Annotated in this window: 115 protein-coding genes, 1 tRNA gene, 1 other RNA gene and 1 riboswitch (2 of these 118 only partly in view); of the genes, 80 read left to right on the top strand and 37 right to left on the bottom strand. The window is 64.4% G+C overall.

All coding sequences use genetic code 11. The features are described 5' to 3' along the window. A protein-coding gene (locus NDK18_RS08100; protein ID WP_250627495.1) for an ATP-binding protein crosses the window boundary here: on the bottom strand, window positions 1-722 show its beginning. It extends 2,419 nt beyond the left edge of the window; only the first 722 of its 3,141 coding nucleotides appear in the window; its start codon is at window positions 720-722; its stop codon lies beyond the left edge, outside the window. An 83-nt stretch (window positions 723-805) separates the two neighbouring features. On the opposite strand from NDK18_RS08100, the gene NDK18_RS08095 reads away from it, so the two are divergent. The 8 genes from NDK18_RS08095 (at window position 806) to NDK18_RS08060 (ending at window position 11,246) form a co-directional block, all read left to right on the top strand. Next, entirely contained in the window at window positions 806-1,468 is a 663-nt protein-coding gene (locus NDK18_RS08095; protein WP_250624794.1) for a response regulator, read from the top strand. Next, a complete protein-coding gene (locus tag NDK18_RS08090) occupies window positions 1,465-2,136 on the top strand; it encodes a M24 family metallopeptidase (protein ID WP_250624795.1) in 672 nt (223 codons plus the stop codon). The genes NDK18_RS08095 and NDK18_RS08090 overlap by 4 nt, the downstream gene beginning before the upstream one ends. A 110-nt stretch (window positions 2,137-2,246) precedes the next feature. Continuing rightward, a complete protein-coding gene (locus NDK18_RS08085; RefSeq protein ID WP_250624796.1) occupies window positions 2,247-3,047 on the top strand; it encodes a DUF2884 family protein in 801 nt (266 codons plus the stop codon). Between the two features lie 69 nt (window positions 3,048-3,116). Further along, entirely contained in the window at window positions 3,117-3,947 is an 831-nt protein-coding gene (locus tag NDK18_RS08080) for a mechanosensitive ion channel family protein (RefSeq protein ID WP_250627494.1), read from the top strand. A 149-nt stretch (window positions 3,948-4,096) separates the two neighbouring features. Continuing rightward, window positions 4,097-5,830 (top strand): dihydrolipoyllysine-residue acetyltransferase, encoded by a 1,734-nt coding sequence (aceF, locus tag NDK18_RS08075; protein ID WP_250627493.1) that lies wholly within the window; start codon window positions 4,097-4,099, stop codon window positions 5,828-5,830. Window positions 5,831-5,844: 14 nt separating this feature from the next. Beyond that, complete coding sequence (gene lpdA, locus NDK18_RS08070; protein WP_250627492.1) at window positions 5,845-7,698, top strand: dihydrolipoyl dehydrogenase; 1,854 nt, start codon at window positions 5,845-5,847, stop codon at window positions 7,696-7,698. 28 nt (window positions 7,699-7,726) lie between these two features. Beyond that, window positions 7,727-9,073 (top strand): APC family permease, encoded by a 1,347-nt coding sequence (locus NDK18_RS08065; RefSeq protein WP_250624800.1) that lies wholly within the window; start codon window positions 7,727-7,729, stop codon window positions 9,071-9,073. A 16-nt stretch (window positions 9,074-9,089) separates the two neighbouring features. Continuing rightward, window positions 9,090-11,246, top strand: a complete 2,157-nt coding sequence (locus NDK18_RS08060; RefSeq protein WP_250627491.1) for a beta-agarase — start codon at window positions 9,090-9,092, stop codon at window positions 11,244-11,246. Between the two features lie 7 nt (window positions 11,247-11,253). Here the strand turns inward: NDK18_RS08060 and NDK18_RS08055 are convergent, their stop codons facing one another. The 3 genes from NDK18_RS08055 to NDK18_RS08045 are packed head-to-tail and all read right to left on the bottom strand — an operon-like array spanning window position 11,254 to window position 13,063. After that, window positions 11,254-11,670, bottom strand: a complete 417-nt coding sequence (locus tag NDK18_RS08055) for a hypothetical protein (RefSeq protein ID WP_250624802.1) — start codon at window positions 11,668-11,670, stop codon at window positions 11,254-11,256. Window positions 11,671-11,676: 6 nt separating this feature from the next. Further along, entirely contained in the window at window positions 11,677-12,144 is a 468-nt protein-coding gene (locus NDK18_RS08050; RefSeq protein ID WP_250624803.1) for an Mpo1 family 2-hydroxy fatty acid dioxygenase, read from the bottom strand. A 22-nt stretch (window positions 12,145-12,166) separates the two neighbouring features. Continuing rightward, window positions 12,167-13,063, bottom strand: coding sequence for a phosphoribosylaminoimidazolesuccinocarboxamide synthase (locus NDK18_RS08045; RefSeq protein ID WP_250624804.1), 897 nt, complete (start codon window positions 13,061-13,063; stop codon window positions 12,167-12,169). 111 nt (window positions 13,064-13,174) lie between these two features. On the opposite strand from NDK18_RS08045, the gene NDK18_RS08040 reads away from it, so the two are divergent. The 9 genes from NDK18_RS08040 (at window position 13,175) to NDK18_RS08000 (ending at window position 21,569) form a co-directional block, all read left to right on the top strand. Next, on the top strand, window positions 13,175-13,489 hold the full coding sequence (locus NDK18_RS08040) for a c-type cytochrome (RefSeq protein ID WP_250624805.1): 315 nt from the start codon (window positions 13,175-13,177) through the stop codon (window positions 13,487-13,489). After that, window positions 13,486-14,286: a co-chaperone DjlA gene (djlA, locus tag NDK18_RS08035; protein ID WP_250624806.1), complete on the top strand. Its 801-nt coding sequence runs from the start codon at window positions 13,486-13,488 to the stop codon at window positions 14,284-14,286. The genes NDK18_RS08040 and djlA overlap by 4 nt, the downstream gene beginning before the upstream one ends. Before the next feature lie 27 nt (window positions 14,287-14,313). Then, window positions 14,314-14,982 (top strand): ribulose-phosphate 3-epimerase, encoded by a 669-nt coding sequence (gene rpe / locus NDK18_RS08030; protein ID WP_250624807.1) that lies wholly within the window; start codon window positions 14,314-14,316, stop codon window positions 14,980-14,982. Window positions 14,983-15,081: 99 nt separating this feature from the next. Then, window positions 15,082-15,837 carry a hypothetical protein gene (locus tag NDK18_RS08025; RefSeq protein WP_250627490.1) on the top strand — a complete coding sequence of 252 codons (756 nt, stop codon included), beginning with the start codon at window positions 15,082-15,084 and terminating at the stop codon, window positions 15,835-15,837. Window positions 15,838-16,189: 352 nt separating this feature from the next. After that, entirely contained in the window at window positions 16,190-16,879 is a 690-nt protein-coding gene (gene pdsR / locus NDK18_RS08020; protein ID WP_250627489.1) for a proteobacterial dedicated sortase system response regulator, read from the top strand. Between the two features lie 13 nt (window positions 16,880-16,892). Beyond that, window positions 16,893-18,890, top strand: a complete 1,998-nt coding sequence (locus NDK18_RS08015) for an ATP-binding protein (RefSeq protein WP_250627488.1) — start codon at window positions 16,893-16,895, stop codon at window positions 18,888-18,890. A 46-nt stretch (window positions 18,891-18,936) separates the two neighbouring features. After that, window positions 18,937-20,412 carry an anthranilate synthase component I gene (gene trpE / locus NDK18_RS08010; protein WP_250624811.1) on the top strand — a complete coding sequence of 492 codons (1,476 nt, stop codon included), beginning with the start codon at window positions 18,937-18,939 and terminating at the stop codon, window positions 20,410-20,412. Next, window positions 20,412-21,119: a hypothetical protein gene (locus NDK18_RS08005; protein WP_250627487.1), complete on the top strand. Its 708-nt coding sequence runs from the start codon at window positions 20,412-20,414 to the stop codon at window positions 21,117-21,119. The genes trpE and NDK18_RS08005 overlap by 1 nt, the downstream gene beginning before the upstream one ends. Window positions 21,120-21,191: 72 nt before the next feature. Continuing rightward, entirely contained in the window at window positions 21,192-21,569 is a 378-nt protein-coding gene (locus NDK18_RS08000) for a hypothetical protein (protein ID WP_250624813.1), read from the top strand. A 3-nt stretch (window positions 21,570-21,572) separates the two neighbouring features. Here the strand turns inward: NDK18_RS08000 and NDK18_RS07995 are convergent, their stop codons facing one another. Further along, complete coding sequence (locus NDK18_RS07995; protein WP_250624814.1) at window positions 21,573-21,836, bottom strand: DksA/TraR family C4-type zinc finger protein; 264 nt, start codon at window positions 21,834-21,836, stop codon at window positions 21,573-21,575. 121 nt (window positions 21,837-21,957) lie between these two features. Beyond that, window positions 21,958-22,192, top strand: a riboswitch (cobalamin riboswitch). A gap of 214 nt (window positions 22,193-22,406) precedes the next feature. On the opposite strand from NDK18_RS07995, the gene metE reads away from it, so the two are divergent. The 6 genes from metE (at window position 22,407) to NDK18_RS07965 (ending at window position 29,196) form a co-directional block, all read left to right on the top strand. Next, the gene (gene metE, locus NDK18_RS07990) at window positions 22,407-24,698 is read left to right on the top strand and encodes a 5-methyltetrahydropteroyltriglutamate--homocysteine S-methyltransferase (RefSeq protein ID WP_250627486.1); all 2,292 of its coding nucleotides are present in this window, start codon (window positions 22,407-22,409) and stop codon (window positions 24,696-24,698) included. Between the two features lie 343 nt (window positions 24,699-25,041). Then, window positions 25,042-25,638, top strand: a complete 597-nt coding sequence (locus NDK18_RS07985; RefSeq protein WP_250627485.1) for an anthranilate synthase component II — start codon at window positions 25,042-25,044, stop codon at window positions 25,636-25,638. Next, window positions 25,635-26,681: an anthranilate phosphoribosyltransferase gene (gene trpD, locus NDK18_RS07980; RefSeq protein ID WP_250627484.1), complete on the top strand. Its 1,047-nt coding sequence runs from the start codon at window positions 25,635-25,637 to the stop codon at window positions 26,679-26,681. The genes NDK18_RS07985 and trpD overlap by 4 nt, the downstream gene beginning before the upstream one ends. A gap of 12 nt (window positions 26,682-26,693) precedes the next feature. Then, window positions 26,694-27,482, top strand: a complete 789-nt coding sequence (gene trpC / locus NDK18_RS07975) for an indole-3-glycerol phosphate synthase TrpC (RefSeq protein ID WP_250627483.1) — start codon at window positions 26,694-26,696, stop codon at window positions 27,480-27,482. Between the two features lie 9 nt (window positions 27,483-27,491). Beyond that, on the top strand, window positions 27,492-28,187 hold the full coding sequence (locus NDK18_RS07970) for a haloacid dehalogenase-like hydrolase (protein WP_250624819.1): 696 nt from the start codon (window positions 27,492-27,494) through the stop codon (window positions 28,185-28,187). Between the two features lie 73 nt (window positions 28,188-28,260). After that, a complete protein-coding gene (locus NDK18_RS07965) occupies window positions 28,261-29,196 on the top strand; it encodes a GNAT family N-acetyltransferase (RefSeq protein ID WP_250627482.1) in 936 nt (311 codons plus the stop codon). Window positions 29,197-29,202: 6 nt separating this feature from the next. On the opposite strand, the gene crp is transcribed toward NDK18_RS07965, so the two are convergent. Then, window positions 29,203-29,817 carry a cAMP-activated global transcriptional regulator CRP gene (crp, locus tag NDK18_RS07960; protein WP_284691553.1) on the bottom strand — a complete coding sequence of 205 codons (615 nt, stop codon included), beginning with the start codon at window positions 29,815-29,817 and terminating at the stop codon, window positions 29,203-29,205. A gap of 383 nt (window positions 29,818-30,200) precedes the next feature. Here crp and speD point away from each other — a divergent pair, with 383 nt between their 5' ends. Continuing rightward, the gene (gene speD / locus NDK18_RS07955) at window positions 30,201-30,986 is read left to right on the top strand and encodes an adenosylmethionine decarboxylase (protein WP_250624822.1); all 786 of its coding nucleotides are present in this window, start codon (window positions 30,201-30,203) and stop codon (window positions 30,984-30,986) included. A 61-nt stretch (window positions 30,987-31,047) separates the two neighbouring features. On the opposite strand, the gene coq7 is transcribed toward speD, so the two are convergent. Beyond that, complete coding sequence (coq7, locus tag NDK18_RS07950; protein WP_250624823.1) at window positions 31,048-31,689, bottom strand: 2-polyprenyl-3-methyl-6-methoxy-1,4-benzoquinone monooxygenase; 642 nt, start codon at window positions 31,687-31,689, stop codon at window positions 31,048-31,050. 161 nt (window positions 31,690-31,850) lie between these two features. Between coq7 and rplM the strand changes: the two genes are divergently transcribed. The 4 genes from rplM (at window position 31,851) to NDK18_RS07930 (ending at window position 33,332) form a co-directional block, all read left to right on the top strand. Next, on the top strand, window positions 31,851-32,279 hold the full coding sequence (gene rplM / locus NDK18_RS07945; protein ID WP_250624824.1) for a 50S ribosomal protein L13: 429 nt from the start codon (window positions 31,851-31,853) through the stop codon (window positions 32,277-32,279). A 9-nt stretch (window positions 32,280-32,288) separates the two neighbouring features. Next, entirely contained in the window at window positions 32,289-32,681 is a 393-nt protein-coding gene (gene rpsI, locus NDK18_RS07940) for a 30S ribosomal protein S9 (RefSeq protein WP_250624825.1), read from the top strand. 63 nt (window positions 32,682-32,744) lie between these two features. Then, window positions 32,745-32,818, top strand: a tRNA-Gln gene (locus tag NDK18_RS07935). Between the two features lie 103 nt (window positions 32,819-32,921). Then, a complete protein-coding gene (locus tag NDK18_RS07930; RefSeq protein ID WP_250627481.1) occupies window positions 32,922-33,332 on the top strand; it encodes a hypothetical protein in 411 nt (136 codons plus the stop codon). A 65-nt stretch (window positions 33,333-33,397) separates the two neighbouring features. On the opposite strand, the gene NDK18_RS07925 is transcribed toward NDK18_RS07930, so the two are convergent. Together NDK18_RS07925 and NDK18_RS07920 are read right to left on the bottom strand one after the other, a co-directional pair. After that, entirely contained in the window at window positions 33,398-33,892 is a 495-nt protein-coding gene (locus tag NDK18_RS07925) for a hypothetical protein (protein WP_250624827.1), read from the bottom strand. A 504-nt stretch (window positions 33,893-34,396) separates the two neighbouring features. Next, entirely contained in the window at window positions 34,397-34,780 is a 384-nt protein-coding gene (locus NDK18_RS07920) for a hybrid sensor histidine kinase/response regulator (protein WP_250627480.1), read from the bottom strand. Window positions 34,781-35,137: 357 nt separating this feature from the next. Between NDK18_RS07920 and NDK18_RS07915 the strand changes: the two genes are divergently transcribed. The 3 genes from NDK18_RS07915 (at window position 35,138) to NDK18_RS07905 (ending at window position 37,673) form a co-directional block, all read left to right on the top strand. Further along, window positions 35,138-36,190, top strand: coding sequence for a class I SAM-dependent methyltransferase (locus tag NDK18_RS07915; RefSeq protein WP_250627479.1), 1,053 nt, complete (start codon window positions 35,138-35,140; stop codon window positions 36,188-36,190). A 443-nt stretch (window positions 36,191-36,633) separates the two neighbouring features. Continuing rightward, window positions 36,634-36,996 (top strand): hypothetical protein, encoded by a 363-nt coding sequence (locus NDK18_RS07910; protein WP_250627478.1) that lies wholly within the window; start codon window positions 36,634-36,636, stop codon window positions 36,994-36,996. Then, window positions 36,957-37,673, top strand: a complete 717-nt coding sequence (locus NDK18_RS07905; RefSeq protein ID WP_250624831.1) for an NYN domain-containing protein — start codon at window positions 36,957-36,959, stop codon at window positions 37,671-37,673. The genes NDK18_RS07910 and NDK18_RS07905 overlap by 40 nt, the downstream gene beginning before the upstream one ends. A gap of 4 nt (window positions 37,674-37,677) precedes the next feature. Here NDK18_RS07905 and NDK18_RS07900 read toward each other — a convergent pair whose 3' ends face one another. Continuing rightward, on the bottom strand, window positions 37,678-38,781 hold the full coding sequence (locus NDK18_RS07900) for a hypothetical protein (RefSeq protein ID WP_250624832.1): 1,104 nt from the start codon (window positions 38,779-38,781) through the stop codon (window positions 37,678-37,680). A gap of 247 nt (window positions 38,782-39,028) precedes the next feature. Between NDK18_RS07900 and NDK18_RS07895 the strand changes: the two genes are divergently transcribed. Continuing rightward, window positions 39,029-41,203 carry a TonB-dependent siderophore receptor gene (locus NDK18_RS07895; RefSeq protein WP_250627477.1) on the top strand — a complete coding sequence of 725 codons (2,175 nt, stop codon included), beginning with the start codon at window positions 39,029-39,031 and terminating at the stop codon, window positions 41,201-41,203. A gap of 14 nt (window positions 41,204-41,217) precedes the next feature. Here NDK18_RS07895 and NDK18_RS07890 read toward each other — a convergent pair whose 3' ends face one another. Then, window positions 41,218-42,162, bottom strand: coding sequence for a GGDEF domain-containing protein (locus NDK18_RS07890; protein WP_250624834.1), 945 nt, complete (start codon window positions 42,160-42,162; stop codon window positions 41,218-41,220). A 204-nt stretch (window positions 42,163-42,366) separates the two neighbouring features. Here NDK18_RS07890 and NDK18_RS07885 point away from each other — a divergent pair, with 204 nt between their 5' ends. Continuing rightward, window positions 42,367-43,680 (top strand): ABC transporter permease, encoded by a 1,314-nt coding sequence (locus tag NDK18_RS07885; protein ID WP_250627476.1) that lies wholly within the window; start codon window positions 42,367-42,369, stop codon window positions 43,678-43,680. 8 nt (window positions 43,681-43,688) lie between these two features. Next, window positions 43,689-44,930, top strand: coding sequence for an ABC transporter permease (locus NDK18_RS07880; RefSeq protein ID WP_250627475.1), 1,242 nt, complete (start codon window positions 43,689-43,691; stop codon window positions 44,928-44,930). On the opposite strand, the gene NDK18_RS07875 is transcribed toward NDK18_RS07880, so the two are convergent. After that, window positions 44,931-45,680 carry a 3-oxoacyl-ACP reductase family protein gene (locus NDK18_RS07875; RefSeq protein WP_250627474.1) on the bottom strand — a complete coding sequence of 250 codons (750 nt, stop codon included), beginning with the start codon at window positions 45,678-45,680 and terminating at the stop codon, window positions 44,931-44,933. A gap of 116 nt (window positions 45,681-45,796) precedes the next feature. On the opposite strand from NDK18_RS07875, the gene NDK18_RS07870 reads away from it, so the two are divergent. The 5 genes from NDK18_RS07870 (at window position 45,797) to NDK18_RS07850 (ending at window position 51,900) form a co-directional block, all read left to right on the top strand. Then, a complete protein-coding gene (locus NDK18_RS07870; RefSeq protein WP_250627473.1) occupies window positions 45,797-46,735 on the top strand; it encodes a LysR family transcriptional regulator in 939 nt (312 codons plus the stop codon). A 55-nt stretch (window positions 46,736-46,790) separates the two neighbouring features. Further along, window positions 46,791-47,525, top strand: a complete 735-nt coding sequence (locus NDK18_RS07865) for a hypothetical protein (RefSeq protein WP_250624839.1) — start codon at window positions 46,791-46,793, stop codon at window positions 47,523-47,525. Between the two features lie 154 nt (window positions 47,526-47,679). Then, complete coding sequence (locus tag NDK18_RS07860; protein ID WP_250624840.1) at window positions 47,680-48,177, top strand: nuclear transport factor 2 family protein; 498 nt, start codon at window positions 47,680-47,682, stop codon at window positions 48,175-48,177. Next, window positions 48,174-49,715: an MBL fold metallo-hydrolase gene (locus tag NDK18_RS07855; protein ID WP_250627472.1), complete on the top strand. Its 1,542-nt coding sequence runs from the start codon at window positions 48,174-48,176 to the stop codon at window positions 49,713-49,715. The genes NDK18_RS07860 and NDK18_RS07855 overlap by 4 nt, the downstream gene beginning before the upstream one ends. 106 nt (window positions 49,716-49,821) lie before the next feature. Then, window positions 49,822-51,900 (top strand): TonB-dependent siderophore receptor, encoded by a 2,079-nt coding sequence (locus NDK18_RS07850; RefSeq protein ID WP_250627471.1) that lies wholly within the window; start codon window positions 49,822-49,824, stop codon window positions 51,898-51,900. On the opposite strand, the gene rpiA is transcribed toward NDK18_RS07850, so the two are convergent. From rpiA to NDK18_RS07820, 6 genes are all read right to left on the bottom strand, one after another. Then, window positions 51,901-52,542, bottom strand: a complete 642-nt coding sequence (rpiA, locus tag NDK18_RS07845) for a ribose-5-phosphate isomerase RpiA (protein WP_250624843.1) — start codon at window positions 52,540-52,542, stop codon at window positions 51,901-51,903. Window positions 52,543-52,547: 5 nt separating this feature from the next. Further along, entirely contained in the window at window positions 52,548-53,000 is a 453-nt protein-coding gene (locus tag NDK18_RS07840; protein ID WP_250624844.1) for an EVE domain-containing protein, read from the bottom strand. Beyond that, window positions 52,997-53,599, bottom strand: coding sequence for a 5-formyltetrahydrofolate cyclo-ligase (locus NDK18_RS07835; RefSeq protein ID WP_250624845.1), 603 nt, complete (start codon window positions 53,597-53,599; stop codon window positions 52,997-52,999). The genes NDK18_RS07840 and NDK18_RS07835 overlap by 4 nt, the downstream gene beginning before the upstream one ends. A 35-nt stretch (window positions 53,600-53,634) precedes the next feature. Beyond that, window positions 53,635-53,821: non-coding RNA, 6S RNA (gene ssrS / locus NDK18_RS07830), on the bottom strand. A 6-nt stretch (window positions 53,822-53,827) separates the two neighbouring features. Then, window positions 53,828-54,130, bottom strand: coding sequence for a cell division protein ZapA (locus tag NDK18_RS07825; RefSeq protein WP_250624846.1), 303 nt, complete (start codon window positions 54,128-54,130; stop codon window positions 53,828-53,830). Window positions 54,131-54,144: 14 nt separating this feature from the next. Then, window positions 54,145-54,369, bottom strand: coding sequence for a TIGR02449 family protein (locus NDK18_RS07820; RefSeq protein ID WP_250624847.1), 225 nt, complete (start codon window positions 54,367-54,369; stop codon window positions 54,145-54,147). 76 nt (window positions 54,370-54,445) lie between these two features. Between NDK18_RS07820 and NDK18_RS07815 the strand changes: the two genes are divergently transcribed. The 4 genes from NDK18_RS07815 to pepQ all read left to right on the top strand — a co-directional run bounded on the left by NDK18_RS07815 (window position 54,446) and on the right by pepQ (window position 58,377). Then, window positions 54,446-55,006, top strand: coding sequence for a UPF0149 family protein (locus tag NDK18_RS07815; protein WP_250624848.1), 561 nt, complete (start codon window positions 54,446-54,448; stop codon window positions 55,004-55,006). Next, window positions 55,003-56,316 carry an aminopeptidase P N-terminal domain-containing protein gene (locus NDK18_RS07810; protein ID WP_284691807.1) on the top strand — a complete coding sequence of 438 codons (1,314 nt, stop codon included), beginning with the start codon at window positions 55,003-55,005 and terminating at the stop codon, window positions 56,314-56,316. The genes NDK18_RS07815 and NDK18_RS07810 overlap by 4 nt, the downstream gene beginning before the upstream one ends. Before the next feature lie 18 nt (window positions 56,317-56,334). Next, entirely contained in the window at window positions 56,335-56,973 is a 639-nt protein-coding gene (locus NDK18_RS07805) for a hypothetical protein (protein ID WP_250624850.1), read from the top strand. A gap of 78 nt (window positions 56,974-57,051) precedes the next feature. After that, window positions 57,052-58,377 carry a Xaa-Pro dipeptidase gene (gene pepQ, locus NDK18_RS07800; protein ID WP_250627469.1) on the top strand — a complete coding sequence of 442 codons (1,326 nt, stop codon included), beginning with the start codon at window positions 57,052-57,054 and terminating at the stop codon, window positions 58,375-58,377. Here the strand turns inward: pepQ and NDK18_RS07795 are convergent. The 5 genes from NDK18_RS07795 to rph all read right to left on the bottom strand — a co-directional run bounded on the left by NDK18_RS07795 (window position 58,374) and on the right by rph (window position 63,501). After that, entirely contained in the window at window positions 58,374-58,721 is a 348-nt protein-coding gene (locus tag NDK18_RS07795) for a PilZ domain-containing protein (RefSeq protein WP_250624852.1), read from the bottom strand. The two genes, pepQ and NDK18_RS07795, sit on opposite strands and share 4 nt — an antisense overlap. A gap of 1 nt (window position 58,722) precedes the next feature. Beyond that, window positions 58,723-60,915 (bottom strand): DUF1631 family protein, encoded by a 2,193-nt coding sequence (locus NDK18_RS07790; protein ID WP_250624853.1) that lies wholly within the window; start codon window positions 60,913-60,915, stop codon window positions 58,723-58,725. Between the two features lie 95 nt (window positions 60,916-61,010). Continuing rightward, window positions 61,011-62,165, bottom strand: coding sequence for a radical SAM family heme chaperone HemW (gene hemW / locus NDK18_RS07785; RefSeq protein WP_250627468.1), 1,155 nt, complete (start codon window positions 62,163-62,165; stop codon window positions 61,011-61,013). Further along, entirely contained in the window at window positions 62,165-62,767 is a 603-nt protein-coding gene (gene rdgB, locus NDK18_RS07780) for an RdgB/HAM1 family non-canonical purine NTP pyrophosphatase (protein WP_250627467.1), read from the bottom strand. The genes hemW and rdgB overlap by 1 nt, the downstream gene beginning before the upstream one ends. Window positions 62,768-62,769: 2 nt before the next feature. Next, window positions 62,770-63,501 carry a ribonuclease PH gene (gene rph, locus NDK18_RS07775; protein ID WP_250624856.1) on the bottom strand — a complete coding sequence of 244 codons (732 nt, stop codon included), beginning with the start codon at window positions 63,499-63,501 and terminating at the stop codon, window positions 62,770-62,772. Window positions 63,502-63,573: 72 nt separating this feature from the next. Here rph and NDK18_RS07770 point away from each other — a divergent pair, with 72 nt between their 5' ends. The 7 genes from NDK18_RS07770 to NDK18_RS07740 all read left to right on the top strand — a co-directional run bounded on the left by NDK18_RS07770 (window position 63,574) and on the right by NDK18_RS07740 (window position 68,710). Then, window positions 63,574-64,440, top strand: coding sequence for a YicC/YloC family endoribonuclease (locus NDK18_RS07770; protein ID WP_250624857.1), 867 nt, complete (start codon window positions 63,574-63,576; stop codon window positions 64,438-64,440). Beyond that, window positions 64,437-65,078, top strand: coding sequence for a guanylate kinase (gmk, locus tag NDK18_RS07765; RefSeq protein WP_250627466.1), 642 nt, complete (start codon window positions 64,437-64,439; stop codon window positions 65,076-65,078). Before NDK18_RS07770 ends, gmk begins: the two co-directional genes overlap by 4 nt. 82 nt (window positions 65,079-65,160) lie before the next feature. Continuing rightward, the gene (locus tag NDK18_RS07760; RefSeq protein ID WP_250624859.1) at window positions 65,161-65,994 is read left to right on the top strand and encodes an ABC transporter ATP-binding protein; all 834 of its coding nucleotides are present in this window, start codon (window positions 65,161-65,163) and stop codon (window positions 65,992-65,994) included. Next, a complete protein-coding gene (gene mlaE, locus NDK18_RS07755) occupies window positions 65,991-66,764 on the top strand; it encodes a lipid asymmetry maintenance ABC transporter permease subunit MlaE (RefSeq protein WP_250624860.1) in 774 nt (257 codons plus the stop codon). The genes NDK18_RS07760 and mlaE overlap by 4 nt, the downstream gene beginning before the upstream one ends. Window positions 66,765-66,807: 43 nt before the next feature. After that, complete coding sequence (gene mlaD, locus NDK18_RS07750; protein WP_250624861.1) at window positions 66,808-67,707, top strand: outer membrane lipid asymmetry maintenance protein MlaD; 900 nt, start codon at window positions 66,808-66,810, stop codon at window positions 67,705-67,707. 36 nt (window positions 67,708-67,743) lie between these two features. Beyond that, window positions 67,744-68,409: an MlaC/ttg2D family ABC transporter substrate-binding protein gene (locus NDK18_RS07745; RefSeq protein WP_250624862.1), complete on the top strand. Its 666-nt coding sequence runs from the start codon at window positions 67,744-67,746 to the stop codon at window positions 68,407-68,409. Continuing rightward, window positions 68,399-68,710 carry an STAS domain-containing protein gene (locus NDK18_RS07740; protein ID WP_250624863.1) on the top strand — a complete coding sequence of 104 codons (312 nt, stop codon included), beginning with the start codon at window positions 68,399-68,401 and terminating at the stop codon, window positions 68,708-68,710. The genes NDK18_RS07745 and NDK18_RS07740 overlap by 11 nt, the downstream gene beginning before the upstream one ends. A gap of 705 nt (window positions 68,711-69,415) precedes the next feature. Here NDK18_RS07740 and NDK18_RS07735 read toward each other — a convergent pair. Next, window positions 69,416-70,189: an MlaA family lipoprotein gene (locus NDK18_RS07735; RefSeq protein WP_250624864.1), complete on the bottom strand. Its 774-nt coding sequence runs from the start codon at window positions 70,187-70,189 to the stop codon at window positions 69,416-69,418. Window positions 70,190-70,414: 225 nt separating this feature from the next. On the opposite strand from NDK18_RS07735, the gene rpoZ reads away from it, so the two are divergent. The 10 genes from rpoZ (at window position 70,415) to NDK18_RS07685 (ending at window position 80,181) form a co-directional block, all read left to right on the top strand. Continuing rightward, entirely contained in the window at window positions 70,415-70,705 is a 291-nt protein-coding gene (gene rpoZ, locus NDK18_RS07730; RefSeq protein ID WP_250624865.1) for a DNA-directed RNA polymerase subunit omega, read from the top strand. A 112-nt stretch (window positions 70,706-70,817) separates the two neighbouring features. Beyond that, entirely contained in the window at window positions 70,818-72,986 is a 2,169-nt protein-coding gene (locus tag NDK18_RS07725; RefSeq protein ID WP_250627465.1) for a RelA/SpoT family protein, read from the top strand. Window positions 72,987-73,103: 117 nt separating this feature from the next. Then, window positions 73,104-73,598 (top strand): GNAT family N-acetyltransferase, encoded by a 495-nt coding sequence (locus NDK18_RS07720; RefSeq protein ID WP_250627464.1) that lies wholly within the window; start codon window positions 73,104-73,106, stop codon window positions 73,596-73,598. A gap of 24 nt (window positions 73,599-73,622) precedes the next feature. After that, complete coding sequence (locus NDK18_RS07715; RefSeq protein WP_250627463.1) at window positions 73,623-74,198, top strand: flavodoxin family protein; 576 nt, start codon at window positions 73,623-73,625, stop codon at window positions 74,196-74,198. A gap of 105 nt (window positions 74,199-74,303) precedes the next feature. After that, a complete protein-coding gene (locus NDK18_RS07710) occupies window positions 74,304-74,642 on the top strand; it encodes a YciI family protein (RefSeq protein WP_250627462.1) in 339 nt (112 codons plus the stop codon). A 102-nt stretch (window positions 74,643-74,744) separates the two neighbouring features. Beyond that, window positions 74,745-75,128, top strand: a complete 384-nt coding sequence (locus NDK18_RS07705; RefSeq protein WP_250627461.1) for a RidA family protein — start codon at window positions 74,745-74,747, stop codon at window positions 75,126-75,128. A 71-nt stretch (window positions 75,129-75,199) separates the two neighbouring features. Beyond that, on the top strand, window positions 75,200-77,308 hold the full coding sequence (gene recG, locus NDK18_RS07700; RefSeq protein WP_250627460.1) for an ATP-dependent DNA helicase RecG: 2,109 nt from the start codon (window positions 75,200-75,202) through the stop codon (window positions 77,306-77,308). Window positions 77,309-77,386: 78 nt separating this feature from the next. After that, complete coding sequence (locus tag NDK18_RS07695) at window positions 77,387-78,316, top strand: nucleoside hydrolase (RefSeq protein ID WP_250627459.1); 930 nt, start codon at window positions 77,387-77,389, stop codon at window positions 78,314-78,316. A gap of 65 nt (window positions 78,317-78,381) precedes the next feature. After that, window positions 78,382-78,639, top strand: coding sequence for a type B 50S ribosomal protein L31 (locus NDK18_RS07690; protein WP_250624870.1), 258 nt, complete (start codon window positions 78,382-78,384; stop codon window positions 78,637-78,639). A gap of 249 nt (window positions 78,640-78,888) precedes the next feature. After that, entirely contained in the window at window positions 78,889-80,181 is a 1,293-nt protein-coding gene (locus NDK18_RS07685; protein ID WP_250624871.1) for a citrate synthase, read from the top strand. Between the two features lie 57 nt (window positions 80,182-80,238). Here the strand turns inward: NDK18_RS07685 and NDK18_RS07680 are convergent, their stop codons facing one another. From NDK18_RS07680 to NDK18_RS07665, 4 genes are all read right to left on the bottom strand, one after another. After that, the gene (locus NDK18_RS07680; protein ID WP_250627458.1) at window positions 80,239-82,038 is read right to left on the bottom strand and encodes a DUF3300 domain-containing protein; all 1,800 of its coding nucleotides are present in this window, start codon (window positions 82,036-82,038) and stop codon (window positions 80,239-80,241) included. Window positions 82,039-82,136: 98 nt separating this feature from the next. Further along, window positions 82,137-82,796: a DNA oxidative demethylase AlkB gene (gene alkB / locus NDK18_RS07675; protein WP_345777072.1), complete on the bottom strand. Its 660-nt coding sequence runs from the start codon at window positions 82,794-82,796 to the stop codon at window positions 82,137-82,139. Next, on the bottom strand, window positions 82,793-83,854 hold the full coding sequence (gene ada, locus NDK18_RS07670; protein ID WP_250627456.1) for a bifunctional DNA-binding transcriptional regulator/O6-methylguanine-DNA methyltransferase Ada: 1,062 nt from the start codon (window positions 83,852-83,854) through the stop codon (window positions 82,793-82,795). Before ada ends, alkB begins: the two co-directional genes overlap by 4 nt. A gap of 89 nt (window positions 83,855-83,943) precedes the next feature. Further along, window positions 83,944-84,834 (bottom strand): LysR substrate-binding domain-containing protein, encoded by an 891-nt coding sequence (locus NDK18_RS07665; RefSeq protein WP_250624875.1) that lies wholly within the window; start codon window positions 84,832-84,834, stop codon window positions 83,944-83,946. 103 nt (window positions 84,835-84,937) lie between these two features. Here NDK18_RS07665 and NDK18_RS07660 point away from each other — a divergent pair, with 103 nt between their 5' ends. The 3 genes from NDK18_RS07660 to NDK18_RS07650 all read left to right on the top strand — a co-directional run bounded on the left by NDK18_RS07660 (window position 84,938) and on the right by NDK18_RS07650 (window position 87,345). Then, window positions 84,938-85,141, top strand: coding sequence for a hypothetical protein (locus NDK18_RS07660; RefSeq protein WP_250627455.1), 204 nt, complete (start codon window positions 84,938-84,940; stop codon window positions 85,139-85,141). Window positions 85,142-85,473: 332 nt separating this feature from the next. Further along, complete coding sequence (locus NDK18_RS07655) at window positions 85,474-86,649, top strand: serine hydrolase domain-containing protein (protein WP_250627454.1); 1,176 nt, start codon at window positions 85,474-85,476, stop codon at window positions 86,647-86,649. A gap of 9 nt (window positions 86,650-86,658) precedes the next feature. Continuing rightward, entirely contained in the window at window positions 86,659-87,345 is a 687-nt protein-coding gene (locus NDK18_RS07650; protein WP_250627453.1) for an HAD family hydrolase, read from the top strand. Here NDK18_RS07650 and NDK18_RS07645 read toward each other — a convergent pair. Both NDK18_RS07645 and NDK18_RS07640 read right to left on the bottom strand, forming a co-directional pair. After that, window positions 87,338-87,940 carry a TetR/AcrR family transcriptional regulator gene (locus NDK18_RS07645; RefSeq protein WP_250624879.1) on the bottom strand — a complete coding sequence of 201 codons (603 nt, stop codon included), beginning with the start codon at window positions 87,938-87,940 and terminating at the stop codon, window positions 87,338-87,340. The genes NDK18_RS07650 and NDK18_RS07645 overlap by 8 nt on opposite strands. A 184-nt stretch (window positions 87,941-88,124) precedes the next feature. After that, window positions 88,125-89,024: a LytTR family DNA-binding domain-containing protein gene (locus NDK18_RS07640; protein WP_250624880.1), complete on the bottom strand. Its 900-nt coding sequence runs from the start codon at window positions 89,022-89,024 to the stop codon at window positions 88,125-88,127. Between the two features lie 146 nt (window positions 89,025-89,170). On the opposite strand from NDK18_RS07640, the gene NDK18_RS07635 reads away from it, so the two are divergent. Further along, on the top strand, window positions 89,171-91,231 hold the full coding sequence (locus NDK18_RS07635) for a pyrroloquinoline quinone-dependent dehydrogenase (protein ID WP_250627452.1): 2,061 nt from the start codon (window positions 89,171-89,173) through the stop codon (window positions 91,229-91,231). Window positions 91,232-91,245: 14 nt separating this feature from the next. Next, a complete protein-coding gene (locus tag NDK18_RS07630; protein ID WP_250624882.1) occupies window positions 91,246-91,497 on the top strand; it encodes a GIY-YIG nuclease family protein in 252 nt (83 codons plus the stop codon). A 9-nt stretch (window positions 91,498-91,506) separates the two neighbouring features. On the opposite strand, the gene NDK18_RS07625 is transcribed toward NDK18_RS07630, so the two are convergent. Together NDK18_RS07625 and NDK18_RS07620 are read right to left on the bottom strand one after the other, a co-directional pair. After that, a complete protein-coding gene (locus NDK18_RS07625) occupies window positions 91,507-92,262 on the bottom strand; it encodes a molybdopterin-binding protein (protein WP_250627451.1) in 756 nt (251 codons plus the stop codon). Beyond that, window positions 92,259-93,110: a cytochrome b/b6 domain-containing protein gene (locus NDK18_RS07620; RefSeq protein ID WP_250627450.1), complete on the bottom strand. Its 852-nt coding sequence runs from the start codon at window positions 93,108-93,110 to the stop codon at window positions 92,259-92,261. Before NDK18_RS07620 ends, NDK18_RS07625 begins: the two co-directional genes overlap by 4 nt. 291 nt (window positions 93,111-93,401) lie before the next feature. On the opposite strand from NDK18_RS07620, the gene NDK18_RS07615 reads away from it, so the two are divergent. Next, on the top strand, window positions 93,402-93,929 hold the full coding sequence (locus NDK18_RS07615; protein ID WP_250624885.1) for a hypothetical protein: 528 nt from the start codon (window positions 93,402-93,404) through the stop codon (window positions 93,927-93,929). 8 nt (window positions 93,930-93,937) lie between these two features. On the opposite strand, the gene NDK18_RS07610 is transcribed toward NDK18_RS07615, so the two are convergent. The 3 genes from NDK18_RS07610 to NDK18_RS07600 all read right to left on the bottom strand — a co-directional run bounded on the left by NDK18_RS07610 (window position 93,938) and on the right by NDK18_RS07600 (window position 95,993). Continuing rightward, window positions 93,938-94,429, bottom strand: coding sequence for a hypothetical protein (locus tag NDK18_RS07610; protein WP_250624886.1), 492 nt, complete (start codon window positions 94,427-94,429; stop codon window positions 93,938-93,940). A gap of 55 nt (window positions 94,430-94,484) precedes the next feature. After that, complete coding sequence (locus NDK18_RS07605) at window positions 94,485-95,240, bottom strand: YdcF family protein (protein ID WP_250627449.1); 756 nt, start codon at window positions 95,238-95,240, stop codon at window positions 94,485-94,487. A 75-nt stretch (window positions 95,241-95,315) separates the two neighbouring features. Further along, entirely contained in the window at window positions 95,316-95,993 is a 678-nt protein-coding gene (locus tag NDK18_RS07600; RefSeq protein ID WP_250624888.1) for a response regulator, read from the bottom strand. A 68-nt stretch (window positions 95,994-96,061) separates the two neighbouring features. Here NDK18_RS07600 and NDK18_RS07595 point away from each other — a divergent pair, with 68 nt between their 5' ends. The 6 genes from NDK18_RS07595 to NDK18_RS07570 all read left to right on the top strand — a co-directional run bounded on the left by NDK18_RS07595 (window position 96,062) and on the right by NDK18_RS07570 (window position 99,393). After that, the gene (locus NDK18_RS07595) at window positions 96,062-96,499 is read left to right on the top strand and encodes a hypothetical protein (protein ID WP_250627448.1); all 438 of its coding nucleotides are present in this window, start codon (window positions 96,062-96,064) and stop codon (window positions 96,497-96,499) included. Beyond that, window positions 96,451-97,047 (top strand): hypothetical protein, encoded by a 597-nt coding sequence (locus NDK18_RS07590; RefSeq protein ID WP_250627447.1) that lies wholly within the window; start codon window positions 96,451-96,453, stop codon window positions 97,045-97,047. Before NDK18_RS07595 ends, NDK18_RS07590 begins: the two co-directional genes overlap by 49 nt. Next, on the top strand, window positions 97,025-97,684 hold the full coding sequence (locus NDK18_RS07585) for a hypothetical protein (RefSeq protein WP_250627446.1): 660 nt from the start codon (window positions 97,025-97,027) through the stop codon (window positions 97,682-97,684). Before NDK18_RS07590 ends, NDK18_RS07585 begins: the two co-directional genes overlap by 23 nt. Window positions 97,685-97,697: 13 nt before the next feature. Then, window positions 97,698-97,937 (top strand): hypothetical protein, encoded by a 240-nt coding sequence (locus tag NDK18_RS07580; RefSeq protein WP_250624893.1) that lies wholly within the window; start codon window positions 97,698-97,700, stop codon window positions 97,935-97,937. Window positions 97,938-97,991: 54 nt separating this feature from the next. Beyond that, window positions 97,992-98,816 carry an SDR family NAD(P)-dependent oxidoreductase gene (locus NDK18_RS07575; RefSeq protein ID WP_250624894.1) on the top strand — a complete coding sequence of 275 codons (825 nt, stop codon included), beginning with the start codon at window positions 97,992-97,994 and terminating at the stop codon, window positions 98,814-98,816. A 121-nt stretch (window positions 98,817-98,937) separates the two neighbouring features. After that, on the top strand, window positions 98,938-99,393 hold the full coding sequence (locus tag NDK18_RS07570) for a PA2169 family four-helix-bundle protein (protein WP_250624895.1): 456 nt from the start codon (window positions 98,938-98,940) through the stop codon (window positions 99,391-99,393). An 84-nt stretch (window positions 99,394-99,477) separates the two neighbouring features. Here the strand turns inward: NDK18_RS07570 and NDK18_RS07565 are convergent, their stop codons facing one another. Continuing rightward, on the bottom strand, window positions 99,478-100,020 hold the full coding sequence (locus tag NDK18_RS07565) for a hypothetical protein (RefSeq protein ID WP_250627445.1): 543 nt from the start codon (window positions 100,018-100,020) through the stop codon (window positions 99,478-99,480). Window positions 100,021-100,416: 396 nt separating this feature from the next. Here NDK18_RS07565 and NDK18_RS07560 point away from each other — a divergent pair, with 396 nt between their 5' ends. Then, window positions 100,417-101,676, top strand: coding sequence for an SGNH/GDSL hydrolase family protein (locus NDK18_RS07560; RefSeq protein ID WP_250627444.1), 1,260 nt, complete (start codon window positions 100,417-100,419; stop codon window positions 101,674-101,676). Between the two features lie 10 nt (window positions 101,677-101,686). Here NDK18_RS07560 and NDK18_RS07555 read toward each other — a convergent pair whose 3' ends face one another. Continuing rightward, window positions 101,687-102,622 (bottom strand): carbohydrate kinase family protein, encoded by a 936-nt coding sequence (locus NDK18_RS07555; RefSeq protein ID WP_250627443.1) that lies wholly within the window; start codon window positions 102,620-102,622, stop codon window positions 101,687-101,689. Window positions 102,623-102,870: 248 nt separating this feature from the next. On the opposite strand from NDK18_RS07555, the gene NDK18_RS07550 reads away from it, so the two are divergent. The 7 genes from NDK18_RS07550 to NDK18_RS07520 form a co-directional block, all read left to right on the top strand. Next, window positions 102,871-103,917: a rod shape-determining protein gene (locus tag NDK18_RS07550; RefSeq protein WP_250624899.1), complete on the top strand. Its 1,047-nt coding sequence runs from the start codon at window positions 102,871-102,873 to the stop codon at window positions 103,915-103,917. A gap of 101 nt (window positions 103,918-104,018) precedes the next feature. Further along, window positions 104,019-105,011, top strand: coding sequence for a rod shape-determining protein MreC (mreC, locus tag NDK18_RS07545; RefSeq protein ID WP_250624900.1), 993 nt, complete (start codon window positions 104,019-104,021; stop codon window positions 105,009-105,011). Next, a complete protein-coding gene (gene mreD, locus NDK18_RS07540) occupies window positions 105,008-105,499 on the top strand; it encodes a rod shape-determining protein MreD (RefSeq protein WP_250627442.1) in 492 nt (163 codons plus the stop codon). Before mreC ends, mreD begins: the two co-directional genes overlap by 4 nt. Beyond that, window positions 105,496-107,478 (top strand): penicillin-binding protein 2, encoded by a 1,983-nt coding sequence (gene mrdA, locus NDK18_RS07535; protein ID WP_250627441.1) that lies wholly within the window; start codon window positions 105,496-105,498, stop codon window positions 107,476-107,478. Before mreD ends, mrdA begins: the two co-directional genes overlap by 4 nt. After that, window positions 107,475-108,590, top strand: coding sequence for a rod shape-determining protein RodA (gene rodA / locus NDK18_RS07530; RefSeq protein ID WP_250624903.1), 1,116 nt, complete (start codon window positions 107,475-107,477; stop codon window positions 108,588-108,590). The genes mrdA and rodA overlap by 4 nt, the downstream gene beginning before the upstream one ends. Before the next feature lie 78 nt (window positions 108,591-108,668). Beyond that, on the top strand, window positions 108,669-109,661 hold the full coding sequence (gene mltB, locus NDK18_RS07525; protein ID WP_425502736.1) for a lytic murein transglycosylase B: 993 nt from the start codon (window positions 108,669-108,671) through the stop codon (window positions 109,659-109,661). Further along, on the top strand, window positions 109,658-110,585 hold the 5' portion of the coding sequence (locus NDK18_RS07520) for a septal ring lytic transglycosylase RlpA family protein (protein WP_250627440.1). Its footprint extends 329 nt past the window's final position; only the first 928 of its 1,257 coding nucleotides appear in the window; its start codon is at window positions 109,658-109,660; its stop codon lies off the right edge, out of view. The genes mltB and NDK18_RS07520 overlap by 4 nt, the downstream gene beginning before the upstream one ends.

The raw sequence follows: 110,585 nt of genomic DNA, 5'->3' as shown, positions 1-110,585 counted from the left end.
AGCCCGGCATAGTTGTTGCGCACGGCGAAAGCCAGGGGCTCGGTAAGGTTGGTGGGGGCGCCTACGCGAAGTTGCGGGTAGCGCGAGCGAATGAGGAGATCGACGGTGGCGAGGTTGCCGACCATGGCATCGACCTCGCGGCGGTCGAGCAACTCGAGCGCTTCGGCGCCATCGTGGGTGGTGATTGTGTGCACGGGGCGGGGGGCTTCGGCGAGCATGCGCAGCACCGCTTCCCGGTCGGTGTCCGCCGCCACCCGTTCGCCTGCCAGATCCGCAAGGCCGGCAATGCTTGCGGTATCCTGGCGCGTGGCGATCACCAGCGGGAACTCCACGTACGGCCGGCTAAACACCAGCCCTTTCCCGGCGCGTCCAGAGGGGTTGAAGGCGAGCACGATGTCGACCTGCCCTTGATCGATCATCTTGCGCGTGTCGCTAAGGTCGCCGCTGCGGACATAGCGAACCTTCAGGCCAAGGTCGTCCACCACGTGCTGGAAATAGTCCGCTGAAATACCTTCGGGAAGACCGCGGCTATCTACGCTGACGAAGGGTGCGAAGGCGTCGTCGTAGGTGACATTGAGCGTGGGAAGCGCATCGAGCCAGGCACGTTCGGCAGCGGAAACGGGCATCCGGCCAGGACTCGCATCGTCCGCGTGCAAGGGACTGCCTGCGATCACCCAGAGACCGGCAATGACGCAGGACAGGAATGGGCGAAGCCGTGTCATGGAGGTTTCCTCGGGTTTACTTGCTGTATCCTGCCGCAGAGCGCAACCAGTAGTACGGAACGACCACGGGTGCTGATACGGACATGAGCGAGCAGGGCACTTCCAGTGCCACTCGGGTGATTATCGCAGATGATCATCCGGTGGTGATCCTCGGCGCGCGCGCCGCACTCGACCAGGCGGGAGATATGCTCGTCGTTGGCGAAGCGGCCGATGGCGACCTGCTCATGGCCTTGCTTGCCAGCAGGCCCTGCGACGTCCTGGTCACCGATTTCTCCATGCCCGCCGGCCGTCACGGCGACGGCCTGCAATTGCTGGACGTCATTCGCCGCCGGTATCCCCGGTTGCCCGTGGCGGTGCTGACCATGGTCAACAACATCGGCGTGCTCCGTGCGATGCAAAACCGTGGCGCCCTTGGTTTGTGTGACAAGCGTGCGCCGATGCGCGAGTTGCCCAACGCCATCCGAAGCGTTGCAGCCGGTCGTGCCTATGTCAGCGAATCCATCCGCGAGCAGTTCGCCAGGGCCGACACACCTGCTGCCGATGGCTTGGCGCCGGTGCGGTTGTCGGCGCGCGAAATGGAAGTGGTGCGCCTTTACGTTGGGGGCCTGTCACTTACACAGATCGCTGATCGACTAAGTCGCAGCGTAAAAACGGTGAGTCGGCAAAAGCGCGACGCCATGCGCAAGCTCGGTATCGACCACGATAGCCTGCTGGCGGACTACGCCCGCGAACACGGCATGGCATGAACATCCCCATCCCTCCCCATGCCCAGGCCACCGGTAGCCAATTCAATGCCGGGCGCATGCTCGCTGCGCGCGAGCGTTCGTGGGTCGCCCTTCGCGAGATAGCCCGGCGCATCACGCCGGGCACGACCGAGCTCGAAGCCGTGGCGCTTGCCGGCGAAGTCCTGGCCGACGCCGGCATGCAACGCATCTGGCATCCGTCGTTGATCCGCTTCGGCGCCAATACCCTGAAGACGTTTCGCCAACGCTCGGCGCCGGATCTTCGCCTGGGTGACCACGACATTTTCTTCGTCGATCTCGGGCCTGTGTTCGACGGCCACGAGGGTGATGTCGGCGATACCTTCGTGCTTGGCGACGACCCCCTGATGCATGCCTGTGCCGCGGCGGCGCGCGAGCTCTTCACGCGCGTCGCCGCGCGCTGGCGCGAGGGTGGTCAGAGTGGCCGGGCTTTATACGAATTTGCCACGGCCCAGGCCCAGGCCATGGGGTGGCGACTCAACCACGAAACCAAGGGCCATCGGGTGGGCGATTTCCCGCACGCGGTGCACAAGGCGGGCAATCTGGGCGACTTCGACGCCGAGCCCATCCCGGGGTTGTGGGTGCTGGAGATCCAGATCGCCCACCCCGAAAAGCCCATCGGAGCCTTCTTCGAAGACCTCCTGGTGCAGTGACCTCCGGCAGGGTGTGACGACCGGCCCATGTGGCGGTGGCCGTGGAGGACTAAACCTTCTTACGTCCTGCTGCATCCAAACCGGCAACAAACCCAAGGGAGTGCACCATCATGCGCCTGACCATCGTTGCCCTTGCCTGTGCCCTGGGCCTGGCCAGCCTGCCCGTCGCCGCCCACGGCATCCATGTCAACAACGATGGCTGCGGGGTCGAGTACAAGACGGATTACGATGTGAGCGTCGCCCGCAACGGGATCGACTTCACCCGTACCGACGGCAGCCCGGCGAAGGTGTTCATGCATGATGGCCGCCTCACCGTCGACGGCCATGACGTACGTGTCACCGACGCCGATGCCCGGAAGCTTCGCGACTACGAGGACGCCGTCCGCGCCCTGGTGCCGGAAATTGCGGCCATAGCCCGCGATGGCATCGATATCGGTTACTCGGCGATGACCACGGTGGCTGCGACGTTCGTGGCCGATGGCGAGGATCGCCGCACCATGCTGGCCAAGCTCCAGCGCAACCACGCCCGCGCGCTGGCGCGCCTGGACGAAAGCATCGGGGCCGGCCGCTGGCGCCAGCACGAAGTGGACGACCTGGTCGAATCCGCCGTGGGCGATTCAGTATCCGAAGTGGTGGGTTCGGTCACCGGCAACGCGGTCAGCGCAGCCCTCAGCGGCGATTCGGCCAAGATGGCCGCCCTTGAGGCCCGCGCCGATTCGCTGGACAAGGCCATCGATCGCGAAGTGAACTCGCGCGCCGACAAGCTTGGCGAACGCGCCCAAGCCCTGTGCCCGCGGCTGGCCAATCTCGATCACCTGCAGAAATCATGGAGCGTTCGCCTGCCCGATGGTTCGCCGTTGGTGCTGATGACCGCTACTCCGGTACCAAAGAAAGATTTGGCCGACAACTAAAAGTACCGAGCACCCCCTGCGGGCAGGATGCCCGCTTTTTTCTTTTTGATGATCCAGGGAAGGACTTGCATGGAACATTTTCAGATCGCTCTGGCCGGCTACCGCATCGGTAGCGACCTCCTGGTGAAGTTCGGTCTGAAAGCGGCGCTGGCCGTGCTCGTGCTGTTCGTCGGCATGCGCCTGGCATCGCGATTTGCCAATGCCCTGCGCCGCGGCATGGACCGTGCCGGCATCGATCCCATGCTTTCAGGTTTCCTGCGCAATGCCGTCCACGCCGGCCTGCTGGCACTCCTGTTGGCCATGTGCGCGAGCTTCGCCGGTTTGCCCACCGCGACGCTCCTCGGGGCGATGGGCGCCGCGGGCCTGGCGTTGGGCCTGGCGCTGAGCAGCTCGCTGTCGAACCTCGCCTGGGGCGTGTTGCTGATCTTCTTCCGACCGTTCCGTGTGGGCGACTACATCCTGGCAGCGGGGGTCGAAGGCACGGTCCAACACATGACCTTGATGCATACCTGGCTTGTCATGGCCGATGGGCGCGAAGCGGTGCTGCCCAACGCCAAGGTGGGGGGCGATGCCATCGTCAACTTCAGCCGCCGCGGCCAGCGCCGGGTGGAGTTCTCCGTGGGCGTGGACTACCGGACCGACCTTGCCCACGCCCTGGGCGTTGCCGGGGAGGCGGTGGCAGCACTGCCGCGGATCCTTGTCGAGCCTCCTCCGGAGGCCTACGCCGATGCACTGGGGCCAAGCCAGGTGGACCTCCTGATCCGCGCGTGGACCGCCACCGACGACTACCGGGACGCCCATTCGCAGGCCATCCAGGCCGTCAAGGAAGCCTTCAACCGCGAGGATATCGTCATTGCCTGTCCCCGCCGGGAGATCCACCTGGTGCGCGGTCAAGGCTGAAATCGCCGCATACGGCGCCGCATGGGGCGCCAAGCCGGGCGGTTCGGATTATCATTGGACGGTTGCCCCGCCTGCGCGGGGCCTTCCCCATCCCCTCGTCGGCCGTTTTTCGTTACCTCGCGTCGGCGCAAGCAAGTTCAGGAGGTTTCATGGCCGACGTCAAAGAAGCGCGCGTCCCCGATATCGGGAATTTCGACGGCATTCCCGTCATCGAAGTGCTGGTCAAGGCCGGCGACCGCGTGGAAAAAGACCAGAGCCTGGTCACGCTCGAGTCGGACAAGGCAACGATGGAAGTGCCTTCGCCCTTCGCCGGCACCATCACCGAAGTGAAGGTCAAGGTGGGCGACGAAGTGGCTGAAGGTGCCGTCATCGCCATGATCGAAGCCGATGGCGAGGCCGGCGGTGATGCCGCCAAGGCCGACCAGAAGGCCGCCGAGCCCAGCAAGGCAGAGGCTGCAAAGCAAGCGCCGGCGGCGACTTCCGCGCCCGCCCGCGCCGCGGAACCGGTGAAATCCGAACCCGCGGCGAAGAAATCATCCGGTGGCGCACAGGAAGTCCGCGTTCCCGATATCGGTAATTTCGATGGCGTGCCGGTGATCGAGGTGCTGGTCAAGGTCGGCGATCGTGTCGAGAAAGACCAGGCCCTGCTCACGCTCGAATCGGACAAGGCCACCATGGAAGTGCCGGCCCCGTTCGCGGGCACCGTGAAGGAAGTGAAGGTGAAGGTGGGCGACGAGGTCGGCAAAGATGCCGTGATCGCCGTAGTCGAGGCCGATGGCGACGCCGGCGAAGCCGCCGCCCCTGCACCGAAGGCCGCCGAGCCCAAGGCCGAGGCGAAGCCGGCCGCCCCTTCCGCTGCATCTGCCAGCCAGGCCGACACCAAGCCTGCCGAAAGCACTTCCACCAGCGCCGGTGGACCGCGCACACCGCCGGTGGCCTTCGACGCCAGCACGATCATGCCCGACCACGCCCCCTATGCCAGCCCCGCCGTGCGTGCCTTCGCCCGGGAGCTGGGGGTGGAGATCGGCCAGGTGCAGGGTACCGGCCGTGGCGGCCGCATCCAGCGTGAAGACGTGCAGGCCTGGGTCAAGCACGCGCTCGCCTCGGGTGCCAAACCCGGCGCTTCGGGCGCCGTGGCCGCCGGTGGCGGGCTGAACCTGTTGCCGTGGCCGAAGATCGACTTCGCCAAATTCGGCGAGATCGAGGAAAAACCCCTCTCGCGCATCCAGAAGATCTCCGGGGCCAACCTCGCCCGCAACTGGGCGATGATCCCGCACGTCACCCAGCACGAAGATGCCGACATCACCGAGCTTGAGGCTTTCCGCAAGAAGCTCGGCGAGGAAAACAAGGACCTGAAGGTCACCCCGCTGGTATTCCAGATCAAGGCGGTGGTCGCGGCGCTGAAGAAATTCCCTACCTTCAACGCATCGCTGGACGTCACCGGCGAGAAGCTCACGCTGAAGAAGTACTTCCATATCGGCATCGCGGTGGACACGCCCGATGGCCTGGTGGTGCCGGTGATCCGCGACGCGGACAAGAAGGGCCTGCTGGAGCTGGCCGCCGAACTTGGCGAGCTGTCGAAGAAGGCACGAGAGAAGAAGCTCGGCCCGGCCGAGATGTCCGGTGGCTGTTTCTCGATCTCGTCGCTGGGCGGTATCGGCGGCACGTCGTTCACGCCGATCGTCAACGCGCCGGAAGTGGCCATCCTGGGTGTGTCCAAGGCGCAGATGAAGCCGGTATGGAACGGCAAGGAATTTGCCCCGCGCCTGATGCTGCCGCTGTCGCTGTCCTATGACCACCGCGTTGTCGATGGCGCGCTCGCCGCGCGCTTCGCGTCCTTCCTGGCCAGCCAGCTCGGCGACATCCGTCGCCTGTTGCTCTAACAGGACGCAACACGATGCCCAAGACGATTGAACTGAAAGTCCCCGACCTTGGTGGTTCGCACGACGTACCGGTGATCGAGATCCTGGTCCAGGTCGGCGACACCATCACCAAGGAACAAAGCCTGGTCACGCTCGAATCGGACAAGGCCACCATGGATGTCCCCGCCAGCGACGGCGGCAAGGTCACGCAGGTCAAGGTGAAGATCGGCCAGGAGGTCAATCCTGGCGATATCCTCGCCGTGGTCGAGATCGCCGATGCCGCGTCCGCTGAATCGAGTCCGGAAAAGAAAGCAGGCAACGATGCTTCGGCCGGCACACCGGCAGCGGCCAAGCCCGCCGCGCAGCCAGCCACGCAGGGCGTACCGCAGCAGAAGACCGATCCGGCCCAGGCGCCGGTCAAACAGACACCGGCCCCGCAGGCCGCCGCCGGCACGGGCCGCAAGGCCGACATCGAATGCAAGGTGGTCGTGCTCGGCTCCGGCCCCGGTGGCTACAGCGCGGCTTTCCGCGCAGCGGACCTGGGCCTGGACACAGTCCTGGTCGAGCGTTACGACACCCTGGGCGGTGTCTGCCTCAACGTCGGCTGCATTCCTTCCAAGGCATTGCTGCATGCAGCTGCCGTGATCGAGGAAGCCGGTGCCATGGCCGCGCACGGCATCAGCTTCGGTGCGCCGAAGATCGACCTGGACAAGCTGCGCGATTTCAAGATCAAGGTGGTGGGCAAGCTCACCGGCGGGCTTGCCAGCATGGGCAAGCAGCGCAAGGTCAAGGTGGTGACCGGTACCGGCATGTTCGTTTCGCCGAACGAGATGGAAGTGGAGGGCAAGGATGGCAAGAAGCTCATCCGCTTCGAGCACGCCATCATCGCCGCTGGCTCGCAGTCGGTGAAGCTGCCCTCGTTCCCCTGGGACGACGAGCGCATCATCGACTCCACCGGCGCCCTGGAACTGCGCGATGTCCCCAAGACATTGCTGGTGGTCGGCGGCGGCATCATCGGCCTGGAAATGGCAACCGTATACGCGGCCCTGGGCAGCGAAGTGACGGTGGTGGAACTGGCCGACCAGCTCATGCCCGGCGCCGACCTCGACCTCGTCAAGCCTTTGCAGGCGCGTATCGCCAAGCGCTACAAGGGCATCCACCTGAAAACCAAGGTCGTGGAAGCCAAGGCCACCAAGAAGGGCATCGACGTCACCTTCGAGGGCGAGTCCATCCCCGAGACCAAAACCTACGACCGTGTGCTGGTCTCGGTGGGCCGCTCGCCCAATGGCGGCCGCATCGGCGCGGACAAGGCCGGCGTGGCGGTGAGCGACCGTGGTTTCATCGCCGTCGACCGGCAGATGCGCACCAACGTGCCGCACATCCACGCCATCGGCGACCTCGTCGGCCAGCCGATGCTGGCGCACAAGGCCGTGCACGAGGCGCACGTCGCCGCCGAAGCGATCGCCGGCGAGAAGAGCTTCTTCGATGCCCGCGTGGTGCCATCGGTGGCATACACCGATCCGGAGATTGCCTGGGTCGGCGTGACCGAGCGCGAGGCGAAGGAGAAGGGCCTGAAGGTCGGCGTGGGCAAGTTCCCCTGGGCGGCCTCGGGCCGTGCCATCGGCATCGACCGCACCGAAGGCTTCACCAAGCTGATCTTCGACGAGGAAACCCACCGCATCGTCGGTGCCGGCATCGTCGGCGTGCATGCGGGTGACCTCATCTCCGAACTGGCCCTGGCCATCGAGATGGGCGCGGAGGCATCGGATATCGCCAAGACCATCCATCCGCATCCGACCCTGGGCGAATCGGTGGGCATGGCGGCCGAGGTGTACGAGGGCACGATCACCGACCTCTACATCCCCAAGAAGAAGCCGTCGGCGACATGACGTAACGGTTTATGGCATGGTCGCACCCATGCCATCACCCGTACCTACTGGACCTTACGTCCGCCGCCTCGGAATTTGGGACGCCGCCGCGATTGTCATCGGCGGCGTCATCGGCGCCGGCATCTTCCGCACACCGGCGTCCGTTGCCGGGCGAACAGACTCCACCACGGGACTCATCGTTCTGTGGGCGCTGGGTGGCCTGCTCACGCTGGCCGGGGTCTTAAGCTACGCCGAGCTCGGCGCGCGGCGGCCGCAGGCGGGCGGTACCTACATCTACCTGCGCGAAGCATTCGGCAAATTGCCGGCCTTCCTGTTCGGCTGGACCATGGCGCTGATCAACTACCCCGGCAGCATCGCCGCGGTCGCCACCACCTTCGCCGACTACGCCTGCAAAGCCTTCGGCCTGCCGCTGACGTGGGTCAAACCACTGGCCGTGGGCGCCATCGCCTTCCTGGTGCTGGTGAACCTGCGCGGCATCCGCGCCGGCGCCTGGGTGCAGAATATCTTCACCGTGCTCAAGCTCGGCGTGATCGCCATGCTGATCGTGGTCGGCCTGGTGCTGGCCTTCGGGCACACCACGCCGCCGCCCGCGCCACCGTTGCCAACCACTTCGCCATTCGCGCTGGTGGGCGCGTTGCTACCCGTGCTGTTCGCCTACGGCGGCTTTCATTACCTCAACGACCTGGCCGGCGAAGTGCGCGAGCCGCAGCGCGTGCTGCCACGTGCCTTGGGTCTGGGCATGGGCGCGGTGGCGCTGTGCTACGTGCTGGTGAACGTGGCTTACCTCGCGGGCCTGGGCCATGCAGGGCTCGCCGCCAGCCAGGCGCCGGCCGCCGACCTGATGGAAAGGTTGTTCGGCCCCACCGGGCGCACGGTGGTGGCCGTTGGCATTGCCTGTTCCACCTTCGGCTATTGCAGCATCGCCATCGCCGGTGGCGCCCGCGTGCTGCAGGTGATGAGCGCTGACGGCATGTTCTTCCGCGCCGTGGGCAAGGTGGATATGCGCACGCATGCGCCGCAGGTGGCACTGTCGGTGCTGGGTTTGTGGGCGGTGATCCTGATCCTCTCGGGTAGCTTCGACGCCTTGCTCGATTACACCACGGTCGGTGAATGGCTTAGCCACGCGGCGGGCATCGCCACGGTGTTCTGGTACCGGCGCATGCTCAAGGACGAACCCTCGCCGTATCGCGTACCCGGTTACCCATGGGTGCCGCTGGCCTTCGTGGTCACCGTGGTCTGCGTGATCCTGGCTACCGCGATCGACACGCCCGCCAATGCGGGCATGAGCCTCCTGATCATCGCCCTTGGCGTGCCGGTGTACTACGCGTGGCGCTGGCGCGAAAGCCGCGCCGCGGCGGGCGCGCCTCCTCCGTAAAAGCTTAGGTGTCCCAATGCGATCGGTCTTCCATGGTCTTGTGATGTGTGGGGTCGCGCTGGCGGCTGTCATGGTGGTGCCCGCGGCAGCGATGCCTGCGCCCGCGCAGGCCGCAGCGAAATCCCCCGCAGCGCCTGGAGTCGTTGTCGGCGATATTGCCCATGCCGGTGATGGCCTGCGCATCACCACGCAGGGAACAACTCTCGACCCCACACCACGCCCCGTTGCCGGTGGCGCGACGATGGCCGCGGTGACCTTCGCCCCCGGTGCGAAGCCGGGCCTGACATTGCAACCGTCGTCGGGTCACTGGGCGTGGCCGAAAGGCGAGTTGCACATGCAGCTTCAAAGCGGCATGGCCTGGCCGGTGACCCTGGACGTGGAGATCCAGAGCGACCACGGCACGCTTCATGCCTTGGTGGGCTTGCCGCCCGGGCCACCGATGACGTTGGCGATTCCCTTGAAGCCAACCACACCACGCGCCTTCGGCATGCAGGTGGGGCCACCCATGCCATGGCACGACACCATCGTCGCCACCACGGTCGACGGCAGTTTCGACCCGGGCACAGCGCGTGCCGTGCACGTGTCGATGCCCTCGCCGAACGCGCCGCAGGTGGTGCTGTTCGGCGGCGTGTCCATCGCCGCCGGCACACCCGCGCTCGACGCCGCCTATACCGGCATCGTAGATGCTTACGGGCAATACACGCGCACAACATGGCCTGAAAAAATCGCCGACGACGCGGCGCTGAAGAAGGCGTCCCTTCAAGCCGATCCCGCATCACCGGCCGTGCCAGGCTTCGGCGGCGTGGCGCGCCAGGGCCTGAAGGCCACCGGCTGGTTCAGCCTGGTCAAGCTGAAAGACACCTGGACGCTGGTCACGCCCGACGGCAAGGCGTTCTTCTCGCTCGGCGTGAATGCCGTGGCCATCGACGGCGGCATGACCTACGTCCAGGGCCGCAAGACGATGTTCGAAGGCTTGCCGCCCACCAACGGACCCTTGGGCAAGTTCTACGGCCAGGGCGACGACCGCAGCGACAACGGCTCGCAACGCGACAACGGCATGAACCATGGCCAATGGTTCGATTTCTACCGGGCCAACCTGCAACGCACCTACGGCGATGCTTGGCCACAAAAGTGGGCGAAGGTGACGCTGGATCGACTGCGCGGCTGGGGCTTCAACACGCTGGGCAACTGGAGCGACCCATCGTTGTTCGCCGCCCACCGCATTGCCTACACGCAGCCGGTGATCATCGATGGCAGCTTCGCCAGCGTGTCCACCGGCTACGACTACTGGGGCCGCATGCCCGATCCCTTCGATCCGAAGTTCGTCGCCGCCACCGCCGTTGCGGTGGCAAAGGCGAGCAAGGGCGTACGCGAGGATCCCTGGCTGCTTGGCTACTTCGCCGACAACGAACTGGCCTGGGCCGGGCGCGGCCCGCAGGGCCGCTGGGGCCTGGCTACCGGCGCCCTGCAACTGGGTCCGGAAAGCCCCGCCAAGCAGGCTTTCGTGGCGTCATTGCGGAAGAAGTACGGCGACGCCGGCAAGCTCGCCGCTGCCTGGGGCGTGCCGGTGGCAAGCTGGGATCTTCTACTGGCCAAAGGTTTCCAGGCGCCCGTGCCGGCCGAAGCCCACCCGGCCATCGCCGCCGACTACATCGACTTCCTCACCCTTTATGCCGAAACCTATTTCCGCACCGTCGCCACGGCGCTGAAGAAGGCCGATCCGCACCACCTGTTCCTTGGCGGCCGCCTGGCCGTGCGCACCCCGGAAGTGGAGGCTGCCTGCGCGCGCTATTGCGATGTGGTCAGCATCAACGCCTATGCCGACCTTCCCGAACATGGCCTGGATGTTGCGGCCTTCAAACGCATGGATAAGCCGGTGATGGTGACCGAATTCCATTTCGGCTCCGCCGACCGCGGGCCGTTCGGCAACGGCGTGGCCGCCGTTGCCAGCGAGGGTGAACGAGGCAAGGCTTATGCGCGCTTCGTCGATGCGGCGAAAGCGAGCGGAGTGATCGTGGGTGCACACTGGTTCGACTACGCCGACCAACCGGTAACCGGACGCATCCTGGACGGCGAGAACAGCCACATTGGCCTGGTCGGCATCACCGACATTCCCTTCGCCGGTTTCGTGAAGGACGTGACCGAAGCCAACCGTCGCGCGGCCGGCCCCTGATCCGCATCTAGCGCGACGCGAGGATGGCGCCCAGCAGCAGCGCCAGGACCGTGACAGACGCCACCGCCATGCAGGCGCTGGTGATGCGCACGCGACGTGCATCCACGCGCGGCACCAGGCGCCATACCAGCAGCACACCGGCCAGCATGTCCACGATCAGCGCGCCACGCATCCACGGCGAGGCAAACAGCGCGTAGCCCGCGGCCGGCGAACTCTTCTGCGCCAGTAGCACCAGGCCTGCCGTGGCCACGCTGAACAGTGTCCACAACAGACAGGCGAAGTACGCGCGGTTGAATACCACCGGCGTTCTTTCCACCATGCGCAGCGTGAAGTAGACAAGCACCGCAGGCACGATGGCCGCCGCGCTGGAATAAAGCACCCACCAGATCAGGGCGCTAAGCAGGGTAAGGATGGTTTGCGTCACGGGTTCTCAATAAGCGATGCCGACACGCCTGAACACCTTGCTCATCAACCATGCGGGGCCGATCAGCAGATATTGGATGTCGGTGAAGAAAGACGGGCGGCGGCCCTCGATGTGATGGCCGACGAACTGGCCGATCCAGGCCACCACGAACACGGCCAGCGCCAGCCAGCCAAGGTTGGCCGGCCCCAGCACGCGGTACAGCCCCTCGGTAATCAGCGACATCACCACGAACACCGCGGCCATGGCCAGGCCGATGCCGCGCGACAGGCGAAAGTAGTAGAAGACGAAGGCCAGAAACATCGCCACCACCGAGAAGAAGCCTGGGCGTCCCAGCCATTGGGGCACCGGCACGATCCACAGCAAGGCCACCGCGCACCAGGTGATCGCCGGCACGCAGATCCAGTGGATCGTACGGTTGGTCGGATTCTGGTGGTCTGCAGCGTAGTTGCCGAACCAGGTATTCGCGTCACGCATGGCCTTTCCCCTTGCCGTGTGGTCAGTCGATATGGATGCCGGCCAGTCGTTCCAGCGCCTCGGCGTACTTGGCCGCGGTACCGGCAATGACGTCGGCGGGAATCCGCGGGCCTGGCGCTGTCTTGTTCCAGCCGAGTGCTTCCAGGTAATCGCGGACATATTGCTTGTCGTAGCTGGGTGGGCTGATGCCCACGGAGTAATGCTCGGCCGGCCAGAAACGCGACGAATCCGGGGTGAGCATCTCGTCCATCACGTACAGCGTGCCGTCTTCATCGGTGCCGAATTCGAACTTGGTGTCGGCAATGATGATGCCGCGTTCGGCGGCATAGGCGGCAGCGAAGCGATACAGGGCAAGCGTGGCATCGCGCACCTTGCCGGCCAGCTCCGCGCCCACCGTATCCACCACGTGCTCGAAGCTCACATTCACGTCGTGGTCGCCCACGGCGGCCTTGCTCGACGGGGTGAAGATCGGCTCGGGCAACTGCTGGGCCTGTCGAAGGCCCGGTGGCAGGGCGATGCCGCACACGGCGCCGGTGGCCTGGTAATCCTTCCAGCCCGACCCGATCAGGTAACCGCGGGCGATGGCCTCCACCGGCACCGGTTTCAATCGCCGGGTAACCACCGCGCGGCGGCGATAGAGTTCAAGGTCCGCGCCAGGCGGCAGGACCTCTTCCACCGGCGTGCCGGTGAGATGGTTGGGGATGATGTGCGCCGTCTTGCCGAACCAGAAATTGGAAATCTGGGTGAGCATCTCGCCCTTGCCGGGAATCGGATCGGGCAGCACCACGTCGAAAGCCGACAAACGGTCGGTGGCCACCATCAGCAGGCGGTTGCCGGGCAGGGCGATCACGTCGCGGACCTTGCCGCGGTGGACCAGCTCAAGGCCAGGCAGGTCGGATTGCAGCAGGGTGGTCGGCACGACGTCGGGCTCCGGCAAACAAGCAGAAGTACCCATTGTAACTGCCCGGCCCGGAGGCGGATGCCCGTGGCACTGCTAGAATCCTAAGTCTGTCGTCCCCACTACTCGTCCATGCGAAACCTCGTCCTTGCGGCGGCCATGCTCGCCGCTCCCGTCATGACCCTAGGCGCCGCACCGGTAAAACCGGCGCGCCTGGGCCTGTGCGCGGCCTGCCACGGCGCCGATGGCATGGCGACGATGGCCGGCGCCCCGAACCTCGCCGGCCAGCGCGAGGACTACCTTCGCCAGGCCCTGCGCCAGTACCGCGACGGCCGGCGCGACGTCGCGGTGATGCGCGCGGCCTTAGGCCCCCTCTCGGAAGCCGAACTCGACCAGCTCGCGACCTGGTACGCCACCCAGTCGCCACAACGCCAGGCCAATCCATGAATTTCACCGGCACCCTGATCGGCGCACTGATCGGTTTCTTCCTGCTGCACGGCCCGATCGGCGCCGTGATCGGCGGCATGCTTGGTTTCATGTTCGATGCCGGCCGCAACCGGCGCGCGGCCACGCCAGCGGCAGGGGGCTTCATTGGCCCGCTGTACGCCATCCTCGGTGCCGTGGCCAAGGCCGATGGCCGCGTGTCGCCCGAAGAGATCGCCGTGGCCGAGCGCCTGATGGGACGGATGAACCTCAATCCCGAGCAGCGGCGCGATGCCATCGAGGCGTTCAACATAGGCAAATCCGTCGAGTTCAACGTCACCCATTCCATCGAGCAATTGCGCAACTGGGTGGGCAGCCGCCGCGACCATGCCTTCCCGGTGCTGGATGTGGTGATCGAAACCGTGCTGGCCGAAGGCAGCCCTTCCAACGAGAAAATGGCGATCCTGCGCCAGGTGGCCTTCGCCCTGCGCGTCAGCGACATGGAGCTGATGGCCCTGATGGCGATGAAGGGCTACGCCTGGAACCATGGCGGCGGCCGCAGTTCGGGCCAGTACCAGGGCCGCCAGGGCGGCTATGCGCCGCACCGCGTGCCCGAAGGGCCCGATCCCTATGCCATCCTGGGCATCGGGCGCGACGTCGACGATCGGGCAGTGAAACGGGCCTATCGTAAGCTCATTTCCGACAACCACCCCGACCGCCTGGGCGACCTGCCCGACGACATGCGCCGCCGCGCCGAATCGCGCGCCAGCGAGATCAATGCCGCCTACGAACGGATCAAGACCGAACGCGGCTTCAAGTAACCGTCATATCAGTTAACGAGGCATTCCATGGCCAGGCAGACCCCCGTCATTGCGCCCTCCATCCTTTCCGCCGACTTCGCGCGGCTGGGCCAGGACACCCAGGCCGTGCTCGACGCCGGTGCCGACTGGGTGCATTTCGACGTGATGGACAACCACTACGTGCCGAACCTGTCGATCGGCCCAATGGTGCTGAAGTCCCTGCGCAAGTACGGCATCAAGGCGCACATCGACGTTCACTTGATGGTGAGCCCGGTCGACCGCATCGTGCCCGACTTCGCCGAGGCCGGCGCCACCGGCATCAGCTTCCATCCGGAGGCCACCGATCACGTCGACCGCACCATCGGCCTGATCCGCGACCACGGCTGCCAGCCGGGCCTGGTGTTCAACCCGGCAACGCCGCTGTCCTATCTCGACTACGTGCTCGACAAGATCGACCTGATCCTGCTGATGTCGGTGAATCCGGGCTTCGGTGGCCAGAAGTTCATTCCTTCCGCCCTGCATAAAATTGCCCAGGTGCGGGACATCATCGACCGCAGCGGCCGGCCGATCCGACTGGAAGTGGACGGGGGCGTCACCGCCGACAACATCGGCGAAATCTTCGCCGCGGGTGCCGATACCTTCGTCGCGGGTTCTGCGGTGTTCAACAGTGCCGATTACGCGCAGACCATCGCCAGGATGCGTTCGGCCTTCCGCTAGGGCCATGGTTGTCTGCATGAAACAAGCTTCATCCCGCGCATAGGCGCGGGAAGTTACGATGGAAACGCTCGGGGGAGCTTCATCATCGAGGGCTTGAAGATGAAACCTGTGAATCGAATGGTATCGAGTGCCGTCCTGGCCGTGGGCCTGGCTTTGGCCGCCGCGGCGGCAGCGGCCGACCGCCCGCAGCCGCTTCCCGGCCAGCGTGAGGCGATGGAGAGTGCGCTGCTGCTTTGCCCCACCTCCATCGAGCGATCGCTCCCGGGCATTTACTATTTCTGCGAAGCCTCCCGCGACTACTGGCTGGGCAGGCAGGACATGGCGTTGATCAACCTGCGCGACTCGGCGCGCTGGGGCAACAAGGCCGCCCAGTACGCACTGGGCATTTCCTATTTCAACGGCCAGCGGGTGTCCCAGGACCGCGCGCTGGGCCTGGCCTGGCTGGCGCTGGCTTCCGAGCGTCACGATCAGCGCTACGAGCCATCGTTCGTCTCGGCATACCGGCTGGCCAGCGAAGACGATCGCGCCCGCGCCGATGTGCTGTGGAAGCAGATGAAGCTGGACTATGCCGACGACGTAGCTGCACAGAGGGCGAAGGTTCGCTTCCAACGCGAAACACGCGACATGAGCTACGCGCTGAACTTCGGCGGTACCTTGTATCTGGCTGGTTTCGGCGAGCTGAACATGGGTTATTCGCCCGACCCGGACATGTTGTCCGAGGGAAACCGCAATCCGACGCTATTCGGCATGGCAGCGAATTATTTCTATGGGTGGAAAGACCACGTCACCGTGGGCGACCTGCAACTGGTCCCCCTGGCGGACGCGGTGAAACGCGCCCCGCCCCAGCCCAACTGAAAAAAGGGCCCCCTCATGCCGTGAGGGGGCCTGCCCAGGGGCTACAGGGGGATCCACATCGGGTCGGGGTCTTGCATCAGTGCAGGCTCATCAGGATGCCAAGGAGCAGGGCGCCGATCGCAAGTCCCACGCGCAGGGGCTCGAAATTTCGCTCAAGTTCGGCGTTGCGGTCGGGGCGGTGTTCCATGGCGGGTCTCAAGTACGGGCGGCATGTGTAGTTCACCGCCCCCATCGGCCCGGTCGGCGGCGGGGATATGGCAATGTGCGGGCAATGCAGGCCGGTGGCTTGCGTGCGGCGCGACCACGCGCCACGCTTCACGGAAGTCCACCCGTCACCCACTACGGAAAGCCCATGGCCCGCAGCATCGCGATCGTCGAGGATGAACCGCTCATCCGCGCCAACTACGTCGAGGCCTTGAACCGCTTCGGCTATGAGGCACGTGGCTATGGTTCGCGGGGCGATGCCTCCACCGCCTTCGCCATGCGCCTGCCGGAACTGGTGATCATCGACATCGGCCTGGGTGATGAACCGGAAGGCGGCTTCGACCTGTGCCGGGAATTGCGCGCGAAGTCGGCGACTTTGCCGATCATCTTCCTGACCGCCCGTGATTCTGATTTCGACGTGATTTCCGGCCTGCGCCTGGGGGCGGACGACTACCTGTCCAAGGACACCAGCCTGCACCAGCTGGCTGCCCGCATTGCGGCCCTGTTTCGCCGCATTGAGTCGCTCAAGGCGCCGGCCTCGAGCGAAACGGTGGTGAGCCATGGGTCGTTGAAGCTGGAGTCCGAGCGGATGCGCGTCACCTGGAGTGGCATCGAGATCCCGCTGACGGTGACTGAGTTCTGGATGGTGCACACGCTGGTGCGTTTTCCCGGCCACGTGAAAAACCGCGACCAGCTGATGCGCGAGGCCGAGCTGGTGGTGGACGATGCCACCATCACCTCGCACATCAAGCGCATCCGCAAGAAATTCATTGCGCTGGCGCCGGATTTCGACGCCATCGAGACAGTACACGGCGTGGGTTACCGCTGGCACCCGTGAGCGCTCACCGCCGATGACCCTGCGGCGCAAACTGCTGTTGGTAGCCCTGTGCACGTTGGTGCTGCCGCTGGCCGGCTGGCTGTACGTGCGCCAGATGGAATCCCTGCTGCGTGATGGCCAGGCCCAGGCGCTTTCAGCGTCGGCGCGCGCGCTGGCCCGTACGCTTGCGGTGCTCGATACCGACCTTCCGCCCGCGCGCGGGGGCTGGTATGTGCAGGACACGTCGGTGCCGATCACCGTCGACGGCTATGGCGATGACTGGGCCACGATGACGCCCTGGTCGCAGCCATTGCCGGGCAATGCCAAGCTGATGCTGGCCCGCGAGGGCGACTGGCTCTACCTCTTCATCGACGTGCGCACCGCCCGTCGCACGCGACCGGATGTTTTCGACAATGCCGCGCGCCGCGCCGACCATGTCACCCTGCTGCTTGGCCGCGGCGTGGAGCAGCGCCGTTACCTGATTGCCTCGGACGCACCCGGTGCCGTCACGGCGGTCAGCATCGACGAGGCCGCCGGCAACCTCCCCGGGCAATTGCAGGCCCAATGGCAGGAAGACGGAAGCGGGTACCGCGTGGAGCTGCGCATCCCGGCAAGCATCGTCCTGGACCGGTTGGGCCTAGGCGTCTATAGCGCCGCCGCGGGCGGCGACCCGGTGGCACAGGAAACACGGCCCCTGATCGGCTTCTCGCCCTCCACCTCCGCCGAACTTGGCCGGCTGGCGCCGCCGGAAGTACGCGTGCGCCTGTTGGCGCCGGGAGCGTGGCTGCTGGCCCAGCACGGCAAGCTGGGCGTCGCCGACCTGCCGCCGGCGCAGAGGCCAGGATGGTTTGCGTCGCTGGTCTACGCCTCGCTGCTGTCCCGACGCCTGGATCCGGCCGCTGAATGGGCCGAGGACGTGCCGAGGGTGGATCTTCCCGAAGTGCGCCAGGCCCTGGGCGGCGAACCCGCGGTGGCCTGGCGTGCCGGGCAATCGCGCGGCAGCGTGGTGCTTAGCGCCGCCATGCCGGTGGAGGTGGAAGGCAGCGTGCGCGCGGTGGTGGTGCTCGAGCAGGCCAACCGCAACGTGCCTTTGCTGGCCAACCGGGCCTTGCTGGGACTCTTCATCATCAGCTTCCTTGCCCTGCTGGTGGCCGGCGGCGTGCTGCTGGCGTTCGCCACCCGCCTTACCCTGCGCCTTCGCCGCCTGCGCGACGCAGCGGAGCTTGCCCAGCAGAACGATGGCCGTCTGGACGGCCGATTCCCGCTGACCGATGCCAGCGACGAGCTGGGCGACCTGGCTCGAAGCTTCGACCAGTTGCTGCAGGTGGTGGGCGGTTACACCGACTACCTGCGCACGCTGGCCTCGAAGCTGTCACATGAACTCAATACCCCGCTGGCGATCGTCAAATCCTCGCTGGACAACCTCGAGCAGGCTTCGCTGCCGCCCGAAGCCGGCCCGTATCTGGCGCGTGCGCGCGACGGCGTGGCCCGCCTGGGCACCCTGGTGCGGGCGATGAGCGAAGCCAGCCGCATGGAGCGGGCGATCGCCGCGGCGGAGGCCGAGGAAGTGGATCTTGCCGCCGTGGTGGGCGGCTGCGCGGCGGCCTACCGTGGTTTGGCTGGCGATCGAACGGTTGAGTGCGTGCTGCCCGACGGGCCGCTGCGCATGCACGCGGCGCCCGAGCTCCTGGCCCAGGCACTGGATAAATTGTTCGACAACGCGCTGTCGTTCACACCGCTCGGCGGCTGGCTGCGAGTGAGCCTGCGGGAAGTGCCCGATGGCGCCGAGATCGAGCTGGCCAACCAGGGCCCGCCGCTGCCCGAGGCCATGCACGGCCGCCTGTTCGATTCGCTGGTGAGCCTGCGCGACAAGGCCACGCCCGGCGACGCGCCGCACCTGGGGCTGGGCCTGTACGTGGTACGCCTGGTGGCCGAGCGCCACGGCGGCACCGCCAGCGCGCACAATCTTGCCGATGGCTCGGGGGTGGCCTTCGTGCTGCATGTGCGTCCAATGACACGTCACCGACTGTAGATCTGCCGCTACAATCGAACGTCTTTGACGCGCGGATGCGAACGACGTGATCTCCCGTGACGAATTCGATGCGCTGGCGGCCCAGGGCCACACGCGTATCCCCCTGGTCCGTGAGGTGTTCTCAGACCTGGACACCCCGCTGTCGGTGTATCTGAAGCTTGCCGACGGGCCGTATACCTTCCTGTTCGAATCGGTCGAGGGCGGCGCCACCTGGGGTCGTTATTCGATGATCGGCCTGCCGGCGCGGCGCGTGTATCGCCTGCGCGGCCACACACTCGAGGTGGAAGACAGCGGCGAGGTGGTGGAAACCCGCACCCTGGCCGATCCCCTGGGCGAAATCGAAAAGCTCCGTGCCCAGTACGACGTACCCCGGCTGCCAGGCCTGCCAGCCTTCACCGGCGGCCTGGTGGGCTATTTCGGTTTCGAAACCATCGGATACATCGAGCCACGCCTTGCGCAATGGGACAAGCGCGATGAATTGGGCACACCCGATGTGTTGCTGATGCTGGCCGAGGAACTGGCGGTTTTCGACAACCTCAAGGGCCGGCTGTACCTCATCGTCCACGCCGATCCCTCGCGTCCCCAGGCTTATGCAGAGGGCCAGCGCCGGCTCGATGCACTGGTTCATCGCCTGCGCCAGGGCGGGGCAGGGTATCCGCAGCCCACGCAGTCCGTGGCGCTGGACGAGACCGATTTCAAATCATCCTTCACCCGCGAGGAGTACGAGGCGATGGTGCGCCGCGCGCAGGAATACATCCGCGCCGGCGACATCTTCCAGGTAGTGCCCTCGCAGCGCCTGTCCGTGGGCTTCCACGCAAGGCCGGTGGACGTCTACCGTGCCTTGCGCGCGATGAACCCCTCGCCCTACATGTACTTCATCGACATCGGCAGGACGCAGATCGTCGGTTCGTCGCCGGAAATCCTGGTGCGGCTGCAGGAAGGCAAGGTGGTGCTGCGGCCGATCGCCGGCACCCGTCGTCGTGGTGACGACGAGGCCCACGACAAGGCCCTGGAAGAAGAATTGCTGGCCGACCCGAAAGAGCGCGCCGAGCACCTGATGCTGATCGACCTGGGCCGCAACGACGTGGGCCGGGTCAGCCGCACGGGCACGGTGAACCTCACCGAGTCCTTCGTGGTCGAGCGCTATTCGCACGTGATGCACATCGTCTCGCAGGTGGAAGGCGAGGTGGCCGACGGCATGTCGTATATGGATGTGATCAAGGCCACGTTCCCCGCCGGCACCGTCAGCGGCGCACCGAAGATCCGCGCCCTGGAGATCATCCAGGAACTGGAGCCCTTCAAACGCAACATCTACGCCGGGGCCATCGGCTGGCTGGGCTGGTGGGGCGACGGCGATACCTGCATTGCCATCCGCACCGCGGTGATCCAGGACGGCCGCCTGCACGTGCAGGCCGGTGGCGGCGTGGTGTTCGATTCCGACCCGGGCGCCGAATGGGAAGAAACCATGAATAAGGGCCGTGCGCTTTTCCGCGCCGTGGCGCAGGCGGTGGAAGGGCTTTGATGAGCAACGCTTTGATGTCTCGAAAGCGCGTGCGCGTTGCAGGCGTGCTGTTTGCGCTGGCCGTTGTGGCCTCGCTGCCCGTGCTGTCGCGTGACGCACCATCGTGGCCCGATTCGCAGCTCACGCGTACGCAGGCGGTGGCATTGCTGCAGACGTTCAACGCCGACCTGCTAAGCCACCCCAGCGCCACGCTCACCCTGGAAGGCTGGTGCGACGCCCATCATCTGGCTGACACGGCAAAAATCACCGCCCAGCGCGATCACATTGAAAAGCCCCTGTCGGCCGACGACCGGCAGCTGATGGGTATCGGTGCCGACGAGCCGGTACGCTACCGCCGCGTCAAGCTGGCCTGTGGCGGTCACGTGCTTTCCGAGGCCGACAACTGGTACGTGCCGGCGCGCCTCACGCCGGACATGAACCACATCCTGGACACCACCGACCAGCCGTTCGGCAAGGTCGTTGCCGAGCTGCATTTCCGCCGGGAAACGAAGTCGGCGGAAACGTTGTGGCACGCGCTGCCCGAGGGGTGGGAAATCTCGCCCGCACTGCCCGGGGCGAGCCGGTCGCTGGCGATCCCCCACCAGGTGCTCCGCCACAAGGCCGTGCTCTACGACGGCCAGGGACGACCCTTCAGCCTGGTGGTGGAAACCTACACCAGCGAGCTTTTCGCCTTCCCGGCGCCTCCTGTAGCGACCACGCCGCGCTAGGGCACATTCAAGCCCCGTGAGATTTTGCCGATAGAACAGGCATCGAACCTCCCGCATCCGGGATTGCATGCCATGAGCGACCTCAACTCCCGACCGTACCAGCGTCCGCCGATGACTCGCGGGCTCGATCCCCAGCGCGTGAACTGGCTGTGGCGCCTGGTGTGCGAAGTGGCGGGACTGGACGCCAACGACGTGCTGGCTGCCCTGCACGCAATGCAGGTACCGGTGGATCACCAGCGCGTGGCCAGCTGGCTGGCCAGCGATCGCGACGACAACTATTTTCCGCTGACCGTCGCCGAGATGGAGCGAAACCTGCGCTCCGTGGTTGCGTTGCGCAAGGTACTTGCCGATGCCGCGGCCGAGGCGCATGGGGCTGAAGAGGTTGATACCGCGTCGCACTACGCGCCGGATCTGGGGCCATTGCAGGTCGAAAACGCGGCCAGCGCCTGACCGTCAACGCAGCTGACTGTCCTTGCTGCCACGCCGGTTGAATAAGTGGGCGCCCTGGTCGTCATCGGCAGCCTGCTGGCACGCAACGCACAGGCGGACACCGGGCACGGCCTTCCGCCGCGCGGCGGGAATGGGCGCGTCGCATTCCTCGCATCGCTTCAGACCAGGACCGTCCTTCAACTGGCGACGCGCGCGTTCCACCGCGTCGTTCACCGTCGCGTCGATCTGGTCCTGCACCGCGCCATCGCCTGCCCAGCCGGTTGCCATGTCGCCTCCGCTTTCTTTGCCCTAAGTGCCCCGATATCGGGGTGAACCGATACGGATCAATCCGTTGTGGGCGAACTCCGATGGTACGCCCGGGCAGTTTGACCTTTCCCCCGCGCAGGCGTAGCTTACGCCTCGTCGCGGTTTGCATCTCTTCATCAAGATAGAGAGATGCGATTAAAAGGGAAGTCCGGTGAGGCCTAACGGCTTATTCCGGCGCTGCCCCGCAGCGGTGTGTGGAAACGACCTTCGCCACAAGCACTGGCCCCTTCCGGGGCCGGGAAGCGGCGGACAGTAGGCAAGGCGCGCGACGCCTTTCGTCCACGAGCCCGAAGACCTGCCGCGACCAGGGAGCCATCCCTGTTTTGACCTGGAGCTTCCGCGGGGAGGCGACCGGAGCCATGCGTTGCGGCCCTCGGCCCGTGGCGCGTTTCTCCGTGCGTCCCCGTGTGTTGATCCGGTTCGCCCGCGGGGGCGAAGGTCGCTGGCGTGTCGGGTGCGTCCTTCTCCTTGGGATCGCTTGCGCGCGGTTCCTTCGTTCCTCTTCATCACGCATGAGAGGAAACGCTACACATGACGAACATTGCCAACCTTGGATTCCCGCGCGTGGGCACCAAGCGCGAGCTCAAGCGCGCGCTGGAGGCTTACTGGGCCGGCGACACCAGCGGGGAAGTCCTGCAAGACACCGCACGCGACTTGCGCCATCGCCACTGGACCCTGCAGCGTGACGCAGGCGCCGATATCGTGCCCTGCAACGACTTCTCGCTTTACGACCACGTGCTCGATACCGCTTTCCTGTTCGACGCCATTCCCGAGCGCTACCGAGCCCTGGCCGATGCCGATCCGCTGGCCGGCTATTTCGCCCTGGCGCGTGGCACGCAGAAAGGCGGTTACGACCTGCATGCGTTGGAGATGACCAAGTGGTTCGACACCAACTACCACTACCTTGTGCCTGAACTCACCGGCGACCAGGTGTTCCGCCTGCGTGGCGACAAGCCAGTCGCGGAGTACCTGGAAGCTCGCGCTCTGGGCCTGCAGGCTCGCCCGGTGTTGCTGGGACCTGTCAGCTTTCTCCTGCTTGCCAAGACGGTGGATGGCAGTGACCGCCTGGAGCTACTCGATCGCCTCTTGCCGGTGTATGCCGAACTGCTTGGCCGGCTGAAGGCTGCCGGTGCCCCGTGGGTGCAGATCGATGAGCCTTGCCTGGTGCTCGACCTCGACGGCGATGACAAAGCGGCGTATCGACACGCCTATGCTGCCTTGGCCAAGGCGGACCGACCGAAACTGATGCTGGCAACCTACTTCGGCGACGTCGGCGACAACCTGCCGCTGGTGCGCGAACTGGCCGTCGACGGTCTGCATATCGACCTGGTGCGTGCGCCAGCCCAGCTGGATACGGTGTTGCTCGCCTGGCCGCGGGACCTGGTGTTGTCGCTCGGCCTGGTGGACGGCCGCAATGTATGGCGTACCGATCTGGACCGCGCGCTCGTACTGGCCCGGCAGGCGCGCGACGCGATCGGTTCGTCGTCGCTTGAACTGGCGCCGTCATGCTCGCTGCTGCACGTGCCGATCGACGCTTCGCTGGAGCGCTCCCTGCCGAAGGAGATCCATGACTGGCTCGCCTTCGCACGAGAGAAGATCGAGGAACTGCGCGTCCTTGGCGATGCCCTGGACGGCAAGCTGCAAGCAGAGGTCGCCCTGCTCGATGCGCGCGGCCGCCAGGACCGTCGCCGCCACTCGGCGTTGGTGCATCGCCCGGACGTCGCCGCGCGACTGGCTGCAATCGGGCCCTCGGCCACGCGTCGCCAATCCGCTTACCCTGAGCGCCAGCAAGCGCAGGCCAAACGGCTGGGTTTGCCGCTGTTCCCGACCACCACCATCGGTTCATTCCCACAGACGCACGAGGTGCGCGAGGCGCGGGCGCAGAACAAATCAGGCAAGCTCAGCGACGCCGACTACGACGCCTTCCTGGCGGCCGAGACCGAAAAATGCGTGCGCTTCCAGGAGCAGATCGGCCTGGACGTGCTTGTGCACGGCGAGTTCGAGCGCAACGACATGGTGGAGTACTTCGGCGAACAGCTCGATGGCTTCGCCTTCACCAAACTCGGCTGGGTGCAGAGCTACGGCTCGCGCTGCGTCAAGCCGCCGATCATCTTCGGCGACGTGCGTCGCCCGAAGGCGATGACGGTGCGCTGGTCGCAGTACGCCCAGTCGCTCACCGAACGTCCGATGAAGGGCATGCTTACAGGCCCCGTCACCGTGTTGCAGTGGTCGTTCGTACGCGACGACCAGCCGCGTTCGGCGACCTGCCGTCAGATTGCGTTGGCCCTGCGCGACGAAGTGCTGAACCTGGAAGGCGCGGGCATCGGCGTGATCCAGATCGACGAACCGGCCTTGCGCGAAGGTCTGCCGTTGCGCCGCGCCGACTGGAAAACATACCTCGACTGGGCGGTGGAAGCCTTCCGTCTCACCGCCTCGGGCGTGGCGGATGAAACCCAGGTACACACCCATATGTGTTACTCGGAATTCAACGACATCATGGACGCGGTGGCGGCGATGGATGCGGACGTCATCTCCATCGAAACTTCGCGCTCGCGCATGGAACTGCTCGACGCCTTCGTGCGCTTCCGTTATCCCAACGACATCGGTCCTGGCGTTTACGACATTCATTCACCTCGGGTGCCGCAGTCGTCGGAGATGACCGACTTGCTCGAGAAGGCCGTGGCCGTACTCAAGCCGCAGCAGCTATGGGTGAATCCTGATTGCGGGTTGAAGACCCGGGGATGGCCGGAGACGCGTGCGGCATTGGAGGCGATGGTGGCCGCGGCGCAAGCGATGCGCGCGGGGGTTGCTGCGGCGGCCTGACGCGGCCTTGGTCGGGGAGGTGGCTACAATGTACATACGGCCATCTTCCCCGATATCTCCATGCCTACCGCCAGCCAAACCCATTTCCCGTTGACCCAAAATCAGCTCCAGCGATTTAACGATTTGTTCGAAGCTCCTTTGAGCGATCCCGAGGCACTGCAACGCCTGCTGGATACACCCTCGCCCTGGGAGCGTTGAACTTTGGAGTTTCTGCCTGACTAACGGCAGGCGTTCTCGACGTTGCTGCGTGGCATAGAATGTCCAACGAGGTCTTTCTCCCGCTGACACGCGCGGTGGGACGATCTTTTGCTATTTCTAACAGAATCAATCGTTTAGGCAGTTTATGCTTTTGATGATCGACAACTACGACAGCTTTACCTTCAACCTCGTCCAGTACCTGGGCGAACTGGGCCAGGAGGTGAAAGTCGTGCGCAACGACGCATTGTCGGTGTCGGATATCCGTGCCCTGGCGCCGGAGCGCATCATGATTTCCCCGGGTCCGGGCACGCCCAACGATGCCGGCGTGTCACTTGACGTACTTCGCCACCTGGGCGGCCAGATTCCCATCTTCGGCGTTTGCCTGGGCCACCAGGCCATCGGCCAGGTCTACGGCGGCAAGGTGGTGCGTGCCGCCAAGATCATGCACGGCAAGACATCCTCCATTCGTCATCGGGGGCGGGGCGTCTTCGCAGGCCTGCCCAACCCGTTCGTGGCCACCCGCTACCACTCGCTGGTGGTGGAGCAGTCCTCGCTCCCCGACTGTCTGGAAGTCACCGCCTGGACGGAAAATGACGACGGCAGCATCGACGAGATCATGGGCCTGCGTCATCGCACGCTCAATATCGAGGGCGTCCAGTTCCATCCCGAATCGATCCTTACCCAGCACGGCCACGACCTCCTGCGTAATTTCCTCGGCCAGCCGCTGTCGATCGCTGCATGAGCGGACGCCAGGTGATCACCCCCTCCGAGGCGCTGCAGCGGACCATCGAGCATCGTGAGATCTTCCACGACGAGATGGTCGACCTGATGCGGCAGATCATGAACGGGGAAGTGAGTCCGTTGATGACGGCCGCGATCATCACGGGCCTGCGCGTGAAGAAAGAAACCATCGGCGAGATCACCGGCGCCGCACGCGTGATGCGCGAGCTCTCCACCCGCGTGGAACTGCCGCCGCACGATCACTTCGTGGACATCGTCGGTACCGGCGGCGACGGTGCCAGCAGCTTCAACATTTCCACCGCGGCGATGTTCGTGGCGGCCGCGGCCGGAGCGCACGTGGCCAAGCATGGTGGCCGCAGCGTTTCATCGAGTTCCGGCAGTGCCGACGTGCTCGAGGCGCTCGGCGCCGCCATCGAACTGCGCCCGGCGCAGGTGGCCCAGTGCATGGCCGAGACCGGCATCGCCTTCATGTTCGCGCCCAATCACCATCCGGCGATGAAGGTCGTGGCGCCCGTGCGCCGCGAAATGGGCGTGCGCACCATGTTCAACATCCTCGGGCCGCTTACCAACCCCGCCGGTGCGCCGAACATCCTGATGGGCGTATTCCATCCGGACCTCGTCGGCATCCAGGTGCGCGTGTTGCAGGCGCTGGGTGCGCGCAACGCGATGGTGGTGTGGGGCAGGGATGGCATGGACGAGCTCTCACTCGGCGCCGCCACGCTGGTGGGCGAACTGCGCAACGGGCAAGTGCGCGAGTACGAAGTGGAGCCGGAAGATTTCGGCCTTGCCATGGCGTCCAGCCGCAACCTGAAAGTGGAAAATGCAGACCAATCCATGGCCATGCTGTTGGAGGCCGTGGAAGGCAAGCCCGGCGTGCCGCACGAGATCGTTTGCCTGAACGCGGGCGCCGCCCTATACACCGCCGGGGTGAGCGATTCCATCGCCGATGGCATCGCCACCGCCCGCCAGGCCATCGCCAGTGGCGCCGCCCGTGCGAAAATAGACCAGTTCGTTGCCGTGACGCGCCGCCTCGCCGGCGCCTAGAAAAAGTATTTTATGACTGACATCCTCGATCGCATCCTCGCCCGCAAGGTCGAAGAAATCGCCGCGCGCCATGCAGCAGTGCCGCTGGACGACCTCGTCGCGCGCGTGGGTGACCTTCCCGACACGCGTGGCTTCGCCGCCGCCATGGAAGCGAAAATCGCCGCCGGCTTGCCCGCCGTGATCGCCGAAGTGAAGAAGGCCAGCCCCAGCAAGGGTGTGATCCGCGCCGATTTCCACCCCGCCGATATCGCCCGCAGCTACGAAGCTGGCGGCGCCGCCTGCCTGTCGGTGCTTACCGATGCCGACTTCTTCCAGGGTAGCGAAGCCTATCTGCAGGAAGCGCGAGCGGCATGCTCGCTGCCGGTGCTACGCAAGGACTTCATCATCGACCCGTACCAAGTGTACGAGGCACGTGCGATCGGCGCCGACTGCATCCTGCTGATCGTAGCCGCGCTCGACGACGAGCGCCTGATGGATCTCTCCCTGCTGGCCGCCGAGCTCGACCTGGACGTCCTGGCCGAAGTGCACGATGAAGACGAACTCATTCGAGCGCTGGCGCTGCCGGTGCCGCTGGTGGGCGTGAACAACCGCAACCTGCGCACGTTCGAAACCTCGCTGGAAACTTCCCTGCGGCTGCGGCCCCTGGTGGCGCCCGGCCGCATCTTCGTCACCGAATCGGGCATCCATGCCAGGGAAGACGTATCGCGCCTGCGCGCGGCCGACATCGACGCCTTCCTGGTCGGCGAGGCCTTCATGCGTGCGCCAGACCCCGGCAGCGCCTTGCGCGATCTCTTCAACTAGGCAGCCATCGTGACGACAGGGGAAGCGGTGGAAGGCGCGGAAACGCCACTTGAAGATGGCGCGCGCGTGGTGCTGTTCGACTTCGACGGCGTGTTGATTCGCGGTGATTCATTCACCCTGTTCATGCGCGCACGTTACAAGCGGTCGTTCGGCCGCAAGCTGCTGGCGCTGGTGACCTCACCCGTGTGGCTGTTGCTGGCGATCTTTTCGCGCAAGGCCGCGGCGCATTTCCTGGTGCGCCTGGCTTTGCTGTTCGTCGGCCCGGCCCGGTACGAACAGATGGCAACGGCGTTCGGCGTGGAGCTGGCGCGTACCCCCAGGCTCTTCCCGCGAGATGGCATCGCGGCCTTGCGCCGGCACCTGCATGCCGGCGAGCGGGTGATGGTGGTCACCGCTTGTGAGGAAACCCTGGCGCGCGCCATCCTGGACGAACTGGGCCTGGCGGGTGTCCCGGTGCTGGCGTCGACATTCCGGCCCGGCTGGCTCGGCATGCGCGTACGCCGCCACAACATCGGCGCCCGCAAGCTGGCGAGCCTTGCCGAGATCGGCCTTGCCCGCTGGGACGTGGCCTATAGCGATTCCTGGCGGGACATCCCGATGCTGCGACCGGCCACCGAGCCGATGATGGTCAATGCCACGCCACGCACCTGCAAACGCGTTGAAAAAGCCCTGGGCCGGGCGGTTGGAAGGGTCGCATGGTACTGATGGCCGATTGCGCCCGGGCTTAAGTGCCGCTACCTTGGCGGGCTAGCCCTCCCCGCGTACCCCCTCCCGCGTCATGCATTTCGATTCCCTAGCCGAGCTGGCCCTTGCCAGCCGCCTGCACGCGCTCAGCGAGCAGCTTTACCAGTCTATCGACGACGTCTTCCAGGCCACTGGCTCGACTCTGCAGTCGCGCTGGATCCCCATCCTGCGCTTCCTGCGGGACCACGGCCCGGCGTCATCGACCGACATCTGCCTGGCCCTGGGCCTGCCGCACACCACGGTGAACCCGCTGGCCAGCCTGCTGGTACGCGAAGGGTTGGTGGAGCGCCGCGGCACGGGCACGCTGGCAGCCACGGCGACGGCGCGCCATGCCCTGCGCCAGCTCGAACCCATGTGGCTTGCCATCCGGCGCACGGTGAACCGCGACTACCCGGGCATCTCCCGCCTGCTGCTGGGCGCGCTTGCCGGTACCGAAGACGCTCTACGCCGGCAGTCGCTTTCCGATGCCATCCTGCGGGAACATGGCGCCCTGATGTCCGCCGAAGTCGAAATCGTCGCCTATGAGCCGGCCTATGCCGGCGATTTCCGCCGCCTCAACGTGGCTTGGCTGGAACGCTATTTCGTGGTCGAAGCCGTGGACGATGCCGTGCTGTCCGACCCGGAAGGCCTGGTGCTGGCCCAGGGCGGGGTGATCCTCTTCGCCCGCTGCGAAGGCATCATCGTCGGCACCTGCGCGCTGTTGCACGAGGGCGAGGGTGTCTTTGAGCTTTCCAAGATGGCCGTGGATGAGGCCTGGCAGGGCCTGGGCGCCGGTCGCAAGCTCATGGACGCGGCGCTGGATGCCTACCGCCGCCTGTGTGGCCGTGAGCTGTTCCTGGAATCGAGCAGCGTGCTGAAGAAGGCCCTGGGGATGTACGAGCGGGCCGGCTTCGTGATGCAGCCGGGCGTGCGCGAGGGCTCGCACTACGCCCGTGCCGACGTCTACATGGTGTACGACCCGCGCCGGTAACGACGGTTAGCGGGTGCCGCGCACCACGATCGTCTTGCCGGTGACGTCGATCATTCGTTCTTCTTCCAACTGCTTGAGCACCCGGCCCACCATCTCGCGCGAGCAGCCGACGATGCGGCTGACTTCCTGGCGGGAAATACGGATCTGCGTGCCTTCCGGGTGGGTCATGGCGTCGGGCTCGGTGCACAGGTCCAGCAGGGTGCGCGAGACGCGGCTGGTGACGTCCATGAAGGCCATCCGGCTGACCTGCCGCGAGGTACGCAGCAAGCGGTCAGTGAGTTGCGCGCCGATGGCGAACAGCAGTTTCGGGCAATCGTCGGCAAGTGTGGTTTCCAGCAGCTGGAACATCCGCTCGTAGCTGATTTCGGCCATTTCACAGGGCGTGCGCGTGCGCACCAGCGATTCGCGCTGGGCCTGCTCCACGAACAGACCCATCTCGCCGATGAACTGGCCCCGGTTGATGTAGGCCAGGATCAGTTCGCGGCCTTCTTCGTCTTCGGTGCATACGGCCAGCGAGCCGTCGATCACGTAGTAGAGCGTGTTGGCGGGGTCGCCGGGTCGGATGATGGCGGTTTTACCCGGGTAGCGCCGCCGGTGGCAGGCGCCTAGGAAACGTTCCATCGTGGCCGGGTCTGGGGCGAAGCTAACCGGGGCTTGCGAGCGCTCGAACTGCTGTTGCAACAAGTATTTGAGTTGGGCCACGTTCGGTTCCAGTAAGCCATGAGGGTCGTGGCGGGCGCGAGGTCATCACGCCCGAGGGCTACGCCGGCAGGGCCCCAGCTCCTCGCGAGCTTCGATTATTGCAGGAATGACTCATCTTGCGACGGATTCAAATCCACGCCGGTTTGGCTCATAATTTCGTCCTTTCGACCGGGCGGGCTGTCTTGTCCCGGTCACATCGAACGTTAAAGCTTGACGCCTGGACGTTCTTTTTTCGAAAGCGGGGACCCTAGCTGCTAACCCGTGTCAACTGTAGGCCGCGCGAGCGGTCCCGGAGTGCCGCCGTGGTAAAACCGCTTCCCCGCCTGATGTTGCAGGGTTTCAACAACCTGACCAAGGCCTTGAGTTTCAACATCTACGACATCTGCTATGCCGTGTCGGAAGAGCAGCGCCAGCGCTACATCGAGTACATCGATGAGCAATACGATGCCGATCGCCTGACACAGATCCTTACTGATGTGGCCGAGATCATCGGCGCCAACATCCTGAACATCGCGCGCCAGGACTACGATCCGCAGGGTGCTTCGGTGACGATCCTGATCTCCGAAGAGCCGGTGGTCGAGAAACTCGGCCGCGACACGATTTCCGGTGCCGTGGTTGCGCACATGGACAAGAGCCACATCACCGTCCACACCTATCCGGAAACCCATCCGCATAACGGCATCGCCACCTTCCGTGCGGATATCGACGTGGCCACCTGCGGCGTCATCTCCCCGCTGAAGGCGCTGAATTTCCTGATCGACAGCTTCGAATCAGACATCGTGGTGGCCGACTACCGCGTGCGCGGCTTCACCCGCGACGTGAAGGGCAAGAAGCACTTCATCGACCACAAGATCAATTCCGTTCAGGACTACCTGGCCCGCCATATCCGCCAGAAGTACGAGATGTTCGACGTGAACGTCTACCAGGAAAACATCTTCCACACGAAGATGCACATCAAGGACTTCGACCTCGATACCTACCTTTTCGAGGCCCAGGCCGACGACCTCTCCTTCAAGGACCGCCAGCGCATTGAATCGCTGCTGCGTCGCGAGATCGAAGAGCTGTTCCATGGCCGGAACCTGATGTAACGGCCAGTTCCATCGTTTACGAAAAAACCCCGCCTCGAGCGGGGTTTTTTCTGTCCGGAGATTAGATCCGGTAGGCGACGGCCTTCATCACCTTCGACATGCCCCGCATCAGGGTGGGAATGGGTCGGGGCAGGGCTACGCCGCCACGGTCCTGCGCCTGCACCGCGTGGCGGGCTTCATCCACCTGCATCTGGGTCAGGATGGCGCGGGAGCGCTCGTCGTGGGGCGGCAGGCGTTCCAGGTGCTCGGCCAGATGGGCCTCGACCTGGCGCTCGGTCTCCACCACGAAGCCCAGGCTCACCGGATCGCCCACCAGGGCGGCGGCGGCGCCGATGGCGTAGGAGCCGGCGTACCAGAGGGGGTTGAGCAGGCTCGGGCGGCTATCGAGCTGGGTCAGGCGCTCCGAACACCAGGCCAGGTGGTCGGTTTCCTCTGAGGCCGCATGCAGCAGGTGGGCCCGGACGGTGCCGTCCCGGGCCAGGGCCGCCTGGCCCATGTACAAGGCCTGGGCGCAGACCTCGCCGGTATGGTTGATGCGCATCAGCCCGGCGGCTTCCCGGCGCTGGATATCGTCCATGTCGGCCTCCGGCGCCCCCTGGCCGGGGGAGGGTCGGATGGCCTCCGGCTTGCCGGCCACGGCTTCCATGGCGTGCTCGATACCGGACAGGACGCGGTCGAGTGGGCTAAAATGGCGGACAGGCATGGTTTGGGGGCTCCTTTTCCTTGAACACATGTTATCATTGTCGGCCCGATGCCCTTCGTGGGCGTGGCTTGCGCGCAAGGTGACGATTCCGTTATCCTCTCGCGTCTTTGGTCCACCGATTCCGTGTTCCGCCAAGTTGGCGGCTATCAGGTATTTTCGAAATGAAAACGTTCAGCGCCAAGCCGGAAAGCGTCAAGCGCGACTGGTTCGTCATCGATGCGACGAACAAGACGCTCGGTCGCATGTCGACCGAAATCGCCCGTCGCCTCCGCGGCAAGCACAAGCCGGAATACACCCCGCACGTCGATACCGGCGATTACATCGTCGTGATCAACGCCGACAAGGTGGCCGTCACCGGCAACAAGCTGGACGACAAGAAGTACCACCGCTTCACCGGCTACGTCGGCAACCTGAAGACCACCAGTCTTAAGGATCTGCTGGCTACCTACCCGGAGCGCGTGATTGAGATCGCGGTCAAGGGCATGCTGCCGAAGAACCCGCTGGGCCGTGCGATGTACCGCAAGCTCAAGGTCTACGGTGGTGCCGAGCACCCGCACACCGCACAGCAGCCGCAGGCGCTGGAAATCTAAGGAATCGACATGGCAATTTCGCAGAATTACGGCACCGGCCGCCGCAAGACCTCCGCCGCCCGCGTTTTCCTCCGCAAGGGCAGCGGCGCCATCGTCGTCAACGGCAAGACGCTCGAGCAGTTCTTCGGTCGTGAAACCTCCCGCATGATCGTGCGCCAGCCGCTCGAGCTCACGGACAACACCGACAAGTTCGACATCACGGTGACGGTTGCCGGCGGCGGCATCACCGGCCAGGCCGGCGCCATCCGCCTGGGCATCTCGCGCGCCCTGGTCGAGTACGACGAAAACCTGAAGTCGCCGCTCCGCAAGGCCGGCTTCATGACCCGCGACGCCCGCGAAGTCGAGCGTAAGAAGGTCGGTCTGCACAAGGCCCGTCGCGCCACGCAGTTCTCGAAGCGCTAATCCCCCGGGATTACGTTTCACTGGCAGCGCTCCAAGGTCAGAGCGCGTTGCCGGCCCAGTTACTGGGAGATCGTCTAACGGTAGGACAACGGACTCTGACTCCGTTTATCTAGGTTCGAATCCTAGTCTCCCAGCCAAAACTGAAAAGCCCCTGAGAAATCAGGGGCTTTTTCGTTTGTGGGGCTACGTATAATCAGCCTGAGGGATGCGCCGGGGCTTAAGACAAATTCGAGGATGTTCATGGAATTGATCGAACTCTTGCGGCCCTGGAAACTCGCTGTCTTTTTCGTAGGGATGGCCTGGTTGCTTTGGGGCGCGGTGACCTACAGCTTCCCGGACTGGGACGTCGGCATCAGTATTCTGATGGGGGTGCTCGCTTACCTATTTGCGCCCTGGGTCGTGCGACTGATCGCGACTGCGGTGCGGTACCGTCGACCGGGCTGGGTCTTTAGCGTCGTGGTTGCCTTGGCAGTTACTTGGGCTGTCGTCGACGGCAGCTATGTTGCCTACAACATGCTTCTCGGTCATCCCATGTTGCGTGTGGAGAATGCGTTGGTGTCGAGCGCTCTCTTCTTCGGATTGGGTTTGGCCGTGTCGTATCGAGGGTCGGCGCGTGAGTTGGCAGGAGAGCTTCTCGGCCGAACGAGATGAGGTCTCGCAAATTGAGGCGCTGCGGACGCAGTAGGGCGGCTGTCAGGATGTGATTGCCCAGGAGCTCAACAGTCCTGCTTATTAAGGCTCAGGTTTCCCCCTGACTGTCCTGCCGGATGCCAGACGTCCTGGCTGATGCACTGTCGCCCGGGGCCATGACTCCAAGTGCCAAAGCTGTGGACCATGGGGTCGCCGAACCGAATTTTTTCTTTACCGTTGAAGTCTGGTGTGGCTTCGTCGAAGACCGCACACACGGTGACCTTGTTGCCCTCCCGGTGGAATTCGTAGCGCTGCCCCGTGACCGGGTCCACTGGCGGTATGAACTTTGTTCCCTTGAAGTCTTCATAGCCAGTAATCGGGCGGACTACAAGAAGGGCTTCATGGGATGTCACCCAGATGATTTCAAACACGTTGTCTGCGCGGACCTTTTCGGCTGCGGGCGTCTTGGGATGACAACCGTAAGCCGTCGCTAAGCCAACCATGGTGACTAGGAGAACGACGGCCCGGGTGCGAGTTCGCATCCCGACCAGCTTCTGTACAACAAACGCTTCATTTGCCATTGGCCCCACCGGTCAATACTGAAAGCTGACATGCCTCAAATATGCACCTCACTCAAGTCTCCCGCGACATCAATCACATCACCGCTTTGCATCTGGGACGATCTCCAGTTATCACTGGCCCCGTGACGACCACCCTCACGGGAGTTACCCGCGCTCAGGTATCGCGTTCGGTCAGCATTCTTCATGCCTTTCCTTACGCCTCCCACGGTATTTGAAATCCCTTTTGAGAGGCGGGGCGCCCAGGGTTGGGTCGTCGAAAGCGGCCAGGGCTGTCGTGGCTTTTCATCCCGCAAGGATGCGCTGTCATTCGCGAGCAAGGCTGCACGTGCCTGCTCCGCTTTGGGTGACTCGGCGCAGATTGCCCTGCAAGGCGGCGATGGTCAGTGGCGTACGTTCGAGGCGGACCTCAAGCCCGTGTCCGCGCCTATCCTAGGCGTGTAACAGCGCCAAACGCTGTGTTGAGAACGTCAGCAGGGGGCGCTGCCTGGTCCGGTCGTTCGAGGCTCAGGTATGGTTCGGACCAGCCTTCTTTCGTGCCCCGATCACACCTTCCTGGAGATCCACCTTGCCAAAGGGCTTCTCCGCTGTGGAAACCCGTCCACGCAGGTCTGCAGGGGTCGGCGCCTCGGGGGTAGTGGTGACAACGACCGGCAGTCGTGGCGCCTGCAGCGCTTCTTTGCGCGCAAACACGAAAGGCTGACGCCCTTTGCCAAAGACCGCGTCACACACCAGCAGGTCCGGTTCGCCGATGTCGTCCAGCACTCGTTTTGCAGCACCTTCGTTTCTGACCACAACCGGGTCGAATCCCATCACTTCAAGGGAATCGGCAAGCGTTTCCGCCAGAACCCGGTCGCCCTCGGCGACCAGTGCAACAGGTGCAGAATCCATGGTGACCACCCCCTGGCACCAAAAAGACGCCGAAGCCGCCAGCGTACTCGCTTTGCAGCGTGATCGCAGGCATCCCAGCGTTGATTCCTCGAACTTACCTATGACCGATGCCAAACAGTAGAAATGCCAAGCCCACGGTCGCCACCGCATTGGCTGCCGACGCCATCCACGCCGCTCGAAGCAGCGACGTTTTCAGAATCCTGGCAATGGCCGTTTGCAAATAAACCACGCATACAACTGCCTTGGCCTCCTTCGGCATTTGCATTTTCCGGCGATATACTCCAGAAGTCGTAGCGGAAAACCATCCGCCGGCAGGACGACACACACCGATTCCCCCTGTTCTCGGAGCGTGTAGTGATGTCCATCAACGAAGAAAAACTCAATGCATTCCTGGGTAAGGCTGTCGGCGACCTCGGCGCCGCCTTCAGCGCGGTGCTTGTTTTGCTCGGCGACGAGCTAGGCCTGTACAAGGCGCTGGCGAAGGAATCGCTGACACCGGCGGAGCTGGCCTCACGCACTGGCACCAACGAGCGCTACATGCGCGAGTGGCTCGGCAACCAGGCCGCCGGTGGTTACGTCGACTACGATGCGGCATCGGGCAAATACCGGCTCAGCGAAGAGCAGGCGGCGTGCCTGGCCGACCCCGCGGGCCCTGTTGACCTTCCCGGTGCCTACGAGGTTGCCCGTGCGCTGTTCCACACCTATCCGCGCGTGCGCGACAACTTCCGGAGCGGCGCCGGCATGGAGTGGGGTGAACATCATCCCTGCCTGTTCCATGGCGTCGAGCGATTCTTCCGTGGCGGCTACAACAGCAATCTGCTGGGGGCATGGTTACCGGCGCTCGAAGGCGTCGTCGACAAGCTCGCGCGCGGCGGCAAGGTCGCCGACGTCGGGTGCGGGCATGGCGCCAGCACGGTGCTGATGGCGAAAGCATTTCCTACATCGCAATTCGTCGGCTACGACTATCACGCACCGTCGATCGACGTCGCCCGCGAGCGGGCAAAGGCCGCCGGGGTGAAGAATGCAACGTTCGAGCAGGCGGATGCCACTGGCTATAAAGGCCGCGACTTCGACCTCATCGCCTTCTTCGATTGCCTGCACGACATGGCCGATCCCGATGGTGCCGCGCGGCATGCCAGGAGCGCGTTGAAGGACGACGGCACCTGCATGGTCGTGGAGCCTTTCGCTGGCGACAGCACGGCGGATAACCTTAATCCGGTGGGCCGTGTGTATTACGCGGCGTCGTCGATGATCTGCGTGCCGGTGTCGCTTGCTCGGCATGGTCCGGCGCTTGGTGCGCAGGCTGGTGAGGCTCGCTTGCGCAAGGTAATCGTCGAGGCGGGTGGCTTTCGTCAGCTCCGCCGCGCGGCAGAAACGCCGTTCAATATCGTGCTTGAGGCGCGACCGTAAGGTCGTGGAAGTACGGCACGAATTGAGATTTGTTCGCTGTTTTTTCGGCTGCAATTTTCAGACGATTCGCATGGAATCGCAGCGCGAAAATCTGGATCATGTGTCCGTTGCCAACGCACCGGCAACCGGGTGTCCAAACCCGTGTTCAAGGGAGTCGGATGTCGCAGCAGCGCTGCGGCATCCGGGGCTCTCGCCTTTTTCGGCGGGCGGCCAGGTGGGCTTATGCCCAGCCGTTCCTTGACCGGTTTTGGACCCTGGCTCGCCCGTCACCTTGGCCTCTGGCTCGAGGTGGCCATAAGCCATGGCTGGGCGGATGGACGAAGGACCGTGTGGAAGTGGGCCTGGGTGGACTCGCAGGTTGTGACATCGCCTGCAACTGCTCGACGGGTGTGAGAACACGTAGCGTTCATCCGCTAGATCCGTTTTTGGCACGAGGATCTGGCATGAAGACCAAGCGCAAGTTCAAGACTGACGCATTCGAAGCGATTCACTCGGCTGCTTTGGGCCTTTACGAGACTGGCGTCATTGATAAGGCGATCATGAAAGGGTTTGACGCATCGTGTCTGGTCCCTTCCGAACTGTCGCCGGTGCGATCAAAAACCTGCGGAGCGCAACGGGCATGGGCGCCTAAGGCGCGCTTTCTTGTTGACAACTTCATCAGCAACCATACAATCGAAAGCATCCAGCCTCTAGTGTTCGCCGCCCCCCTACCCAGGGCGTCCCGAACCTTGAGGCTTTTTTTTCAGGAAGAAAAAAGAGGAAGTGTATGGGCACGGCCATCCTTATTGATGGGGCCTTTTTTATAAAGCGATTTCGGCGCATTGAGCCCGGTAACTATTTCGATGCACGACGCGCGGCAGATTTGGCCTGGCGCTGGGCGATGGCCCATCTAAAGGAGAAGAGCGTCAGGCACGATCTTTATCGCATCTTCTTTTATGATTGCCCGCCGCTTGAAAAACAGATGCGATCGCCGATCAGCAAAAAATCGGTAAATTTCAAGGCCTCCGATGAGGCGAAGTTCCGTCGGGAACTTCATCAGCGGCTGCGCTCGAAGCGTAAAGTCGCACTGCGTCTGGGACATCTTTCGGATATGACCGAGTGGACCATAAAGCACTCGGTCATCACCGAACTACTCAAGGGAAAGCGGCTCTTCGACAGCCTGACGGACGACGATGTAATCCCCAGCATCAAGCAGAAGGGAGTGGACATGCGCATCGGCGTGGATATTTCCGCACTGGTCTTGAAGCGGCAGGTTGATCAGATCGTGCTTATCGCAGGCGATGCTGACTTCGTACCCGCCGCCAAGTTGGCTCGACGAGAGGGCGTGGACTTTGTTCTTGATCCCATGTGGCGCCAGGTGCCAGAAGGACTCCACGAGCATATAGACGGGAAACGATCGACATGCCCTCAACCTAAGGACAAATCGGATAAACCGGCTTCGGAAGGGGTGATTTCGGCTCTTCCCGATTTGCTCGAGGTCTGACGACCTACCGCTGCAACAACATGATCGCAATCTCAAGCATGATCAGCAGCACGATAGCCACTTCCAGCAGCTCCGCGCGCCGGCTCGAAGCCTCTTCGTAAAGCGCGGCATACGTGTCCCGGATGATCGCCAGCTTGCGATCCACCGATTCGCTCAAGGTGGGCACGCGGAACAACGCCAGAGCCGTGCTGTAAACGCGAGCCAGGTAGACATCCTCGGTCACCTGCAGCGCGTTGTCCACCCGCTCGGTCAGTTCGGTTACCTCCGCCACCAGCGTGTAGAGCCGTCGGGCGAGATAGGCGAACCGTCGCGATGCCAGCAGCGAAGCCGCGCCGCGCGCGTTCTCGACGCGCTCGTACATGCGGGGTAGTTCTTCGTCCAGCAAGGTGTCGTAGTAACGGAATTCCACCAGCTGGGCATTGGCCACTTCGATCACATCGGCAACGTCGGAATCGAGCCGCGGTTCGTAGATGAAGGCCCGGTCCCATGTCAGTACGACCAGATCGTCGGCGTAGTAGGAAAAGCTGCGCGACAATAATTCCCGCTGCGAATCGCTCGAAAGCGGGCGCTTCTCACCCGACAACAGCGCCGTAAGATCCACGCGTGCCTGTAGCGCGGAGGCGTCCATCGGCTCGTCCAGCCGTTGGACGGTGGCGATCAGATAGTCCTCTTCCAGGTGGGCATGGGTGGCCGGACGATCCAGTGCGGGAAGGATGATGTCCTTGACCCGTTGCAGCAGGTCGGTCCAGAAGTCGATCGGCGCTTCGTGGCCCACCACGCGATCCAGCGCGTTGAAATCGGCAACGAAGTCGTCCCAATCCTGGTCGCCCACCTGGATGCGTACCGCCAGCGCCGCCACGCCGAAGTCGTAGATGCGTACGGAAAGGTCGGCGGTGACCGTGCGCGAATCCAGGGTCAGCCCGGTTTCCCCCAATTGAAGACGAAGGGGCGCTACCCCGAACGTCACCGCCTTGGCTGGCGTACTGGTGAGCCTGGACCGACTGAATGCCAGGCCCGGCCTTGCTGCCCAGAGCTGCTCGGCTTGGGAGAGGTCCACGGTGTAGGCGATATCGAACAGTCGCAGCGCGGTGAGTTCTCCCGCTGCCACTTTGATCTTTCCGGAGGCCACTTTTAGTGCTCGTTGCCCAATTCCAAGCATTGTAGTGGGGGGATTGAGCCGGGCTGATGACGGCGGGTATGACCATCGATATTCGCAAATACGACTCTTTCGCATTAATGGGTGTTTCTGTTAAGCTTTTTGCTGCATCGCGACAAGCCAGCCCTCGGCGAGCCAGTGGCGTAACTCCACGCAAGCGAATTCCCGCTTGCCGGCTTCGCACAAAGGGCACCACACCATGTTCTCCATCCGTTCCGGCCGTCTGTCGGTCGCGTCGCTGGCTGCCAGCGTGATGCTGGCGTTTCCCTTCGTGGCCGCGGCCCAGTCGCAGGCCGCCACCGACACTCCCGCCAAGCCCGACAACGCCACCAAGCTCGCCACGGTGAAGGTGGAAGGGCAAAGTCTCCAGGGCTACACCGTCAGCGATACCGCGGCGGCTACGCGCCTGCCGCTTACACTGCAGGACACGCCGCAGTCGGTTAGCGTGATCACCGCCCAGCGTATGGAGGACCAGAATCTCACCAACGTGCGTGCCGTGCTGGACAACACCACGGGTGTATCGTCCAACGCCTACGATTCGGAGCGCGTGCTGTTCTATTCGCGCGGCTTCCAGATCGAGAACATGGCCTATGACGGCGTGCCCGTCGCGCCCAGCCTGAATTCCTCATCCGCCGACGGCAGCCTGGATACGTCGATCTACGACCGCATCGAAGTGGTGCGTGGAGCGACGGGCCTGATGAGCGGCGCGGGTAGCCCGTCGGCTCTGATCAACTTCGTGCGCAAGCACGCCGATAGCCGCACGTTCAACGCGGATGCAACGATAAGCTACGGCACGTGGGGTACGACGCGCGAGACGGTGGACATCGCAACACCAATCACCGCATCCGGGTCGGTACGCGGACGCGTGGTGGCGACGCATGAAGAGGGAGGCTCCTACATCGATCGCTACAGCAGCAACAAGAACGTGCTGTACGCCGTGGTCGATGCGGACCTTGGGCCCAACACCACGCTTAGCGCGGGCCTGGACTACCAGAAGACCAAGCCCAATGGCGTGACCTGGGGTACCTACCCGGTGTTCTACGACGATGGTGGTTTCATCACGTGGCCGCGCGGCTTTTCAAGCGCTGCCAGCTGGTCGTTCTGGTACAACACCACCAAGACGGCCTTCGTGGACTTGAAGCACGAGTTTGCCAATGGCTGGCAGCTGCATGCGCTAGCCAGCCGCCGCGAAACGGATGGCGACATGGCGCTGTTCTATGTCTATGGCTTTCCCAACCGCGAAACAGGCGAGGGCGCCGCCCCCTACGCTTACCGGGGAACCGACCGCGGCAGGCAGAACATGGCTGACATCTACCTGTCCGGGCCGTTCGAGGCCTTCGGCCGCGAGCACGAACTGGTGGCGGGCCTGAGCGGCTCGCGTTACACCCAGGACTCCTACGAGAACGCCCATGGCGATCTTCCCGACACGGGGAATTTCCTGCAATGGACGGGCAATTACCCGTATCCGGAGTTCGCCCCGACAGGCGACCTGCTCTCCGCCGCGCGCATCAAGCAGGGCGGCGCGTACGTGGCCTCGCGCTGGTCGCTGGCCGACAATATCAAGCTGATCGCCGGCGCCCGCTACAGCACATGGACCAACGATACGTTCGATGCCAGTGCGGGCACTTACCATCACGAGCATTCCAAGACGATTCCCTATGCGGGATTGATCTATGACATCACCCCGGTGTACTCGGCCTTCGCCAGCTACACCCAGATCTTCGATCCGCAGAGCAATCGCCGCGCCAATGGCGACTTCCTGGATCCGGTGATCGGCAGCAGCCGCGAGGTGGGCATCAAAGGTCGCCATTTCGATGGCCGCCTGAATACCTCGCTGACTTTCTTCGACACACGCCAGGACAACGTGGCCCAGGCCGATCCGGGCCAATTCCTGCCGGACGGCATTACCCAGGCCTATACGCCGGTGAACGGCACTCGCTCACGCGGCTACGAATTCGAAGCCTCCGGTGCGATCACCGATCGCTGGAACACCACGCTTGGGTGGTCGCATTTCAACATCAAGGCCCCGCAGCAGGGCGCGATCAATACCTCGCTGCCGCGCACGCTGGTACGCCTGTTCACCACCTACCAACTGCCCGGCAGCTGGAACGGCCTAACCATCGGCGGCGGCCCCAACTGGCAGTCGGCGAGCCAGGCGCCGGTGGATGGCCCGAACGGCACGCAGTATGTGAATCAGTCGTCCGTGCTTCTACTGAGCGCGATGGCGCGTTACGCCTTCAACGACCATGTCTCGCTGCAGGTCAATGGCGAAAATCTTCTGGACCGCAAGTACTTCGTGCTGGATGAGTACAGCAACCTGTACTACGCCGCCGGCCGAAGCGCGACGCTGAGCTTCAACTACAAGTTCTTCTGATCGCCGAAGACAAATCAGACCGCGACCGGATCGGTATCCATCATCCGATCGCGACCAGCCTGCTTGGCGGCGTACAGGCGACGGTCGACGCGGTCGAGCAGGCTTACCCAATTGTCACCGGCTTCCGGCGTGACCGCGCCCACGCCGATGCTCGCGGTGAGGCGGCCTAGCGGGGCAGGGCCGTGCAGGATCTGGGCATCTTTCAGCAGCTGGCGGCAGTGCTCGGCCACGCCGACGGCGCCCGAGGCACTGGTGCCGGGGAGCAGCATGGCGAATTCCTCGCCACCGATGCGGGCCAGCAAATCGTTCGGCCGGGCGGCGGCCTGGACCAGCACCGAGGCCACGCGGCGCAGGCAGTCATCGCCTGCCAGGTGGCCGTAGCGGTCGTTGTATTGCTTGAAGTAGTCGATGTCGATCATCAGTAGCGCGATCGGTTCGCGCTGGTTGCGGGCGCGCTCCCACGCGGCATCCATCACCTGGTCGAAGCGCCGCCGGTTGGCGACGTTGGTCAGGCCGTCCTTGAACGATAGTTCCTCCAGCTCGCGCTGCATGACCAGCAGCTTTTCTTCGGTTTTCTTCCGTTCGGAAATATCGAACATGAAACCGACGAGCGAATTCACCGTGCCATCGTCGTTGCGCACCACGTGCACGACGTCGCGGATCCATACGTAATCGCCATTGCTGCACAGCGCGCGATAGTCCGCCTCGTGGTCGATGCCTGCCATGGACTGCGCCACGCAGAAGTCCACCGCCCACTGGCGGTCTTCCGGGTGCATGCGTTCGGCCCAATCCTGCACGGTCACCCAGCTGTCCGGCGTCCAGCCAAGCAATGCCTCGATCTGGGGACCGATATAGGCGAACTGCATGGTCACCCAGTCGATTTTCCAGGGTATGGCCCGTGTGGATTCCAGAAGCGTCTTGTAGACGGCGTCGTCGGTGGCGATGTCATGCGTAGTCATACATGGCTATCGGCAGCGTCGCTGTTTTCTGGAGCCGTGGCTGGTCAGAGTGTGCCTGTCCCCATTGTCCGTTGTCATGTCCGCGGACAGCGGCAAGCTTAATATGTGTCATTGCAAGTTTTTGAAGTGCCAGCGATTTTGTAGTTGGCGCAGCCATTGCTTACTACCTCGCACAGTATGGTTTTAGTAGATGGAGGAAGGCCCTTGTTCACCTATTACTTCAAACTCGGTTTGCGCAGCTTGTCGCGACACCGGATATTGACGGCGTTGATGGTGTTGACCATCGGCTTCGGCGTGGCTTCCTCCATGGTGACCTATGCGGTGTACCGCGCCACGGCGCGCAACCCCATACCGTGGAAGTCTTCGCAACTTTTTGTGGCCCAGGTGGACAACTGGGGGCCGAACAACAACGAGACTCCTCCCGGTGAGCCTGCCGAGCAGCTCAGCTACATCGATGCCATGGCCTTGCAACATGCCCACTGGGCGCCCCGGCAGACGGTGCTTTACCCACTGGGTATTTCCGTGATTCCCGACGAAGCCAATCGCCAGCCCGAGGGAGTGAACTCTTATGCCGTTTACGCCGACGCCTTCGCCATGTTCGATATCCCGTTCCTCTACGGCGGCCCGTGGACGGCGAATGACGACAATGGCCGTGCGGCTGTCGCCGTCATCAACCGAGACTTGAACGACCGGATTTTTCACGGCCAGAACAGCGTTGGGCGGGAAGTAAACCTGGAAGGCCATCTCTATCGCGTGGTCGGCGTGATGGATACCTGGGACCCGCAGCCGATGTTCCTGGATGTCGTCAATACCAGAGGCTTCACCGAGCCGGTGGAGGTGTTCATCCCGTTTACCCATGCCCTCGACCAGCGTTTCGTCACCGCCGGCAACACCAACTGCGTGTCCGATCCCGGCGTGGGCTGGGATAACTGGCTCCGCTCGGAGTGCATCTGGCTCACATTCTGGGCGGAACTGCCCACGCCGGCAGCAACAGCCACCTATCGCGATCGCTTGCGCGGTTACGCCGCCGAGCAGCAGCGCGCAGGCCGCTTTCGCTGGCCGCCCAACGTGCGCCTGCACGACGTCGCCGACTGGCTCGACTACCAGAAAGTGGTGCCGCAAGGCGCCAAGGTTTCCCTGGTGGTGTCGGTGAGCTTCTTTGGCGTATGCCTGGTCAACACCATCGGGCTGTTGCTGGCCAAGTTCATGCGACGCGCGCAGGAGATCGGCGTGCGCCGGGCCCTGGGCGCGTCGCGCCGGGAAATCTATGCACAGTTCCTGATCGAGGCAGCGACTGTGGGACTTACCGGCGGCGTGCTCGGCCTGTTGCTGACGGCGATTGGCATGCACGGCATCGACCTGGTCTTCAGCCCCCAGATTGCACGGCTTGCCTATCTGGATCCGGCGCTGGTTTGCCTGACGCTTGCCGTTTCAGTGGTAGCGGCCCTGCTGGCCTCGTTGTACCCGACGTGGCGTGCCGCGCAGGTGCAACCGGCCTGGCAGTTGAAGTCGAACTAGGAGCAACCATGGATATCCAGCCCATCATCAGCGCACTGCGGCGGCACAAGGCCGGCACGATCCTGATCGTGCTGCAGATCGCGCTTACCCTTGCGATCGTCTGCAACGCGTTGTCGATCATCCGCACCAACATGGAGCGGATGGCGAGCCCCACGGGCATCGTGGAAGAAAACCTGCTTACCGTGATGAACACCTGGGTGGGCAGTACCGACGGCAAGGTGCTCGCGCCCCTGATCCGTACCGACCTTGAAACCCTGCGTTCCCTTCCCGGGGTGGAAGACGCCACCGTGATGAACTCATTTCCGTTGCGCGGCGGTGGCTGGTCCACCGGCGTGCGCCTGGACAACAGCAAGGAACATTGGCTGTTCGAGGCTGGCATGTACGCCAGTGACGACCATGCCCTGGCCACGCTGGGCGTGCATCTGGTGGCGGGCCGCAATTTTCGGCCCGAGGAAATCGTCGACGGCAGCGACTTCAATACACTGGTGATACCGCCGGTGGCGATCGTCACCAAGGCCATGGCCGACCGCTTGTTTCCGGACGGGTCGGCGCTGGGCAAGACGGTGTACCTGAACACGGGCAAGGATGCGCCACCCACGATCATCATCGGCATCATCGATCGCCTGCATGTGCCGTGGTCGGCGGCCTTTGCAGACACGTGGGCGGAAGACGTCGCCATTGTCCCCGCCCGATTGACCAATCGCTACGGCGACTACCTCATTCGTACCCGGCCCGGCATGCTCGACCGCATGGTGCGCGAGGCGCCGGCGGCCCTGGTCAAGGCGCATCGTGAACGCGTATTCCCACCTCATGGCGGCGTGCGCACTTTCGACCAGGTGCGAGAGGATGCCTACCGGACCGATCGCGGCATGGCGGTGGTCATGGGCGTGGTGAGCCTGGCCCTGCTTTTGATCACCGGCGCGGGCATCGTTGGCCTCACCAGTTTCTGGGTGGGCCAGCGACGTGCGCAGATTGGCGTGCGCCGCGCGCTGGGTGCCAGGCGGCGCGACATCCTGCTGTATTTCCTTACCGAGAATTTCCTTATCACCCTTGCCGGCGTGGCGATCGGTATCGTGCTTTGCGGGGTGCTCAATGTCTGGATGGCGGTGAACTTCGAGGTCAGCCACGTGCCGCTGGCGTACATGGGTGCTGGCATCTTGTTACTGCTGACACTGGGGCAGGCGGCCACGCTGAACCCGGCGATGCGCGCCTCGCGCGTCTCGCCGGTGGAGGCCACCCGCCCAGCCTGACTACGCCGCGAAGCCACCATCGATCATCAGGTTTGCGCCAGTGATGTAAGCGGCCTCAGGGCCTGCAAGATAGGCCACGAAGCTGGCGATTTCGTCCGCGTGGCCGTACCTGCCCGTGGCGAGCATTGGCACCAGGTTCGCGGCCATCGGGCCGTTGGCCGGATTCATGTCGGTGTCGACGGGGCCTGGTTGCACCGTGTTCACGGTGATGCCGCGCGGACCAAGGTCGCGTGCCAGGCCTTGGGTCAGGCCCTGCAACGCCGACTTGCTCATTGCGTATACCGCGCCGCCGGCGAAGGGCATGCGGTTGGCGTTGGTGCTGCCGATGTGGATGATGCGGCCTCCGGTGCCCATCGCCCTTGCCGCGGCGCGGCTGGCGATCACGGCCGAGCGCACATTGATGGCGATGGTGCGGTCGATGTCTTCGGTGGTGAATTCCTCGATCGGGGCAATGGCCAGCACGCCAGCGCTGTTGACCAGGATGTCGAAGCTGCCGAATGTCGCCTTGGTCTTCTCCACCGCCGCTTCGATCGCGCTATCGCTGGCGCTGTCGGCCTGGATGGCGATGGCCCGGCCGCCGGCTTTGCCGATTTCTTCGACCAGCGCCTGGGCGGGGGCGGCGCCCTGCACATAGGTAATGGCGACCGATGCGCCGCCGGCGGCAAGGCGCCGGGCAATGGCTGCGCCGATACCGCGCGAGCCTCCGAGGACCAGGGCGCTCTTGCCCTGGATGGAATTGAGGTTGTCCATGGTGGATCTCCGGTGGAAGGGGTTTTAAGTCGAACACCAATGTACGGCGTAGATTTCCCAACCAACAGATCGGATAAGGTATTTTCATTCGATCCTATCGGTTTAGAATCGGGCGCATGGATACGCTTAACGGGATGGTCTGCTTCCTTCGTAGCGCGGAGCTGGGAAGCTTCGCCCATGCGGCACGGCGCCTGGGCCTTACGCCCGCCGCCGTCGGCAAGAACGTCGCGCGGCTGGAGGCGGAACTGGGTGTCCGATTGTTCCAGCGCAGCACCCGCCATTTGTCCCTCACTGAAGCTGGCGAAGCCTTCCGCCTGGAAGTGGAGGGAAGCCTGGATCACCTGCAGGGCGCGCTGGCCAATGCGCGGGCGCGTACAGCTGGCCCCGTGGGCGTGTTGCGCATCAGCCTGCCCAACGCGTTCGGCCGCGAGTACATCGTGCCGATGCTTGGCGATTTTCTGCGTGCCTATCCTGGGGTGCGGCCGGACTGGCACTTCGACAACCGGCCAGTCGACCTGATTGCCGAAGGCTTCGACGTCGCGCTGGGTGGTGGTTTCGACCTGCGTCCAGGTGTGGTCGCACGCGCACTGGCGCCGGCCCACCGCATCCTGGTGGCGTCGCCTGCATACTTGGCTTCAATGCCCGCACCTCAAACGCCCGCCGATCTCGCCGGCCGCGACGGCATCCTTATCCGCTCGCCGCAGACCGGGCGTATTCGCGACTGGGTGCTGAGCCATCGCAAGGGTGCCCAGGCGTCGATCGAACTAGAGCCGCGCATCGTCTTCGACGATCCGGAGGCCACGTGCCAGGCCGCAGCGATGGGCATGGGCATTGCGCTACTCGCCGTACAGTCGGCACTGCCGTGGATCGAGCGCGGCGCATTGCGAAGGGTGCTCCCCGACTGGTGGGTCGACGGCGGCAACCTGTCGATCTACTACTCCGCGCAGAAGTTGCTGCCGCAGAAAACCCGCGTGTTCATCGACCATGTCGTCGAAACGTTCAAGCAACAGGATCTCCCGGCGCGCTTCTCGGCGACGCATCCAGTGGTGATGTAGGGCCAACACCCATACTGGTGGTTACAACGATTGGATCAACGATGGAGGGCAGGGCATGCAGTCACGTTTTGGGCAGCGATTCCTCGTGGTGTATTCAGGTGTGCTTACGGCTGTCTTCGCGGTTACCGTGCTTTCCGGTTTCGTAGGCGCCACGACAAAAAAGACGACGCTCGACGAACTCACCGTGCAGCGCATCAATGTGGTGGAGCCCGATGGCACCTTGCGCATGGTGATTTCGAACAAGGCGACGGAGCCGGGCCTTATCATCAAGTCGAAGGAGCATCCCCATCCCACGCGATCGAGTGCCGGCATCATCTTCTATAACGACGAAGGCACCGAAAACGGCGGGCTTACCTTCGAAGGGAAGATGGGCAAGGACGGGCAGGGCGAATCTTCCGGGCACTTGAGTTTCGATGAGTACGAGCAGGACCAGGCGTTCGTGGAGGAATACGGTCAGCAGGAGGGCAAGCGGTACTCCAGGCTGGTATTTGCCGATAATCCCCACGTGCCGATGTCGAAAGTGGTTGAATTCACCGATTCCATCAGCCAGTTGCCGCCCGATGAGAAGAAAAAGCGCATGGCGGAATTCATCGCCAGCAACCAGTACAAGGCAAAGCCGCGGATGATCCTTGCCCGCATGCCGGACGAGTCGGTGATGCTTGGCCTCAACGATTCAGAAGGAAGGCCGCGGATCCGGATGCAGGTAGCTCCCGACGGCACGCCGTCGCTGCAGATGCTTGACGACAAGGGCAAAGTCATAGGCCAGTTACCCGCGACCGCCGCGCGATAGCATTTACGGTAGGGAATCCTCGCGTCCGCTGGACGCGTGGTTTCCGCCGTCCGCCCCGTCAGTGGACCCACTCGTCCCATCGTCGATGCGGCGGCACTTCCACCACCCTAAGGTTCCTCCACCTTGGCCCCCGCCATTGATGGAGTGCACGCACATGTCCGCCTTCGCCACGAAAACCGTGTCTTGTCTTCGAACGATATTCGCCCTGGCGCTCGTCGCCGCCATTCCCGCGCATGCCTGGGAACTCGCACCGCCCGGTACCAACGAACACGAGCAAAGCGAAGCCGGCGTCCGCGCCACGGAAGACCACTGGAGCCTAGCGGAGGTGACCGGCCAGACCGAATGGCTAGAGTCGATGCTGATGCCCGGTTACCGCTCGGTGGACAACGGCGTGGCGCACTCGAAGGAACGCATCGTCGCCGGCGCGGCCAAGAACAAGGGTTCGACGGACGGAAAGGCGAAGCTCGACGCGTACCGGAAGGAGCATCCCTCGGGCACCTCGGTGGTCGTCCACGGCAACATCGCCGTGGTCTCGTTCTACGACCTGAGCCTTGGACCGGATAACGGTGTGAAGTCCTCGGATGTCTTCCTGTACGAGGGCGGCGCCTGGCACGCGGCGTATTCGCAGCACGGCACGGTGGGTAAGGAATGAGGTCGGGATCTGCTCTGGCCAGCGCCTGCGCGCTGATCGCGCTGGCCGCCCCGGCTCTTGGCTGTGCGGAAGATGCCCACGCACTCGTGGGCAAGGCTCTCTCTGCCATGGGGCAGGGGCGTGACCTGCACACCGTGGCGCAACTCAAGCGCACGACAACCAGTGTGGATTTCGACATCGTCGAATTCGACCATGCCGATGCGCCTTACATATTCTCCGGTGCGCGAGGCCTGACCATCGTGGACGATCTGCAGGGACAGCGGCGTGTGAGCGATGAAGCACAGCTCACGGCCAGCGGCGCACCACCGCCGTATGTCATGCGCAAGCTCTACGGGAAAGATGGCGAAGTGGGTCAGATGGTCATGGCCGGCAAGGCCGCCCGGGCGTGGCACATGGAGGCCCCCATGGCGTGGCAGACCGACGAGCCCATCGCGGCGCTGTTGCTTGCCGAGCATGCCGATGACCTGAAGCAGGAAAAGGATACATCGCTCCACGGTATTCCCCAGCACCTGTTGTCTTTCCACCAGGGAAAGAGTCCTGTGCGCATTTACCTCGACGCACAGACCAACCTGCCGTCCGCCATCGAGACCACGCGTAGCTGGCACCGCGCCACCAGCGGCGACCTGGCCTGGAATGCCTGGGGGGACATCACCGACCGTGTTGACCTGATGAACTACGCGCTCGGCGAGGGCGTGCGCTATCCAGGGCAATCGGACACGTTCCGCAATGGCGTGCATCTGCGTGCTGCCGTGATCGATGAAGTGCACTTCGACAACACGGTGGATGACAAGGCGTTCGCGATGAAATCCGAGTTGCCGCCTGTGACCGCGCATAACGTGGACGACCTCGCGCTGGGCGAGGCGATCGGCCTGGCGCCCGATCCAAAGAAGCCGATCGCGGAAATCGCGCCGGGCGTGGTGCAGATCCCGGGCTCGTGGTACAGCACCATCGTGCGCCAGGACGACGGCCTGGTGATCATCGATGCGCCGATCTCGGCCGGCTACTCGCATCGCGTTCTCGACGAAGCGGCACGCCGCTTCCCGGGGATGAAGGTCAAGGCACTGATCACATCCACCGCGTTCTACTGGCATGTGGCCGGTGTGCGCGAATACGTGGCGCGTGGCATCCCCATCTATGTTCGCGACCGCAACGTGGCGGTGATCCGCGCTCTGGCGGCAGCGCCTCATGGCCTGCTTCCGGACGACCTTGCTCGTGCGCCGCGGTCGCCGGATATCCGGTCCGTGTCATCTCCCATCATCTTGGGCAAAGGTGTCAACGCCATCACCGTGATGCCCGTGCCGGACGGCGAGCAGCCGATGTTGATGTCGTCGATCCCGGGTGCGCACCTGCTGCATACCGGAGAGATGGTGCAGCCGTTGGGCCCCGGCGGCTCGTTGCTCTATCCAGAGGCCTTGCTGGAACTGACGCACTCCGTGCGGGCGGCGGGCATCGATACGCAGGGCCTGTCCATGATTGGCATGCATATGAGCCCGACACCCTGGACCATCCTGGAATCTACCCTTGCCGCCGCGAAATGAGCGGTTCTGAAAGGGGACTGACTTTGATATTGGAATAAGAACCGTTATCATTCGCGATAATCCGGCCGCAGCACCCCGCGCGGCCGCCCTGTCCGGATGAAATCCCGTGTCCAAGCCTCTTTCCCGGCCGGCGCTGCTCGTTGCCGTAGCCCTCGCCCTGACCACCCAGGCCGCTGCACAGGACACCACGTCCACGGCTCCGGTCGATGCCAAGACCATGGAAGCGGTGAACGTGGTCTATTCCACCACCAAGACCGAAACGCCGGTGGTGCAGATCCCGCAGTCGGTGTCGGTGATCACGCCGGACCGCATGCAGGCGTACGGTGTGCAGGGGCTGGATGAGTCGGTGCGCTACCTGGCGGGTGTGGTCGGCGGCAGCTATGGCATGGATCCGCGCAGCGACTGGATTCTCGTCCGCGGCTACGACCCGGCGCGTTTTCTCGACGGCCTGGCGTTGCCCAGCGGCTCCTGGACTTCCGATTCGCGCATAGAGCCGTATGGCCTTGAGCGCGTGGAGGTGAACAAGGGGCCGTCGTCCGCGGTGTATGGCCAGCTGCCACCGGGCGGCATGATCAGCATGACCAGCAAGCGCCCGAGCCTGGATGCGCCGCGCGAGGTGGAAGCCACCGTCGGCAGCTTCGGTGAGAAACAACTTGCCGGCGACGTCGGCGGGAAGCTCGACAACGACGGCCACTGGCTCTACCGCGTAGTGGCCCTGGCACGCCAGGGCGATTCGCCGCTGAAGCATTCGCAGGACGACCGCTATTACTTCGCGCCAAGCCTCACCTGGAAACCCGACGACGATACGTCGTTCACCTTGCTTGCCCGTTACCAGCGCGCGCTGTCCAACGGCGTGGGTGGCTTCCTGCCGGAGCAGGGCACGTTGCTGCCCAATCCCAACGGACGTATTCCCCGCGATGTGAATCCCGGCGAGCCGGGCTACGATTTCTATCACAAGACCGACAAATCCATCGGCTGGGACTTCAGCCATCGCTTCAACGACACCTGGTCGGTACGCCAGGACCTGCGCGTGGAAGATGCGATGGTGGACCACCGGTCCATCGGCAGCCTGGGCTTGCAGGACGACCTGCGCACGCTCAACCGCTACAACTTTCCGGTGTACGACCGCACGCACCTGTTCGCCGTGGATAACCAGGCGCAGGCGAAGTTCGCCACCGGCGCCGCAGAGCACACCGTGCTGATGGGCGTGGATTACCTGCGCAACAGCGACGACAGCCGCTCGGCCTTCGGCAGCGCACCGACGATCGATATCTACAACCCGGTGTACGGCGCGCCGATCGATCGCATTGCCTACACCTCGCGTACCGAATCCACGCTGCGCCAGACCGGCGCCTATGTGCAGGATCAGATCAACTGGGGCAAATGGGGCATCGTCGCCAGTGGCCGCAACGACTGGGTGACCAACGATATCGACGACATCATCGCAGGCACGCATCGCAAGCAGACGGACAACGCGTTTTCCGGCCGCCTGGGCCTGAACTACAACTTCGATTCGGGCGTGGTGCCTTACCTGGCCTATTCCCACTCGTTCAAGACCACGGTAGGCGCCACCTTCGCCGGTGAAGCCTTCAAGCCGATCACGGGCGACCAGTACGAGGGCGGCGTGAAATACGCCTCGGCCGATGGCCGCACGCTACTGACCGCGGCGGTCTACCAGCTGACGCAGAAGAACGCGTTGACCGTTGATCCCGACCACATCCTGTTTTCGATCCAGCAGGGCCGCACGCGCACGCGCGGCGCGGAACTTGAAGCGAACGTCGCCGTCACCGACGACTTCAGCATGACGGCCGCCTGGGCCTGGACGGACGCTCGTGTTACCGAGGCCAACGATGCCAGCCGCGGCAAGCGCGTGGCGCTGGTGCCCAACCGGCAGGGCTCGGTGTCGGCGGATTATTCCCTGCATGAAGGCGCCTTGGCGGGCCTTGGCTTCGGCGGCGGCGTTCGCTACATCGGGCGCCACTATGGCGACGCCAACAACGACTTCCCGACCGGTGGCTACGCCCTTTTCGACGCCAACGTGCACTACGACTTCGATCAGTGGCGCGTGCAGCTGACCGGCTCGAACCTCACCGACCGCAACTACATCACCGCCTGCAACAGTGCGATCTGGTGCTACTACGGCTACCCGCGCACGGTCACCGCATCCGTGCGCTACCGCTGGTAACTAGCCCAGCACCCGGTCGCCGACCAGCACGATGTCGGCCGGGCGTGCGGCGAACAGGCCGCAGGTGACCACGCCGACGATCTGGTTGAGCTTGTTTTCCGTGCCGACCGGATCGACGATGCGCCAGCCGTGGACGTCGAGGATCCAGTTGCCGTTGTCGGTAACCACGCCGTCACGCCATACCGGGTGGCCGCCCATGGCGGAAATTTCGCGGGCCACGTGGCTGCGTGCCATGGGGATCACTTCCACCGGCAGCGGGAACGTGCCGAGCACGTCCACCTGCTTGGATGAATCCATGATGCAGACGAAGGTCTTCGATGCCGATGCGATGATCTTTTCGCGGGTGAGTGCCGCGCCGCCGCCCTTGATCAGGCGCTTGTGCGGATCGCACTCGTCGGCGCCGTCGATGTAGATATCCAGCGGGCCCACGGCATTGAGGTCGAGCACGTCGATGCCGTGCGATTTCAGCTGCCGGGTGGACTGTTCGGAACTGGACACCGCGCCCTGGATGTCGTTTTTCATCGAAGCCAGTGCATCGATGAAAAAAGCCACCGTGGAGCCGGTACCGACGCCGATCACGGCGCCCTTCTCGACGTAGCGAAGGGCAGCTTCGCCAGCGAGGCGCTTTTCGTTCTGGCTCATGGCCATCACTCCAGGGTAAGGATGTAGTCCCAATGCGGCTTGGAAACCGGCATCACTGAAAGCCGATTGCCCTTGCGGACCAGCGCCATGTCGGCGAGTTCGTCGAGGCCCTTGAGTTCTTCCAGCGTAATAACGCGCTTGAGCTTCCGGACGAACTTGACGTCCACCAGCATCCAGCGTGGATCCTCGCGCTTGGCGCCGGCGTCGAAGTAGTGGCTCTTCGGATCGAACTGGGAAGGATCCGGATACGCGGAGGTGGCTACCGACGCGATGCCGGCGATGCCGGGCACGGCGCAGTTGGAGTGGTAGAAGAAGACCTTGTCGCCGACCCGCATGCCGTCGCGCATGAAGTTGCGCGCCTGGTAGTTGCGGACGCCATCCCAGGCTTCCTTGCCCTTGCGTTTGAGATCGTCGATCGAAAACGTGTCCGGCTCGGACTTCATCAGCCAGTAGTTCATTTCCCGCCCGTGCAGTCGATCAGCTCTTTTTCCGTGGCGATGTAGTCGAGCCGGACATCCCAGTGGGCCGTCTCGATCGATTTGACTTCCTGGAAGGAATAGCCCACGCCCACCAGCAGCGGCTGCGCGGGGCGCTCGGCGACGTTCAGGAAATCGAAGCTGCGGTCGTAGTAGCCGCCGCCGAACCCCAGGCGGTTGCCCTTGCGGTCGAAGCCGAGCAACGGCACCAGTACAAGATCCATCTGGTTGGGCGCGCTGACGTGATCCTGGTTGACCGGTTCAGGGATGCCAAGCCGGTTCGGTGCCACTTCGTCGCCGGTGCGCCAGGGCACGAAGCACAGGCGGCGGTTGCTGTCGATCACCGGCAGGTAGAACTGCTGGCCCCGCTCGGTGAGGCCAGCGATGGCAAGGTTCAGCGGCAGCTCGCCACCGGTGGCCCAGTAGCCGGCCACTTTGCCATCGGTAAGGAATTCGGGAAGCGATTCAAGGCTATGCCGCAGGCCCTGGGCCGCGCCGATGCGCTCGGCGGGCCCGAGGTCGCGACGTCGCTGGGCGAGGTCGCCACGCAGTTCGCGTCGCTGGCTGGGACTTGTTGGCATAAGTACTGACAGGCCCAGTCAAAGGAGAATAAGTGGCGTTAACCGCAATGCCGTTGCACACCGAACGACCTTGATCCACGAGGATCAGGTGGGAGGACCATCACGGCTCTAAGGCTTTCCGCACGCGGCGGACATGCACACAATCCGTGAACTGGCCGACCCGGGGCCGTTTATAGGAACAAGGCAAATGTAAGGATGCGCTATCGAACACCGCAGAAAACGCCGTCCCTATTTTATGTGGCCGTCGAGCACACCTTCAAGCTTCTTGCGCAGATTGCCCAAACCTTCGGTCAGCGCCAGTTCCTGGGCGGCGTGCTCGACCTTCAGTCCCAAGAGCTCATGGGCGATCGAGACCGCGGCCAATACGGCGATGCGGTCGAAGCCCGGCGCGCGCGCATTTACCTTTAGTTCCCGCATCTTGCCGTCAAGGTACTGCGCTGCGGCCACGAGGCCAGCGCGCTCTTCCGGGGCGCAGGCGATGTGGAACTCGCGGTCCAGCAGTCGCAGGGCGACCGGTTCGGCGGTGGACATGGCGGGATGCGTCCTTAAGGGGTGCTTTCCAGCGCCTTGAGACGCTGGATCATCGCCTCGACCCGCTGGCGCGCCTGTTCGTTGCGCGCTACCAGGCCTGCGCGTTCACTGGCCAGCTGTTCCTGGCTGTGGCGCAGGCTGCGGTTTTCCTCGGTCAGTCGCCGGACTGTCTCGGCGAGCTGGTCCAGGCTGTGCCCCAGGGCGTCGATTTCGGCGGAAACATCAGAGGGTGTCGGCATGGGCGGACTATAGCAAACCGCCACCGGCTGACAGCAAGAGCTGCGTTAGACTTAGGCTCTTTGCAGGAGGCGAACCATGGGCACCGGCCAGAGTGTCACTTTCGACGACCTCGACCAGCTCGTCGTGCGCCTGGAACTGGGTACCGAGGCCAGCGAATTGCATGGCTCGCTGTGCGGTTTCCTGAGCGGTGGCGGCCACTTCGGTGGACAAGGCGTGTTGCCGGCCCTGCACCTGGAGGAAGGCAAGGCGCCCACCGGCCCGGACCTCTCCCTGCTATCGCGCCTGCGCCAGGAAAGCGCTGAGGCCCTGTCCGATCCGGAATTTGCCTTCCAATTGCTGCTGCCTGACGACGACGCCCCGGTGGGTGACCGTGCCGATGCCCTGGTGGAATGGTGCCGGGGCTTCCTTGGCGGCCTGGGGTTGGCCGGTTCCCGTGGCCATGGCGATCTTTCCGAGGAAGCGCGCGAAGTACTGCGCGATCTCGGCGTGATCGCCTCGTCCGACCTCGACCGCGGCGACGAGGAGGAAGACGAAGCCTCTTATACCGAGCTTGAGGAATTTGTCCGCGTGGGCGTACTTCTGCTGCACGCCGAACTTGCCGCCGGCGAACCACCGGCCAGCGATACCCTGCATTGATCGCGGCGGCCGAGTACGCGCGCCGCCGGCGTCAGCTGATGCGCATGGCCGGCGAGGATGCCGCGGTCATCGTCGCCGCGGCCCCCGAGCGCATGCGCAACGCCGACGCCCCCTGGCCGTACCGCCAGCATTCGGATTTCCATTACCTGTCGGGCTTTGGCGAGCCGGACAGCATCCTGGCCTTGCTGCCAGGCCGCAGCCAGGGCGAGGCGGTGCTGTTCTGCCGCGAGCGCGATGCCGAGCGCGAACGCTGGGACGGTGAGCGGCTGGGCACCGAGCGCGCCGCCGAACAGCTGAAACTGGACGACGCCTTCCCGATCGAGGATATCGACGACATCCTGCCGGGCATGATCGAGGGCAGGGCGCGGCTGTACTGTCATTTTGGCGCTGAACCTGAATTCGACGCCCGCCTGCTCGGCTGGATGCGCCGCCTGCGCTCGGCGCGGGGCGGCGGTGTGGTGCCCAAGGAGTTCGTGGCCCTGGGCCATCTACTGCACGATCTGCGGCTGTACAAATCGAAGGCGGAGCTGGCGCTGATGAAACAGTCCGCGTCCATTGCCGCCAAGGCGCACCTGGCCGCCATGCGCGTGGCCCGGCCCGGCGTTGCCGAATACGAGGTGGAAGGGGAGCTGTTGCGCGTGATGCGCGGCAATGGGGCGGTGCCGGCCTTTCCCCCCACGGTCGCCGGCGGCGCCAACGCCTGCGTCATGCACTACCAGGCCAATCGCGCGCGCCTGCGCGATGGCGACCTGCTGCTGGTCGATGCCGGCGCGGAAGTGGATTGCTACGCCTCGGACATCACCCGTACCTATCCGGTGGGTGGAAAATTCTCTCCCGAGCAACGGGCGCTCTACGACATCGTATTAAGTGCGCAGGCCGCTGCCATCGACGAAGTGCGCCCGGGCCAGGTCTTTAGCGCCGCGCACGATGTCGCGGTGGAGGTGATCACCGAAGGCCTGTGCGCGCTTGGCCTGATCAAGGGCACGCCAGCCAAGGCGATTGCTTCGGGTGCTTACCGGAAATTCTTTCCCGGAAAAACCGGTCACTGGCTGGGCCTGGACGTGCACGATGTCGGCGACTACCGCGTGGACGGAGAGCCAAGGCTGCTGGAGCCGGGCATGGTGGTGACGGTGGAACCTGGCGTTTACATCGATCCGGATGAGCGTTCGGTCCCTGAGCGATGGCGTGGGATCGGCATCCGCATCGAGGACGACGTGGCCGTGGGCCGCGATGGTCCGCAGGTGCTCACCGGGGATGTACCCAAGGGCATCGAGGAACTGGAAGACCTGCTCGGCAGCCGCGCATCGTGAACATCAAGCCCTGCTGAGATGCCCACGCCCTGGACCGCGCTCGTCGACTATCGCCTTCCCGCCATCGGCGCGGTGGCGACCGCCACGGCGTTGTACAAGCGGCTGGTTTCGCTGGCGGCCATCGACCGGTCGCCGGGGTTGTGGCGCGATGGTGATTCCAGTCCGTTGCGGGAGGCACTGTTTGCCGTGCGCAGCGATGCGGCCTTGTTTTCGGCCGACCGGCGCGTCCTTGCCATCGGCATCCATGTCCGCGCCCACCGTTGGCTCGCCGATGCGCAAGAGGGTGCGCACCTTGTCGAGGGCGGCGGCGAGGCGGGGCTGTTCGCTGCCGACGAGGTGGACCTTGCATGCCCCGAGTGCGAGCACCTGGTGGTGCTGGGCGGCGAGGAAAGCGCCTATCTGGAAGAGGCGTTGAACGTCTGGAGCGAAGGCTCGGAGACGGCGCCCCTGGTGTGCCCGGCCTGCGGTGGCTGGACGCCGTTGCCGCACTGGCGGTCGCCCGGGAATGGCTTTGCCTGTGGCGAACTGGCCGTGACGCTCTGGGGCGCGCACCTGCTCGAACTGATCGACCCTGCACCGGATACCCCGGCGCGCCTGCTGCGCACGGCCCTGGGCGACGCGCAGGGCCGTTTCGGGGTGGTGTTCGGGCGGGGCTAACCCTGCCGGCCACACTTGGCGCACTGGGCATCAAGGCGCACCATTGACGTTTGCCCCCATCCGGACCGGAGCCCCACGATGTCCAGCGCGCTTGCCGCCCTCTATCCCCAGCACCTGGCCACGGTGCGCGAACGCACCGACAAGGCGTTGGCGCTTGGCGGTTTCGATCATCTGGTGGTGGCCGCCGGGCGGCCGATCGTCCGCTTCCTGGACGACACCTACTATCCGTTCGCGGTGAGCCCGCACTTCAAGCACTGGTTGCCGCTCATCGACGCGCCGGGCAGTTGGATCGCCTATACGCCGGGCAAGAAACCCAAACTCGTTTTCCTGCAGCCGCGTGATTACTGGCACGTGGTGCCCGAGGCGCCGTCGGGGTACTGGGTGGAGCACTTCGACATCGTGGTGATCCGCGAGCCTGCCGAGGCCGCGGCGCACCTTCCCGATGCCACGCGCAGCGCGATCATCGCCGACGACAATGTGCGCCTGGATGGTTTCGCTCCCAGCGCCACCGCGGCAGTGATGGATTACCTGCACTTCCACCGTGCGTTCAAGACGCCTTACGAACTGGCCCTGATGCGCATCGCCAGTGAGCGTGGCGCGCGCGGCCATCGCGCCGCGGAGGCCGCGTTCCGCGCCGGCAAGAGCGAGTTGGGCATCCACATGGATTACCTCGGCGCTGTGGGCCAGATCGACGCTGAGTTGCCCTATGCCTCGATCGTGGGCCTGAACCAGCACGGTTCGGTGCTGCACTACACCAACTTCGACCGTGAGCCGCCCAGGCCCAGCCTTTCATTCCTGATCGACGCCGGTGCGGGCGCCTCGGGTTATGCCAGCGACATCACGCGCACGTATGCCTCGCCCCAGGCCCAGGAATTCCAGGCGCTGATCGATTCGGTGGAAGCGGCCCAGCAGTCGTTCTGCGCGCAAGTGAAGGCGGGCCTGGACTACGCCAGGCTCCATGTCCACGCGCACCACGTGCTGGCAGAGGTGCTGCGCGAACACGGTTTCATCCGCATGAGCGCCGAGAGCGCGGTGGCATCGGGTGTGTCGGCGGTGTTCTTCCCGCATGGCCTGGGCCATGGCATCGGCATGCAGGTGCACGAGGTGGCCGGCTTCCAGGAAAGCGAAATTGGCGGCTTCATCAAGCGTCCCGATGGCCATCCTTACCTGCGCCTGACGCGCACCCTGGCGCCGGGCATGGTGGTGACGATCGAGCCGGGGATCTACTTCATCGACATGCTGCTGGCGGAGCTTAAGGAGAAGCCCGAGGCGAAGGATATCGACTGGGCGCGCGTGGATGCCTTCCGCAAGTACGGCGGCATCCGCATCGAGGACGACGTGGTGTGCACGGCGGGCGAGCCTGAAAACCTCACCCGCGATGCCTTCGGCCAGGTGGCGGCCTAGTATTCGCTGCTCGCGGCGTGTTCCAGCCAGCGGTCCAGTTGCGCCGCGTCGCGGTTGTTGATGGCCACGATGCGGTAGCCCGACCAGGTCTGGCCCAGCGTCGTGGCTGGCTCGTTCCATTGCTCCTGGATGCCGACCAGCAGCATCGTGCCGTCAGCACCCGGTAGCGATACCGACACCTGGTAGACCGCCGCGCTGTTGGGCGCGCGGCCACCGATCAGCATCATGCCGGTGGCCGACAGATTGCCCAGCTGGCCCAGGATCTGGTCGGTCATGGTGTCGATCACCGGGATCGGCAGGCGGGTGCGCAGGCGCGGGGCGCCACGCTGTTCGATCGTGCCCATGTCAGCTGGCCCTCGCGGCGGACAGGCGCAGGCTGCCGGCGATGGCATGCCATGCGCGGTCGAGCAGGGACGACGGCGGCGGCACGTATTCGCGCGCGCTGCCTTCGATCAGGGCGGTGGCCAGCTGCGCCAGGGTCATGTCTTCGGCGCGGATGCCGTTGGCGTTCACCAGCAGGCAGCGGCCGGACGATGCGCTGAACCAGGCAAGCTTGCGACGGGCGAGCGTGCCATCGGCCTGCATGAACTCATACCATGACCCGGCTTCACGATGGCGCAGCACTTCAAGCTCGGCGCGGATGCGTGGCTTGAGGCGGCTTTCATCGTCCGGTGGCGTGGCCGGTTCAGTGGCGGCAAGCACGTCCTCGCCGAAGCGCGGGCGCGTGCGCAGGCGCATCGCCATGTCGGTATTGGTGGGCGCGGCGTCGTCTTCCTGCTGCTGGCGCAGCAGGCGGCGGGCCACTTCCGCCGCTTCGTCGGCATGCATGCCCACGTGCTGCAGGCGCGTTTCCACTTCGGCCTGCAAATGCGCCACGTTGGCAACGGGCGTACGGCCCAGCAACTGGTCGGTGATGTCCAGGCTTGCCTGGAAAGCGGGGCTGTTCTCGTCGTTGCGCAGCAGGTTCAGGGCCAGTACGTCCGACCATGTGCGTTCGAGCAGGATACGCAGCACGCCACGCGGCGAGCGCTCGTTCATGCGCTCGGTCATCAGCTCGGCGGCGCGCTTGCGCGCGGTGGCCAGGCGTTCGCGGCCTTCCATCGCCTCGGCCAGGCGACGCTCGGCCACCTGTGCCTTGCGGCTGAGCGTGGCGACGTGGTTTTCGATGTCGCTGACCCACCGCGGATCGATCGTCGTTGCCACGGCCACTTCGCCCACCACGCGCTCGAGCTTCTCGGCGAGCACCGGATCGGCATCGGCATGGTCCAGCCAGTCGTTGGCGGCCTCGGCCACGGTGTTGACCAGCTTGCGTGCCGGATGGTCGCGCTGCTCGAAGAAACTCTTGTCGGTCACGGCGGTGCGCAGCACCGGCCACTGCAGGCCGCCAAGCAGTGACCGTGCGGCGCCCTGCTTGGTGAGCTCCTGTGCCAATGTCTCGAACAGCATCGCGGTGAGTTCCACCGTGTCGCTGTGTTCGGGGCTCAGCGACACCGGCGGCGAGCCGGGTGGACGATTGATCGACAGCTGGGCAACCAGCTCATCGCGCAAGCGCTGGGCGCTGCGTATCTCGCGTGAGGCGTGGTCGGCCACTTCGGAAAGATGGCCCTGCAGCGCGGTGAGGGCGATCTGCAGTTCGTCGGAACTGGCCAGGCGCGCGGTGCCATGGGCAACGGCCGGCTCACGGGTGCGTTTGGCAAGCAGGTCGCGCAGGCTTTCCAATACCGAAATGCTTTCGCTGCGGGCAGCTTCGCTGGCAGGCGTGGGTGCCATCACCGGCTCGCGCACGGGCGCCTCGGCCCGGGCATTGACCGCCGCGCGCGTGGAGGCCGTGGTACGGGCATACGAGACCACGCGCAGCTGCGGCAGGATGCCGTTGTCGCGCAGATGGTCGTTCAGCGACGCATACAGCGATTCCAGGCTAGCCATCAGGCGCGCATCGAAGCACTGGAACATCAGCAGGCGATGGGCCAGGGAAAGCGGCATGGGGGCTGCGGCTTCGCGAAGTACCGAGGCAATGGCGCGCGGGCCGGCAGGCTGGCCGTCGCCATCGAGCGGCGAGCTGGCGGCAAGCACGGCAAGACGGAAGCCAAGCTCATGCAGCACGCCGGCATGCCGCGCTTCGGCACGCGAGGAGAGTACCGCAAGCGCGTCGTTTTCTTCCTGTTCGGTGGTGTCCACCAGGCTCAGTTCGAGTCGTTCCGGTTGCAAGCGTTTTTGCTCGCCGGCGTCGCCCAGGCGGATGAACCGCTCGCGCAGGCCATTGGCGAAACGTTCGCGGAAGGCGGCGGTGCCCCGCTCCAGGGCATGGCGGCTTTCGAAGCACGCCTGCTGCTCGACATGGTTTCGCGCGCGATCGGCCATCTGGAATAGGCGCTGGTCGAATTCCGACAGCGACGCTTGCAGGGGCGCCTCGAGCCAGGCCATGCAGGTGGCCAGGCTATGGGCAACGTGCTGTCGCGCTCGCGGCGACAGCTCCGCGCGCCATGCGGCGGCCGACGCCTCAGCGGCGTGCGTTCGTAAGGGTGAATCGAGGGACATGTAACGAGTGCCTCCCCTGCCTCGTGATGGCTAGTGTAGGGAAGGCCCAGGCGGGGCGCCACCGGCCGAAAGCACTGTGCCTTGGAGGGCTTAAGTCACGCCATGAAGCTTTCGATCACGTCGTTGAGGAAGCGCTGGCCCAGTGGGGTGGTGTGCAGGCGCCCGGGCTCGTCGCGCAACCAGCCGCGGCGGATGCCCTCGGCCAGGGGCGTGGCGATCGCCTGCAGGGAGAGGCCCGTGGTCTGGGCAAATTCGGCCAGATCCACGCCGTCCACCAGCCGCAGCGCGTTGAGCATGTATTCGAAGGGGAGGTCGGCGACGGCCACGGTGGTGTCGCCACCGATGCGCGCCGGCGTACCGGCGGCCGTCAAATAAGCGTTGGGGTGCCGGGTCTTCCAGCGGCGGCGGATATCCAGGCCACTGATCTTGCCGTGGGCGCCGGCACCGATGCCCAGGTAGTCGCCGAAGCGCCAGTAGTTGAGGTTGTGCCGGCTTCGTTCGCCGGGCCGCGCGTAGGCTGAGATTTCATACTGGGCAAACCCGCCGGCAGCCAGGCGCGCCTCGCAGGCTTCCTGCATCGCCCAGGCATCGTCGTCGGCCGGGAGCGGGGGAGGGTTCGCGGCAAAGGCGGTATTCGGTTCCAGGGTGAGCTGGTAGTGCGAGATATGGCTCGGCGCCAGGGCGATGGCCTGGTCGACATCGGCGATGGCGCCGTCGAGATCCTGGCCGGGCAGGGCGTACATGAGGTCGAGGTTGATGCGCTCGAAACCTGCATCCTGGGCAAGCTTCACTGCATCACTCGCCTCGTTTGCAGAGTGGATGCGGCCAAGACGTCGCAGCTTGTCGTCGTCGAAGCTCTGGATGCCGAAGGACAGCCGGTTCACCCCGGCGGCGAGGTAGCCATCGAAGCGGCCGTGCTCGACGGTGCCGGGGTTGGTCTCGAGCGTGATCTCTGCGTTTTCGGCAAAGTCGATGCGCGCCCGTGCACCGTCCAGGAAACGCGCCACCTGTGCGGCTGAAAAAAGGCTTGGCGTGCCGCCGCCGAAAAAAACTGTCTCGATGCGCCGCCCGGCGATCGCTTCGCCAAAGTCGGCGAGGTCCGCGTCGAGGTCGGACAGCAGGGCGTCAATGTAGGCCTCGTAGGGCGGTTCGCCACGCAGGCCATGGGAATTGAAATCACAGTACGGGCACTTCTTCACGCACCAGGGCATGTGCACGTAAAGCGACAACGGTGGCGACAGCGGATGCATCAACGGGCGGCCAGGCGATCCCGCAGCGCGGCCACGGCCTGGCCGCGGTGGCTTAGGCTGTTCTTTAGCGCCACATCGAGTTCGGCTGCGCTTTGTTCGAAGCCTTCGGGCAGGAACAGCGGGTCGTAACCGAAACCGCCGTCGCCCCGCTCGGCGGAGAGGATGCGTCCGGACCAGCGGCCTTCGACGATGATCGGCGCGGGGTCGTCGGCATGGCGAAGCAGCACGATCACGGCGATGAAGTACGCGTTTCGTTCGCTCGCAGGCTTGCCGTCAAGTTCGCGCAGGAGCTTGGCGCGGTTGCCCGCCGCATCGCCGTGCACGCCGGCATAGCGCGCGGCATACAACCCTGGCGCGCCATCGAGCGCGTCGACGCAGATGCCCGAGTCGTCCGCCAGCGCGGGCAGGCCCGTGACCGTGCTGGCGTGGCGGGCCTTGATCAGCGCGTTCTCGACGAAGCTGCGGCCGGTTTCATCGGCGTCGTCCACCCCGAGGCTGGCTTGTGAGACGAACTCGATGCCCAGGCCCGCCAGCAGCTGGCTGAACTCAGCCAGCTTTCCGGCGTTCGATGACGCCAGCACGACGCGCTCAAGGCTGGTCATGATCAGCCCGCGGCCAGCGCCGTGCGCTGGAAGGCAACGAGTTCGGCGATGCCCTTGCCGGCAAGGTCGAGCATGGCGTCGAGCTCGTCACGGCGGAACGCGTGGCCCTCGGCGGTGCCTTGCACTTCGATGAAACCACCGCCGTCGTTCATCACCACGTTCATGTCGGTGTCGCAGCCGGAGTCCTCGGCATAGTCGAGGTCGAGCACGGGTACGCCGTTGACGATGCCCACGGATACCGCAGCCACGGCGCCGACGATCGGGTTGCGCTTGAGCGGGGTGCGCTTCATCAACACGGTGACGGCATCCGCCAGTGCCACATAGGCGCCGGTGATGGCCGCCGTGCGGGTGCCGCCGTCGGCCTGGATCACATCGCAATCCAGTGTGATCACCCGCTCGCCCAGGGCCGCGCGGTCGACGCAGGCGCGCAGCGAGCGGCCGATCAGGCGCTGGATTTCCATGGTGCGGCCGCCCTGGCCGCCGCGGGCGGCCTCGCGCTGCATGCGCTCGTTGGTGGCCCGCGGCAGCATGCCGTATTCGGCGGTGATCCAGCCTTCGCCCTTGCCGCGCAGCCATGCCGGGGTGCGTTCTTCGATGCTGGCATTACACAGCACCCGGGTGTCGCCAAAACTCACCAGCACCGAGCCTTCGGCGTGGCGGGTGTAGTGGCGTTCGATGGTGACGGCGCGCAGCTGGTCGGCGTTTCGGCCGCTGGGTCGGGAAAAGGCAGTCATGGGGGACTTTGGCGTTGGCGGGCGGGAAAGTTTACCATTGCCGGCCCCCAAGGCTTGCCCGCAGGACGCCAAATGATTCGTAGCATGACCGCCTATGCGTCGGCCGAAACAGTGAGCCCAGCGGGCAATCTCGCCTGCGAATTGCGTACGGTGAACCACCGTTACCTGGAAATCTCCCCGCGCATGCCCGATGAACTCCGGGCCCACGAAGGCATTTTGCGCGAGAGGATCGCCGCCCGGCTGTCCCGCGGCAAGGTCGATGCCACGGTGCGGCTGCGCAGCGAAGCGCGACTGGCCGGGGACGGCTTGCAGCTGGACAACGCCTTGCTGGCCCAGCTGGAAGAACTGGCCAATGGCCTGGGTAGCCGCTTCCCCGGCATGACCACCCAGTTCACCGAACTGCTGCGTTTCCCCGGCGTGCTGCAGCAGGCGGACGTCGATCCCGACGCCATGCAGGCAGCGCTGTTAGGGGTGCTTGACGAGGCCCTGGAAGCCCTCACCGCCACCCGCGAACGCGAGGGCGAGAAGCTCGGGCAGATCATCGCCGGCCGCCTGGATGCCATCGAAGCCATCGTCGCCGACGTCCGCCAGTGGGTGCCGGAGATCCGCGCCGCCCTGCGCGCCCGCCTGGAGGGCCGCCTGGCCGACATGCGCCAGCCGATGGAGCCGGGAAGGCTCGAGCAGGAACTGGTACTGCAGATAACCCGCATCGACGTCGACGAGGAACTGGACCGCCTGGCCACCCACGTGGCCGAGGCGCGCCGCGTGTTGAAGCTGGGCGAACCGGTAGGCCGGCGCCTGGATTTCCTCATGCAGGAATTCAACCGCGAAGCCAATACACTGGGCTCGAAGTCCGTCGATTCGCGGACCACCAACGCCGCCGTGGAGTTGAAGGTGCTGATCGAGCAGATGCGCGAACAGGTGCAAAACATCGAATGAGCGACGCGAGCGCCCCGGCGAAGGTTCCCGGCACGCTGTTCGTGGTGGCTGCGCCCTCGGGCGCTGGCAAGTCCACGCTGGTCAATGCGTTGCTCGAGTGTGAGCCTGCAATATCCCTTTCCGTTTCGCATACTACGCGTCCGCCGCGGGTGGGCGAGGAATACGGCCGGCACTACTACTTCGTGGAGCGTTCGGATTTCGCCCGCGAAATCGAACAGGGCATCTTCCTCGAGCACGCGGAGGTCCACGGGAATTTCTACGGCACCTCGCGCCGCACGGTGGAAGAAAAACTAAAAATAGGTAGCGACGTACTGCTGGAGATCGACTGGCAGGGCGCGCGCCAGGTGCGCGAGGGTATGGGTGATTGCGTGAGCGTCTTCATCCTGCCGCCATCCCGGGTGGAGCTCGAACGCCGTCTGCGCGGCCGTGGCTCGGATGCCCCTGACGTAATCGAGCGACGCTTGTTCAATTCGCGTGAGGAAATTGCCCACGCCCATGAATTCGACTACATCATCGTCAACGACCGCTTTGAGGACGCCCTGGGCGACCTTGTGGCCATCGTGCGGGCGGTCCGCCAGCGCTCAAGCGTCGCGCGCAAGCGCCACGAAAGCCTGATCGCGGAATTATTGGCGGTCTGAGCGTTCCAAAACGCTTGTAGTCCCGGCGTCTGACCCCTATTTCCGGTAACTTGTCCCTCTTTCCAAGCCCCGGCGTGCCCTGATGACCGAAATCCTGTCCGCGCCACCCGACTCCGAACCCATGGTCAAGGTGCGCGGTCTCACCACGGTTTTGAATGGCAAGAAGATTTTCGACGCGCTGGACCTGGACATCCCGCGTGGCAAGGTCACCGCCATCATGGGTCCCAGCGGCACGGGCAAGACCACCCTGCTCAAGCACATCACCGGGCAGATGCGCGGCGATGCCGGCCAGGTAGTGGTGGACGGTGAAGACGTCCGCACGTTGAGCCGCGAGCACCTTTTCGAATTGCGCGAACGCATTGGCTATCTTTTCCAGAATTCAGCCCTGCTCACCGACTTCGATGTGTTCGAGAACGTGGCGTTCCCACTTCGCCAGCACACCACGTTGCCCGAGGTACTGATCCGCAACATCGTCCTGACCAAGCTGCAGGCGGTGGGTTTGCGTGGCGCGGCGGCACTCTCGCCGGCGGAGCTTTCCGGCGGCATGGCCCGGCGCGTGGCGCTGGCCCGGGCGATCGTCTTCGATCCGATGTTGATCCTGTACGACGAACCCTTCGTGGGCCTGGATCCGATCTCGCTCAACCAGGTGCTGAAGCTGATCCGTACGCTCAATGAAACGCTGGGGATTACCAGCGTGCTGGTGGCCCACGAGCTGGCGGCCGTGCAGCAGGTGGCCGACCACGTCTACCTGATCGCCAACGGCAAAGTCGTTGCGCAGGGCGCGCCCTCGACGCTCGCCAACGACGGCTCGCCCTGGACGAAACAATTCTTTGGCGGCTCGGCCGACGGACCGGTGCCCTTCCAGTACCCCGCCGGCGACTACGCCGCGGCGCTTGGCCTGCGGAGCAACACATGAACGCGCGCATCGAACGCAACGGCGTGGTGTCCAATGCGCTGGCGCAGATCGGCGCCTGCGCCCTGTTCGGTCTCACCCTGTTGGGTGCGGTGCCGGGCTCGATGCGGCATTTCCGCGAGACGCTTCGCCAGGTGTGGTTCGTCGGGGCGATGAGCCTCACCATCATCATGACCTGCGGCCTGTTCGTGGGCATGGTGCTGGCGCTGCAGCTTTACGACGTACTGTCGATCTTCGGCGGCACCTCGGCCACGGGCACCGTGGTGGCCATCGCCATCTACCGCGAGCTTGGGCCGGTGGTCACCGCCTTGCTGTTCGCCGGTCGCGCCGGTACCTCGATTACCGCCGAAATCGGCCTGATGCGCGCCACCGACCAGATCGACGCGATGGAGATGATGGCGGTCGATCCGCTGGCCTACGTCGCGGCACCGCGTTTCCTCGCCGGCATCGTTGCCGTGCCGCTGCTTACCGTGATGTTCTGCACCATGGGCGTGCTCGGCGGCCACCTGGTGGGCGTGTCGTGGCTGGGCATCGACAACGGTACGTTCTGGTCGAACATGACGGCCACCGTCGATGTCTGGAAGGACATCATCGATGGCGTCATCATCAAGAGCTTCGTCTTCGGCATCGTGGTCACCCTGATCGCCGTGTTCCAGGGTTACACCACGCCGCCCACCAGCGAAGGCGTGGCCTACGCCACCACGCGCACGGTGGTGGCGTCATCCATCGCCATCCTGGCGCTCGACTTCGTACTGACGGCCTTCCTGGTATGACCGCGCCCGATTACTCCCTTACTTTCTTCCTGAGGACCGCCCCGTGACCCAGAGACGTTCCTATGCCGTGGGCACTGGCCTGTTCATCGTGCTCGGCTTTGCCGCACTGGCATACCTGGCCACCCAGACCACATCGGTGGCCAATACCGGCCAGGGTGCCAGCTACACCGTCGATGCCCAGTTCGCCAATGTCGGCCAGTTGAAGCCGCGAGCCCCGGTGAAGGTAGCCGGCGTGCGCATCGGCCAGGTCAAATCCATCGAGCTCACCCCGGGCCATGAAGAGGCCACGGTGAAACTTGCCATCGACGACAAGTACAAGGGCATCCCGGACGACTCCGTGGCCACCATCTTCACCAGCGGCCTGCTGGGCGACCAATACGTTGGGTTGTCCTTCGGCAGCTCGAAGAAGGCGCTTGACGACGGCGGCCACATCGCGCTCACCAAACCTGCGCAACAGCTCGAAGACATGCTCGGCCGCTTCTTCGGCGGCGGCTCGGCGCCCGACCGCATCGGTGGCACGTACCATGTGACGGGCCACTTCACCAACGTCGGCTCGCTTACCCCGGGCGCCACGGTGAAGCTCGCCGGCGTACCCATCGGCAGCGTCGGCAAGGTCGTGCTTACCAACGACAAGCTCGACGCCGTGGTCACGCTCGACATCGACAAGCGCTACGACCAGATCCCCGACGATTCGGCGGCGGCCGTATTCACCAGCGGTTTGATCGGCAGCCAGTATGTTGCGATCCAACCCGGCGGCAGCCCGGACATGCTCAAGGACGGCGACCAGGTCGTCCTGACGCAATCGGCGCTGCAGCTGGAAGACCTTATCGGCAAGTTCCTGGTCAATGGCTCGCCCAGCGACAACAAGAACAACGCCGGCAACGGGCAGCCGTCGCAATCCAACCCGCAGCAGTCGAACCCACCGGCCCCGGGCAAGAAATAAGCCCGCGTCCGGACCCCCACCCCCAAGGAGATTCCCATGTTGCGTTCCCTGGCTTTTGCCGTCGCCATCGGGCTTGCCGGCGTCGCCGCGCCCGTCCTGGCGCAGGACACCCCTGCCGCCGGTGCCCAGCAGCAGTCCCCGCAGGCCGTGGTCCAGACCATCGCCGACCAGCTTGGCCAGGCCATCGACGGCCACCAGGCGGAATTGCAGAAAGACCGCGAGAAACTCATCGCCGTGATCGACGATGTGTTCCTGCCGCACTTCGACATCGACTACGCCTCGATCCTGGTGCTTGGCCAGCACGCCCGCGAGGCGACGCCCGAGCAGCGCGAGCGCTTCGCCAAGGCGTTCTACAACTCCATCACCCACCGCTACGCCGAGGGCCTGCTGAACTACACCCGCGGCAAGGTCAAGGTCCTGCCGTTCACCGGCGGCCTGGACGACAAGCGCAGCGTGGTGCGCACCCAGGTGGTACTCGACGACGGCAAGACGTTGAGCGTGGACTACGCCTTCCGCAAGTCCAAGACCGGCGACTGGAAAGCCTACGACGTGATCATCGAAGGCATTTCCTACGTCACCAACTACCGCAACCAGGTAGACGCCGAGATCAAAAAGGACGGCATCGACAAGCTGATCACAAGCCTGGAAACCCAGGGCGACAAGGCCTTGGACACCATGCAGAAGGACGCCGGTGGCAAGTAAGGTCGCCCCTTCGGCAAACGTCGCGGTCACCCGCGACACGCCCGACACCATCTCGGTGTCGGGCGAGCTGACCTTCGCCACGGCGCAAAAGGCCCTGGCGGATGTCCGCGCCGCCGTATCGCAGGCAAGTCCCACCATCCTCGATCTCGGCGGCGTCAGCCGCGCCGACAGCGCGGGCCTCGCCTGCGTACTAACCATCCTCGCCGAAGCCCCCGCCCTTGCCGTGGCCCGGATGCCCGACGGCATGCGCGCCCTCGCACGCGTAAGCGACGTGGAGCCGATGCTGGCGGAGCGTCGCTAGCTCGCGAGCGTGGCGGGTAGCGCGGGTGGGCACCCCAGTGGCGGCGCTCCTGGCTGCGGCGACCCCTCGGGAATCGGAGGCCGCTACGCGGCCATGTCTTATGGCTGCGCTCCATCGGGGACGGGCTTCGGCCGGGGGTTTTCGATTCGCCATCCTGGCTCAGCGAAAACGACCGGCCATCCATGGCCGGCCCCCTGCGGGCCTGATCCGACCGAAGCCCTTCGCCTTCGCACGAGCGTCGCCACTGGGGTGCCCGCCCGCGCTACCCGCCACTCTCGAGCGGTAAGGTTTGCGAGGGAAAGCTACTGAAGCCCATTGCGTTGCGCGAGAGCTTGCTTGCTGCCGCCAACTGGAGTGGCGGTGCATGCGCGCCCGGTCACGTCACCAGCGCCCACCCATGTCCTTGCTGCACGCCGCTCGGGCGTGTCCAGAGCCGGGGGCGATCAGGCCTCGTCGGCGACTTGTGGAACCGAGCGTTGCGGGCGGAACAGGCCCGCAGGGGGCCGGCATGAGCCGGCCGTTTTCGCGAAAGCCACAGGCCGCCTCGAAAACCCCCGCCCGCAGCGCGGGCGCGCCGGGGCGCAGCCATAAGAAAAAGCCGCGCAGCGGCCTCTTCTCCCAAGCGCCGGTGTAACCGGAGCGACGAGGCTGATCGCCCCCGGCTCCTGCGACACGCCTGAGCGCCGGGCAGCCCTCAACCAAGCCTTACTGGTTGTCGGGCTTCTTCTGCTGGTTTTCCCACTTGTGTTGCTCGTCCAGCAGTTCGTCGGGGTCGAAGCCCTTCTCGTTCAGGCCCTGCATTTGCTGGATGATTTCAGCTGGCGGGTTACCGTCGTAGAGGGTGTACAGGCGCTGCTGGCGGTAGGCGTCGCGGATGAAGACGTAGGGGTCGTAAGCCGACTGCAGAAAGCTCTCTGCATCGATGCCGCGCGAGCGCAGGGTTACCAGGTACATCACCTGAGGCAGGTAGTACTGGCCGTCCTTGAAGTCGTGATTGCGCGAATAGATGCTCAGCGGATCGAAGAAATAGCTGTCCACCGGCAGGCGCCAGACGTCGCGGGCAGTGGTTGGACCAACCAGTGGGATCACCAGGTAGGGACCTTCAGGCACGCCCCAGCGGGCCAGGGTGATGCCGAAGTCGGTTTCATCCAGTGGCAGGCCCAGCTGGCTGGCCGGGTCGAAGAAGCCACCCACGCCCAGGGTCAGGTTGACCAGGAAGCGACCGGTGCCTTCCGCGGCCGCCACCGGCTTGGCCTGCAGCAGGTCGTTGGCGACCGTGATGGGCATGCGGATGTTGGTGAAGAAGTCACTGAACGCGCGGCGTACCGGCGGATTGGTGACCTTCCGGTAACCCACGGCCACCGGACGGATGAATGTCTTGTCCAGAGCGTCGTTCACCGCGTAGCTCTTGCGGTTGAAGTTCTCGTAAGGGTCGTCGGTGCGGGGCGGCGCGATTTTGCAGCCTGCGAGCAGTGCCAAGGCTAAAACCGGCAAGGCACGGCGAAGGAATCGGGCGTTCAAGGATGGGGCCTTGGGTGAGGGCAACGGGGAAATCCTTGTTTAGTGTACCGCGTAGTTTGCTAATCTGCCAGCACCCGCCCCCACGGGACCGGGCATCATAACCCCGGCCATCATTGCCAGCCAAGCGTCCCGGACAGTACACTGACAGTCAGAAGTGTCTTTAATGTCAAGGACTTTGAGAAAATGGCCCGTATCACCGTCGAAGACTGCCTCGAGGTAGTCGACAACCGCTTTGAGCTCGTGCTCATGGCGACCAAGCGCGCACGTCAGCTGGAAAAGGGTGCCGAGCCCACCATCGACGCCCATAACGATAAGCCGACCGTGCTCGCACTGCGCGAGATCGCCGGCAATCGCGTCAACATGACGATGATCGACGAAATCGACCGCGTTGAGCGCGAGCGCGCCGAACGCGAAGCCCTGGAGTGGGCCGCCACGGAAGTGGACGACGACCTCTCCAAGGGTGGGGATGACTGATGGACCCGGGCTGTAGCCGGCCCACCCTTGAAACACGCGCGGCACGCGCGCGCACTGCGCCTGCCCGCCGAACGCATGGAGACGGTCGTCCGACGAGGCGACCGTAGCGAACATGGAAGTCGCTCCGCTTACACCTCCGGGCGCCGTCGCCGACGTGCCGCCTTATGTCCTTGCCCTCGAAGACAAGGTATCCACCTACCTGCCGGCCGAGCAGGTGGCAAGGATCCGTCGTGCCTTCATCGTCGGCGCCGAGGCGCACGAAGGGCAGACGCGTAAATCCGGCGAGCCGTACATCACCCATCCGGTGGCGGTGGCGACTATCCTGGCCGATCTTGGCCTGGATGCCGAGACCATCATCGCGGCGATCCTGCACGACACACTTGAAGACACCCGTCTTGAGCGTGCGGAGCTGGAAGGTGAATTCGGCACCACCGTGGCCGAGCTTGTCGACGGCGTCACCAAGCTGGACAAAATGCGCTTCACCAGCCGCGCCGAAGCCGATGCGGAAAGCTTCCGCAAGATGCTGCTGGCGATGGCGCGCGATCTGCGCGTGATTCTGATCAAGCTCTCCGACCGCCTGCACAACATGCGCACGCTCGGTGCGAAGGATGCCGAATCACGGCGGCGCATCGCCCGCGAGACGCTGGAGATCTACGCGCCCATCGCACAGCGGCTGGGCATGAACAAGTTCAAGGCGGAGCTGCAGGACTTGGGCTTCCGTGCGATGTACCCCGATCGCCACCGGGTGATCTCCGAGCGCATTCGCGCCGCGCTGGGTAACCGGCGTGAAGCGATGGCGCGCATCGAGACAGCCCTGGAAGGGCGCCTTGCCGCCGACCATATTCCCGGCCGTGCCATCAGCCGCATCAAGTCGCCTTGGAGCATCTATTCGAAGATGCGCAACGAGCACAAATCGTTCGCGCAATTGATGGATGTCTACGGCTTTCGCGTGGTGACAGACTCGGCCATGCACTGCTACCAGGCCCTGGGTGCCGTGCACGGGCTGTATAAGCCTGTCGATAGCCGCTTCAAGGATTTCATCGCGATCCCCAAGGCGAATGGTTACCAGTCGCTGCACACGGTGTTGCTCGGACCCTTCGGCGCGCCGATCGAGATCCAGATCCGCACGGCTGAAATGGACTCCGTCGCCGAACGCGGCGTGGCCGCCCACTGGGCCTACAAGACAGGATCGTCCTCGTCGAACAGTGCGCAGGCGCGGGCTCGCGAGTGGCTCTCGGCGCTGGCCGACAGCCAGGCCAACACGCCCTCGGCTGCGGAGTTCCTCGAGAACGTCAAGATCGACCTCTTCCCCGACGAGGTCTACCTGTTCACCCCGCGCGGTGAAATATTCTCGCTGCCGCGGCACGCCACTGCACTCGACTTCGCCTATGCCGTGCATACGGATGTCGGCGATCACGCCGTGGCTGCGCGCGTGGATAAAAAGCTGGTGCCGCTGCGTACAAAGCTGATTTCCGGCCAGCAGGTGGAGATCATCACCGCGCCGTCGGCCGTGCCCAATCCAGCATGGCTCGAATCGGTGGTTACCGGCAAAGCGCGAACGGCCATTCGCCAATACTTGAAGCATCTGCAGCACGAGGACGCCGTCGACTTCGGCCACCGCATGCTCGACCGCGCGCTGGACGCGCGCGGCACCAGCCTGGATGCCATTCCGGCCACCACGCTGCAGCGCTACCTGGACGAAGCCAAACTCAAGCGCCTGGAAGAACTCCTGGCCGACATCGCGCTGGGCAACCGCATGCCCGACCAGGTGGCAACCCAACTCGTAGCCGCGCTCGGTGGCGGTCGCGCGCCGGTGGTTGCCGATGCCGGTCCCGCCGAGAAGATCCGCATCACCGGTGCCGAGCGCGGCGTGCTGACCTTCGGCAACTGCTGCCATCCGTTGCCGGGCGACGACATCGTCGGTTATCTCTCCTCGGGCAAGGGCATCGTGGTGCATCGGGTGGAATGCCCGAACATGGTGGAGTTCCGGAAGTCGCCCGAGCGTTGCGTCGCCATCGAGTGGGATCGCGATGTAAGCGGCGATTACCGCGCGCAGCTGCGCATCGAGGTACTGAACCGCCCCGGCGTGCTGGCCACGGTGGCTGCGGCCATCGCTGCGGCCGAATCGAACATCGAAAACGTCGAGTACATCGAGCGCGACACCAGCGCCGCCACCTTGCTGTTCGCCATCGAGGTGCGCAGCCGCACCCACCTGGCCGAGGTGATGCGCCGCGTGCGCCGCACCGGCGTCGTCAGTGGCGTATATCGGCACCCCTTATAGGGCCTTTCGGGCCGTGGCAATGTGGTCCTTGAAGATGGTTTTAGCTGACCGCATATCCTCGTGGCCTGGATGGGCGTGACCCAATCCTTCGCATTGTTTTGGCCAAAGGAATTAGCCATGTACGACATAGCGTGCGCCACGGAAGTGGACATCGATGGTATCGCTGCGCTGTTGCAGGAAAATGCGCCGTCCCGGGGTGGTTCGCTTACCGGTGAGTTCCCGCGCGACAAAGTCGCCGGGATGGCATTGGGGGACTCGCCGGTGATCGTGGCGCGTCGAGACGGCAACGTTGTCGGTGTCCTGTTCAGTTCATCGAAAGGCAATGCCTCGGCGCCACCGTCGGTACGCGCAATGCTGGCAGCGTGGCCCGGCGATGCAGATGCCTACGTCTATGGCCCTGCGTGCATTGCCGACTCCGAGCGTGGGCAAGGCCTGCTGGCGAAGTTGTACGCGGGTTTGCAACACCATCTCCCGGGACGCGAGGCAGTCCTTTTCATCCGCGCTGACAACGAGGCATCCATTCGCGCGCATCAACGCCTTGGCATGCGCCATGTGGCGGATTTCACGCTCGAAGGCCATCCCTACCAGGTACTTAGCGACCGCCCTGTCTAACCTCGAAAACAAGGAAGAATACTTATGGCAAAGATTGCCATTGTTTATCATTCTGGCTACGGCCATACCAAGAAACAGGCTCAAGCAGTATGCGATGGCGTCAATCGAGTCGCTGGCGCAGCGTGCGAGTTGATCAGTATCGATGGCGAGGGCGCCATTGACGCTGCGGGCTGGAAATCGCTGGATGCCGCGGATGCCATCATTTTCGGCACGCCCACCTACATGGCGGCGCCGTCTTGGCAAATGAAGCGATTCATCGATGACACGTCCAAGCGCTGGTACACGCAAACTTGGAAAGACAAGCTTGCCGGGGCTTTTACCAACTCCGGCTCGATGAACGGCGACAAGGGCATGACGGTCGGTGCGTTGTTCGCCTTCGCCATGCAGCACGGCATGATCTGGGTGGGCACCGCCTTATTGCCGTCGGCCAAGAAATCGGCGGAGCGCAACGATGTGAATTTCCTCGGCGGATACGCCGCCGCCCTGGCGCAGAGCCCATCTGATGCCACGGCGGATGAAGCGCCGCCGCCTGGAGACCTCGAAACTGCCAGTTTGTTTGGTCGACGCATGGCCGGGGTCGCGCAGCAATTCAAGCGATGACCTCGTCGGGCGCAGGCGCGGGCGCGTTCCGCTTCGCGCCAGCGCTCTCGTCGCCAGCCAATCGCACTTGCTGCGGACGTCAGTAGCCCACGGCAGCACAGTCTTATGAAAGGAATCAAAGAAGCCATGCTCATATTTATCGTTTCCCTGACCTACAAAGTAGAACTGCAGGAGGCCGATAAGGTTTTCCCGGAACACATCGCTCATATCGAGAAGTTCCATGCGGCGGGAAAGTACATTATTTCCGGGCGTCGCGAGCCGCGCATCGGAGGTGTCCTCATTGCCACGAATTGCAGTCGTGAAGAAATCGAGGAGATCGTTCACAACGATCCGTACTATCTAAAGGGCGTCGCTGATTTTGAGATCATCGATCTCATACCTACGAGATTCTACAATTACAGGTTGGGCGAGCTTCCCCCCGTGCCTGCGGTGGTCGTCGCTTGACTTGGTTCGAACCGGTATTTCTTTGACGGATTCTGTCTGGCGTCTCAAATCTTCGTTTACTATCGTCCCGCTGCAGCAGGCAGTTTCCAAGGCAAAGGCGATATGTCCACCACCATTATTTCCACTGACCGCGCCCCGGGGGCTATCGGCCCATATTCTCAGGCCGTGCGCGCCGGCAATACCGTGTATTTCTCCGGGCAGATCCCTTTGGATCCGGCGACGGGCAGCCTGGTTGAAGGCGATATCGCCCTGCAGACGCGTCGCGTCTTCGATAACCTCACCGCCGTGGCCGAGGCCGCTGGCGGGTCGCTGGCCAAGATCGTGCGCGTGGGCATCTATGTCACCGATCTGGGGAATTTCGCCACCGTCAACCAGGTAATGGCCGAATATTTCCAGCCGCCATTCCCAGCGCGTTCCACCATCGAGGTTTCCGGCCTCCCCAAGGCCGCACAGGTGGAAGTCGATGCGGTGATGGTGCTCGATTAAGCGCTTGCTGACACGTTGAGTGATGCGTCCCGGGTTACGCCATCATGGCGGGCTCGGTTAGGCTCTTCATCATGCCCGCTCGCACCACCACTCCCGTACCTGTTGCCAATCCCGGTGTCGCGCCGGTGTCGATGCTGCCCGGCGTCGGGCCGGCGCTTGCCCAGTCCCTCGGGCGCATCGGCCTCAACACCGTGCAGGATCTTTGGTTCCACCTGCCGCTTCGGTACGAAGACCGCACTACCATCGCCGCCATCGGCGACCTGCACCACGGTGAGCAGGCGCAGTTCGAAGGTGTGGTGACCAACGTCGAGCGCGGTTTCCGCTTCCGGCCGCAGTTGAAGGTAGCCCTGGCCGACGACAACGGCGATGCCATCGTGCTGCGCTTCTTCCACTTCCATCGCAGCCAGGTGGAGCAACTGAAGGTGGGCACGCGCCTGCTTTGCTTCGGCGAGGTGCGCCAGGTGGGTTTTGGCCTGGAAGTGATCCATCCGCAGTACACACGGGTGGAGTCCGATATCGAGCTGGCGGTGGAGGAGCGGCTGACGCCGATCTATCCCACCGGCGAAGGCCTTGGCCCCAAACGCCTGGCCAGCGTCATCGGCAAGGCGCTGGCGTTGCTGCCCACCGACGACAGCATCGAATTGTTACCGCGCGCCTTGCTTGAACCCTTGCAGATGGCTCCGTTGCGCGATGCGCTGATGTACGTGCATCGTCCGCCGCCGGACACGGATCTGCTTCGGCTCGAACAGGGTCGCCACCCGATGCAGCGGCGCCTTGCCTTCGAAGAACTGCTTACCCAGCATCTCACCTTGCGCCGCATGCGCGCGCAGGTGAAGGCGCGCCGTGCGCCGAAGCTGGGCCGTGGCCGTGTGCTGGCCGAACGTTTGCTCGCTTCGTTGCCCTTCAGCCTGACCGGCGCCCAGCAACGCGTGGCGGGGGAGATCGCCGATGACCTCAAGCGCGGCCATCCCATGCTGCGCCTGGTGCAGGGCGATGTCGGCAGCGGCAAGACGATCGTGGCAGCGCTGGCAGCGCTTACCGCGGTGGAGAGCGGTTACCAGGTAGCCCTGATGGCGCCCACCGAACTCCTGGCCGAGCAACACCTGCGCAACTTCCGCGCGTGGCTGGAACCCCTTGGCCTGGAAGTGCAGTGGCTCGCCGGCAAGGTGCAGGGCAGGGCGCGCAAGGCGGCGCTCGAGCGCACCGCCGGTGGCGCGCACGTGGTGGTGGGCACGCACGCGCTGATGCAGGAAGGCGTGGTGTTCGACAAGCTTGGCCTGGTGATCGTGGACGAACAGCACCGCTTCGGCGTGCACCAGCGGCTGGCCCTGCGGGACAAGGGCGCCGAAGGCGACATGGTGCCGCACCAGCTCGTGCTCACCGCCACGCCGATCCCGCGCACGCTGGCCATGAGCGCCTACGCCGACCTTGATGTTTCCTCCATCGATGAATTGCCGCCGGGCCGCACGCCCGTGGTAACGGTGGCGGTGTCCAGTGCGCGCCGTGAAGAAGTGATCGAACGCATCCGCGTGGCCTGTGCGGAAGGGCGGCAGGTGTATTGGGTATGCACCCTGATCGAGGAATCCGAGCAGCTCAATGCGCAAGCGGCGGAGGTGGCGCATGCGGACCTGACTGCGGCGCTGGTGGGGGTGACGGTCGCGCTGATCCACGGACGCATGAAGCCGAAGGAAAAACAGGCCACGATGGATGCCTTCAAGGCCGGCAGCATTGCCGTGCTCGTGGCCACCACCGTGATCGAAGTGGGCGTGGATGTGCCCAATGCCAGCCTGATGGTGATCGAGAATGCCGAGCGCCTGGGGCTGGCCCAGCTGCACCAGCTGCGGGGCCGCGTGGGCCGTGGCAGCGTACTGTCCAATTGCGTACTGCTGTACCGCACGCCGTTGTCGCTGCTGGCAAGGGAGCGCTTGCAGGTGATGCGCCAGACCAGCGATGGCTTTCGCATCGCCGAGAAAGACCTGGAATTGCGCGGTCCCGGCGAGGTGCTTGGGACCCGGCAGACCGGCCAGTTGCAGTTCCGCATCGCCGATCTTGCGCGCGATGCGGACATGCTTCCCACCGTGCACGAGGTGGGTGAGCAATTGCTCGAAGGTTATCCGGCGCTCGCCGAGCGACTGGTCACCCGTTGGGTCGGCGATGCCGCACGCTACGTGCATGCCTGAGCCGGCCCGATCGGCCGTTCAATGCCGACCCGCTGCGCGGTATCCTGCGAGGTCATTTCGTCGTACTCCGGAGTTTCGATGACCCAGCCGCAGCTTTTGATCGACACCGACCCAGGTGTCGATGACGCCCTGGCGATCCTTATGGCCCATGCGCACGCCGACGTCGCGGCGCTCACTGTCGCCGCGGGTAATGTCGGCCTGGATCACACGGTGCGCAACGCCTGCCGGTTGGTGGACGTGGTCAAGTCGGCCACCCCCGTGTTTCCCGGATGCGCGACCCCGCTGGTGCGCATGCCCGAGGAAGACGCGGCCTTCGTCCACGGCCAGGATGGCTTTGGCGATGTCGGTTATCCCGAGCCGGTCACGAAGCCAAGGGATGAACATGCCGCTCTGGCCCTGTTGCGACTGACCCGTGAACGCCCTGGTGAACTCACCCTGGTGGCCCTTGGCCCGCTCACCAACCTCGCCCTGGCCGTCAGGCTGGATCCGACCCTGCCTGAAAGGGTCAAGCGCCTGGTGATCATGGGCGGTGCCGTCACGGGCCAGGGCAATACCGGCAGGGTGCCGGCGGAATTCAATATCGGCTTCGACCCGGAGGCCGCCCAGGTGGTGTTCGAAGCTTTCCCGATGTTCGACCTGGTCGATTGGGAAGCCACCGTGCGGCACGCCTTCGATGACTCTCTGCTCGACGCCTGGCTTGCCGCAGGCGATGCCCGGGCGGAGCTCTTCGGCAAGATCTTCCAGGTGGCCCGGGCCTTCAACGCCCGCCACGAGCGCCGGGGCTTCATTGCCGCCGACGCCCTGGCCATGGCCGTGGCGCTGGATCCGGCCATGATTACCCGGGCGCAAACCCGCCATGTGGCCATCGAACTGGACGGGCGCCTGACCCGGGGGGCGACCGTGGTCGACTGGCAGCGCCGGCTCGGCCATGCCCCGAACGCCCGGATCGTGCTGGACGTGGACTCCGGGCGCTTCGGGGCCATGATCGCCCGGGCACTGGGTGCCTGAAGTTGCGGCAGCAAGGGCAGGCCGGTACAATACCCGTCTTTTCGCCCCGCATTCGAGTCAATATCATGAAGCAAGACGCCCATCCCAAGTACCACGCGGTCGTTTTCCAGGACCTGTCCTCGGATTTCTCGTTTCTTACCCGCTCCACGATGTCCGCCAAGGAAACCGTGAAATGGGAAGACGGCAACGAATACCCGCTGATCAAGGTCGATATTTCCAGCCATTCGCACCCGTTCTACACGGGTAAGCAGAAGACGCTCGACGTCGGCGGCCGTGTGGACAAGTTCCGCCAGCGCCTGGCCGCGGCCGGCAAGAAGAGCTAAGACACCACGCGCCGCCTGCGGGGCGGCGGACATGGTGTGCCGACACGGGGCGGGCCCAAGGGTCCGCCCCGTGTTTTTTTTGCGGCTATCCCTACCATGCGCCAACGCATGCTCGCTGGATCGATATGCGATAATGCCCCGATGCATTGCCCCCGGGCATGCGTGGCCGTCCCTCCCCAGGCGGCTTCCCACATACCAATACCGGTAGCGGGGCCTTGGCTTCGTTCCCGGCGAACCAAGGAGCACGCCGTGTCCGACGCCAAGATCGTCAACCTCGTCGATGAGTCCAACAAGCGCTCAAGCCAGCTGCCCCTGGTGAGCGGCACGCTTGGGCCTGACTGCATCGACATCGCCACGCTGTACAAGGACACCGGCCACTTCACCTACGACCCGGGTTACGGCAGCACCGCCAGCACCAAGAGCGCCATCACCTACATCGATGGCGACGCCGGCATCCTGCTCTACCGCGGTTACCCGATCGAGCAGCTGGCCGAGAAGTCCAACTTCCTGGAAACGTCTTACCTGCTGCTCAACGGCGAATTGCCGAACAAACAGCAATTCTCCAGCTTCGAGCACGACATCACGCATCACACGATGATGCACGAGTCCCTGAAGGACTTCTTCAAGGGCTTCCACCACGACGCGCACCCGATGGCCATCCTGGCCGCGTCCGTCGCCTCGCTGTCGGCCTTCTACCACGACGACCTCAACGTCGACGATCCGGCCGATCGCAAGCTTGCCGCCGTGCGCCTGATCGCGAAGATGCCGACCATCGCCGCGGCGTGTTTCCGCTATTCGGTGGGTTGGCCGCTGCGCTATCCGCGCAACAACCTCGAGTACGTCGAGCGCTTCCTGCACATGATGTTCGAAGTCCCCAGCGAGCCGCTGGAGTTGAATCCGGTGGCCGCCAAGGCGCTGGACCTGCTCTTCATCCTGCACGCCGACCACGAGCAGAACGCCTCCACCTCCACGGTTCGCCTGGTGGGTTCCACCGGTGCCAATCCCTACGCATCGATCGCCGCCGGCATCACCGCGTTGTGGGGCCCGGCCCACGGCGGTGCCAACGAGGCGGTGCTCAAGCAGCTCAACGAGATCGGCTCGCCCGATAACGTCGAGACGGCCGTCAAGCGCGCCAAGGACAAGAACGACAGCTTCCGCCTGATGGGCTTCGGCCACCGCGTGTACAAGAATTTCGACCCGCGCGCCAAGATCATCCGCGAGATGTGCCACAAGGTGCTCAACGAGCTCGGTGTCAACGATCCGCTGCTCGATGTCGCTTTGAAGCTGGAGGAAGCGGCGCTCAAGGACGACTACTTCGTCGAGCGCAAGCTGTACCCGAACGTCGATTTCTACTCCGGCCTGATCTACAAGGCGCTGGGCATTCCCACCGAGATGTTCACCGTGATGTTCGCCATCGCGCGCACGTCCGGCTGGATCGCCCACTGGATCGAGCAGCACGAAACCCCGGGTTCGCGCATCGGCCGTCCGCGCCAGATCTACATCGGCGCCGACACCCGCGATTACCCGTCGGGCAAGCGGTAAGCGTCACCGCCACAAGGTAAAAGAAGAAACCCGCCTTGAGGCGGGTTTCTTTTTGCGTCAGTGATTGTCCTTTTTCTTGTCGTCATGTGGCGGCGGATGACCGCCGCCGCCGCGCGGGGCTTCGTGATGTTGTTCCGGTCGCGGCGCGGCGTGTTGTTCCATGTGCGGCTGCTGGACGTTGGGTCGGGGCGCCTGGTGTTGCTCAAAGTTCTGCCGTGACGGGGCGGCCACCTCAGGCCGTGCGGCGTGATGCATCGCCTGCTCCGGCCGGGGCTGGAAGCCCTGGGTACTGGGCTGCGCATGAGGCGTCTGGGGCTGCGGTCGGTCGCTGAAGCGCTGCTGCGGCGAGGCATGGGGCGTCGGTGCGATGCCATTGCCGGGCGCGTGCGATTGTTGACCCGCTACATTGGCCGGTTGCCCGAAGCTGCGGTCGCGGTGCGAGTCCTGCATCGTGTTGCGAATGGGATTGGCGGCACCCGTCTGTGGTGGCGTGTGTCCCTGGGCGACGTTCGGCTGGCCTGGACGGCTCGCGGCGGGCGGCATACCCGGCCGTCCACGATCCGCCGGTTGGGCATGTTGCTGCACCATCTGCGGAGTGAAGTTCGGACGCTGCATATGGGCGAAGTCGGGACGGCCATTCGGCGTGCCGCCGGGACGGTTGGCCGGCCCGGGGGCGCCTGGGCGATGGTCCGTGCCAGGGTTGGGGTTGGGCAAGCCAGGCCGCGAACCTGCCTGCGGTGCAAAGCGGTTGGCCTGGCCGTTGTGATCCTGGCGGCCGCGGTTGTCGATCGTGTTGTTGCTGTTGCGGTTGATGGTGACGTTGTTGTTGACCACCGTGCGGCGCGTGACATAGGTGTGGTTGTTGTAGACCACGGCCGGACGCGGGCCACGATAACCGCCGCCTGGACCAGGGCCGCCATGGCGGCCGCCCCAGTTCACGTTCCAGGCGTGCCAGCCGTAGTCGCGGCGGTCATGGTGATGGTCGAAGGCGCTGGCGATCAGCACGCCGGCGGTGAAGGCGATGGCACCGGTTGCGATGATCTCGCCGGTGGTGAAGCGCGGCGCCGGACGCCAGGCATAGCCCGGGTAAACGTAGTCGGTTTCGCCATACACCAGGGCGGGGTCGTAGCTGGGCACGTACACCACGTCCTCTTCCGCCGGTTCGATCACGATGGTCCGCGGCGGCGCTTCGACAATGGTGGTGCTGCTTTCTTCATACACCGTACCGTCGTCAGCGTATTCCGGCGGCTGGTAGCTGGCGCTGTCGACCACTTCCACCTTCTGCTGCGGCGTGGTCTTCAAATTACCTTTCGACTGCGCGCGCTGGCGCATCACCTGGATGGCGTTGAGCACATCGTTCGGATCGTTCGCATAGGCCTGGCCGAGCGATGTGGTCCAGTCGATGTTGCGGGCCAACTGGTCTAGCACGGCGGGAAAGGCGGTCAGTGCCTTGACGCTCGGGTCCCACGGTTGCTGGCTCGCTTCATCCTGCAGGGCATCGGGCTTCTCGCCGTTGTGTTCGGCCATCCAGGAATTGGCCGAACTCACCTGGTCGGGGTAGGTGGATGCGGCCAGCGTCTGCGCCACGAGCTTGTCGGGGAACAAGGCAATGGGGGAGACGAGCTGATAGAGCTGCTCGGCGGTGGGTTGACCGCCCTGGTCCTGTGCGCCCTGATCTTGCGCGGCACCATCCTGGGCTGGCGGCGGCTGCACGGCGGGTGTCGATGCCACGGGGCTCGCCTGGGCGTCGGTGGCGGCCATGGCGGTATCGCCATCGGAATGACATGCGGAAACCGCGGCGATGGCCGCGTAGAGCGCGGTCCAGCGAAGGAAACCCACCCGACTTGCCTTGCCCATCGAAGTCACTCCCGCCCTGGTTGTATGTGTGCCCAAGCTTGATGGCAGGAAAGTGACTGCACGCTTGCTCAGGTTATCGCGACGCGGCCGGCGTTTGGTCAGCCTTCAGCCTTCCAGCGTGCCGCACGGAAGGTGATGTTGAAGCGATATTCCCCGGTAAGGGGATGCGATGCTTCCTTCAAAGGCAGGACGCCGTGGTACGCCAGGCGCGACGGACCGCCCCAGACCACCACGTCACCGTGTACCAGCGGCACCCGTTGCTTGGGTCCCGCTCGTTCATTGCCCCCGAACTGGAACGTGGCCGGCACACCCAGGGAAACCGACACGATGGGCTGGGTGCCGTCGCGCTCGTCACGGTCCTGGTGCAAGGTCAGGCGGCTACCGGGTATGTAGCGATTGACCAGGCAGGCATCGGGGTCGAAGCCGGCATAACCGGCATGCGCCGCGGCCTCGGCGGCGAGGCGGGCGAAGCGCGGGGGCATGGCTGGCCATGGCTTGCCGGTGATGGGATCGATCTGGTCGTAGCGGTAACCGCGGCGATCGCTGCACCAGCCGAACTGTCCGCAGTTGGTCATCGCCACCGACATGGTGAAACCACCGGGCGTGACCAGATGGCGGAACGGCGCCTGTTCGGCCACGGCATGGATGTCCTCAACCAGTGCCTGGCCGATATCCAGGGCGAAACCGCGCAGCACCCATGCACCATCGGCCAGGGGTTCGTCCCGTCGTTCCATGGCAGCGAACAGATCCAAGGTCACTGACGGCCTTCGCGTTCGAGCAGCGCGCGCTTGCGCTCCACGCCCCAGCGATAGCCCGACAGGCCGCCATCGTTGCGCACCACGCGATGGCAGGGGACGGCCACGGCGAGGTGGTTGGCGGCACAGGCGCCGGCCACCGCCCGCACCGAGGCTGGCGCACCGATCCTGCGCGCGACTTCGGTATAGCTGACCGTCTCGCCGGCGGGAATTTCGCGCAAGGCTTGCCACACGCGGCGCTGGAAGGCGGTGCCGCGGATATCGAGCGGCAGGTCCAGGCCCTGGTTGGGCGCCTCGACAAAGCCCACCACTTGCGCCACGACGCGATCGAAGTCGCGATCGTCGCCGACCAGTTCAGCGTTGGGGAATCGATCCTGCAACTGGCGGACCAGGGCATCGGGATCGTCACCCAGGGTAATGGCGCAGATGCCCTGGTCGCTGCGCGCCACCAGGATGGCCCCCAACGAAGATTGCCCCACGGCGAAGCGGATATGGGCCTGGTCGCCGCCACGGCGGAAGCGGCTGGCGGTCATGCCAAGCTCGTCGGCCGCCGTTTCGTAGAAGCGGCTGCTCGAACCATAACCGGCCTCGTAGATGGCGTCGGTGACACGCGCGGCAAGTCCAAGCTCCTGGCGCATGCGCTGGCCCCGATGGGCCGCGCCGTACTGCCGCGGCGTCACGCCTGCCACCGCCTTGAACATGCGCTGGAAATGGAAGGGGCTAAGGCCTGCCTGCTGTGCCAGCACTTCGAGCGTGGGCATGCTTTCGGCAGCCTCGATGGTCCGGCAAGCCGCGGCCACCAGGGTGGCCTGGCGTTCGGCCTGCGAGGGGCCATCAGGCTTGCAGCGCTTGCATGGACGGAATCCGGCGCGCTTGGCGTCTTCCCGCGTGGCGTGGAAGGCGACGTTCTGGCGCAGCGGCGCCCGTGAGCCGCACGAGGGCCGGCAATACACGCCGGTGGTGCGTACCGAATACCAGAACGTACCGTCGGCCGAGGCGTCGCGCGTTTGTACGGCAGTCCAGCGTGGGTCGTTGGGCAGTTGGGTGGGTTGCGGCTTCATGGCGACCTCATCGGATGAATATGATGGCGTCATCTTCCCCGGGCAAGGCGTTCAGGCCACTCCGGGCCTTGCGGTCGAATTCGGCTTACCTACCGGGCCAGCTCCGCATCGGAGCGATAGGCCTGCGCTTGCTCGAACAGCCACGCGCGGAAGGTGGTGAAACCTGCGTGATCGACCGCTCGCGGGGACCGCGCCAGGTAATACGATTCAGCGCTCACCAGGTGACGTCTGCCGATCTGCCTCAGCGCACCGGAAGCAATCAACGGACGCGCCATCACCATGCGCCCCAGGGCCACGCCCACGCCTTCCATTGCCGCGCGCTGCAGGGCTTCGGAGGTGTCGAAGCGGGCCACGTAGCGAACCGGCGGCGAACCGCCATGCGTGGCGAACCAGCGCGTCCAGCGATCCGAGGGATCGCCAAGCAAGGGCCAGCCGGCCATGTCGTCGGCGTCCAGGCCGCTGAAGCGGTCAATCAGCGCCGGCGTTGCCACGGGAACCATCCACTCGCCGAATAGGCGCTCGACGTGGACGCCGGGCCATTGGCCCATGCCGTAACGGATACCCGCGTCCACGGCGTCGCGTTCGAAGTCGACCAGGTCGTTGCTCGACTGCAGGTTCAATTCGAGCTCCGGATGGCGGGCGACGAGGTCGGGCAACCGGGGCAGCAGCCAACCCGTCACTACGCCCGGTACGGAGGAGATGGTGACCACTTCCGCCCGCCGCTTGCGATAGCCAGCAATGGCACGCTCGATGCCGTCGAAGTGCCCACCCACCGATTCGAGCAGCGCCCGGCCTTCCTCGGTAAGGACCACCCCGCGCGGTCCACGGGAGAACAGCGGGCGATCAAGCCGTTCTTCGAGCTGGCGAATCTGATGGCTCAGGGCGCTTACCGTCAGGTTCGACTGTTCGGCAGCCCGGGTGAGATTGCCCAGCCGGGCCGCGGTGACGAAGCGGTGCAGCTGCATCAGCGGGATCGACATCTTGAATTTCCCTCAAGTCGGTGTGGCGAATATATCGCTTCCGGCGCTGCAAGGTCAGGCCTATCTTGCATCCCAAGAACTTACCCCTTGAAGGAGATTGGACATGGCATCGATCTTCACCAACCTTGCTTTCATGCACGGGCATATCACCGACGTGGCGTTGGCCAGGCGGCTGGCGGGCCTGGAGGAGGAGGGTGCGCAACCCACGAAGCCTGCCCGGCCGGCCAAGCGGGAAAAGGTGGCTGGAATCCAGCGCCTGCGCCCGTCTACAGCCCCATCCCACTGGATGATCCTGGGGCTTCGCTGAAAGGCCATAAGGGGTCAGAGTCATTAAAGGCTAATGATTCTGACCCCTAGGGCTTCAACTTCTAGGGTTTCATGGCGTGCTGACGTGGCCGGGCGGATAGTCGGCCAATGAAGATTCATCGGCGGGCGGCGTTCGTTGTTTTTCTCGTGGCGCTGGTATTGATCATTGGCGCCGGCCTTTATGAGAGCCTCACCCATCAGGAAACACACCCGCCTGGTGCAGACACGCCGCCAGTGACGCGACCCTAGCCGTCGTCCTGTTGCATCGCCAGAAACACCTTGGGATGTGTCTTGCCTCTAAGATGGCGACTTTTCGGCCGGGTCGGCAGGCACGTGAAGAAAACGATTCGTTACATGTTCGCGGCGCTGGTACTTGCGGGCGCTTTCGGTGTGTATGCACAGGACAAGGCGCGTCGTACCGACGTGCTGTTCTGGTCGCAAGCTGAGCGCGAGGCCCATTTCCGCGATATGCCCGCGATCTTTGCCGGCAATACGGTGGTGCATGGGACCCATGTGCACGCGTTGCCTCAGGGCCGGCCACTTCAACCACGCTGGCCTGATGGTCAATCGCTCGAGGCCTACATGAGCGCGCACAAGGTGGCTGCGGTCATGGTGCTGCAGCATGGGCGCGTGCGTATCGAGCACTACGGCCTTCGGTTCAATGCCACCGGTCGCTGGACGTCGTTCTCCGTGGCCAAGTCATTCACCTCGACCCTGGTGGGTGCGGCGCTGGCCGATGGTTCGATTCATTCGCTCGATGACCCCGTGGTTCGTTACATTCCCGCGCTGAAGGGGAGTGCCTACGAAGGTGTGAATATCCGCCAGTTGCTCTCGATGACCTCGGGTGTGCGCTGGAACGAGGACTACAGCGATCCAAAGTCCGACGTGGCGCGCATGTACTCCGCGCCGCGAGTGCCCGGTGAGCCGGCCCTGGTGACCTACATGAAGACCCTGGGCCGTGAGGCTCCCCCGGGAAGCAAGTGGGTGTACAAGACCGGCGAGACCGATCTCATCGGCATCCTGGTCACCCAGGCTACGGGCAAGACGCTGGCCCAATACCTCGGCGAAAAAATCTGGCGTCCCTATGGCATGGCCAGCGATGCGGCGTGGCTGAAGGACGAAACCGACGGCACCGAAACCGGCGGCTGCTGCATTTCCGCCACGGCGAGCGACTACGCGCGCATGGGCCAATTCATCCTCGACGGCGGCAAAATCGATGGCAAAAGCGTGCTTGCCCCCGGCTATCTGGCCGACGCGACACGCAAGCACGCCTCCACCGATACCCCGGGCATCGGCTATGGCTACCAGTGGTGGACCTACGACGATGGCCGTTTCACCGGCATCGGCATCTTTGGCCAGATGATGCACATCGACCCCAAGCGCGGCCTGGTGATCGTGCAGCTGGCGGCCTGGCCGTCAGCCGTCGGCCCGGATGAGATCGCCGCGCGCCGCGCCTTCGTGGCGGCCGTCACCGCCGGGGTCGACGCGGAAACCACGCCCACCAAGTAGGCTCGTCCCATGACCGACCCATCCATCGTTTTCCTGCTTGATGTCGACGATACCCTGCTCGACAACGACCGCTTCAGTGCTGACCTGGCGCAAACGCTCGTCGACCTGTTTGGCGCCGAAGAGCAGCAGCGCTGGGCCGACATCGACAAGGGACTTCGCGCCCAATACGGTTTCGCGGATTACCTGGGCATCCTGCAGCGCTTCCGCCTGGGGCTGGAAAACCATCCGCGGATCCTGGAGATGTCCGACTGGCTGCTGTCATATCCCTTCAATGAGCGCGTCTATCCCGACACCCTGAAGGCCCTGGCTTACCTGAAATCCCTAGGTACGCCGGTGGTCCTTTCCGATGGCGATGCCGTGTTCCAGCCGCGCAAACTCAAACGCGCGCGCCTGTGGGACGTGCTCGAGGGCCGCGTGTTGATCTACGTGCACAAGGAAACACAGCTCTCCCAGATGCAGGCGCGCTACCCCGCCGACCACTACGTGATGGTCGATGACAAGCTTCGCCTGCTGGTCGCCATGAAGGCGGAGCTCAAGGACAGGCTGACCACCGTCTTCGTCCGCCAGGGCCACTACGCGGCCGATTCGGGATCGCTGTTGGCCACCAACCCGCCGGATATCGTTATTCAGGGCATCGGTGAATTGGCCACCATCGACGCCAAGCGCTTCCTCTCCGGACGCCCTGGCGCTACTTGAAGATCCCGCGCTCGAACAGCCCAACATTGGCGCGCAACCGCTGTTCCACGGCTTTTTCGCCAAAGAGCTGGGGCATGCGCGACTGCAGCGCCGGTTCGAAGATGGTCGGCCCGAACACCACCAACAGCACCTGCATGGCGCGCCAGGTGGTGTCCTCGGCCTGGCGCAACATGCCCGCCGACTGCATCCGCTCGAGCGTGCGGGCAACCATTTCCAACAGCGCATCGAGCAGGTTCGAACGTCCGGAAAGCGCGTCGTCCAGGAACGAACGGCGGATGTAGCTGCGCACGTCCTGGTCGTGGATCACCACCTTGTTGATGGCATGGCCAAAGCGCGTGGCGATCTCGGTGGATGGTCCCTTCACCTCCACCGCCTCGAACTCGGTGCCGAATGCGTGCAGCACGGCCTGGTCGACGGCCGTCCGCAGGCCATCCTTGCTGCCGTAGTGGTGGGCGATCAGGGCAGGCGACACCCCGGCCTTCTGCGCCACCATGCGCATCGAGGTGGCAGCGAAGCCCTTCTTGGCGAACAGGCCAAGCGCAACATGGCGAATTTTCGCCTTCGCCGTGAGGTCGGCCATCGCGACCGGGCTCATCGGATTCTCTTCGTGAAGCTGCCGTGCATAGGCATGTGCGTCATCCGTTCGCGCCCGGCACTTCTGGGGGAAAGCGCGGGGCTCAGCATGTGGGGTTCGCCTTACACGATACCTGCCACGTTCTAATGGATCAGGTTCCCTGAACAGAACCGTATTTCCGTTTAGCCCGCTGACCACATGCAGCCTATATGTGAATTACTTCACTGACAGCGCTTTTTCTTAACGCCGGTAGATACCTCCGGCTGCAGGCGACGCGTTCGCCGTCGCTCATGCGCAGGCGAGCCTCACCGCCATCGAGCGGCTCGATTTCCGCCACGTGGTCGAGATTGACGATGCTGCTGCGGTGCACGCGGCGGAATCGGGACGGGTCCAGCCGTGTTTCCAGGCCGCCGATGGTGCTGCGCAGGGGATAGTCCCGGCCCCGCACCCGAAGGTTCACATAGTTGCCCGAAGCCTGCGCCCGTTCGATGTCAGCGGCAGCGACCAGGAATTCCTTGCCGAGCTTGCGCACCAGGAAGCGCGTGGGCCGGTCCACCGGTTCCAGCGCGGGGCCCTCGTCCGGTGCATCCAGCAGGCTGGCTTCGCCTTGCGCCCGCAATACCAGCTGGTGGTACATGTGCACTACCACCAGGATCAACAGGTAGGAACGAGCGTCCTTGATCAGCTCATAGAGGAAGCGCGACAGCGGATCGCCGAAATCGTATTGGCTGCCGTGCAGGGCATAGACGGCGTGGCGCACGGCCACCATGGCCACCACATGCACCAGGCTGAACACCACGCTGCCGGCGACATGCGCGGCAATGCTCCATCGCAGGCGGCCCCATGCCAGGGGCAAGTGCCGGTCCAGCCAGGCGACGCCCGGCAACAGGCAAAACATCACCATGGAACTGGACCACTCCCACGAAGCCACCTCCCAGTCGGCAATGGGCAAATGCGCGCGTGCGATGTCCAGCTGGGTCGTCACCGTGTTGCCCCAGGCGTTCGTCGCGAAAATGAAGAACCAGAACACAGCGGCGGTGGCTGACCGGTAACGCAGGAATTGGTCGAGCAAGGTGGACGGAGGTGCCGGGCTTGGGGAGGTCATGGGATGAAAGTATAGGCGGCGGCCGCACCGGGTTCCTCCCATGGGAGCCGCCATTTATCCCTGAAGGCCGGAATTTCATCACTCCATGCGTGACGCCGGCCCGACGGGGCAGCACATTTCGTCCCATGCCCCAACGGAAGCTGACGATGAGCCTGCGAACTGCCCTTGCCGCGATGCTGTTGATGCCCATGATCGCGGTCGCCGCCGACCAGTCCTGGACCGCCTACGGTGGCGCTGCCGGCGGCGGCCAGTATTCCCCCCTGAAGGAGATCGACCGGACCAATGTGGGCCGGCTGCACATTGCCTGGGTATTTCGCACGGGCGAATTTGGCCAGGCCATGTACCGGCAGAAACACCTGACCTTCGAGGCCAACCCGCTGGTCGTCGATGGCCGCATGGTGGTGCCGACGGCCACCGGCAAGGTCTTTGCCCTCGACCCTGCTACGGGCAAGCCGCTGTGGACCTACGACGCCCAGATCATGAAACACGCCTGGTACGGCGATCTCGCCTCGCGCGGTGTCAGTACCTGGCTCGATGCCCAGGCGCCCGAGGGCGCGGCCTGCCGGCGACGCATCATCTTCACCACCCCGGATGCTCGACTGATCGAGCTGGACGCCGTTGACGGCAAGCCCTGCGCGGGATTCGGCCAGGACGGCGAAGTGGACCTGCGCGTGGGCATACGCTTCCGCCACAAGGGCGGTTACAGCCAGACTTCGCCGCCGGCGATCATCGGTGACATCGCCGTGGTCGGTTCGTCCATCGGTGACAACGGCGCGGTGGAGCAGGAACAGGGCGTAGTACGAGGCTACGACTTGCGCACCGGCAAACAGCTTTGGGGCTGGGATCCGATCCCTCGCGACGCTGCCCGCGCGGTGGCCAATGGCTGGGATCCCGCCCAGGCGGCGGCGACCGGCGCCGGCAACGCCTGGCCACCCCTCTCGGTGGATCCGGCCCTTGGCCTGGTGTTCGTGCCCACGGGCTCGTCGAGTCCCGACTATTCCGGCGCCATGCGTTCGGGCGATAACCGTGACGCCGATTCCCTGGTGGCACTGCATGCCGCCACGGGCGAGGTGGCATGGCGCCACCAGCTGGTCCATCACGACCTCTGGGACTACGACCAGGCATCGCAGCCGGTGCTTACCGACATCGACACGGCGTCCGGACGCAGGCCCGTGGTGATCCAGGGCACCAAGACCGGTTTCCTCTTCATCTTCGATCGCCGCAACGGCGAGCCCGTCTTTCCAATCACTGAAACACCGGTGCCCGCATCGGACGCGCCCGGTGAAGTTGCCTCGCCTACCCAGCCGATGCCAATCCCGGCCCTGCGCCTGGCCAGGACCGCTCGTCTCACCGGCCGTGATGCCTGGGGCATCACGCCATTCGAGCGCGATGCCTGCGCCCGGCAGATGGACGGCCTTCGCTCGGAAGGCATCTTTACCCCGCCGAGCCTGGGCGGCACGCTGGTCTCGCCCGGCTGGGCCGGTGGCATCAACTGGGGTGGTGTGTCGGTGGATCCGGTGCGGCAGGTGGCGGTGGCCTTCGTCATGGACCTGCCAATGCAGGTCACCTTGATCCCCCGCAAAGAGTACGAGAGCCGCGACGAGGATGCCGACGAGGCGAAATACCCTCACTTGGAATTCAACGACATGGAAGGAACGCCTTACGCCATGCGCCGCGGTGTGATCCTGTCGCCGCTGGGCGTGCCTTGCACCGCGCCACCGTGGGGAAAGATGGTGGCGGTGGACCTCCGCCAGGGCAAGGTACTGTGGCAGCGCCCGCTGGGCACGCTGGAATCCAAGACGGGCCTGCCGATGGAAGTGGGCGCGCCGGGCATTGGCGGCGCGGTGACCACCGCAGGTGGACTTATCTTCATCGCCGCCACCATCGACGAACGCTTTCGCGCCATCGACACCGATACTGGCCGTACCCTGTGGGAGGAAAAACTCCCCGCCGCCGGCAACGCCACGCCATCGGTGTACAGCGTGGGTGGGAAGGAATACGTGGTGCTCGCCGCGGGCGGACACGGCAATCTCGGTACGCCGGCGGGTGACTACATCATTGCCTACACCCTCGATGGACAGGGTCCGTCGCTGGTCTTCCAATACCGTTTCGCCGCCACCGTGGTGATAGTGGTGCTGGCGATCGTGACGCTGGTGATGGCGGTGGTCGCGTGGCGCCGGCGTCGTCGCAGGCGCGCACGGGGTTAGTTAAGCTAAGCGCCATGCAAGCCTGGTCGCTTTACCTGATCGAATGCCGCAACGGTGCCTACTATGCCGGCATCAGCAATGACGTGCCGGCACGTTACGCGGCGCACGCGGCTGGAAAGGGAGCCCGTTACACGCGGGCCAACCCGCCGCTACGTTTGTTGGGCAGTCGTGAGTTTGGCGATCGCGCAGCGGCTTCGCGTGCGGAATGGCAGATCAAGCGCCTTCCGCGCGAGGCAAAGCTCAAGTGGTTGCTGCAAGGGGATTGAGTCGCCGCTTTAGATGCCCGCGTACCACTCGTACCCGTTGTCTTCCCAATAGCCACCGTTGCCGTCGCCGATATCCTCGAAGCTCGACACCACTTCGATACTGCGCAAGTATTTCGCGTGCTTATAGCCAAGCTGGCGCTCCACTCGCAGTCGAAGCGGTGCGCCATTGGCCACGGGCAGCGGTGCCCCGTTCAGGCTATGGGCCAGCAGGGTTTGAGGATGGCGCGCCTCGGTGATGTCGATGCTTTCGTAGTAGGGCGTGTCCTCGCCCCATTCGTCGAAGCAATGGAATACCACGTAGCGCGCGCTTTCCTTGACGCCCACATGGGCGAGCAACGCACCTAGCGGTGTGCCTTGCCACTTGCCAATGGCGCTCCAGCCTTCCACGCAGTCGTGGCGGGTGATCTGAGTGCGTTCCCCCAGTGCCCGCAACTGGTCGATGGAAAACTCACCGGGGTGGTCGACCAATCCTTCCACGCCCAGGCGATAGTCGCGGAACTGGTTTTTCATCAGCGACTGGTAAAGCGCCGTCTGCGGCATGGTGGTGCCGTTGGGCCGGAATACCGGCGAGATATCCGCCTCGGAGAATTCCCGGGCCAGGGCGGTGGACGGGGACACGATCCGCTGCACGCGCCGGGTAAGCCACTCGGCGCTTTCAAGCACGCGCGCGCCCGATTCACTTTGCGAGATACGGTCGCAACCGGCGAGAAACGCGCCGCTGGCGGCAAGGCCGAGGTTGCGGAGGAAGCGCCGGCGGCCAGTCATGGTTTGTCGTCCTCGTCGATGCGGTACCAGCCGGTGATCATGCCGCGCAGTTGATTGAACACGCCGGTGACGATCACCTCGAACACATGGATCACCACGAACACCACGAAGCCGCAGGCAATCACGAAATGCCACGACCGCGCCGATTGCCGGCCGCCGACCAGATCCACCATCCAGCCCAGCACGGCATCCATGCGTGGGGACATCGCCAGGCCCATCAATACGATGCCGCCGCCTAGCACGAAGACGACCCCCAGATAGGCGAGCTTCTGCAGGATGTTGTAGCGAAGCGCAGCCTCGCCCTTGGGATGGCGGAACTTCAGGTGATCCAGTATCGAGCGACCGAAACCGCGCCAGTCGTTGCGGGTGGGCGTGAGGTCACGCGTCAGATGCCGCGTTACTACGGACCAGCCCACATAGGCCAGGCCGTTGATCACGAACAACCAGGCAAAGAAAAAATGCCAGCGCCGGCCCATCGCCAGCCATTGCGGTCCGGGCAGGGTGGCCCAGGCGGGGAAAGCGCGCACTGAACGCTCACCGTCGACGGTCGACGCGCCCAGCAGGCCGTCGGTGTCGATCATGTGGCCGAAGATCCGTGTCACGCCACGCGGCACGCCGTTTTCATCGGTCCGCGCCCCCATGGCCAGCCACGCGGTGTTGTCGTTGCTGGCATGGCCCAGGCTCAAGGACGGGTGGGCATTGAATATCTGCAGGCCACTCATCAGCAGCACGGTCAGGCACAGCACATTGATCCAGTGCATCAGGCGCAGCGGCCATCGATGGCGATACACCAGCCGCGTGTTGCGCGCTGGCATGGTGTTTTCATCGGTGGTTTCCATCACGGCCATGGTTGGGCTCCCCACGGGTCTGATCAGATGACCCTGGATACGTCTGAATCATTTCATGACCCGAGCATCCCGCGATCTCGTGGCGCCGGGGCTCCAGGGTCGGCCTTTCGCCGTACCGCGTTTAACGGGGAGTCAGCCATTTTTGACGGGGCGAAACGCCAAGGCGGCCACGGGAGGGTCATGGGAAGAGCTTCTGCGTCAGGTTCCCGGAAACATGTTTACGCCATACTAACCCCCGATTGGCGACTCTTCGCCGGCAAATCCCACCCCTTTTCACCGACGGAGCCCTTCATGACCTCGATTCGCAAAGCTTCCAGTGCTGCCTTGCTGGTGCTGATGACGAGCCTTGCCGCTGTGACCGCCGCCTTTGCGCAGGCATCGGCCCCGCAGGCCGCCCCCGCTCAACCGGCCCATACGCTGCCCGAGGCCGATCGTCAGGCGATCATCCAGTACAACCTGACCGACGATAATTTCAACCGTTTGGTCTCCGCCACCAAGGAAGCGCGGGCGCAGAACATCAAGCCCAGCGAAAGTGCGGTGGATCCCTCCAAGGTGCACAGCCTGGACGACCTCGCCAACCAGGTCACCGCGTCCGACCCGCGCATTGGTCCGCTGATCAAGAAGAATGGCTTCACCCCGCGCGAATTCCTGCTGGTGAACCTTGCCATTTCCAATGCCGCCATGGCCATCCAGGCCCGCAGCGATCCGGAGCAGGCCAAGTACATCGACCAGAGCAAGGTCAACGCGGCCAATGTGGCCTTCGTGGAGTCCCATCGGCAGCAGATCGCTGATCTGATGAAGCAGGCGCAGCAGCAATAACTGCTACCTCATGCGCCAGGGGGCCGTACGGGGCGTCCTGGCGCGGTGAGTGGATTTGCCGGCGGCGTAGCCTGGATGCCAGGGGCCAGCTGGCTTAGCGCATCCTTCAGGATGTCCCGCGCTGCATCGATATATCCACCCTTCATCTGCACTACCGCGCGGTCGATGGTGTCGAGTGAATACTGCAGGGCATCGTCGCAGCCGACGCCAATAATCCGAAACGCCGAGAACAGGGGCCTCAAGCTTGGCGCCATGTCGATCGGAATGCTGTCGATGGCGTGGGAGATCCGTGCTTCACGTGAGCGGCGCGCTTCATCGGTGCGGCTATTTCCGACAGTGGTTCCTTCCGGCTGGCCAGCCGGAACGGCCTGTGTCACGCCTTTGAACTGACGGGCAATTTCCTTCACGAAGGTAGGTTCGCCAGATCGCCTGCTTGCTGAACCGAACACCTCAAGCCATCCATTGGCTGAAGAGGTGCGATATGGGGATGGGACAGTCATGGTTCTTCCAGTGAATGACAGATATTGAGCCAGCGCTGACAGTCCTGCGCTTACATTAATGCGCCATGCTGTGAACATCGTATTTGACAGGCTTGCTGTTCCAGCCCATGGCTTCGTAGAGCCGATAGCGAAGTACCCCGACATACTCGTGCAAAAGGACGTCAGTGAGTAAGAGATTTCCAGATGTGGGGATGACAGAAAAGTCCGCCGAGGTGTAGTCGGCCCGCACGGGCACGACGGGAATGCCGAAATGGTCGAAGTACAAGGTCGCTCGCGGCAGGTGCATCGCTGATGTCACCAGGACGATGGTGTCGGGCCTGGCTTGTTCGAGCACCGCGACGCTGAGCTGCGCATTCGCGAATGTGTTCAGGCTCTGGCGTTCAAGAAGCAGCGATTCGTCGGGGACGCCCAGTCCGACGACGATATCCCGGTAAATATCGGCCTCGGGGCGGCCCGCGCCGGCGGCGTCACCGCCGCTGATTTCCAGAAGGCATGTTCGCTGTTGGCGTCGGCAATCCTGCCAAAGCGACACCGCACGAACGATACGGGGCATGGCCTGCATCGTTGCTTCGACGCCTCCGAAAGGCTTGGGCGAGGAGCCCGCGCCCAGCAGCACGATGACATTCTTTTGGCCCCATGTGCCTACCGTGGTCGGTGGATTGCCCTGCAGTTCGATCGCCATCCACTGCGGAAGCAGGCCGCAGCCGGCAACTACCAAGGCCACCAGGCTAGCCGAGCCAAGCCACGCCGCCAGGCGCCGGCGCCGGACGATGACTGCCATTGCAGCGGCGAGCGCAAGGAACAGGATCAATAGGAACATACCGCGGAACCCCTGTGAGCCAATCCCTCTATTTGACAGGATTGCCCTACGGGATCAAGCGGCAGATCAGGGAGTGGCGAAACCCCAGCTCCGCGCATAGTCGATCAGCTCAGTATCCGACCTCAGTTGCAGCTTGCGCATCGCATCACGCTTCTGGCGGCTTATCGTTTTTCGACTTCGATGTAGGAGTACCGCGATTTCTGCAAGTGATGTGCCGGCTGCGAACCGACGGATGACCTCTACTTCGTGGGCAGAAAGCAGGTCGTCGTTCCGCGGCGGCTGGCAGGCCGCAGGATCGAGCTGAATGGCATAAGCATGGCTAAGGAAGGCGCGCCCAACCATCGCGCGGTCGATCGCCCTGGAAATGTCCTGGAGGGGGCCGTGTTTGTCGACCAGGCCAATCACGCCGATGCGCAGCATGGCCCTTAACGTGGCGGTGTGCCGAATCATGCTGAGCACGATGACGCGCAGGCTGCGATGTTGCCGGAGAATTCGCCCCAACAGGTGCAAGCCATCGGCCTCGGTACCCAGGGGCATGGAGAAATCGGTCACCAGGACGTCGGCGTCGATGTTTTCAACGAGCTCGAGCAGCTCGTCCGTCGTGCGAGCCTGGCCGACGACGGTATAGGGGCCGGTGCGTTCAAGCGTGGCGCAAATGCCCAGCAGCGCCGCCGGGTGGTCGTCGGCAACCAGGACCCGGATGCGCGCGCCTACTGAGCGGCGGCGTGTTGAACCGGTTCGCATGTCAGGGTCCTTCCTGGTCAGGGGATGGGTCAGACCGCCAGCGATGCCGGTCGCGAAGGAACTCTACGATGTCGCGATCGTTGCGCAATGCCAGTTTGGCTCGTTTCGAGGGTGTGTCCGAAGCGCGCGTGCACGTGAGCTACGACACCCGTCGGGTGGCATCGCGTCGCGACGAAGACGTGCCCATGCACGTGGCGGCGCTGCTGGTGAAGCGTGGCGATGGCGACGCAGACCTGCTGGTGCAGGCGGTCAAGCGTTTCCTGAAGAACAGCTTTGCGCGCGTGGAATACGACAATGTCTCGGTTCTGGTCACGCGTGCGCCTCCCGCGCGAGTGATCGCCGTGACTCCCGCGCGACGCGATACCAATGCTGCCGTGATCTGGCTGGCGGGCGGCCTGGTATTGGCAGCGGCCGGGGCTTTCCTGGGCTGGGCGATGACGCGTGGGCGGGCAGGGCGGTGGCGCGTGCTGGCGGCTTCACGCTGGCGGCCAAGGGAAAGTCGCTGATGGTGGGCCTTTCATCATCGGTCACGAGCATCGTCTTTGACCCGGCGGGCTATCACGCACGCTGGAGCGATGACGACCGTCGAGCCTGGTCGCCCCGGCAGCGCTCCGCCTTGAACGACTACCTCTTCGCGGAATATCAACTATCACCGCACGACGGCAAGGTCTCGCTAAGCGAAGGCGTGGCGCGCATCGTCCGTGGCTGGGCCAACCTGCGGTCAGCTGCAATGTATATGGCTGCGGCACGCTACGCCGGGTCGTTGCAGGCATCGCGTTGTTTCGCCGGTCTTCCGCCCTCGATCCATGCATTCATGCGCATGGGCTTTGCCGTATCGCGCAAGCAGCCATCCGGAGGCATCGCCGATCAGGCAGCACTTGTCGAGCTGGGGGGCGCATCACTGGCGGCGTTGACCCCTCATGTGCCGGCGTGGCTTGCCAGCCGGATCAGCCTGCCATTCGCCGATATGCCCATGCCGGCATTCGACACCGAACCCTTCGACCTGCCTTGCTTCTGGAGTGCCCTGGGCCATGCTTCGCGCCATCCCCTCTAGTGCCCTGGCCTGTTGCGTCGACGGCGTAAGAATCCCCGCCAGCGCGATGCATGGTGCGCATACCGCCGCGCGCCTGGGCGATTATGCCCGCCGTCGCGCCGCAACAGTCGTTGCCCAGGCCCATGCCGAAGCCGAAACCCTGCGCCGTCGTGCCGCCGAGGATGCCTACCGTGAGGCCAGGATCCAGGGCGCCAGGGTGTTGCTCGGCGCCATCGATGACATCGCGCGGCTTCGTTCCAGCTTGCTCGAAGGCGTCATGGTGCAGGCACGTCAACACCTGCGTGATCATTGCGCCGCGGCGGGATTCACCGAAGCCTGGGTGGAGCGAGCGTGCCAGATCGCGACAGACGGAAAGGCTTCTGCATCCCCCCGGGTACAGGTTCCAATGAGCGATGACGGCATTTTCCTTGCACTGCGCGCAGCCCTGGACGATACCGTGGCCGTTGAGCAGGCCGACGTGCCATGCCTTCGCGTAGAGCAGGGTGACCTTGTCCTTGAATATGACCCCGAGCACGTGGTCTTCGACGCGGCGCTCCAGCCACCCGCGCCCGATATGCAGGCCCTCTACGATGGCCTGGCGGCCATCGCCTCCCGCTATGCCGACGCTATCGTTGGACCGGGGCTTCCATCCCCATGATTCGGAAAAAACCATGCACATCACTGCTGTAAACCCAGGCCTGTCGAGCCAGAACCCCGACACGGTGGTCCCTCTCAGCGATCGCCTTGTCCACGCGGAGGCTGGGGAGCCCGAGATCGAGCCTGAAGAACCCGGGTCGCAGGATTTTGTAGGCGATACCGTCCGCCGCATCCTGCGCGACAAGATGGTGGCCATGATCATGGGCGCGGACGAAGAGGAAAGCGGCCTCCCGCCGCTCGACTACGAACTCTAGCTACCCGGCGCTCCGCGTGCTATCAAGGCGACGGTTGCAACGAGAGAGGAGCGCATGGACGACGCAAACCCACGCCGGGCCCTGGTCACGGGAGCCTCGGCAGGCATCGGCGAGGCTTTTGCGCGCCAGCTGGCGTCGTGTGGCTATCGCCTGGTACTGACCGCGCGGCGCGCGGACCGGCTTCAGGTGCTGGCCGAAGAGTTAAGCCAGCGCCACCACGTCGATGTCCAGGTCATTGCCCTGGATCTTGCCGATCCCGAGGCACCTGCGCAGCTGTTGGCCGAGTTGGCACGACGGAATCTGTGCATAGACATGTTGGTGAACAACGCGGGCTATGGCGTTCCGGGACATTTCGATGCCGTGCCCTGGAGCACGCATGCGCAATTTCTGCAGGTCATGGTCACCGCTCCCACTGAGCTTGCGCATCGGCTGCTGCCGGCGATGCGTGCGCGTGGCTATGGCTACATCATCAACGTGGCTTCGTTGGCGGGGCTCATGCCGGGAACAGCGGGCCAATCCCTTTATGCCGCAGCCAAGGCATACCTGATCAAGTTCTCGCAGTCACTGTCGCTGGAAAATCTCCCCGCTGGCGTGCATGTCACGGCGGTGTGCCCCGGTCTCACTCATAGCGAGTTCCATGACGTTACCGGGTCCCGGTCGCTGGTGTCGCGGTTGCCGCGCTGGTTGTGGATGGACGCCGATACCGTGGTACGGCAATCGCTGGCGGCGGTCGGCCATGGGGATGCGGTCTACGTCAATGGCTGGGTCAACCACATGATCAAGATTGCGTTCAAGATTCTTCCCGACCGCATGGCCCTGCGAATGGTCGGACGCCGGTCCGCCGATTTTCGTATTCAGGGAACAGCCACTCATCCCTAGCGGTTAGATTAGTCAAGGCCATGCACGCACGGCCTTCACGCTATTTGCTACGACGCTTGCCTAGTCTGGTCGATACCTGCCGCCCAAGGCGGTTTCCACGCCAGACGAAGGAACAAGACTGATGAGCACGAATGACCACGATGTGAAAATTCTCAATGGCCTGATCGAGACCACCATCGACAGCGCCGAAGGCTACGCGGAAGCCGCCAAGGACACCCAGAGCACACGCTTCACGTCACTGTTCCAGAGCCGTGCAGGTGAGCGCCGCCAGGTGGCCGGCGTGCTGCAGCGCCAGGTACGCACGTTGGGCGGCAAGCCTGATGACGACGGGACCGTACTGGCCTCGGCCCATCGCCTCTTCGTGAACCTGCGCAAGAGTTTGAGCTCCGGCGATACCGCGGTGGTGGATGAAGTGGAGCGCGGTGAAGACCACATCAAGGCGAAGTTCGAGAGCGCGTTGAAGGACAAGGAGGTGTCGCCGTCCACGCTCACCGTTATCAACGAAGCCTACGCTTCGGTGCGCCAGGGTCACGACCAGATGCGCGACCTCAAGCACGCGATGCATAACAAGAGCTGATCCAGGCGCGGCGCCTACGCCGATCGCGCTGTGTTTCGATGCCAGGGAAAGCGCGCTTTCCCTGGCATTCTTCGATATTGAGCTCTAGGTCACGGCTGGTCCGGCGCGCATCATCTGCGCTGCGACCTGTTCAAGGTAGTCATGATGATGGTAGATCCACGTCACCATCGACTCATTCAGCGCTTTTTCGTGGCGAGCCATGTCGGCGTGGAAGGTTTCGGCCGACCAATTTGCCAAAGAGGGTACGGCCAACTGTGCGGCTTGAACTGCCGCTGAGCAGAAGGGCTCAACCTGGTAACTGTTTTCCAACGTCCAGCGCAGCAGGCTGCTATAGGGTTCCGGTCCGTCGCCCGTCAGCTGGATGACGGCATCCGACGCGAGCATGGCCACGCCACCGTCTGTCGCGGGGCTTATCCTGCACGCGATCCTTCCGTCGTCATGGCGCACGCAGAGGGCGCGACCGCCCAGCGATTGACGCCAGTAATCCGAGCATGCGACCGATAGAGCAAGCAGCACCGGTCGCACGTGATCACCGCGGGCGCGAGTTCCGGGATGCGCGCCGGTCGGAAACGGCGCCCCTCGCACGGTCCATCCATTGCCGAGCACTGGCTGAGGCAGGGTGGCCATGGTGTGTCCTGCGCAGTGTCGTGTACCCGAGTTTGCGTCGGTCGTAAGCCCCCTGGGTACGTTTCCCGCACCCGCTATCCTTTCGACGACGCTTGATATCCTGCTGCAGCTGCCTTGAAACCCTGCGGTTGTCGTCGGATACAAGCTTTCCGCCGGAAGTTTAAAACATCGAGCGTTCAGGCCTGAGGTTGAACTAGCGTGAGTATTTGGCATGCGGCAACTACCTTGCGGGGATTCGGCAAGCCTAGGTCATGCATGTCATCTCGTCTGTCAATTGTCGACCGGGAAATCATCCGACACGACAACCACGCAGATGACGACGGTGATTGACGCCGCGCCTGACGGACACGCTTCGTCGCGACGAGCAAGGTGCGGGTTCTGACCGGAGAATTCGCCATGAAGCACATCGTTGGATTCCTCGTGGCCCTCGTCGCCACCACCGCCACGCCGATCGAAGCCGGGACCAAATCGCCCGAGGCCGGGCCCGCATCGCTCGAAGTCGTTGCCTCGCCGGAATCCCTCGCGCCGCCGTTTGCCCTTGGTGCGGACACCAGCACCTACGTGCGTTGCCACTATCGCGTAAACGTCCACGCCAATCTTCCGGAGACGGGCTGGACGTGGGCACGCACACCCGCCGGCCAATATTTTTCGCTGAAAGGCCACTGGGCCTACCCATCGCTCGAGGCAGCCAACCTGTTCTTTACCGACACCTCGCAGGCCACCATGGCCGGGCAGTGTCGTGACACCCTTCGCCGTGAGGGAAAGGGTGAATTCATGGCGGCCACCGCGGCCGACACGATTTTTTCCTATGACTACAACATCTGGACGAACGACACGCCGCAGGCACCGCCAGGCATCACCCGGATAATCGTTTTCGGCGACAGCCTTAGCGATACGCTCAATGCGTGGAACCGCAGCTTGCGCCTGGTCCCGCACGCGAAGAGCTGGTCGGCCGGTCGATTCAGCAACGGGAAGGTGTGGCCGGAAATCACATCAAGGCTGACCGGGCTGGATCTGATGAACTTCGCCTTCGGCGCCGCCGCCGCGGATGGCAATGTATTGATTCCCGGTATCGTCCAGCAGGTGGACACCTGGCGCCAGCTACGCGCCAAGGGCCGCAACGTGGATGACAACCGCAACGTCTATGCCATCCTTATCGGCGGTAACGATTTCATCAACTACGGCAAGCAGGCCGACGAGGTGCTTGCCAGCGTCGAATTCGCCGCGCGCAAGCTGCTTGACGATGGTGCTGAACACATCGTACTGATGAACCTGCCCGATATTTCGCTAGCACCGGAGGTGCGCGGCAGCTCGCGCGAAACAACTGTGCGTAGTCAGGTGTTGGCGTTCAACAGGGGCCTTGAAATGCTGCGCGAGCGACTGTCAGGTCCATCGCGCGTCGATATCTTCGACACCTATTCGCACTTTGCGGCAGCCCTTGAAAACCCCGCGGACTACGGCTTCGACAACGTCAAGGACAGTTGCCTGGATATTCCGGGGCAGGGCCCTCTCGTGTATGCGGGGTGGCATGCTGTGGCATCGGCATGCAAAACCGCCGATACCTATCTTTTCTGGGATCGATTGCACCCCACCCGCCGCGTTCATGCCGTGCTGGGTGAGGCGATGGCGGACTTCATCGCCTCACGTATAAGGTAAATCCAGCGGCTCAGCCCAGCTTGTAGCCAAACTGTTCCTCGAATGCAGCGGCGAATTCGTCATAGGTGAAGTGCTGGTTCTGCGTGCCCGGGTGTTCCACCTTCAACGCACCCATCAACGATGCCATGCGGCCGATGGTCTTCCACTCCCAGCCCTTCATGATGCCGAAGATCAGGCCCGCGCGGTAAGCATCGCCGCAACCGGTGGGATCGACCACCTGGCGTTCGCGCGCAGGCGGAATCTCGATCACCTGGCCATCGGTGTGGATCAACGAACCGCGCGGACCGAGCGTAATGATGTAGGCCTTCACGCGCGAAGCGATATCGTCGGCGCTCCAGCCGGTGCGCTGTTGCAACAGCTGCGACTCGTAATCGTTGACGATCACGTAGGTCGCCTGTTCGATCATGGTGCGGAATTCCTCGCCGTTGAACAACGGCATGGCCTGGCCCGGATCGAAGATGAAAGGCACGCCTCGCGCGGCGAAATCAGCCGTGTGCTGCAGCATGGCCTCGCGGCCGTCCGGTGCCACGATGCCGAACTCGCAGTCCTTTACGTCGCCCACATGGTTGTGGTGCGCGCTGGACATCGCGCCGGGATGGAAGGCGGTGATCTGGTTGTTGTCCAGGTCCGTGGTGATGAAACACTGGGGCGTGAACTGATCGAAAAACTCGCGCACGCCCTCGAGCGGGATGCCGAACTTCTGCAGGTGATCGCGATAGGGCGCGAAGTCCTGACCCACCGTTGCCATCGGCAACGGGTTGCCGCCGAGCAACTTCAGGTTGTAGGCAATGTTGCCTGCACACCCGCCGAATTCGCGGCGCATCTGCGGCACAAGGAAAGACACATTCAAGATGTGAACCTTGTCCGGCAGGATGTGGTTCTTGAACTGGTCGGGGAACACCATGATGGTGTCGTACGCCAGGGATCCACAAATCACGGCTGACATGTTGCTGCTACCCCACGGGTTGTCCGGGCGCGCCGGCCCGCTGCCGGGGCGCAAAGGGTCCAGATGGTACTAAAAGACTGGCCCCGTGACGATCCGCCGGGCCTGGGGGCCGGCGACGTGCCATGGCAGGAATCGCGCGCATCCTTCGGTTCAACAAGGCTTTCTTAACGAAAGCGCCCTTGCGTGGGCGGGGGGGCGTCACTACCATGACGCGTTGACTTTTTCCTCTTCCGGCAGCCCCAGGTCTCATGTTCAAGAAGTTTCGCGGCATCTTTTCCAACGATATTTCCATCGACCTGGGTACGGCCAATACGCTCATTTATGTGCGCGGCCAGGGTATCGTGCTGAACGAACCCTCGGTGGTCGCCATCCGCCAGGACCGCGGTCCGGGCGGTCCGCGTACGATTGCCGCGGTGGGTACCGATGCAAAGCGCATGCTGGGTCGCACGCCGGGCAATATCGCCACCGTGCGCCCGATGAAGGACGGCGTGATCGCCGACTTCACCATGACCGAGGCCATGCTGCAGCACTTCATCAAGCAGGTGCACCGCTCGCGCCTGCTGCGCCCCAGCCCCCGCGTGCTGGTTTGCGTGCCCTGTGGTTCCACCCAGGTAGAGCGCCGCGCGATCAAGGAATCGGCCGAAGGTGCCGGCGCGCGTGATGTCTTCCTGATCGAAGAGCCCATGGCGGCCGCCATCGGCGCCGGTATCCCGGTGCACGAGGCGCGTGGCTCGATGGTGCTCGATATCGGCGGCGGCACCTCGGAAGTCGCTGTCATCTCCTTGAATGGCATCGTTTATTCGCAGTCTGTGCGCGTGGGTGGCGATCGTTTCGACGAGGCCATCATCAACTACGTGCGCCGCAACCACGGCACCCTGATCGGCGAATCCACTGCCGAGCGCATCAAGCTGGAAATCGGCTGCGCCTTCCCGCAAAGCGAAGTCCGCGAAATCGAGATCTCCGGCCGGAACCTCGCCGAAGGCGTGCCCCGCATGTTCACGATCAACTCCAACGAGGTGCTCGAGGCGCTGCACGAGCCGCTGTCAGGCATCGTTGCCGCGGTGAAGAGCGCGCTTGAGCAGACCCCGCCGGAACTGTGCTCGGACGTCGCTGAGCGCGGCATCGTGCTGACCGGCGGCGGCGCCCTGCTGCGCGACCTGGACCGCCTGATATCGGAAGAAACCGGCCTGCACGTGCAGGTGGCGGACGAGCCTCTTACCTGTGTCGCCCGGGGTGGTGGCAAGGCGCTGGAACTGATCGACCAGCACGGCAGCGATTTCTTCGCTCCAGAGTAAAAAATCCTTTCCGTTGTAGGAGCTTGCGCGTAAGGCTGGCACCCTCCAGGCCAATGTTTCGCGGGCCCGCCCGCCCCTACCTGAAGACTTAAAGCAGCTCCATGGCCCTAAACCGCGACGGCTCGTCCCCGCTATTCTCGCCCTCCGTCGCGGGCACGCTGCGACTGATCGTGTATATGGCGCTGGCCTGCGTGCTGATGGTGCTTGACCACCGCAACGGCTGGATGAGCCGGCTTCGCTACGGCGGTTCGGCGATCATCGAGCCGGTCTACCGGCTCGCTTCGCTGCCCTCCGATGCGTTCCGTACGGCATCCGTGGCCTTCGCCGACCGCAAGCTGCTGACCGAGGCCAACCAGCGCTTGCGCGAAAACCTGCTGCTGGCCAACGCCAAGCTCAACCGCATGGCTTCGGTGGCCGAACAGAATGAGCGCCTGAAGGAACTGCTCGACACGCAGCACAGCCTGGGGATTACGGTGCAGCTGGCGCGCCTGATCGATGTGGATCTGGGCGCCTACCGCCACCGGGTCACGCTGAACCTGGGCGCGCGCGATGGGGTGTCGGTGGGCCAGGTCGTGATCGACGCCCGCGGTGTGATGGGGCAGGTGATCGAAGTGATGCCCACCACGTCCACGGCCATGCTGATTACCGATCCCAATCATGCGGTGCCCGTGACCATCGAACGCACGGGTCTGCGCACGGTGGCCTATGGCGCGCAGGGCGGGGACGCACTCTCCCTGCCGAACATCCCGGTATCGGCCGATGTCCGCGTGGGCGACAAGCTGGTCACCTCGGGCCTGGGCGGCCGTTTCCCGCCGGGTTTCCCGGTGGGCGAGATCACCGAGTCGGGGCAGACCGAATCGGGCATGTTCCTGGCAGCCAAGGCGAAACCCGCCGCCGACGTCGCACGAAGCGATGATGTGCTGCTGCTGCACGACCTTGCTGAACCCGTAGGCCCGCCGCCAGCGGCCTCCGTGGCCGGACCGCCCGCTGCCCTGGCAAGTCCCGTTGACGCCCCGGCTGCCCCGGCTACAACCCGCACGCCAGCCCGCACAACTGCGCCCGCCCGGGCGAGCACCAGCGGAGGTGCGCAATGAGTCGCGCGCGCGTCCGCGGTCTCTGGTTTGCCGGCACCCTGGTGGTGTCGCTGCTGTTGATGCTGATCCCGTTGCCGGCACCGATCCAGCCGCTCAAGCCCTATTGGCCGGCGCTGTTCCTGCTGTACTGGTCGCTGGAGTCATCCGACCGCGTCACCCTGGGCCTGGCCTTCTGCGTGGGCGTGGGGGCCGACATCTTCGACGGCGTACTGCTGGGCGAACAGGCCCTGCGGCTGACAGCACTGGTCTTCATTGCGTTGCGCTTCCGCTCGCGGTTGCGCTTCTTCCCCATGTGGCAACAGACCCTGGCGGTGCTGGGCCTGTTGATGAACGACCGCGTGCTGTTGTTCCTGGTCCGGGTATTGGGTGGTGAACCCATGCCGCCGGCGGCTTATTGGCTGTCGCCGTTCGTAGGCGCGGCGTTCTGGCCCTTCGTGTTCCTGATCCTCGACGACCTGCGCGCGCGCCTGCGCATCCACGAGGCATGAAACTCGGACGCACCGCATTCAAGGAAAGCCGCGGCGAGGCCGACCTCTTCCGCCGGCGCGCCTTCGCCGGGTTTTTCCTGATCCTGATCGGTCTGGTCGCCCTGGTCGGTCGCTATGTGGTGTTGCAGGTGCAGCGCCACGACGAATTTGCCCTGCGCTCTCAGCAGAACTCCATCAAGCCCCGGCCGATCCCGCCGGCGCGCGGTTTGATCTACGACCGCAACGGCGTTTTGCTGGCCGACAACGTACCGGCATTCCGCCTGGAAGCCACGCCCGACCAAGTGCCGGACATGGACAAGATGCTCGCCACCATCGGTTCGGTGGTGCCCTTGAGCGACGAAGACATCGAGACCTTCCGCAAGCAGGTCAAGCAAGGCCGCCGCTTCGACGGCGTGCCATTGAAACTGAAGATGACCGAGGACGAGATCGCCCGCTTCGCCATCAACCAGTGGCGGTTCCCGGGCGTGGAAATCGTGCCTTACCTTACCCGGCGTTATCCGCTGGGTGCGCATATGGCGCACGTGGTGGGTTACGTCAGCCGGATCGATGCCGACGACGTGGCCCGGCTCGATCCCACGCGCTACAAGGGCACCACCCACGTGGGCCGGATCGGCATCGAACGCAGCTACGAAGACCTGCTTCACGGCACACCAGGCTATGAGCTGGTTGAAGTGAATGCCGATGGCCGCGTGCAGCAGGTGCTGGAAACCCACGCGCCCACGCCGGGCAAGAACCTCTATCTTTCCATTGACGTACGCCTGCAAAAGGCGGCCGAGGATGCCTTCAACGGCCGCCTGGGCGCCGCCGTGGCGATCGATCCGCGCAATGGCCAGGTGCTGGCCTTCGTCAGCGTGCCCAGCTTCGACCCGAACCTCTTCGTCAACGGCATCAGCGGCCAGGATTACCACTCGCTGATGACCTCGGAAGACAAACCCCTGTACAACCGCGCGCTGCGAGGCGTGTATCCGCCCGGCTCCACGGTGAAGCCCTTCGTGGCCCTGGCGGGCCTGGAATATGGTGTCAGGCGCCCGGGTGACACGGTGTTGTCCACGGGCGAATTCTGTATTCCGGGGCAGTCGCGCTGCTACCGCGACGACAAGCAGGGCGGCGACGGCACGGTGAACATGGTGCGTGCCATTGAGCTGTCGACCAATACCTACTTCTACCGGCTGGCGCTGGACCTGGGCATCGACCGGTTCTCCACCTTCCTGCGCAAGTTCAGTTTTGGCGAGAAAACCGGCATTGATCTGGTTGGCGAAGTGCCCGGCGTGCTGCCCTCGCGCGAATGGAAGGCCACGCGGAGCAAGGCCGGCTGGTACCCGGGCGAAACCATCATTTCCGGCATCGGCCAGGGTTACTGGGCCGTCACCGCACTGCAGCTGGCACATGCCACGGCCACCGTCGCCGGCAAGGGGGTTCCCTACACGCCACACCTGTTGATGCGCACGCAGGATGGCGTGGATGCCCAACCCTTGGATGTGCCGTGGAGCTCCAGCGGTCCCTCGGTCATCACCAAAACCGCCAATTGGGACGTGATCAATCAGGGCATGACGGCGGTGATCAACGGCGTGGGCACGGGCAAGGGCCTGGGGATTGGCTTTCCCTACGTGATTGCCGGTAAATCGGGCACCGCCGAGCGTTTTTCCCGTACCACCAACGCCTACGACACCCGCAAGAGCACCGCGTACCTCGCCACCCGGCATCGAGCCCTGTTCATCGCCTTCACGCCGGCGGAAGATCCGAAGATCGCCGTGGCGGTGATCCTGGAAGCCGGTGCATGGGGCGCGAAGGATTCCGGCCCGATCGCGCGCAAGCTGCTGGACCAGTGGGTAGTCGATGAGGGCGGCGAGCGCCCCGCGCCTCCCGCATCCAGCGCGCTGCCGCCGCCAGCGCCTGCCGTGCCGCCGCCGACGCAAGAGCCGGCGGACCCCAGCGAGCTGGCGCCAGCGGACGCCGCCAGTACCGAGGACACGCCATGATCGATACCTTCGCCATCCGCATGCAGCGCTTCGCGCGGCGGGTGCTGCGCCGGCCGCGCGTGGATCTTCCGCTGATCGGCGCGCTTATCGTGCTTGGCGGCGTGGGGCTGGCAACCCTCTACAGTGCCGGCGGCGGCAACATGGGCCTGGTGGTCGGGCAAGCCGCCCGCTTCGGGCTGGGCGGCTTGCTGATCCTGGTGATTTCGCGCATCCCGCCGCCGGTGCTGCGCTCGTGGACGCCCTGGCTCTACGTGGGAAGCACGTGCCTGCTGATGGTTGTCGCGGTGCTGGGCGAGGGCAGGGGCGCCTATCGCTGGCTGGACCTGGGCGTCATGCGCTTCCAGCCATCGGAATTGTTGAAGCTCACCATGCCGATGATGGTGGCCTGGTACCTGCATCCACGGCAGCTGCCGCCTTCGTGGAAGGACATCGTGGTGGTGGGCATGCTGATTGCCATTCCGGCCGCCCTGATCGCCGAGCAACCGGACCTGGGCACGGCGCTGCTGGTGGTTGCCGCCGGTGCCTTCGCGCTGTTCCTGTCGGGCATGGCCTGGTGGCGCATCGGCGTGCTGGTGGGCGCCGTCGGCGCGGTGATCCCGGTGGCCTGGCATTTCCTGCACGAATACCAGCGCAATCGCGTGCGTACATTGTTGGACCCCGAATCCGATCCCCTGGGCAACGGCTGGCACATCATCCAGTCGCAGATCGCGGTGGGTTCAGGCGGAGTGTTCGGCAAGGGCTGGCAGCAAGGCACGCAGTCGCGGCTGGAATTCCTGCCCGAGCACACCACCGACTTCATCTTCGCCGTGTTCTCCGAGGAATTCGGCCTGGTCGGGGTGATCGGCATCGTCCTGCTGTATGCGTTCATCATCGGCCGCTGCCTGTGGATTGCCATGAACGCACGCGATACCTACTCGCGCCTGCTCGCCGGCGCGATCGCCATGAGCTTCTTCGTCTACGTATTCGTCAACGGCGGCATGGTGGCCGGCATGCTGCCGGTGGTGGGCGTGCCGATGCCGCTGGTGAGCTACGGCGGCACCTCGGCGGTGTCGCTGCTCACCGGCTTTGGCGTATTGATGTCGATCCACGCCAACCAGAAAACTCATAGTTAGATGCGGGGGTGACGGCATGCGTGTCCACCTGCAATCATGCAGCGGCAATGACGCATCGGATTGGTTACCCTGAAAAGCATGTTCAAGTCGCTGATGTTGTGTTTCTGCCTGGCAGCGTGCGCGTTGCCGTTCGGCGTCGCCCGCGCTGAAACCCATCCTGGCGAAGCGGCATTGGTGCGCGAGGTGGCCAAGGCCACCGGCAAGAGCCCCAAGGCGCTCACCGCCATCCTGGACAAGGCGAAGATGCAGCAAAGCATCATCGATGCGATGAACCGGCCGGCCGAGGCCAAGCCCTGGCGCGATTACCGTCCGATCTTCATGACCGACAAGCGCATCGGCGAGGGCGTGGCGTTCTACCGCGCCAACCGGGCCCTGGTGGACGACACCGCGCGCAAGTATGGCGTGGCGCCGGAAATTATCGTGGCCATCGTTGGCGTCGAAACGAGCTACGGCAAGGTGCTGGGCAAGTACAAGGTGATCGATGCGCTGGTCACGCTGGCGTTTTATTACCCCAAGCGGGCGCCTTTCTTCCGCGAGCAGCTGAAAGCACTGCTGATGCTGCCGGACAACCACCTTGCCGGCCCCATCGATACCCTGGTGGGTTCCTATGCTGGAGCCCAGGGCTGGGGCCAGTTCATGCCCACCTCGATCCGCGACTGGGGCGTGGATGCCGATGGCAACGGGCATATCGACATGCGTAATTCGCTGCCCGATATCCTGGCAAGCGTAGCCAACTATTTCGTCAAGCACGGCTGGGAGGCTGGCGACCCGGTGGCCATCCGCGCGCAACCGGATAACGCGCCGGAGCTCCCCGAGATCAACGATTTCGTGCCGCGCTGGAGCCTGGAGCAATTCATGGCCTGGGGTTTTGCGCCGTTGCAGCACACCGACCCGGGCCGCCAGGCGACCGTGGTGCGCCTGGACGGACCCACGGGCGATGAATACTGGTTCACCTTCAATAACTTCCTGGTGATCACCAAATACAACCGCAGCCCGCTTTATGCCATGGCGGTAAACCAGCTGGCGCAGGCCATCGCGATGCAAGTGCGTGGATCCACCGTTCTGCAATGAGTGCCGCGCGCCGAACCGCTCCCCAGAAGAGGCCATGGCGCCGGCTGGCCATGCTGTGCGTGGTCGCAGGCCTGGTGCTGCTGCTGGCTGCTTGTGGCGGTTCGAAGACGAAGCCGTCGAAGGGATCGACATCGCGTCCCAATGTGGGTGGTGCGCCCGGGCGCCGGGGCGGGGTCAACGACGACACCAGCCGTCCGCAGGGTTCGCGCTACGGTGTGGACAACGATAGCGTTCCCAACGACAACCTCGACGTCAGCAAGCTGGTAGAGCCCACTCCGCGCAATGAACCGCGCTCGCTCTACGGCAACAAGAGTCCGTACAGCGTGCTGGGCAAGTCCTACACGGTGCTGCCCAATGCCAGCGGCTACGACGAGCGCGGCATTGCCTCGTTCTACGGTTCGAAATTCCACGGGTACAAGACCTCGAACTTCGAGGACTACGATATGTACCAGTTCACCGCGGCACACAAGACATTGCCGCTACCGAGCTATGCCCGGGTGACCAACCTGGAGAACGGCAAGTCGGTGGTGGTGCGGATCAACGACCGCGGTCCGTTCCACGAGAACCGCATCATCGATCTTTCCTATGCCGCCGCCGTGAAGATCGGTGTCTGGCCCAAGGGCACGGGATTGGTCGAAGTGCGATCGATCGATCCGGACCACCCCGATGCCCCCGGCACGCTGGTGTCCTCGGGAGCAGCTTCGTCGCCGCCTTCGCGTCCTGTTCCGGTGCCAATGCCCGCGCGACCATCGCCGATGGTTGTTGCCGGCCCAGCCGGCGCTGGCGCCGTATCGCGCCCGGCTGGGGCTGCGACTACGCCGCCACCAGCCAGTTCGCGCATCGCCTTCCAGCCGCAAGCCACCTCTAGTCCCAGTGGCGCCGCCAGCGCTGCCATCGTTCCGCCACCGATGCGCCCGGTCACCG

Source organism: Pinirhizobacter soli (assembly GCF_015905305.1).
Classification (GTDB): domain Bacteria; phylum Pseudomonadota; class Gammaproteobacteria; order Xanthomonadales; family Rhodanobacteraceae; genus Pinirhizobacter; species Pinirhizobacter soli.
The sequence above is the reverse complement of the archived record's forward strand: the minus strand, read 5'-3'. Positions and strand labels throughout refer to the sequence as shown.

What these genes read in the sequence shown, in the direction of transcription:
- NDK18_RS08095 (WP_250624794.1), top strand. Translation starts at nt 806, where the DNA reads ATGAGCGAGCAGGGCACTTCCAGTGCCACTCGGGTGATTATCGCAGAT.
- NDK18_RS08090 (WP_250624795.1), top strand. Translation starts at nt 1,465, where the DNA reads ATGAACATCCCCATCCCTCCCCATGCCCAGGCCACCGGTAGCCAATTC.
- NDK18_RS08085 (WP_250624796.1), top strand. Translation starts at nt 2,247, where the DNA reads ATGCGCCTGACCATCGTTGCCCTTGCCTGTGCCCTGGGCCTGGCCAGC.
- NDK18_RS08080 (WP_250627494.1), top strand. Translation starts at nt 3,117, where the DNA reads ATGGAACATTTTCAGATCGCTCTGGCCGGCTACCGCATCGGTAGCGAC.
- aceF (WP_250627493.1), top strand. Translation starts at nt 4,097, where the DNA reads ATGGCCGACGTCAAAGAAGCGCGCGTCCCCGATATCGGGAATTTCGAC.
- lpdA (WP_250627492.1), top strand. Translation starts at nt 5,845, where the DNA reads ATGCCCAAGACGATTGAACTGAAAGTCCCCGACCTTGGTGGTTCGCAC.
- NDK18_RS08065 (WP_250624800.1), top strand. Translation starts at nt 7,727, where the DNA reads ATGCCATCACCCGTACCTACTGGACCTTACGTCCGCCGCCTCGGAATT.
- NDK18_RS08060 (WP_250627491.1), top strand. Translation starts at nt 9,090, where the DNA reads ATGCGATCGGTCTTCCATGGTCTTGTGATGTGTGGGGTCGCGCTGGCG.
- NDK18_RS08050 (WP_250624803.1), bottom strand. Translation starts at nt 12,144, where the DNA reads ATGCGTGACGCGAATACCTGGTTCGGCAACTACGCTGCAGACCACCAG.
- NDK18_RS08040 (WP_250624805.1), top strand. Translation starts at nt 13,175, where the DNA reads ATGCGAAACCTCGTCCTTGCGGCGGCCATGCTCGCCGCTCCCGTCATG.
- djlA (WP_250624806.1), top strand. Translation starts at nt 13,486, where the DNA reads ATGAATTTCACCGGCACCCTGATCGGCGCACTGATCGGTTTCTTCCTG.
- rpe (WP_250624807.1), top strand. Translation starts at nt 14,314, where the DNA reads ATGGCCAGGCAGACCCCCGTCATTGCGCCCTCCATCCTTTCCGCCGAC.
- NDK18_RS08025 (WP_250627490.1), top strand. Translation starts at nt 15,082, where the DNA reads ATGAAACCTGTGAATCGAATGGTATCGAGTGCCGTCCTGGCCGTGGGC.
- pdsR (WP_250627489.1), top strand. Translation starts at nt 16,190, where the DNA reads ATGGCCCGCAGCATCGCGATCGTCGAGGATGAACCGCTCATCCGCGCC.
- NDK18_RS08015 (WP_250627488.1), top strand. Translation starts at nt 16,893, where the DNA reads ATGACCCTGCGGCGCAAACTGCTGTTGGTAGCCCTGTGCACGTTGGTG.
- NDK18_RS08005 (WP_250627487.1), top strand. Translation starts at nt 20,412, where the DNA reads ATGAGCAACGCTTTGATGTCTCGAAAGCGCGTGCGCGTTGCAGGCGTG.
- NDK18_RS08000 (WP_250624813.1), top strand. Translation starts at nt 21,192, where the DNA reads ATGAGCGACCTCAACTCCCGACCGTACCAGCGTCCGCCGATGACTCGC.
- NDK18_RS07995 (WP_250624814.1), bottom strand. Translation starts at nt 21,836, where the DNA reads ATGGCAACCGGCTGGGCAGGCGATGGCGCGGTGCAGGACCAGATCGAC.
- metE (WP_250627486.1), top strand. Translation starts at nt 22,407, where the DNA reads ATGACGAACATTGCCAACCTTGGATTCCCGCGCGTGGGCACCAAGCGC.
- NDK18_RS07985 (WP_250627485.1), top strand. Translation starts at nt 25,042, where the DNA reads ATGCTTTTGATGATCGACAACTACGACAGCTTTACCTTCAACCTCGTC.
- trpD (WP_250627484.1), top strand. Translation starts at nt 25,635, where the DNA reads ATGAGCGGACGCCAGGTGATCACCCCCTCCGAGGCGCTGCAGCGGACC.
- trpC (WP_250627483.1), top strand. Translation starts at nt 26,694, where the DNA reads ATGACTGACATCCTCGATCGCATCCTCGCCCGCAAGGTCGAAGAAATC.
- NDK18_RS07965 (WP_250627482.1), top strand. Translation starts at nt 28,261, where the DNA reads ATGCATTTCGATTCCCTAGCCGAGCTGGCCCTTGCCAGCCGCCTGCAC.
- crp (WP_284691553.1), bottom strand. Translation starts at nt 29,817, where the DNA reads ATGGAACGTTTCCTAGGCGCCTGCCACCGGCGGCGCTACCCGGGTAAA.
- coq7 (WP_250624823.1), bottom strand. Translation starts at nt 31,689, where the DNA reads ATGCCTGTCCGCCATTTTAGCCCACTCGACCGCGTCCTGTCCGGTATC.
- rplM (WP_250624824.1), top strand. Translation starts at nt 31,851, where the DNA reads ATGAAAACGTTCAGCGCCAAGCCGGAAAGCGTCAAGCGCGACTGGTTC.
- rpsI (WP_250624825.1), top strand. Translation starts at nt 32,289, where the DNA reads ATGGCAATTTCGCAGAATTACGGCACCGGCCGCCGCAAGACCTCCGCC.
- NDK18_RS07930 (WP_250627481.1), top strand. Translation starts at nt 32,922, where the DNA reads ATGGAATTGATCGAACTCTTGCGGCCCTGGAAACTCGCTGTCTTTTTC.
- NDK18_RS07925 (WP_250624827.1), bottom strand. Translation starts at nt 33,892, where the DNA reads ATGGCAAATGAAGCGTTTGTTGTACAGAAGCTGGTCGGGATGCGAACT.
- NDK18_RS07920 (WP_250627480.1), bottom strand. Translation starts at nt 34,780, where the DNA reads ATGGATTCTGCACCTGTTGCACTGGTCGCCGAGGGCGACCGGGTTCTG.
- NDK18_RS07915 (WP_250627479.1), top strand. Translation starts at nt 35,138, where the DNA reads ATGTCCATCAACGAAGAAAAACTCAATGCATTCCTGGGTAAGGCTGTC.
- NDK18_RS07910 (WP_250627478.1), top strand. Translation starts at nt 36,634, where the DNA reads ATGAAGACCAAGCGCAAGTTCAAGACTGACGCATTCGAAGCGATTCAC.
- NDK18_RS07905 (WP_250624831.1), top strand. Translation starts at nt 36,957, where the DNA reads ATGGGCACGGCCATCCTTATTGATGGGGCCTTTTTTATAAAGCGATTT.
- NDK18_RS07895 (WP_250627477.1), top strand. Translation starts at nt 39,029, where the DNA reads ATGTTCTCCATCCGTTCCGGCCGTCTGTCGGTCGCGTCGCTGGCTGCC.
- NDK18_RS07890 (WP_250624834.1), bottom strand. Translation starts at nt 42,162, where the DNA reads ATGACTACGCATGACATCGCCACCGACGACGCCGTCTACAAGACGCTT.
- NDK18_RS07880 (WP_250627475.1), top strand. Translation starts at nt 43,689, where the DNA reads ATGGATATCCAGCCCATCATCAGCGCACTGCGGCGGCACAAGGCCGGC.
- NDK18_RS07875 (WP_250627474.1), bottom strand. Translation starts at nt 45,680, where the DNA reads ATGGACAACCTCAATTCCATCCAGGGCAAGAGCGCCCTGGTCCTCGGA.
- NDK18_RS07870 (WP_250627473.1), top strand. Translation starts at nt 45,797, where the DNA reads ATGGATACGCTTAACGGGATGGTCTGCTTCCTTCGTAGCGCGGAGCTG.
- NDK18_RS07865 (WP_250624839.1), top strand. Translation starts at nt 46,791, where the DNA reads ATGCAGTCACGTTTTGGGCAGCGATTCCTCGTGGTGTATTCAGGTGTG.
- NDK18_RS07860 (WP_250624840.1), top strand. Translation starts at nt 47,680, where the DNA reads ATGTCCGCCTTCGCCACGAAAACCGTGTCTTGTCTTCGAACGATATTC.
- NDK18_RS07855 (WP_250627472.1), top strand. Translation starts at nt 48,174, where the DNA reads ATGAGGTCGGGATCTGCTCTGGCCAGCGCCTGCGCGCTGATCGCGCTG.
- rpiA (WP_250624843.1), bottom strand. Translation starts at nt 52,542, where the DNA reads ATGAGCCAGAACGAAAAGCGCCTCGCTGGCGAAGCTGCCCTTCGCTAC.
- NDK18_RS07840 (WP_250624844.1), bottom strand. Translation starts at nt 53,000, where the DNA reads ATGAACTACTGGCTGATGAAGTCCGAGCCGGACACGTTTTCGATCGAC.
- NDK18_RS07835 (WP_250624845.1), bottom strand. Translation starts at nt 53,599, where the DNA reads ATGCCAACAAGTCCCAGCCAGCGACGCGAACTGCGTGGCGACCTCGCC.
- NDK18_RS07825 (WP_250624846.1), bottom strand. Translation starts at nt 54,130, where the DNA reads ATGTCCACCGCCGAACCGGTCGCCCTGCGACTGCTGGACCGCGAGTTC.
- NDK18_RS07820 (WP_250624847.1), bottom strand. Translation starts at nt 54,369, where the DNA reads ATGCCGACACCCTCTGATGTTTCCGCCGAAATCGACGCCCTGGGGCAC.
- NDK18_RS07815 (WP_250624848.1), top strand. Translation starts at nt 54,446, where the DNA reads ATGGGCACCGGCCAGAGTGTCACTTTCGACGACCTCGACCAGCTCGTC.
- NDK18_RS07805 (WP_250624850.1), top strand. Translation starts at nt 56,335, where the DNA reads ATGCCCACGCCCTGGACCGCGCTCGTCGACTATCGCCTTCCCGCCATC.
- pepQ (WP_250627469.1), top strand. Translation starts at nt 57,052, where the DNA reads ATGTCCAGCGCGCTTGCCGCCCTCTATCCCCAGCACCTGGCCACGGTG.
- NDK18_RS07795 (WP_250624852.1), bottom strand. Translation starts at nt 58,721, where the DNA reads ATGGGCACGATCGAACAGCGTGGCGCCCCGCGCCTGCGCACCCGCCTG.
- NDK18_RS07790 (WP_250624853.1), bottom strand. Translation starts at nt 60,915, where the DNA reads ATGTCCCTCGATTCACCCTTACGAACGCACGCCGCTGAGGCGTCGGCC.
- hemW (WP_250627468.1), bottom strand. Translation starts at nt 62,165, where the DNA reads ATGCATCCGCTGTCGCCACCGTTGTCGCTTTACGTGCACATGCCCTGG.
- rdgB (WP_250627467.1), bottom strand. Translation starts at nt 62,767, where the DNA reads ATGACCAGCCTTGAGCGCGTCGTGCTGGCGTCATCGAACGCCGGAAAG.
- rph (WP_250624856.1), bottom strand. Translation starts at nt 63,501, where the DNA reads ATGACTGCCTTTTCCCGACCCAGCGGCCGAAACGCCGACCAGCTGCGC.
- NDK18_RS07770 (WP_250624857.1), top strand. Translation starts at nt 63,574, where the DNA reads ATGATTCGTAGCATGACCGCCTATGCGTCGGCCGAAACAGTGAGCCCA.
- gmk (WP_250627466.1), top strand. Translation starts at nt 64,437, where the DNA reads ATGAGCGACGCGAGCGCCCCGGCGAAGGTTCCCGGCACGCTGTTCGTG.
- NDK18_RS07760 (WP_250624859.1), top strand. Translation starts at nt 65,161, where the DNA reads ATGACCGAAATCCTGTCCGCGCCACCCGACTCCGAACCCATGGTCAAG.
- mlaE (WP_250624860.1), top strand. Translation starts at nt 65,991, where the DNA reads ATGAACGCGCGCATCGAACGCAACGGCGTGGTGTCCAATGCGCTGGCG.
- NDK18_RS07745 (WP_250624862.1), top strand. Translation starts at nt 67,744, where the DNA reads ATGTTGCGTTCCCTGGCTTTTGCCGTCGCCATCGGGCTTGCCGGCGTC.
- rpoZ (WP_250624865.1), top strand. Translation starts at nt 70,415, where the DNA reads ATGGCCCGTATCACCGTCGAAGACTGCCTCGAGGTAGTCGACAACCGC.
- NDK18_RS07725 (WP_250627465.1), top strand. Translation starts at nt 70,818, where the DNA reads ATGGAAGTCGCTCCGCTTACACCTCCGGGCGCCGTCGCCGACGTGCCG.
- NDK18_RS07720 (WP_250627464.1), top strand. Translation starts at nt 73,104, where the DNA reads ATGTACGACATAGCGTGCGCCACGGAAGTGGACATCGATGGTATCGCT.
- NDK18_RS07715 (WP_250627463.1), top strand. Translation starts at nt 73,623, where the DNA reads ATGGCAAAGATTGCCATTGTTTATCATTCTGGCTACGGCCATACCAAG.
- NDK18_RS07710 (WP_250627462.1), top strand. Translation starts at nt 74,304, where the DNA reads ATGAAAGGAATCAAAGAAGCCATGCTCATATTTATCGTTTCCCTGACC.
- NDK18_RS07705 (WP_250627461.1), top strand. Translation starts at nt 74,745, where the DNA reads ATGTCCACCACCATTATTTCCACTGACCGCGCCCCGGGGGCTATCGGC.
- recG (WP_250627460.1), top strand. Translation starts at nt 75,200, where the DNA reads ATGCCCGCTCGCACCACCACTCCCGTACCTGTTGCCAATCCCGGTGTC.
- NDK18_RS07695 (WP_250627459.1), top strand. Translation starts at nt 77,387, where the DNA reads ATGACCCAGCCGCAGCTTTTGATCGACACCGACCCAGGTGTCGATGAC.
- NDK18_RS07690 (WP_250624870.1), top strand. Translation starts at nt 78,382, where the DNA reads ATGAAGCAAGACGCCCATCCCAAGTACCACGCGGTCGTTTTCCAGGAC.
- NDK18_RS07680 (WP_250627458.1), bottom strand. Translation starts at nt 82,038, where the DNA reads ATGGGCAAGGCAAGTCGGGTGGGTTTCCTTCGCTGGACCGCGCTCTAC.
- ada (WP_250627456.1), bottom strand. Translation starts at nt 83,854, where the DNA reads ATGAAGCCGCAACCCACCCAACTGCCCAACGACCCACGCTGGACTGCC.
- NDK18_RS07665 (WP_250624875.1), bottom strand. Translation starts at nt 84,834, where the DNA reads ATGTCGATCCCGCTGATGCAGCTGCACCGCTTCGTCACCGCGGCCCGG.
- NDK18_RS07660 (WP_250627455.1), top strand. Translation starts at nt 84,938, where the DNA reads ATGGCATCGATCTTCACCAACCTTGCTTTCATGCACGGGCATATCACC.
- NDK18_RS07650 (WP_250627453.1), top strand. Translation starts at nt 86,659, where the DNA reads ATGACCGACCCATCCATCGTTTTCCTGCTTGATGTCGACGATACCCTG.
- NDK18_RS07645 (WP_250624879.1), bottom strand. Translation starts at nt 87,940, where the DNA reads ATGAGCCCGGTCGCGATGGCCGACCTCACGGCGAAGGCGAAAATTCGC.
- NDK18_RS07640 (WP_250624880.1), bottom strand. Translation starts at nt 89,024, where the DNA reads ATGACCTCCCCAAGCCCGGCACCTCCGTCCACCTTGCTCGACCAATTC.
- NDK18_RS07635 (WP_250627452.1), top strand. Translation starts at nt 89,171, where the DNA reads ATGAGCCTGCGAACTGCCCTTGCCGCGATGCTGTTGATGCCCATGATC.
- NDK18_RS07630 (WP_250624882.1), top strand. Translation starts at nt 91,246, where the DNA reads ATGCAAGCCTGGTCGCTTTACCTGATCGAATGCCGCAACGGTGCCTAC.
- NDK18_RS07625 (WP_250627451.1), bottom strand. Translation starts at nt 92,262, where the DNA reads ATGACTGGCCGCCGGCGCTTCCTCCGCAACCTCGGCCTTGCCGCCAGC.
- NDK18_RS07620 (WP_250627450.1), bottom strand. Translation starts at nt 93,110, where the DNA reads ATGGCCGTGATGGAAACCACCGATGAAAACACCATGCCAGCGCGCAAC.
- NDK18_RS07615 (WP_250624885.1), top strand. Translation starts at nt 93,402, where the DNA reads ATGACCTCGATTCGCAAAGCTTCCAGTGCTGCCTTGCTGGTGCTGATG.
- NDK18_RS07610 (WP_250624886.1), bottom strand. Translation starts at nt 94,429, where the DNA reads ATGACTGTCCCATCCCCATATCGCACCTCTTCAGCCAATGGATGGCTT.
- NDK18_RS07600 (WP_250624888.1), bottom strand. Translation starts at nt 95,993, where the DNA reads ATGCGAACCGGTTCAACACGCCGCCGCTCAGTAGGCGCGCGCATCCGG.
- NDK18_RS07595 (WP_250627448.1), top strand. Translation starts at nt 96,062, where the DNA reads ATGTCGCGATCGTTGCGCAATGCCAGTTTGGCTCGTTTCGAGGGTGTG.
- NDK18_RS07585 (WP_250627446.1), top strand. Translation starts at nt 97,025, where the DNA reads ATGCTTCGCGCCATCCCCTCTAGTGCCCTGGCCTGTTGCGTCGACGGC.
- NDK18_RS07580 (WP_250624893.1), top strand. Translation starts at nt 97,698, where the DNA reads ATGCACATCACTGCTGTAAACCCAGGCCTGTCGAGCCAGAACCCCGAC.
- NDK18_RS07575 (WP_250624894.1), top strand. Translation starts at nt 97,992, where the DNA reads ATGGACGACGCAAACCCACGCCGGGCCCTGGTCACGGGAGCCTCGGCA.
- NDK18_RS07570 (WP_250624895.1), top strand. Translation starts at nt 98,938, where the DNA reads ATGAGCACGAATGACCACGATGTGAAAATTCTCAATGGCCTGATCGAG.
- NDK18_RS07565 (WP_250627445.1), bottom strand. Translation starts at nt 100,020, where the DNA reads ATGGCCACCCTGCCTCAGCCAGTGCTCGGCAATGGATGGACCGTGCGA.
- NDK18_RS07560 (WP_250627444.1), top strand. Translation starts at nt 100,417, where the DNA reads ATGAAGCACATCGTTGGATTCCTCGTGGCCCTCGTCGCCACCACCGCC.
- NDK18_RS07555 (WP_250627443.1), bottom strand. Translation starts at nt 102,622, where the DNA reads ATGTCAGCCGTGATTTGTGGATCCCTGGCGTACGACACCATCATGGTG.
- NDK18_RS07550 (WP_250624899.1), top strand. Translation starts at nt 102,871, where the DNA reads ATGTTCAAGAAGTTTCGCGGCATCTTTTCCAACGATATTTCCATCGAC.
- mreC (WP_250624900.1), top strand. Translation starts at nt 104,019, where the DNA reads ATGGCCCTAAACCGCGACGGCTCGTCCCCGCTATTCTCGCCCTCCGTC.
- mreD (WP_250627442.1), top strand. Translation starts at nt 105,008, where the DNA reads ATGAGTCGCGCGCGCGTCCGCGGTCTCTGGTTTGCCGGCACCCTGGTG.
- mrdA (WP_250627441.1), top strand. Translation starts at nt 105,496, where the DNA reads ATGAAACTCGGACGCACCGCATTCAAGGAAAGCCGCGGCGAGGCCGAC.
- rodA (WP_250624903.1), top strand. Translation starts at nt 107,475, where the DNA reads ATGATCGATACCTTCGCCATCCGCATGCAGCGCTTCGCGCGGCGGGTG.
- mltB (WP_425502736.1), top strand. Translation starts at nt 108,669, where the DNA reads ATGTTCAAGTCGCTGATGTTGTGTTTCTGCCTGGCAGCGTGCGCGTTG.